The organism is Acinetobacter sp. NIPH 2100, from assembly GCF_000369805.1.
In the GTDB taxonomy this organism is placed as follows: domain Bacteria; phylum Pseudomonadota; class Gammaproteobacteria; order Pseudomonadales; family Moraxellaceae; genus Acinetobacter.
Genome location: NZ_KB850224.1, coordinates 3,567,803 through 3,683,145, shown reverse-complemented (window position 1 = coordinate 3,683,145; position 115,343 = coordinate 3,567,803). Strand labels below are relative to the sequence as shown.

General features: G+C 41.3%; 99 protein-coding genes, 6 tRNA genes and 1 pseudogene (2 of these 106 running past the window's edge). 71 read left to right on the top strand and 35 right to left on the bottom strand.

Annotation, left to right across the window (positions count from 1 at the left end; all coding sequences use genetic code 11):
- A protein-coding gene (locus F887_RS01095) for a helix-turn-helix domain-containing protein (RefSeq protein WP_005297439.1) crosses the window boundary here: on the top strand, positions 1-54 show its end. 498 nt of this gene lie to the left of the window's left edge; the window shows 54 of its 552 coding nt (coding positions 499-552); its start codon lies beyond the left edge, outside the window; the stop codon is at positions 52-54.
- 82 nt (positions 55-136) lie between these two features.
- Here the strand turns inward: F887_RS01095 and F887_RS01100 are convergent, their stop codons facing one another.
- The 6 genes from F887_RS01100 to hisB form a co-directional block, all read right to left on the bottom strand.
- The gene (locus F887_RS01100; protein ID WP_005297438.1) at positions 137-1,594 is read right to left on the bottom strand and encodes a SulP family inorganic anion transporter; all 1,458 of its coding nucleotides are present in this window, start codon (positions 1,592-1,594) and stop codon (positions 137-139) included.
- 229 nt (positions 1,595-1,823) lie between these two features.
- Positions 1,824-2,555: a 1-(5-phosphoribosyl)-5-[(5-phosphoribosylamino)methylideneamino]imidazole-4-carboxamide isomerase gene (gene hisA, locus F887_RS01105; RefSeq protein ID WP_004803807.1), complete on the bottom strand. Its 732-nt coding sequence runs from the start codon at positions 2,553-2,555 to the stop codon at positions 1,824-1,826.
- A 66-nt stretch (positions 2,556-2,621) separates the two neighbouring features.
- A complete protein-coding gene (locus tag F887_RS01110) occupies positions 2,622-3,278 on the bottom strand; it encodes a 3'-5' exonuclease (protein ID WP_005297436.1) in 657 nt (218 codons plus the stop codon).
- Between the two features lie 99 nt (positions 3,279-3,377).
- On the bottom strand, positions 3,378-3,923 hold the full coding sequence (locus F887_RS01115; protein ID WP_005297435.1) for a DUF805 domain-containing protein: 546 nt from the start codon (positions 3,921-3,923) through the stop codon (positions 3,378-3,380).
- 154 nt (positions 3,924-4,077) lie between these two features.
- Entirely contained in the window at positions 4,078-4,695 is a 618-nt protein-coding gene (hisH, locus tag F887_RS01120) for an imidazole glycerol phosphate synthase subunit HisH (RefSeq protein ID WP_005297433.1), read from the bottom strand.
- Positions 4,695-5,288 carry an imidazoleglycerol-phosphate dehydratase HisB gene (gene hisB / locus F887_RS01125; RefSeq protein WP_005297432.1) on the bottom strand — a complete coding sequence of 198 codons (594 nt, stop codon included), beginning with the start codon at positions 5,286-5,288 and terminating at the stop codon, positions 4,695-4,697. The genes hisH and hisB overlap by 1 nt, the downstream gene beginning before the upstream one ends.
- Before the next feature lie 104 nt (positions 5,289-5,392).
- Here hisB and F887_RS01130 point away from each other — a divergent pair, with 104 nt between their 5' ends.
- The 4 genes from F887_RS01130 (at position 5,393) to F887_RS01145 (ending at position 6,983) form a co-directional block, all read left to right on the top strand.
- Positions 5,393-5,770: a GNAT family N-acetyltransferase gene (locus tag F887_RS01130; RefSeq protein WP_005297430.1), complete on the top strand. Its 378-nt coding sequence runs from the start codon at positions 5,393-5,395 to the stop codon at positions 5,768-5,770.
- 102 nt (positions 5,771-5,872) lie between these two features.
- A tRNA-Phe gene (locus F887_RS01135) sits at positions 5,873-5,948 on the top strand.
- A gap of 140 nt (positions 5,949-6,088) precedes the next feature.
- Positions 6,089-6,164 (top strand) — tRNA-Phe (locus tag F887_RS01140).
- Positions 6,165-6,260: 96 nt separating this feature from the next.
- Positions 6,261-6,983 carry a class I SAM-dependent methyltransferase gene (locus F887_RS01145; RefSeq protein WP_005297429.1) on the top strand — a complete coding sequence of 241 codons (723 nt, stop codon included), beginning with the start codon at positions 6,261-6,263 and terminating at the stop codon, positions 6,981-6,983.
- Positions 6,984-7,048: 65 nt separating this feature from the next.
- On the opposite strand, the gene F887_RS01150 is transcribed toward F887_RS01145, so the two are convergent.
- The 3 genes from F887_RS01150 to ompR all read right to left on the bottom strand — a co-directional run bounded on the left by F887_RS01150 (position 7,049) and on the right by ompR (position 11,096).
- Positions 7,049-8,563: an acetyl-CoA hydrolase/transferase family protein gene (locus F887_RS01150; RefSeq protein ID WP_005297428.1), complete on the bottom strand. Its 1,515-nt coding sequence runs from the start codon at positions 8,561-8,563 to the stop codon at positions 7,049-7,051.
- Positions 8,564-8,859: 296 nt separating this feature from the next.
- Positions 8,860-10,314, bottom strand: a complete 1,455-nt coding sequence (locus tag F887_RS01155; RefSeq protein WP_005297427.1) for an ATP-binding protein — start codon at positions 10,312-10,314, stop codon at positions 8,860-8,862.
- Positions 10,315-10,331: 17 nt separating this feature from the next.
- Positions 10,332-11,096, bottom strand: a complete 765-nt coding sequence (gene ompR / locus F887_RS01160) for an osmolarity response regulator transcription factor OmpR (protein WP_004657337.1) — start codon at positions 11,094-11,096, stop codon at positions 10,332-10,334.
- Between the two features lie 339 nt (positions 11,097-11,435).
- On the opposite strand from ompR, the gene F887_RS01165 reads away from it, so the two are divergent.
- The 5 genes from F887_RS01165 to F887_RS01185 all read left to right on the top strand — a co-directional run bounded on the left by F887_RS01165 (position 11,436) and on the right by F887_RS01185 (position 18,396).
- Positions 11,436-13,790 carry a Tex family protein gene (locus F887_RS01165; protein WP_005297425.1) on the top strand — a complete coding sequence of 785 codons (2,355 nt, stop codon included), beginning with the start codon at positions 11,436-11,438 and terminating at the stop codon, positions 13,788-13,790.
- Positions 13,791-14,068: 278 nt separating this feature from the next.
- Complete coding sequence (locus F887_RS01170) at positions 14,069-16,258, top strand: SulP family inorganic anion transporter (RefSeq protein WP_005297422.1); 2,190 nt, start codon at positions 14,069-14,071, stop codon at positions 16,256-16,258.
- Between the two features lie 202 nt (positions 16,259-16,460).
- Positions 16,461-17,291: an AraC family transcriptional regulator gene (locus tag F887_RS01175; protein WP_005297420.1), complete on the top strand. Its 831-nt coding sequence runs from the start codon at positions 16,461-16,463 to the stop codon at positions 17,289-17,291.
- Between the two features lie 77 nt (positions 17,292-17,368).
- On the top strand, positions 17,369-18,082 hold the full coding sequence (locus tag F887_RS01180) for an AzlC family ABC transporter permease (RefSeq protein ID WP_005297419.1): 714 nt from the start codon (positions 17,369-17,371) through the stop codon (positions 18,080-18,082).
- Positions 18,079-18,396: an AzlD domain-containing protein gene (locus F887_RS01185; RefSeq protein ID WP_005297418.1), complete on the top strand. Its 318-nt coding sequence runs from the start codon at positions 18,079-18,081 to the stop codon at positions 18,394-18,396. Before F887_RS01180 ends, F887_RS01185 begins: the two co-directional genes overlap by 4 nt.
- A gap of 47 nt (positions 18,397-18,443) precedes the next feature.
- Here the strand turns inward: F887_RS01185 and F887_RS01190 are convergent, their stop codons facing one another.
- Positions 18,444-19,199 carry an SDR family oxidoreductase gene (locus tag F887_RS01190; protein ID WP_005297416.1) on the bottom strand — a complete coding sequence of 252 codons (756 nt, stop codon included), beginning with the start codon at positions 19,197-19,199 and terminating at the stop codon, positions 18,444-18,446.
- A 108-nt stretch (positions 19,200-19,307) separates the two neighbouring features.
- Between F887_RS01190 and F887_RS01195 the strand changes: the two genes are divergently transcribed.
- On the top strand, positions 19,308-20,192 hold the full coding sequence (locus F887_RS01195; RefSeq protein WP_005297413.1) for a LysR family transcriptional regulator: 885 nt from the start codon (positions 19,308-19,310) through the stop codon (positions 20,190-20,192).
- Positions 20,193-20,278: 86 nt separating this feature from the next.
- Here F887_RS01195 and F887_RS01200 read toward each other — a convergent pair whose 3' ends face one another.
- Positions 20,279-21,586 carry a CitMHS family transporter gene (locus F887_RS01200; RefSeq protein WP_005297411.1) on the bottom strand — a complete coding sequence of 436 codons (1,308 nt, stop codon included), beginning with the start codon at positions 21,584-21,586 and terminating at the stop codon, positions 20,279-20,281.
- 353 nt (positions 21,587-21,939) lie between these two features.
- Here F887_RS01200 and F887_RS01205 point away from each other — a divergent pair, with 353 nt between their 5' ends.
- Complete coding sequence (locus tag F887_RS01205) at positions 21,940-22,716, top strand: HD domain-containing protein (protein WP_005297408.1); 777 nt, start codon at positions 21,940-21,942, stop codon at positions 22,714-22,716.
- A 51-nt stretch (positions 22,717-22,767) separates the two neighbouring features.
- Here the strand turns inward: F887_RS01205 and F887_RS01210 are convergent, their stop codons facing one another.
- Together F887_RS01210 and F887_RS01215 are read right to left on the bottom strand one after the other, a co-directional pair.
- Positions 22,768-24,060 carry an MFS transporter gene (locus tag F887_RS01210; protein ID WP_005297407.1) on the bottom strand — a complete coding sequence of 431 codons (1,293 nt, stop codon included), beginning with the start codon at positions 24,058-24,060 and terminating at the stop codon, positions 22,768-22,770.
- Between the two features lie 212 nt (positions 24,061-24,272).
- Positions 24,273-24,650, bottom strand: a complete 378-nt coding sequence (locus F887_RS01215; RefSeq protein WP_005297406.1) for a MerR family transcriptional regulator — start codon at positions 24,648-24,650, stop codon at positions 24,273-24,275.
- A gap of 105 nt (positions 24,651-24,755) precedes the next feature.
- On the opposite strand from F887_RS01215, the gene F887_RS01220 reads away from it, so the two are divergent.
- Positions 24,756-25,859, top strand: coding sequence for an SDR family oxidoreductase (locus F887_RS01220; protein WP_005297405.1), 1,104 nt, complete (start codon positions 24,756-24,758; stop codon positions 25,857-25,859).
- Positions 25,860-25,923: 64 nt separating this feature from the next.
- Here the strand turns inward: F887_RS01220 and F887_RS01225 are convergent, their stop codons facing one another.
- Both F887_RS01225 and F887_RS01230 read right to left on the bottom strand, forming a co-directional pair.
- Complete coding sequence (locus tag F887_RS01225; RefSeq protein WP_005297403.1) at positions 25,924-26,811, bottom strand: SDR family NAD(P)-dependent oxidoreductase; 888 nt, start codon at positions 26,809-26,811, stop codon at positions 25,924-25,926.
- A gap of 249 nt (positions 26,812-27,060) precedes the next feature.
- Entirely contained in the window at positions 27,061-28,338 is a 1,278-nt protein-coding gene (locus tag F887_RS01230; protein ID WP_005297402.1) for an O-acetylhomoserine aminocarboxypropyltransferase/cysteine synthase family protein, read from the bottom strand.
- Positions 28,339-28,636: 298 nt separating this feature from the next.
- Between F887_RS01230 and ettA the strand changes: the two genes are divergently transcribed.
- Complete coding sequence (gene ettA, locus F887_RS01235; protein ID WP_004803860.1) at positions 28,637-30,298, top strand: energy-dependent translational throttle protein EttA; 1,662 nt, start codon at positions 28,637-28,639, stop codon at positions 30,296-30,298.
- A gap of 44 nt (positions 30,299-30,342) precedes the next feature.
- Here ettA and F887_RS01240 read toward each other — a convergent pair whose 3' ends face one another.
- On the bottom strand, positions 30,343-30,720 hold the full coding sequence (locus F887_RS01240) for a tetratricopeptide repeat protein (RefSeq protein ID WP_005297401.1): 378 nt from the start codon (positions 30,718-30,720) through the stop codon (positions 30,343-30,345).
- A 172-nt stretch (positions 30,721-30,892) separates the two neighbouring features.
- Positions 30,893-31,585, bottom strand: a complete 693-nt coding sequence (locus F887_RS01245) for a YidX family protein (RefSeq protein WP_005297399.1) — start codon at positions 31,583-31,585, stop codon at positions 30,893-30,895.
- Between the two features lie 153 nt (positions 31,586-31,738).
- Between F887_RS01245 and F887_RS01250 the strand changes: the two genes are divergently transcribed.
- The 5 genes from F887_RS01250 (at position 31,739) to F887_RS01270 (ending at position 39,082) form a co-directional block, all read left to right on the top strand.
- Positions 31,739-32,137, top strand: a complete 399-nt coding sequence (locus tag F887_RS01250; protein WP_212749626.1) for a cation efflux protein, CzcI-like — start codon at positions 31,739-31,741, stop codon at positions 32,135-32,137.
- 53 nt (positions 32,138-32,190) lie between these two features.
- On the top strand, positions 32,191-33,612 hold the full coding sequence (locus F887_RS01255) for a TolC family protein (protein ID WP_005297397.1): 1,422 nt from the start codon (positions 32,191-32,193) through the stop codon (positions 33,610-33,612).
- Positions 33,612-34,847 carry an efflux RND transporter periplasmic adaptor subunit gene (locus F887_RS01260; protein ID WP_005297396.1) on the top strand — a complete coding sequence of 412 codons (1,236 nt, stop codon included), beginning with the start codon at positions 33,612-33,614 and terminating at the stop codon, positions 34,845-34,847. The genes F887_RS01255 and F887_RS01260 overlap by 1 nt, the downstream gene beginning before the upstream one ends.
- Positions 34,837-38,004 carry an efflux RND transporter permease subunit gene (locus F887_RS01265; protein WP_005147398.1) on the top strand — a complete coding sequence of 1,056 codons (3,168 nt, stop codon included), beginning with the start codon at positions 34,837-34,839 and terminating at the stop codon, positions 38,002-38,004. Before F887_RS01260 ends, F887_RS01265 begins: the two co-directional genes overlap by 11 nt.
- 133 nt (positions 38,005-38,137) lie before the next feature.
- Positions 38,138-39,082 (top strand): cation diffusion facilitator family transporter, encoded by a 945-nt coding sequence (locus F887_RS01270; protein WP_005147397.1) that lies wholly within the window; start codon positions 38,138-38,140, stop codon positions 39,080-39,082.
- A gap of 300 nt (positions 39,083-39,382) precedes the next feature.
- Here the strand turns inward: F887_RS01270 and F887_RS01275 are convergent, their stop codons facing one another.
- Positions 39,383-39,721 (bottom strand): hypothetical protein, encoded by a 339-nt coding sequence (locus F887_RS01275; protein ID WP_005185581.1) that lies wholly within the window; start codon positions 39,719-39,721, stop codon positions 39,383-39,385.
- A 230-nt stretch (positions 39,722-39,951) separates the two neighbouring features.
- Between F887_RS01275 and F887_RS01280 the strand changes: the two genes are divergently transcribed.
- On the top strand, positions 39,952-41,601 hold the full coding sequence (locus F887_RS01280; RefSeq protein ID WP_005297395.1) for a hypothetical protein: 1,650 nt from the start codon (positions 39,952-39,954) through the stop codon (positions 41,599-41,601).
- A 140-nt stretch (positions 41,602-41,741) separates the two neighbouring features.
- Positions 41,742-42,677 (top strand): hypothetical protein, encoded by a 936-nt coding sequence (locus F887_RS01285; RefSeq protein ID WP_005147387.1) that lies wholly within the window; start codon positions 41,742-41,744, stop codon positions 42,675-42,677.
- A 42-nt stretch (positions 42,678-42,719) separates the two neighbouring features.
- Here the strand turns inward: F887_RS01285 and F887_RS01290 are convergent.
- The 7 genes from F887_RS01290 to F887_RS01320 form a co-directional block, all read right to left on the bottom strand.
- A tRNA-Glu gene (locus F887_RS01290) sits at positions 42,720-42,795 on the bottom strand.
- Positions 42,796-42,900: 105 nt separating this feature from the next.
- Positions 42,901-42,976: transfer RNA gene (locus tag F887_RS01295), tRNA-Glu, on the bottom strand.
- A 213-nt stretch (positions 42,977-43,189) separates the two neighbouring features.
- The gene (locus F887_RS01300) at positions 43,190-44,596 is read right to left on the bottom strand and encodes an amino acid permease (RefSeq protein ID WP_005297394.1); all 1,407 of its coding nucleotides are present in this window, start codon (positions 44,594-44,596) and stop codon (positions 43,190-43,192) included.
- Between the two features lie 112 nt (positions 44,597-44,708).
- Positions 44,709-44,784 (bottom strand) — tRNA-Glu (locus tag F887_RS01305).
- Positions 44,785-44,808: 24 nt separating this feature from the next.
- Positions 44,809-44,884: transfer RNA gene (locus tag F887_RS01310), tRNA-Ala, on the bottom strand.
- 59 nt (positions 44,885-44,943) lie between these two features.
- A complete protein-coding gene (gltX, locus tag F887_RS01315; RefSeq protein WP_005297393.1) occupies positions 44,944-46,452 on the bottom strand; it encodes a glutamate--tRNA ligase in 1,509 nt (502 codons plus the stop codon).
- A 108-nt stretch (positions 46,453-46,560) separates the two neighbouring features.
- The gene (locus F887_RS01320) at positions 46,561-46,866 is read right to left on the bottom strand and encodes a hypothetical protein (protein ID WP_005297391.1); all 306 of its coding nucleotides are present in this window, start codon (positions 46,864-46,866) and stop codon (positions 46,561-46,563) included.
- A gap of 410 nt (positions 46,867-47,276) precedes the next feature.
- Here F887_RS01320 and F887_RS01325 point away from each other — a divergent pair, with 410 nt between their 5' ends.
- The 8 genes and pseudogenes from F887_RS01325 (at position 47,277) to F887_RS01360 (ending at position 56,495) form a co-directional block, all read left to right on the top strand.
- The gene (locus F887_RS01325; RefSeq protein ID WP_005297390.1) at positions 47,277-48,272 is read left to right on the top strand and encodes a sulfate ABC transporter substrate-binding protein; all 996 of its coding nucleotides are present in this window, start codon (positions 47,277-47,279) and stop codon (positions 48,270-48,272) included.
- A 197-nt stretch (positions 48,273-48,469) separates the two neighbouring features.
- Positions 48,470-49,390, top strand: coding sequence for a 16S rRNA (cytosine(1402)-N(4))-methyltransferase RsmH (rsmH, locus tag F887_RS01330; RefSeq protein WP_005297389.1), 921 nt, complete (start codon positions 48,470-48,472; stop codon positions 49,388-49,390).
- Positions 49,391-49,392: 2 nt separating this feature from the next.
- Positions 49,393-49,731: a cell division protein FtsL gene (locus F887_RS01335; RefSeq protein WP_005297388.1), complete on the top strand. Its 339-nt coding sequence runs from the start codon at positions 49,393-49,395 to the stop codon at positions 49,729-49,731.
- Positions 49,732-49,741: 10 nt separating this feature from the next.
- A pseudogene (ftsI, locus tag F887_RS01340) lies at positions 49,742-51,575 on the top strand (penicillin-binding protein PBP3).
- Positions 51,576-51,578: 3 nt separating this feature from the next.
- Positions 51,579-53,078, top strand: a complete 1,500-nt coding sequence (locus F887_RS01345) for a UDP-N-acetylmuramoyl-L-alanyl-D-glutamate--2,6-diaminopimelate ligase (protein WP_005297385.1) — start codon at positions 51,579-51,581, stop codon at positions 53,076-53,078.
- Between the two features lie 22 nt (positions 53,079-53,100).
- Entirely contained in the window at positions 53,101-54,498 is a 1,398-nt protein-coding gene (locus F887_RS01350) for a UDP-N-acetylmuramoyl-tripeptide--D-alanyl-D-alanine ligase (RefSeq protein WP_005297384.1), read from the top strand.
- Positions 54,499-55,617, top strand: a complete 1,119-nt coding sequence (gene mraY, locus F887_RS01355; protein WP_005297383.1) for a phospho-N-acetylmuramoyl-pentapeptide-transferase — start codon at positions 54,499-54,501, stop codon at positions 55,615-55,617.
- A 59-nt stretch (positions 55,618-55,676) separates the two neighbouring features.
- Positions 55,677-56,495, top strand: a complete 819-nt coding sequence (locus tag F887_RS01360; RefSeq protein WP_005297381.1) for a putative RNA methyltransferase — start codon at positions 55,677-55,679, stop codon at positions 56,493-56,495.
- A gap of 15 nt (positions 56,496-56,510) precedes the next feature.
- Here F887_RS01360 and ponA read toward each other — a convergent pair whose 3' ends face one another.
- Positions 56,511-59,111 (bottom strand): penicillin-binding protein PBP1a, encoded by a 2,601-nt coding sequence (gene ponA, locus F887_RS01365; RefSeq protein WP_032863011.1) that lies wholly within the window; start codon positions 59,109-59,111, stop codon positions 56,511-56,513.
- Between the two features lie 162 nt (positions 59,112-59,273).
- Between ponA and F887_RS01370 the strand changes: the two genes are divergently transcribed.
- The 22 genes from F887_RS01370 (at position 59,274) to F887_RS01475 (ending at position 86,260) form a co-directional block, all read left to right on the top strand.
- Positions 59,274-60,332, top strand: coding sequence for a pilus assembly protein PilM (locus F887_RS01370; protein ID WP_005297376.1), 1,059 nt, complete (start codon positions 59,274-59,276; stop codon positions 60,330-60,332).
- Complete coding sequence (locus F887_RS01375; protein WP_005297374.1) at positions 60,332-60,988, top strand: PilN domain-containing protein; 657 nt, start codon at positions 60,332-60,334, stop codon at positions 60,986-60,988. The genes F887_RS01370 and F887_RS01375 overlap by 1 nt, the downstream gene beginning before the upstream one ends.
- On the top strand, positions 60,985-61,719 hold the full coding sequence (locus tag F887_RS01380) for a type IV pilus inner membrane component PilO (protein ID WP_005297372.1): 735 nt from the start codon (positions 60,985-60,987) through the stop codon (positions 61,717-61,719). Before F887_RS01375 ends, F887_RS01380 begins: the two co-directional genes overlap by 4 nt.
- A 2-nt stretch (positions 61,720-61,721) precedes the next feature.
- Positions 61,722-62,249, top strand: a complete 528-nt coding sequence (locus F887_RS01385; RefSeq protein ID WP_005297371.1) for a pilus assembly protein PilP — start codon at positions 61,722-61,724, stop codon at positions 62,247-62,249.
- A 61-nt stretch (positions 62,250-62,310) separates the two neighbouring features.
- Positions 62,311-64,449 carry a type IV pilus secretin PilQ gene (gene pilQ, locus F887_RS01390; protein WP_171067497.1) on the top strand — a complete coding sequence of 713 codons (2,139 nt, stop codon included), beginning with the start codon at positions 62,311-62,313 and terminating at the stop codon, positions 64,447-64,449.
- Positions 64,450-64,468: 19 nt separating this feature from the next.
- Positions 64,469-65,029, top strand: a complete 561-nt coding sequence (gene aroK, locus F887_RS01395; RefSeq protein ID WP_005297368.1) for a shikimate kinase AroK — start codon at positions 64,469-64,471, stop codon at positions 65,027-65,029.
- A 20-nt stretch (positions 65,030-65,049) separates the two neighbouring features.
- Positions 65,050-66,132: a 3-dehydroquinate synthase gene (aroB, locus tag F887_RS01400; protein ID WP_005297366.1), complete on the top strand. Its 1,083-nt coding sequence runs from the start codon at positions 65,050-65,052 to the stop codon at positions 66,130-66,132.
- 19 nt (positions 66,133-66,151) lie between these two features.
- Entirely contained in the window at positions 66,152-67,015 is an 864-nt protein-coding gene (locus F887_RS01405; protein WP_005297364.1) for a hypothetical protein, read from the top strand.
- 462 nt (positions 67,016-67,477) lie between these two features.
- A complete protein-coding gene (gene gltB / locus F887_RS01410) occupies positions 67,478-71,956 on the top strand; it encodes a glutamate synthase large subunit (RefSeq protein WP_171067410.1) in 4,479 nt (1,492 codons plus the stop codon).
- A gap of 71 nt (positions 71,957-72,027) precedes the next feature.
- Positions 72,028-73,449 carry a glutamate synthase subunit beta gene (locus tag F887_RS01415; protein WP_005185515.1) on the top strand — a complete coding sequence of 474 codons (1,422 nt, stop codon included), beginning with the start codon at positions 72,028-72,030 and terminating at the stop codon, positions 73,447-73,449.
- Between the two features lie 202 nt (positions 73,450-73,651).
- Positions 73,652-75,055 carry an MFS transporter gene (locus F887_RS01420; protein WP_005297362.1) on the top strand — a complete coding sequence of 468 codons (1,404 nt, stop codon included), beginning with the start codon at positions 73,652-73,654 and terminating at the stop codon, positions 75,053-75,055.
- A gap of 121 nt (positions 75,056-75,176) precedes the next feature.
- Positions 75,177-76,067, top strand: a complete 891-nt coding sequence (locus F887_RS01425) for a metal-dependent hydrolase (protein ID WP_005147324.1) — start codon at positions 75,177-75,179, stop codon at positions 76,065-76,067.
- Positions 76,068-76,240: 173 nt separating this feature from the next.
- A complete protein-coding gene (locus tag F887_RS01430; RefSeq protein ID WP_005147322.1) occupies positions 76,241-76,831 on the top strand; it encodes a LemA family protein in 591 nt (196 codons plus the stop codon).
- Between the two features lie 37 nt (positions 76,832-76,868).
- On the top strand, positions 76,869-77,936 hold the full coding sequence (locus tag F887_RS01435; RefSeq protein WP_005297359.1) for a TPM domain-containing protein: 1,068 nt from the start codon (positions 76,869-76,871) through the stop codon (positions 77,934-77,936).
- Entirely contained in the window at positions 77,930-78,490 is a 561-nt protein-coding gene (locus F887_RS01440; RefSeq protein WP_005297357.1) for a TPM domain-containing protein, read from the top strand. Before F887_RS01435 ends, F887_RS01440 begins: the two co-directional genes overlap by 7 nt.
- 429 nt (positions 78,491-78,919) lie before the next feature.
- Positions 78,920-79,366, top strand: a complete 447-nt coding sequence (locus F887_RS01445) for a pilin (protein WP_416201971.1) — start codon at positions 78,920-78,922, stop codon at positions 79,364-79,366.
- Positions 79,367-79,446: 80 nt separating this feature from the next.
- On the top strand, positions 79,447-80,811 hold the full coding sequence (locus tag F887_RS01450; protein WP_005297353.1) for a sulfatase-like hydrolase/transferase: 1,365 nt from the start codon (positions 79,447-79,449) through the stop codon (positions 80,809-80,811).
- Between the two features lie 2 nt (positions 80,812-80,813).
- On the top strand, positions 80,814-81,983 hold the full coding sequence (locus F887_RS01455; RefSeq protein WP_005297352.1) for an O-antigen ligase family protein: 1,170 nt from the start codon (positions 80,814-80,816) through the stop codon (positions 81,981-81,983).
- A gap of 14 nt (positions 81,984-81,997) precedes the next feature.
- Positions 81,998-83,203, top strand: coding sequence for a serine hydrolase domain-containing protein (locus tag F887_RS01460; RefSeq protein ID WP_005297351.1), 1,206 nt, complete (start codon positions 81,998-82,000; stop codon positions 83,201-83,203).
- 134 nt (positions 83,204-83,337) lie between these two features.
- Complete coding sequence (locus tag F887_RS01465) at positions 83,338-83,760, top strand: pilin (protein WP_005297349.1); 423 nt, start codon at positions 83,338-83,340, stop codon at positions 83,758-83,760.
- Positions 83,761-83,803: 43 nt separating this feature from the next.
- On the top strand, positions 83,804-84,538 hold the full coding sequence (gene tfpZ / locus F887_RS01470) for a TfpX/TfpZ family type IV pilin accessory protein (protein ID WP_005297347.1): 735 nt from the start codon (positions 83,804-83,806) through the stop codon (positions 84,536-84,538).
- A gap of 81 nt (positions 84,539-84,619) precedes the next feature.
- Positions 84,620-86,260 carry a PglL family O-oligosaccharyltransferase gene (locus tag F887_RS01475; RefSeq protein WP_005297346.1) on the top strand — a complete coding sequence of 547 codons (1,641 nt, stop codon included), beginning with the start codon at positions 84,620-84,622 and terminating at the stop codon, positions 86,258-86,260.
- A gap of 60 nt (positions 86,261-86,320) precedes the next feature.
- On the opposite strand, the gene bfr is transcribed toward F887_RS01475, so the two are convergent.
- The 6 genes from bfr to gmk form a co-directional block, all read right to left on the bottom strand.
- Positions 86,321-86,785 carry a heteropolymeric bacterioferritin subunit Bfr gene (gene bfr, locus F887_RS01480; RefSeq protein WP_005185491.1) on the bottom strand — a complete coding sequence of 155 codons (465 nt, stop codon included), beginning with the start codon at positions 86,783-86,785 and terminating at the stop codon, positions 86,321-86,323.
- A 298-nt stretch (positions 86,786-87,083) separates the two neighbouring features.
- On the bottom strand, positions 87,084-87,278 hold the full coding sequence (locus F887_RS01485; protein WP_004776027.1) for a bacterioferritin-associated ferredoxin: 195 nt from the start codon (positions 87,276-87,278) through the stop codon (positions 87,084-87,086).
- 180 nt (positions 87,279-87,458) lie between these two features.
- Positions 87,459-87,839 (bottom strand): RidA family protein, encoded by a 381-nt coding sequence (locus F887_RS01490; protein WP_005147310.1) that lies wholly within the window; start codon positions 87,837-87,839, stop codon positions 87,459-87,461.
- A gap of 165 nt (positions 87,840-88,004) precedes the next feature.
- On the bottom strand, positions 88,005-90,122 hold the full coding sequence (locus F887_RS01495) for a RelA/SpoT family protein (RefSeq protein WP_005297345.1): 2,118 nt from the start codon (positions 90,120-90,122) through the stop codon (positions 88,005-88,007).
- A 299-nt stretch (positions 90,123-90,421) separates the two neighbouring features.
- Positions 90,422-90,700 carry a DNA-directed RNA polymerase subunit omega gene (rpoZ, locus tag F887_RS01500; RefSeq protein ID WP_004657467.1) on the bottom strand — a complete coding sequence of 93 codons (279 nt, stop codon included), beginning with the start codon at positions 90,698-90,700 and terminating at the stop codon, positions 90,422-90,424.
- A gap of 69 nt (positions 90,701-90,769) precedes the next feature.
- Positions 90,770-91,393: a guanylate kinase gene (gmk, locus tag F887_RS01505; RefSeq protein ID WP_005297343.1), complete on the bottom strand. Its 624-nt coding sequence runs from the start codon at positions 91,391-91,393 to the stop codon at positions 90,770-90,772.
- 103 nt (positions 91,394-91,496) lie between these two features.
- Between gmk and ispH the strand changes: the two genes are divergently transcribed.
- The 20 genes from ispH (at position 91,497) to F887_RS01595 (ending at position 113,384) form a co-directional block, all read left to right on the top strand.
- The gene (gene ispH, locus F887_RS01510) at positions 91,497-92,447 is read left to right on the top strand and encodes a 4-hydroxy-3-methylbut-2-enyl diphosphate reductase (RefSeq protein ID WP_005297342.1); all 951 of its coding nucleotides are present in this window, start codon (positions 91,497-91,499) and stop codon (positions 92,445-92,447) included.
- Positions 92,448-92,587: 140 nt separating this feature from the next.
- Positions 92,588-93,133: a pilus assembly FimT family protein gene (locus tag F887_RS01515; protein ID WP_005297341.1), complete on the top strand. Its 546-nt coding sequence runs from the start codon at positions 92,588-92,590 to the stop codon at positions 93,131-93,133.
- Entirely contained in the window at positions 93,130-93,660 is a 531-nt protein-coding gene (gene pilV / locus F887_RS01520) for a type IV pilus modification protein PilV (protein ID WP_005297340.1), read from the top strand. Before F887_RS01515 ends, pilV (F887_RS01520) begins: the two co-directional genes overlap by 4 nt.
- A gap of 1 nt (position 93,661) precedes the next feature.
- The gene (locus F887_RS01525) at positions 93,662-94,738 is read left to right on the top strand and encodes a PilW family protein (RefSeq protein ID WP_005297339.1); all 1,077 of its coding nucleotides are present in this window, start codon (positions 93,662-93,664) and stop codon (positions 94,736-94,738) included.
- A gap of 13 nt (positions 94,739-94,751) precedes the next feature.
- Complete coding sequence (locus tag F887_RS01530; RefSeq protein WP_005297338.1) at positions 94,752-95,510, top strand: hypothetical protein; 759 nt, start codon at positions 94,752-94,754, stop codon at positions 95,508-95,510.
- Positions 95,511-95,522: 12 nt separating this feature from the next.
- Positions 95,523-100,022, top strand: coding sequence for a pilus assembly protein (locus tag F887_RS0118085; RefSeq protein WP_005297336.1), 4,500 nt, complete (start codon positions 95,523-95,525; stop codon positions 100,020-100,022).
- A gap of 7 nt (positions 100,023-100,029) precedes the next feature.
- Entirely contained in the window at positions 100,030-100,599 is a 570-nt protein-coding gene (locus F887_RS01535) for a type IV pilin protein (RefSeq protein WP_032863204.1), read from the top strand.
- Positions 100,599-101,051 carry a type IV pilin protein gene (locus F887_RS01540; protein WP_005297333.1) on the top strand — a complete coding sequence of 151 codons (453 nt, stop codon included), beginning with the start codon at positions 100,599-100,601 and terminating at the stop codon, positions 101,049-101,051. The genes F887_RS01535 and F887_RS01540 overlap by 1 nt, the downstream gene beginning before the upstream one ends.
- Before the next feature lie 373 nt (positions 101,052-101,424).
- Positions 101,425-102,120 (top strand): GspH/FimT family pseudopilin, encoded by a 696-nt coding sequence (locus tag F887_RS0118080; protein ID WP_005297330.1) that lies wholly within the window; start codon positions 101,425-101,427, stop codon positions 102,118-102,120.
- Complete coding sequence (gene pilV, locus F887_RS01545; RefSeq protein ID WP_005297328.1) at positions 102,117-102,605, top strand: type IV pilus modification protein PilV; 489 nt, start codon at positions 102,117-102,119, stop codon at positions 102,603-102,605. Before F887_RS0118080 ends, pilV (F887_RS01545) begins: the two co-directional genes overlap by 4 nt.
- A gap of 1 nt (position 102,606) precedes the next feature.
- Entirely contained in the window at positions 102,607-103,632 is a 1,026-nt protein-coding gene (locus tag F887_RS01550) for a PilW family protein (RefSeq protein WP_005297326.1), read from the top strand.
- A complete protein-coding gene (locus F887_RS01555) occupies positions 103,629-104,396 on the top strand; it encodes a pilus assembly PilX family protein (RefSeq protein WP_005297321.1) in 768 nt (255 codons plus the stop codon). Before F887_RS01550 ends, F887_RS01555 begins: the two co-directional genes overlap by 4 nt.
- 13 nt (positions 104,397-104,409) lie before the next feature.
- Positions 104,410-108,672: a pilus assembly protein gene (locus tag F887_RS01560; RefSeq protein WP_005297319.1), complete on the top strand. Its 4,263-nt coding sequence runs from the start codon at positions 104,410-104,412 to the stop codon at positions 108,670-108,672.
- Positions 108,673-108,802: 130 nt separating this feature from the next.
- Positions 108,803-109,237 carry a type IV pilin protein gene (locus F887_RS01565; RefSeq protein ID WP_416201970.1) on the top strand — a complete coding sequence of 145 codons (435 nt, stop codon included), beginning with the start codon at positions 108,803-108,805 and terminating at the stop codon, positions 109,235-109,237.
- Positions 109,238-109,400: 163 nt separating this feature from the next.
- Positions 109,401-109,658, top strand: coding sequence for a 30S ribosomal protein S16 (rpsP, locus tag F887_RS01570; RefSeq protein ID WP_004660208.1), 258 nt, complete (start codon positions 109,401-109,403; stop codon positions 109,656-109,658).
- A 16-nt stretch (positions 109,659-109,674) separates the two neighbouring features.
- On the top strand, positions 109,675-110,223 hold the full coding sequence (rimM, locus tag F887_RS01575; RefSeq protein WP_004803983.1) for a ribosome maturation factor RimM: 549 nt from the start codon (positions 109,675-109,677) through the stop codon (positions 110,221-110,223).
- Between the two features lie 45 nt (positions 110,224-110,268).
- Positions 110,269-111,009, top strand: a complete 741-nt coding sequence (gene trmD / locus F887_RS01580; RefSeq protein ID WP_005297314.1) for a tRNA (guanosine(37)-N1)-methyltransferase TrmD — start codon at positions 110,269-110,271, stop codon at positions 111,007-111,009.
- Positions 111,010-111,202: 193 nt separating this feature from the next.
- Positions 111,203-111,574, top strand: a complete 372-nt coding sequence (gene rplS / locus F887_RS01585; RefSeq protein WP_004803988.1) for a 50S ribosomal protein L19 — start codon at positions 111,203-111,205, stop codon at positions 111,572-111,574.
- Positions 111,575-111,711: 137 nt separating this feature from the next.
- Positions 111,712-112,605 carry a tRNA pseudouridine(55) synthase TruB gene (gene truB, locus F887_RS01590; protein WP_005297312.1) on the top strand — a complete coding sequence of 298 codons (894 nt, stop codon included), beginning with the start codon at positions 111,712-111,714 and terminating at the stop codon, positions 112,603-112,605.
- 11 nt (positions 112,606-112,616) lie between these two features.
- Positions 112,617-113,384 (top strand): sulfite exporter TauE/SafE family protein, encoded by a 768-nt coding sequence (locus tag F887_RS01595; protein WP_005297310.1) that lies wholly within the window; start codon positions 112,617-112,619, stop codon positions 113,382-113,384.
- 17 nt (positions 113,385-113,401) lie between these two features.
- Here F887_RS01595 and F887_RS01600 read toward each other — a convergent pair whose 3' ends face one another.
- The 3 genes from F887_RS01600 to serA all read right to left on the bottom strand — a co-directional run.
- Positions 113,402-114,259, bottom strand: coding sequence for an EamA family transporter (locus F887_RS01600; RefSeq protein ID WP_005297308.1), 858 nt, complete (start codon positions 114,257-114,259; stop codon positions 113,402-113,404).
- 50 nt (positions 114,260-114,309) lie between these two features.
- Entirely contained in the window at positions 114,310-115,191 is an 882-nt protein-coding gene (locus tag F887_RS01605; RefSeq protein WP_032863006.1) for an EamA family transporter, read from the bottom strand.
- Between the two features lie 103 nt (positions 115,192-115,294).
- Positions 115,295-115,343, bottom strand: the 3' portion of a protein-coding gene (gene serA, locus F887_RS01610; RefSeq protein WP_005297305.1) for a phosphoglycerate dehydrogenase. 1,184 nt of this gene lie beyond the right edge of the window; 49 of the gene's 1,233 nt are visible here — the last part of the coding sequence; its start codon lies off the right edge, out of view; it ends in the stop codon at positions 115,295-115,297.

Sequence of the window (115,343 nt, the reverse complement as noted above, 5' to 3'; positions counted from 1 at the left end):
TATCTCAATCAGGGCGACACCCGCGTGCGCTTTATTCGCAACGTTATTTATTAATCCTGAAAAAGCGCTTGAGCTGGTTGCTTTAAGCGCTGTAGTTTGACGGATTTTGGATTGGGTTCATCCATTTTTGAGCATATTAAATCGAAGTCTGATGTGTACCATATTTCTCAATCATGATTGAACTTGCTTCGTTGAGACCTCGCACACTGACGTGCACGCCTTTACGCTGGAATTTATACACTACACTGTCGATCATCGCCACTGAGGTGACATCCCAAATATGTGAATGGGTTAAATCAATCATGACGTCATTCACGTCTTCGTTGAAATCAAAACACTGCATGAATTTTTCTGACGAACTAAAAAAAATCTGCCCTTTGAGATCATATACCCGTGTAGAACCTTCAAAATAGCACTCAACACGAATGTCTTGTTCTAATTTATTGGCAAGGAATAACGCTGATAACAACACACCTGTCAGTACACCCAAGGCTAAATTATGAGTGGCGACCACCACAATGACGGTGGCAAGCATCACGATATTGCTGCTCATAGGATTGTTTCTAAAACTGCTGATGGATTTCCACTCGAAAGTGCTGATAGAAACCATAATCATGACTGCAACCAAGGCTGCCATTGGAATCACTTTTAACCAGTCACTGATAAAGACCACTAAAATTAAGAGGAAAATACCTGCCGAGAAAGTTGATAAACGGGTCAACCCACCTGATTTGACATTAATCATGGACTGTCCAATCATGGCGCAACCTGCCATGCCACCCATAAAACCAGACGCGATATTGGCAATACCTTGACCCTTACATTCTTGAAACTTGTCGCTTGGGGTGTCGGTCATTTCATCAATAATGGTCGCGGTCATCATAGACTCAAGTAAACCAACTGCAGCTAAGGCAACAGCATACGGAAAGATAATTTTTAAGGTTTCAAAGTTGAAGGGAATATCTGGAATCAAGAACACAGGCAGTGTATCGGGTAATGAACCCATGTCTCCGACGGTTCGAATATCAATGCCGAAGTAGATTGCAAGCAGCGTGATTGTAATAATACAGACCAAAGGCGAGGGGAGTAATTTTCCAATCTTCGGGATGAGTGGAAATACATAGATAATGCCTAGACCCAGTAAAACCAATGTATAGACCTGCCACGTTACATGCACTAGTTCAGGCAGTTGCGCCATAAAAATTAAAATCGCCAGCGCATTGACGAATCCAATCACTACAGATTTGGAAACAAAGCGCATGAGTTTTGCCAGCTTTAAATAGCCAGCCATGATTTGTAAAACACCTGTGAGCAAGGTGGCGGCAAGTAGATATTGTAAGCCATGCTCTTTGACTAAACTGGCCATGACTAGAGCCATTGCACCCGTTGCAGCAGAAATCATCGCTGGACGACCGCCGACAAACGCAATCACAACTGCGATACAGAACGAAGCGTATAAACCGACTTTGGGATCTACCCCTGCAATGATAGAGAAGGCAATGGCTTCAGGAATAAGTGCTAAACCGACAACCAGTCCAGCCAAAATATCCGCACGGATATTGGAGAACCATTGCGCTCGAAGATTGGATAACATAGAAATAGCCTATTTTTTAGGAATTTTTAAAGGCTAGTGATGTGATATACAGACACACAACTACACCACATCACTAGACAGTGATGAGTTAATACATAGGGCATGTAAAAAACTTAAGGTGGCGTAAGCATCATGTGAGGAGAGAAGACCTGAATTGGGACTGTGGCTAGAATAACATTCAAAGGACCAAAGCTCTAGCTATTCTGACAATAACTAGAGCTGACAATGCTTAGAGCGATTGTTGGTCTAACAATAACTGCGCTTCACGAAGGCTCAAGGTGCCTTCATAGATTGCACGACCTGTGATCGCACCAAGGATGCCTTTTTTATCTTTTAGATTGCGGACATCATCCAGATTGGTGACACCACCTGATGCAATTACAGGCAGACCTGAATAATTGGCCAAGTTCACAGTCTGTTCAACGTTAACACCTTGCATCATGCCATCACGGGCAATATCGGTATAAACAATGCTTGATACGCCTGCATCCGCAAAACGTTTGGCAAGATCAGTCGCTTTCACATCAGTGACATTGGCCCAACCATCTGTTGCCACCATACCGTTGATCGCATCGATACCGACAATGATATGACCTGCAAAGCGTTTACATGCTTCTTCGACAAACTCAGGCTCTTTTACTGCTTTGGTGCCGATAATTACGAAAGAAACGCCAGCTTCTAAATAATGTTCGATAGTTTCAAGTGAACGGATACCGCCACCAATTTGAATTGGTAGTTCAGGCTGCGCACGCGCAATGGCTTCAACCACAGGTTTATGAATCGGCGTACCTGCGAAAGCACCATTTAAATCGACTAAATGTAAACGACGTGCGCCTTCATCCACCCAATGTTGTGCAGTTGCCACAGGGTCTTCAGAGAAAACGGTATCGTCTTCCATACGTCCTTGTTTTAAACGGACACATTTACCATCTTTCAGGTCAATTGCTGGGATGATTAGCATGCTTTCGCTCCTTGCGTCATCATAGAGTTTAAATTGGCTACATATTAGCAAAGTATTGATCAATCGCTAAGCCTTGTCTGCTGAACCTTCAAGTATTCTCATGATTTGTTGCAATAATTGTGGTGTGAGTAATCGTTGCTGATACAGTTGTTCGAAGCATAACAATGCTGCATAGGCATCTGCTGCGGCATAATTGATTTGTTGTGGGCTGAGATTTTTAACCGACCAATTTGAGGTGCTGACTTTCTTGCTTTTGGCAAAATAACGTTGGAACAGCAGCGCAATTGCTGTTTGGATACCGACTTGAGCGCTATAACCAAAATTTGCAAAGCTTTTGGATAGATCAATCATGGATTGAGGATTGATTCCTTTAGCACGAAAAATATGGGCGTCATTCTTCAGCCCAAAACCGACTTTGAGTTGCTGTTCATTTTCGAGAATAGGTCGAAGAAAATCTAAAATTTCAGCATTGACTTGGAATAGATAAGCCCTATCTGGTGTTGCAAGTTGGATCAGGTGAGGACCTGTCGATTTTTCTCCAACTTTGAACGTTGGCTTGGATTCAGTATCAAAGCCAAAAACCTGAGTGGAGTGCAGTTCAGCTTGGATGGCTAAACACTGTTCAAGCGTTTGGATGACTAAGAGACGATCTGTGCTTAGGTTCTGAAATGCAGGCAATGCACGGATTTGTTCTTTGCTTAACGGAACGTTAGATGGCTGCATATTCATCAGATTAAAAATTCAAATCGTTTGATTGAGCTTAAAGGGTTTTATTGAAATAAAAAAGCCAAGTCGGAACTTGGCTTAGTAAACATGATGTATTTATTCAGCTTGATTTATCTGTTGCTCAATCTGAGCTTGCTGGCTTCTTTGCACATATTCCTGATATGCAGGAACTGCGCTGCCCACTAAGGCAAAAATGACGGCAAGTGGAATAATTACAATATAAATCCAGCCCAAGACTTTTTCCCAGCCTGATGTCTCACGTTCAACACCAAACTTATTTTCGCCTGCCGTTCCTTTGGCACAGAGTAGATAAATAATGAAAATGAAATTTACAAAGGGAACAATGGCTAATAACGACAACCAACCCGTTTGATTTCGGTCATGTAGACGACGAATGGTAAATACAAAAGAAAAATAGACGAACACGATATAGAGAATGATAAACAGGACAATTGCGAGGATTGGATAATCTTGCCCTTGTTCGAGATTGCCACCAGTCACGAGCACAGCGCCAAATGCCAAGACAAAAATGATAATCACTGCGATGATTGAACTTAACAATGTCCAAGCTGCATAGGATAGTCGACCAAAACGGCCTTTGGGGCTCAGTGGATGATCCACGCTTTGAGTTAATGAATTCATTGTTATTCCTATCTAAGTGTTTTTATGGGATTGTAAAACTTAAAAAATATATTATGCCTTAGAATATTAAAGAAATTTTTTAAAATTAATGCTTAAATTATTTTATGAATAACAGATCAAGTCATAACAAAGGACTTGATCTGTATGAGCGAGCTTAAATCTTCCATTCCACAAAGTTTTTTAACAGCTGTAAACCAGCGGTATGACTTTTTTCAGGATGGAATTGGGTCGCAAACAAATTGTCTTTATGAATAGCGGTGCAGAAATTCACGCCGTAATCACAGGTTGCCGCGATGATTGAGGTGTCTTTAGGTTCCACATAATAGCTATGGACAAAGTAGAAACGTGCATCTTGCTCAATGTTATTCCACATGGGATGACTTGGATCAAGTTGATGTACTTGGTTCCAACCCATGTGTGGCACTTTTAAATTTGGAATTTCAGGAAAGTGTTTTCCCACACCTTCAAAAATACCCAAAGCATCTACACCACCATTTTCTTCCGAGCTTTGTAGCAGCGCTTGCATGCCGACACAGATCGCTAAAACAGGTTTGTTGAACGCGGCTTGATGCACCACGTCATCAATCCCTGCCTCACGCATGCCTTGCATGCAGTCACGCATAGCACCAACACCCGGGAAAACAATTTTATCGGCTTTGGCAATCAGTTTAGGATCATTGGTGACATCAACTGTTGCCCCAACATGCTCTAAGGCTTTTGCCGCAGAATGCAAGTTGCCCATGCCATAATCAAGTAACGCAATACGGGTCATTACAAGCTACCTTTGGTCGAAGCAATGGTATTTTCTGCACGTGGATCAACTTCACAGGCCATGCGCAATGCACGCGCCAGTGCTTTAAACACACTTTCGATCTGATGGTGGCTATTTTTGCCTTTCAGGTTATCAATATGTAATGTCATCAGTGCATGATTGACAAAACCTTGGAAAAATTCCGAGAATAAATCGACATCAAAGCTTCCGACGCGGGCACGTGTATATGGAATATCCATAAATAAGCCTGGGCGACCAGAAAGATCGACGACCACACGAGACAGTGCTTCATCTAATGGTGCATAAAAATGACCATAACGACGTAAGCCCTTTTTATCACCCAAAGCTTGCGCAAAGGCTTGTCCCAAGGTGATTCCACAGTCTTCAACGGTATGATGATCATCAATTTCTAGGTCACCATCGCAATGAATGTCGATATCAAATAGACCATGACGCTTGATTTGATCAATCATATGGTCTAAAAATGGAACTCCAGTGTTGAGTGTGCCTTGACCAGTACCATCGAGATTGAGACGAACTCGAATTTTTGTTTCGTTGGTATTTCTTACCACTTCACTGATACGTTGCGTCATGGACACGTTCCTCAAAAAACGTCAAAAATGATTGAATTAAAAACCAATAGTTTCGCTGTGACGAAAAAGTGACAGCATCATAGTTTGCTCAGGAGGGTTAATCAATGCCTATTACCGTACATGCTTACAGTTCTCTGGATAATCTAGGAATTCGTACTCAGCTAGAGCGACTTTACGATACCAGCCCAGAGTTTGGTGATGGGCAAGATGCACTGGAACAACTTGAACAAAATCTCCAGCAATATACCACAGTTTACACTGCCGAATTTAACACCAAAATTATAGGTGCAATTTGGGCAACAGGACAAGGTGAAAGCCGTGTTTTGGAATATATTGTGGTGCATCCAGCCAATCGTGGCCGTGGGGTTGCAGAACGTTTGGTTGAAGAAGTTTGCCGTATGGAGGAAGAGCAGGGGGTTAAACAGTTTGAGCCAGGTTGTGGGGCAATTCACCGCTGTTTATCGCATCTTGGGAAAATCTAAAGCCGCTTAGCTTGCTCTTTGGAGTAAAAATAAGCGCTTAAGAGAAAAATCCACAAATTTGCTTGACGGGCTTAGACAAACATTGTTTAATACGCCCACTTTGGCGTGATAGCTCAGTAGGTAGAGCAACGGATTGAAAATCCGTGTGTCCCCAGTTCGATCCTGGGTCTCGCCACCATAAATTTGTATTTTCAATCCCTGATCCCATCAGGGATTTTTTTTATCCGAAATTTGATTGCGTGAAAAATGTGCATTCAAATCAAAAGCCCATGATAATTATTGACTATTCAGCTGAGATACGGCTTAATACACCCCATCGGCGTGATAGCTCAGTAGGTAGAGCAACGGATTGAAAATCCGTGTGTCCCCAGTTCGATCCTGGGTCTCGCCACCATATTCAAAAAGCCTCAAACTTTGTTTGGGGCTTTTTTTATCTCTATCATATTTTGCTATATTGGTGCTCAGTCAAAAATTTTAAGAAGAAATCACGATGAAAGACTTATTTTCTGAGCAAAGTGAACTTTATCAACAGGCGCGGCCAAGTTATCCACAATTGCTGATCAAAAGCGTATTAATGCACCTCAATCACTTTGAGCGAGCGTGGGATTGTGGTGCGGGTTCAGGGCAATTAACGCAACTGATCGCACCCTATTTTCAAACGGTGGTCGCGACTGATCTCAGTCAGAGCCAATTGGATCAAGCACCTGCATTTGCCAATGTCGAATATTTACAACAAGCTGCTGAACAACGTGCTTTCCCTAACCAGTACTTTGACTTGATTACCGTTGCACAAGCGATTCATTGGTTTGATTTTGAAAAATTCTATGCAGAAGTGAAACGGACATTAAAGGTCGATGGTATTTTTGCAGTCATTGGCTATGGCCTATTACAGCTTGATGATCAGGATTTAAATGATCGCGTACTGCGCCTCTATCGAGAGACTTTAAATAGCTTCTGGGACGCAGAGCGACGTTACATCGATGAGCATTATCAGACCATTCCATTTCCCTTTGATGAAATTCCTATGCCGCAGTTCCAGATCGAGTTGACATGGACAGGGCCGCAGCTTTGGGATTATCTCAATACTTGGTCGGCGCTAAAGCATTACCAAGATCAATTGCATGTCAGTGCTTTGACAGATTTGCAGGATATTTTGCAGATTCAAAAGCCGATCCAGGTCACTTTTCCAGTGTTGCTCAGAGTTGGGCGATAAGTGGTCTAAAAGTCAGGCAATAAAAAAGCATGCCGAAGCATGCTTTTTGATGAGGAGCTGGGGGATTAAGCTGATTTAGCAATATCCACACGCGCTAACATATGACCTGTTTCTTCAAAGTTGGCATGCCATGACAATGCTTCACGAAGAATATGAGGGGTATGACCACCACGTTCGCAAGCGCGGTCGAAGTAATCATTTAACGCACCTTGATAAAGTGGATGTACGCAGTTGTCGATAATGACACGGGCACGTTCACGTGGCGCTAAACCACGTAAATCAGCCAAACCAACTTCTGTTACCAAGATATCCACGTCATGTTCATTGTGATCGACATGGCTGACCATTGGGACGATCGATGAAATATCACCGCCTTTGGCAATTGATTTGGTTACGAAGATGGCCAAATGTGCATTACGGGCAAAGTCACCTGAACCACCAATACCATTCATCATTTTGGTACCACATACATGGGTTGAGTTCACGTTGCCATAAATATCGAACTCAAGCGCAGTGTTAATCCCGATAATGCCTAAGCGACGTACGATTTCAGGGTGGTTGGAAATTTCTTGTGGACGTAACACCAACTTGTCTTTGTATTTTTCAAGATTACCAAAAACGCGCTCGCCACATTGTGCCGATAAAGTGATTGAGCTGCCTGAAGCGAACTTCATTTTACCTGCATCAATTAATTCAAAAGTACAATCTTGAAGTACTTCTGAATACATCACCAAATCTTCAAAATTTGAATCTTTAAGGCCTGTTAAAACAGCATTGGCAATCGAACCAATACCTGCTTGCAACGGCCCTAGATTCTTCGCTAAACGGCCTTCAGCCACTTCTTTCTCGAAGAATTTAATCAAGTGGTTAGCAATGCCTTGAGTTTCAGCATCAGGTGCGGTCACAGTTGATGGAGAATCCGCCGTATCATTCAATACGATACCCACAATTTTCGCTGGATCGATTGGAATCGCAGTCGAACCAATACGATCATCCACTTGCGTTAACGGCAGTGGGGTACGCGTAGGGCGATAGGTTGGGATATAAATATCGTGTAGACCTTCGAAGTTTTCACTAAGAGATGTATTGATTTCAACAATCACTTTTTCTGCAAAAATTGCAAAGCTCGCCGAGTTACCTACAGATGTGGTTGGAACGATATGACCATCTTCGGTAATCGCTACAGCTTCGATCACCGCAACATCAGGACGTTTCAATTGCTGGTTACGCATCTGCTCAACAGTTTCAGACAAATGCTGATCGATAAACATCACTTCGCCATTGTTAATCGCGCGACGTAAGGTATTGTCGACTTGGAATGGCATACGACGGGCAAGAACACCTGCTTCCGTCAATTGTTTGTCTAAGTCATTGCCGAGACTTGCACCCGTAATTAATGTGATTTTTAACGGATTCTTTTTCGCTTGTTCAACCAATGCTTGTGGTACTGCTTTCGCTTCACCAGCACGGGTAAAACCGCTCATACCAACCGTCATATCATTTTTAATAAACTGAGCTGCCTGCTCTGCACTCATTACCTTGTCATGCAGTGACGCAAGGCGAATACGACTTAAAGACATCATCCATTCTCAATATTGCTTTTCATTGGTTATGGATTCTATCGCTAAAACATGAAAAGTGGATTGAAATAAGGCTAAGGTCTAATACAGGTGAATACGCTTTATTCAGTTGCGATGCGATAGGCGATTTTCTGTGTGATATTTAATTGAATTCATGCAGAAAAACAAATTGGGTCTTAGATTTTGGTTCATGCTCAGGCGCTCTTCAACGGAATAAAAGTCTTCAATCTGGTGGTGTTTTGATTGAAGACTTTAGTCGAAGAGAGAGGGGTGCATTGGACACTTAAGCGCAGTTTTTAAAAGCGCCCGGTCAAGGTTTGTTTGATTTTGTCGATTGCGTTATTTTGAGGTTCTTCCTCTGGCGCGATATTGATTGGAAGGGAAATCACCACTTCCAAACCACCTTGTTCACGATTGCGGATGCTGATTTGTCCTTGGTGAATATCGACAATACGTTTCACAATCGCCAGTCCAAGCCCACTCCCTTGTATGGTACGAGCGGAGTTGCCGCGAACAAAGGGTTGCATCAGCTCTTCCACTTGATCGGGTGGAATGCCTTCACCATGATCTGCAACTGTAATCAAAATGTGATCATCGACGTGGCTGGCAGAGAGTTCAATTGGCTCTGCACCATAGCGCTTGGCATTATTGACCAAATTGGCAATCAGTCGTTTTAAAGATAAGCTACGCGCTGGAATGATCGGTAGCTCTTGCGCCTGAAAACGGATATCTAGTGGTTTGAACTGTACTACCACTTCTTGTAATAGGGTATTCAGGTTAGTGTCTGTGAGTTCTTCATCTGAACCATCACGCATATAGGAGATGAACTGATTCAGAATCGCATCCATGTCATCGACATCGTAGATCAGGCCTTCACGAAAGAACTCATCTGGCAGCATTTCTGCAGTGAGGCGGATGCGTGTCAGTGGTGTGCGTAAATCGTGGGAAATACCTGCCAACATAATTTGGCGATCACGTTCGGTCTGTTCAAGCGTATATACCATGTGGTTAAAGGCTTGATTGACCTGACGGATTTCGAGTGGACCATGGTTGGTATCCAGATAGGGAGCTTTACCTGTTTTACTATAATTATTGGCTGTATTTTGTAGACGACGCAAAGGTCGGTTCATTTGTCGAACCAAAATCAAAATAATGATGGAAGATACGATTGGAACCCCAAATAACCACGCAGCGATCAACTCTACGCTGTAGTTGGTATAGGTTTTGAGTGGTTCTCTTACCCAGTTGCCATTCATCTCTGGTGTTTGAATCCAGATACGAGGGATCGGTTTAAATTTAAAATAAACTGTGACGTTTTCTACACCAAGTTCTTTTGCCAGTTTAGATTCGATCTGATTGGTGAACAGTTCTGCCAAGAATTTGTCTTCAACTTTGGGGAATTCTCTCGGATCGGTCACATATTCAATGCCAATCCGGTTTTTTAACCAAGTGTCGACATCGACCTCACTATCGCGATGCAGAATACGGATATCTGGATTATTCACCAGTTCTAATTCAATCGCGAGATAACGGGCGTGTTGCTGTAACTCAGGAAGATAGAGAGTGCGCCAAAAGAACCACAAGGACATAAATAGGCTGAAAAACACCATGAACAAGACCAAGATGGTCGTACGCATGGCAGCAGAACGCGGTTTAATTTTATCTAAAAAACGTTCCCATTGGGTTCGTGGCCTTTCGGAATAAGCCGCGAACTCAGTAAATTCTTGTGGATCAATTGGTTCAAGTTTCAACGTTTTATTTCCTAAGCTTATTCAGCGCCATCTGGAACAAAAACGTAGCCCACACCCCATACTGTTTGGATATAGCGTGCACGAGCAGGGTTATCTTCAATTAAACGACGTAGACGAGAGACTTGGACATCAATCGAGCGCTCCATCGCACCCCATTCACGGCCACGCGCCAAATTCATCAATTTATCGCGTGTCAGTGGTTCGCGAGGATGCTGAACCAGTGCTTTCAATACTGCAAACTCGCCTGTGGTTAAGGTAACGACTTGACCTTCACGGGTTAAGGTACGCGTAGAAAGGTCGAGTGACCAAGGACCAAAGCTCACCACTTCCACTTGTTGGCTTGGTGCACCAGGTACTTCACGCACTTGTCGGCGCAATACTGCACGAATACGAGCCAACAATTCATTCGGGTTGAATGGTTTTGGTAAGTAGTCGTCTGCGCCTGCTTCAAGACCCGCGATACGATCAGAGTCACTACCACGCGCTGTCAGCATAATAATGGGTGTATCGATATTGGACTGGCGTAAACGACGACAGATACTTAAACCATCTTCTACAGGGAGCATAAAATCGAGCACGATCAGCGAGAACAATTCACGTTGCAGTAAACGGTCCATTTGGGTTGCATCATGGGCAGTTTTTACCACAAAGCCTTTATCTTCTAAAAAGCGTTGTAACAGCGTACGCAAGCGCACATCGTCATCGACCACTAAGATGCGTTCGACCCGGTCTGTCTCATGGTGTACAGTTTCCGTCGATTCGGCAGGTACAACTAAACTCATGATGTGCTCCTTTATCGTTTATTGTCATCGTCTTTATGCAATGCGATTGTGAAATATCAATAGACCTTTGAGTATACGATTCATTGCACAGTTTTGGCTATGTTATAAAGCAACAAATATTGCCAATAAAATCAAGAGATAGATACCAAATATATACAGGCAAAATTATGACAATCAATCTATTTTTCAATATTTAGGCGAAAAAATCTTGGTATTTTAGAAACATTCAGCGATTTGCATAAACTACTTGCACAATATTCAAAAAAACAATGGTGGATTTTATAGCCATGAACTTTATAATCAGTGCTTTTAGACTTAACCCTTGTGGAATCAATCACGATGACTGACTTAGTTCAGCAGTTGGCAAATGAACTTGCCGTACGTCCAAACCAAGTAGAAGCTGCTATTCGTTTAATTGATGAAGGTGCTAGCGTTCCTTTTATTGCACGTTACCGTAAAGAAGTCACGCAAGGCTTAGACGATACGCAATTACGTCAACTCGATACACGTTTAACATATTTACGTGATTTATTTGAGCGTCGTGAGAAGGTGATCCAATCTTTACAAGAACAAGATAAATTAAGCGATGATTTATTGGCGCGTGTAAATGCAGCCGAGACTAAAAATGCATTAGAAGAAATTTATGCCCCGTACCGTCCAAAACGGACCAGCAAATCATTTAAGGCGAGAGAAGCTGGCTTAGGCATCATTGCAGAAAAAATTATTGCAGAACAAGTTGATCCAACTGAAGCTTTGGCTGGTTTTAGTCATGAAGACTATCCAGATGTTGAAAGCCAACTGGATGCGATTCAGCATATCTTGATTGATGACTGGGCGCAAAATATTGGGTTAACCACAGAATTAAAACAAACTTTTGCTAAAACTGCGGCACTGAAAAGTACAGTGGCTTCTGAAGAGAAGAAAGAAGTTGGCAAGAAATTCCGTGATTATTTTGAATTCTCTGAAAACCTGAATAAAGTACCATCGCATCGTTTATTGGCAATGTTACGTGGCCGTCAAGAAAATGTATTGGGTTTGAAAGTTGATGGTGAAGATGATGCACCACTGGCTCGTATTGAAACTGAATATAATCTTGAACAAATTCAACCACAAACGCGTCAGGATTATTTAAAGCAAACGGCAAAGCTATTCTGGTTAGGCAAGATTCGTCCGCAAATCGAACATTCATTATTAACGGATAAACGTTTGGCTGCTGAAGCTGAAGCAATGGATGTATTTGCTGAGAACTTGCGTCATTTGTTGCTTTCTGCACCTGCTGGTGGTCGTACAACTTTAGGTGTTGACCCTGGTATCCGTACAGGCGTGAAGCTTGCCGTGGTGAGTAATGCTGGTGATGTTCTTGCGCACAGCACCATTTATCCATTCGCTCCAAAAGAAGATAAAGAAGGTTCTATTACAGAACTTGCACGTTTGTGTCGAGAGTTCCACGTGGAACTTATTGCGATTGGTAACGGAACAGCAAGTCGTGAAACTGAAGCTGTTGTTGCTGAAATGATGGCTGCCAATACTGATCTGCAACTTACACGTATCACTGTCAGTGAAGCGGGTGCATCGGTTTACTCTGCAAGTGAATTGGCTTCACAGGAGTTGCCTGAATTGGATGTTTCAATTCGTGGTGCGGTTTCAATTGCGCGTCGTTTACAAGATCCGTTGGCTGAACTCGTTAAAATTGATCCTAAATCAATCGGTGTAGGTCAATATCAGCATGATGTGAATCAAGCAGGTTTGGCAAAAACATTGGATGCTGTGGTTGAAGACTGTGTGAATGCTGTGGGCGTGGATGTAAATACTGCTTCTCCAGCGATTCTGGCGTATATCGCAGGTTTAAATAAAGCAATCGCACAGCAAATTGTTGAATATCGTAAAGAAAATGGTCGTTTTGATAACCGTCAATCTTTGAAAAAAGTGCCACGTTTAGGCGAGCGTACTTTTGAGCAGTCGGCAGGTTTCTTGCGTGTGCAAGATGGTTCTGAGCCATTGGATGCGTCTGCAGTTCATCCTGAAAGTTATGGTTTGGTAGAAAGAATTGTTGCTGCTAAAGCTACGACGGTAAAAGACATTATCGGTAATACTGAAATCATTCGCCAAGTCAAAGCAGATGAATTTGTGGATGACAAATTCGGTTTGCCAACCATCCAAGACGTTTTAGCTGAATTGGAAAAACCAGGCCGTGATCCACGTCCTGAGTTCCGTACCGCGAAGTTCCGCGAAGACATCACTGAAGTTGCACAACTGACTGAAGGTATGCAGCTTGAAGGTGTGGTGACGAATGTGACTAACTTCGGTGCTTTCGTCGATGTGGGGGTGCATCAAGATGGTTTAGTGCATATCTCTGAACTTGCAAATGAGTTTGTCTCTGATCCGCATAAAGTGGTGAAACCGGGTCAAATTGTACAAGTGCGTGTGATGCAGGTAGATGTGGAACGTAATCGTGTCAACTTGAGTATGCGTGCAGAAGGTTCTGCACCTGCAAAAGCTGCGCGTCCACAACGTGCGCCACAAGATCGTACGGAACGTTCAGAGCGTAAGCCGCAAGGCCAACGTCCACCACGTAAAGAAGGTGACTTTAAGCGTCCGCAGAATAACAAGCCAAAAACTGAAAAACCACAAGAGCAAAAAATTGGTGGTTTAGGCGCATTGTTATTACAAGCGGGAATTAAAGGCTCTAAGTAAATTTATAGTTTCTAAAAAACCTCCTTCGGGAGGTTTTTTTATTGCTGATTATTTTAAAAGTTATTCATAAGAGATTTAAAGCCAGATCAATCCCAAGATGAGGCGAATCTTAAGATCAACAAAAACACGCTTAAATTGATAAATAAATATACAACGTTATAACGTAACCAAACTTTAATACTTCTACTTTGTCCGACAATATCATTCGAGCCTTGAGTAGGGAAACACACTTTCAGGCAGTAAAAACTAATTATTTTTTTATTATAAATGGTTGCCTTATGACGAGTTTAGCACTGAAGAATAGATTCCATTTAAATGACCTTCTTTCAGGAGTTGTCGTTTTTTTAGTGGCTTTGCCCCTATGTTTAGGTATTGCCTTAGCATCTGGAGCACCGATCATTTCAGGTATTATTGCAGGAATTGTCGGTGGTATTATCGTTGGATTACTGAGTGGCTCTCACATTAGTGTCTCAGGGCCAGCAGCAGGACTGACAGCCGTTATTCTGGTGCAATTAGATCAATTAGGCGGCAATTATGCCGCTTTTTTATTGTGTATTGTATTTGCAGGGATTTTGCAGATTCTATTTGGATTATTTAAATTAGGTTTTTTTGCGAACTTTATTCCTAATAATGTGATTTTGGGATTACTGGCTGCAATTGGAGCCATTCTAATTGTGACTCAACTCCCTTATTTATTTGGCTTATCCAACTTTTCTTGGCAGATGTTGTGGACCAGTACACCAAATGCCTTAGTTCAGCATTTTGATTTGGGGGCTGCCTTGATGGGTCTGCTGAGTCTATTTTTGATTCTGGCTTGGGATAGCAGTCCACTAAAAAAACTGGCCCTACCTTCTGCATTGATTGCAGTTGTACTGGCTGCGGGTTTAAATTTTATTTTAATCAATATTGGTTCGCCGTGGGCAGTACAAACCGATAACTTGATTCAATTGCCAAATATATTACAAGCGCCCCAAGAGGTTCTGGTTTTTCCCGACTTTGCTTATCTGACAGAACCGCTGATTTACACTGGAGCTGTAACGTTGGCAATCGTGGCGTCATTAGAAACATTACTGAATTTAGAAGCTGCCGATAAACTGGATTCACAAAAAAGATCTTCTCCACCCAATCGTGAGTTGTGGGCACAAGGAGCAGGCAATATTGTGTCGGGTTTAATTGGTGGTATGCCTGTGACATCAGTGATTGTACGGAGCTCGGTCAATGCTAATACAGGTGCTCGTAGTAAATGCTCCACGATTATTCATGGTGTACTTTTATTACTGGCAATACTGTTTTTTGTCCCACTCATGAATATGATTCCGCTATCTGCTCTAGCAGCCATTTTGATTGTGACGGGTTTTAAGCTAACGCATCCAAAATTATTCAAACAGTTGTATCAAAAGGGTTGGAAGCAGTTTTTACCTTTTATTATTACGTTGGTTGCAATTCTACTGACAGATTTATTGACCGGGATTGTGATTGGTTTGCTAACCAGTAGTGCATTTATTCTCTATGGTAATTTTAATAAAGGTGTTCGGGTTTATAAAGAGAAGCATTTGCACGGCATCGTGACCCGTATCGAATTGCCTTCACAGGTGACCTTTCTGAACCGCTCAGCTTTGATTTCAGCCTTGGAACATGTGCATAAACATCAACATCTTATTATTGATGCGACCCAATGTGATTCGATTGATCCAGATATTTATCAAGTGATTCAAGACTATCAAAGTGAAACCGCAAGCAAACGCGAGATCGACCTTAAATTAATTGGGTTTAAACAACATTATCAGGATGTCGATGAAGCCGCGCTGGATATTTATATTAGTACTAAAGATTTACAGCGTAAATTAAGCCCACAGGAGGTCATCACTTTACTTAAAGAAGGGAATGATCGTTTTGTTAAAAATGAGCGTTTACAACGGGATATATATCGTCAGATTCGGGTCACTGCCGAGGAAGGGCAGCATCCGATTGCCGCAGTACTAGGTTGTATGGATTCACGTGCACCGACTGAAATGATTTTTGATGTCGGGATAGGCGATTTATTCAGTTTAAGGATTGCAGGAAATATCGCCGGACAGAAAGTGCTGGGTTCGCTTGAGTTTGCCTGTCAGGCCAAAGGCTCCAAGGTGATTCTGGTTTTAGGTCATACCGATTGTGGCGCAGTCACCAGTGCATGCCAGTTACGCTTACAGCAGAAACAGATCTCTGAGGTAAAGGAGATGCCACATATACAATATGTATTGGGGCCACTGATGCATTCGGTCGACAGTGTCTATGACATTATGCAGCCGCGTGATTTAAGTAACGCTTTTATCAATCAGGTGACAGCAATGAATGTACACTACAATATTCAATACATTATTACGCATAGTCCCGTGTTAAAAGGCATGCTGGAACAAGGCGAAATCGCAATTATCGGTGCAATTTACAATGTTCAAACTGGGCAGGTCGAATTTCTAGATTGTTAACTCCAAATTGAGAAAGCGCGTCTTTTTTGAGGCGCTTTTTTATTTTTTTCACTACAGAAGTTTTCTTTTGGGGAAAGAAAATAAATCACTGCCTAATTTTATCATGGATGTAGAATAGTTCTTAAAAACAGCAATTTTGTTCTATAAATCTATCTGAATCGCGTTAACCTGACATGATGCAAAGAATTCAAAGGAGGTCTTGATGTCGCGAAGACCTCGTGAACAAGTCGATTACTTACATCTAGAAGAACTAGGTGGTCTGGAAATGCTGAAAGCAAGTTACTATCAGCAGGAGTTTTCACGACATGTTCATGAAGGATTTTGCATTGGCGTGATTGAAGAGGGAGCGCAACGCTTTTATCGTACAGGTGGCAATCATGTTGCACCACAAGGCGATATTATTCTGGTCAATGCCGATGAAGTTCATACTGGCTCTGCTGCTGTAGAAACAGGATGGCGTTATCGTGCAATTTATCCGACCCCCGAAATATTTCATGAACTGACACGTGATTTGACTACCGTGCATGGCACTGCGCCGTGGTTTAGAGAGGCGGTACTCCATGATGAAGGCCTAGCTCAACAATTTCGATTACTCTTCGATTTATTTGAACAGCCCAATAATACCTTGCTCAAACAAACCCTATTTTTATCCACCATTGCATGGTTGGTGTCCAAGTACAGTCAGGTCAAACCACAAACAACGGACTTGAGCAATGCCAAGCAGCGAATTTTAAATATTAAAGAGCTGATGGCAAGTATGCCAGAGCAGGAGTTCTCATTGGCTACAATTGCGGAAATGGCCAATCTGAGTCAGTGGCATTTTTTACGTCAATTTAAAAAACATGTGGGACTGTCACCGCATGCATGGTTGGTGCAGGCACGCTTGCAAAAATCCCAAAAACTCTTAAGACAAGGACTTAACTTATCTGAGGTTTCACAACAATGTGGATTCTCGGATCAGAGTCATTTTAGTCGGCATTTCAGGCAAACATTTGGTATTACACCCGGTGGCTATATCAGCTACCTCAAATAAAACAGCAATTTTATACAATTCTCACTTATCAATTTTTGGCATAGTGATGGTGTCTTTTATGAGCAATTGTGATTTTGATGTTAAGTGAGACCATAACAGATAACACGCCAATGACCGCATCTCGGGCATTTTTAAATGGTGTGATTAAAATACTGCCTCTTTGCTTTGCAGTTCTACCTTGGGGTTTGCTTGCGGGCTCCATGGCGATACAGGCGGGACTGACCACGCTACAAGCGATTGGCATGTCGGCTTTGGTTTTTGCTGGTGCGGCGCAATTGATGACCTTGGGTTTAGTGATGGCTGGAACACCCGCCTTAACCATCATCATTTCGGTATTTCTGATTACCACGCAGCATTATTTATATGCGCTGTATTTACGTGAGGATATTTCCAAGCAACCGCTGAAACATCGATTGATGTTGGGTTTTTTGCTCACCGATGAATTATTTGCTGTAAGCATTAAAAAACAGCAGCACTATATTTACTATTTACTTGGGGCTGGCAGCTGTTTTTATCTGTGCTGGGTGCTGTTTAGTCTATGTGGCGTATTATTGGCGGCTTCAGTGCCAAATTTAGATCAATATCATTTAGATTTTTCGATTGTTGCGACCTTTATCGCGATTGTTATTCCCTTTATTAAAAATATAAACACTTTGGTCGGTGTGTTGGTATCTGTGCTGTTAACCTTGGTTTTCTTGAGCTTAGGGATAAAGAGTGCAGCCATTTTGGCTGGTGTGATCGGCATGTTAACAGCGACCTGCTTACAGAATCTTCGGGAGCGTGCAGCATGACTTGGTTTCTTCTGATTATTTTGGCTTTAGTGGTGTTTATGAATCGCTATATTTTGCTGGAACCGAATATTCCGTTGCGATTGCCGAAATGGTTTCAGCAGTCATTGCAATATTCTGCGCCGTGTTTGCTGACTGCGATTGCGACACCAATTGTCTTTATGGATGAGCATGGTGCATTCCGTTCGACTTTATTCAATCCATATTTCCTTGCCACGATCATCACCGTTGTGCTTGCCTATAAAGTCAAACATACCTTGCTGACTATTATCCTGAGTCTGGCTTGTTTTTATGCCTTGGTCTATGGGTTAAATTAAATAAGCTTGGGATAGTCAACCATCCCAAGCTTATTACTCAACACACATTAACGTGTGGTATAGCCGCCATTGGCGAAAATGGTTTGTCCTGTAATCCACCAACCCTCTGTGACTAGAAAGCGGACCAGTGGTTCAATATCTTCAATTTGGGTGAGACCGCCTAAGGCCGATGCTGATTTATGATAAGCCACCGCTTCTGGTGATTCTTGTCCATAAAAGAAAGGCGTATCCATTGGCCCAGGTGCAACAGCAGTGACGGAGATACCGCGCTCACCAAACTCTTTTGATGCCGCACGCGTATAGTGTTCAACAGGTGCTTTTAAACCTTCATAGGTTGAATAGAGACCTGTATAGGCTGCCAGTAGACTGGTGACGATGGTGCAGATTTTTCCATTTGGATTGAGATGCCAACCCGCTGATTGAATAAAGAAATAGGCAATTTTATTGTTAATGTCATTCATACCATCAAACTCTTTTTCGGTGGTGTTTAAGAATGGTTTTTTTAGTACGCGCCCAACCGTATTAATCGCAATATCAACACCGCCAAATTCCTCTTTAGCTTTGACAAAGAGTGCTTCAATATTTTCAATATGAGATAAATCTGCTTGAACGAGTATGGCTTTCGCCCCAAGTTGCTGAACTGCTTTTAAGGTTTCTTCCGCATCTACTTGTGTCGCTGAACTATTATAATGAATGAGTAAATTGGCACCTTGTTCAGCGAATTTGCGTGAGATCAAACCACCTAAGTTTTTAGCACCACCCGTAATCAATACGGTTTTTCCTTTTAGATCATGCTTTGACATTGATTTATCCTCGTCTTGTTTTGCATGAAAATCATGCTAATTGAATTTATTTGTTTGAAATAGTTGTTAGTATTGAACTGATTGTGCAAGAAAGTTGAACAATAAAAAATGGATAAGATTGATCGTTTAAAGATCTTCTGTTTGGTTGCAGAGAAACAGTCTTTTGCGCAAGCCGCTGTGCAACTGGGGCTGCCGCGTTCCAATGTCACATATGCGATTCAGTCACTTGAAAAAGAATATGAAGTGCTCTTGTTTTATCGAACCACGCGAAAGGTGTCTTTAACTCATGAAGGCAGCGTGTTCTATGATGAAGCCATGCGGTTGGTGGCACAGCTCAAGGAGCTGAATCGTTTCAAAACCCATGTGCGTAGCCAAGAGGGCAAGATCAGTATTGGTATGCCGAAACGTTTGGCAACACAAATTCTGATTCCTCATCTATCCGCGTTTTACCAACGTTATCCCAAAGTAAAAGTGCTGGTGAATGGTAGTGATGACTTTTCTAATTTGATCGAGCAACAGCTGGATTGTGTGGTACGCGTGGGACAAGTTCAGGATGAATATCTGTTGATTCGTCCCATTACCCAGACCGAGATATGGACTGTGGCAGCACCACAATATCTGGCTGAGTTTGGTGAACCTCAACATTTTGAGGAATTACAACAACATTTTGCGGTCGATTATCATGTGGCTAAACATTATCGAGAGATGAGTGAATTGGCTTTTCAAGCGCATCGGATCAAAATGCCATATCGCTTATTGATTGAAAACACCGAAGCCTATATTCAGGCAGGTTTAGCGGGTATTGGCATTATTCAAATTCCAGAATTTGATGCAGCACCTTATGTACAGCACGGGCAGTTGCAGCGTTTATTTGTGGATATTCCGAGTGTGCAGTTACCAGTCAATATTTTACTGACTGACCGTCAGTATCGACCCAAGTATTTTCAAGATTTTATAGATTGGTTGGATGAACTCTTAAAAACCAGACTTTAAAATATAAGCGTGATTTTCTGTAGCTAAGCGCAGAATTCAAACCAATAAAAAAGCATACCTGAGTATGCTTTTTATTTTGGCAAGGATTAATAAAGACCAAGTAAGAAGCCAGCACCCAAGGTGAAGAAGCTGAACAGCCAGATCCAACCGAAAGAATAGCGCAAATGGCGTCCCATATCGGTGCCTGTCAGTCCGACTGCAAGCCAAGTTGCAGGCGAGAATGGACTCACAAAAGTTCCTGCATTATTGCCAATTGCCATGGCATATACCACCGAGTCAGCATTGACACCAGCCGTTGCAGTAACTTCCTGCACAATCGGTAACAGCGCAAAGTAATAGGCATCGGTACTGGTAAAGATGTCCATCGGTACACCTAAGATCCCGACCAGAATATGTAAACTGCCGATCCATGTGCTGGGTAGAATTTTAATTAAATCCAAGGCAATCGATTGCAACATACCGGATTCAGAGAGAATGCCAAGAAATGCGCCTGCAGCAAAAATAATCGCAACCATACTCAGTGCTTGCGGTGCATGACGACCAATCACTTCAATCTGTGTTTTCGGTTGAGGGAAATTGACGATCAACACCAGTGCAAGGGCGATCATAAACACATAAGGCGCAGAGAATAGACCAAACGCCAAGCAAATAATGGCAGTAACGATCAATCCCAAGTTAAACCACAGGTTTTTGGGTTGAGCATCTTCTTGGATATCTTCGGCAAGGTCTTTGGCCATACAGTCTTGTTCAAATGGGGTGGTACCGAAAGCCTGTGCTGCGAGAATCCGTTTTTTCTCACGTAATCCCATGAATACAGCAAATATTATCATTCCTGCCACACCAATCACTTGAACGGGAATCAGGCTATGCCAGAGTGTGGCAGCATCTAACCCTGTCGCGGCTGAAGCACGGCCCAAAGGTCCGCCCCACGGCACCATATTCATCACGCCCATACTACCCGCCATTAGCAATAGCATCAGATAAGGGCTCATGCCGAGTTTACGGTAGAGCGGCAATAAGGCAGGAATAATAATCAGAAAGGTTGCAGCACCTGAACCATCCAGATGCACAATTGCGGCAATCACAGTGGTCATGACCGCAACAATCACAACATTGCCGCGCGTCATTTGAACCATGCGTTTAATCATTGGGTCAAAGACATGTAATTCTTTTAATATACTGAAAAATAAAATAGCGAATAAAAACATCGTCGCTACTTTGGTCACTTTGGCTAGACCAGCTTCAAAGAAGCCAGAAATCTCGCTAATCGAAAAACCAGCAATGAGGGCGCCAATAAGAGGAACAATCGACATCGCTACAATTGGACTGGTTTTCCCAGACATCAGCAGCACGACAATCGTCACAATAATTAGAATACCGATCAGCGTCAGCATTATTTACTCCCTTAAGTTGTAACCTCTTGTCATTGGAAAAGTGTTAAAAATACACCAAAAATTAAAAAATGAAGCGCCGTCCATTATGCATAAAAACTTAATTAATTCTTAAAAATAAGGATAAAAACTACGCAAAAAGTGGGTTAAATGAACAAAATGTTTAATTTTAGATAAAAATATGACTCAAGTTGTTTTTTTAATTACGTGATAAGTGTGTGAAAAAATTATTTTTATCTGGTTTGAAAGCGAGAGCTAAAACCCCAAAAACCAATCGCAATCCTTTTGACTTTCGCGTTTCGTTCTAGTAAAAATTAAATTAGAGTAATTGCTCTAATTTTGATGGGGAAATGAAAATGCAAATTGGTCGACAAGCTTGGATGAGACAAACTTCGGGTGATTTATCCTTAAAAGATCGTATGGCACTTTTGAGTCATAGCCTGTTGCCTGTGCTAAAACAGAGTATAAAAATGTACAGTTTGGCGAATCGTAACGGGCCACTTGTTCAGCATGATTTGAGTCTGGATGATCTTAGACTGCCTGACAGTTCAGACGTACGGCAGGCGTTAGAACAAATGCAATCTTGTAGTTCGGATGCCTTGCAAAACCATTGTCTCCGCACATGGTATTACGCAGTTGCTTTTGCCAAGATACAAGATCTTCAGCGTGATGATGAGCTGTTGGCAGTGTCGTGTTTATTGCATGATTTGGGAATGACTGCACCGCATTATCAGCATGAACCACATTGTCGTTGTTTTGCTGGACAGGGGGCTTATGCCGCAAGAGATTGGTCACTTGAACAGGGTTGGCAACCAGCACGAGCCGATCAACTTTTTGAGGTGATCAGTATGCATATGAATCCTCATGTCGCATTGAAAGAAGGTGTTGAAGCGCATTTGCTGCAACAGGCGGCCAGTTGTGATGTGATTGGAAGTCGTGGTTTTGAGTTTTCAGAACAGTTTAGACAGCAATTACTGCAAAAATATCCTCGGCTCGATTTTAATCGAATCATGATTGAATTTACTCAACAAGAAGCGATGCAACGTCCTCGATCCCGTACCGCCATGGTGGTGCAGAGTGGATTTAAGCATTTGGTGGATCTGAATCCTTATTTGGAATCAACCCTCAAATAAAAAACCACCTTTGCTTTGACAAAAGTGGTTCTTGTTCACGACAGAATATAGTTAGTGGTCATGTTCCAGGTATTCAGGCTTTTTCGGTAAGGCCAAACTACATAAGAAACAGATAATCAGCATGACAATCACGTATACGAAGAAGGTATTTTCAATGCCTGCATCTTTAAACAATAACGCTACCGATGGTGCAGAACCGCCAAATAAGGCATTACCGACAGCATAAGAAAAGCCGACACCCAAAGCACGGACATGTGGCGGGAACATTTCAGCTTTGACTAGACCACTGATTGAGGTATAGAAGCTCAGCAACATCATCAAGAAAATCAGTAGGAGTGTGATAATGACAGGGGAGTCAGCAAAACTGCGCATGCCTGTCACCATGACGGGATAAATAAAGATCGCACTGAGTAAACTGAATGCCAACATGGATGCACGACGACCAATACGATCTGACAACATACCAAACAAAGGTTGTGCCAGCATAAATACGAATAGCGCAGTGGTCATGATAAAGCCGACCGTTTTGCCATCCATGCCAATATTGGTGAGATAGGTTTTAGAGTAAACAGTGACGACATAAAAGGTCAGTGAACCTGCTGAGGTATAACCAACAACCAATAAAAAGGTTTTCCAATGCTGCTTGAGCAGGGCAACTAAACTCCCTGATTCTTCACGGTCAGCATCTTCATGCGACAGGGTTTCCTCTAAACGACTACGTGCCAGTAAAGACAATAATGCAGCAATACCACCAATCACGAAAGGAATACGCCAGCCGCCATCATTGAGTTGCTGTTCGGTCATAAAGCCAAGCAAGATTACCCCGAGTAAACTGGCAAGTAACTGACCACCCGAAAGGGTAACGTACTGGAATGATGCAAAAAAGCCTCGCTGACCTTTTAAACCCAGTTCACTCATATAGGTCGCAACAGCACCGTACTCCCCACCGACAGATAAGCCTTGTAATAACCGAACCATGAGCAGTAAAAATGGTGCCCACATGCCGACTTGATCATAAGTCGGTAAGGCTGCAAATAAAAATGAACTGAGTGCCATTAAGCAGATCGAGATGACCATGGATTGCTTACGACCCTGACGGTCAGCAATCCGTCCGAATAGCCAACTACCGATTGGGCGCATAAAAAAGCTGGCCCCAAACACCCCCCAAACATAAATGGCTTTGGTGGTTGGGTCCATATCTGGAGCGGTCAATGCGTGGGTAAAATAGGCAGCAAAAACGGCATAAATATAGAAATCGAACCATTCAACTAAATTCCCTGATGCCGCACCGACAATACCCTTGATGCGACTTCTTCTTTCTTCCTTGCTATATGTCTGACTCATATCTGTTCCTTTTCAACCAAGCAAGATTCTGTAACTGAATCTTTACAGAATGTTATATACCGCTAAAAAAGGATGAAAATGGCACTATTTTGTATGCTTTTTATGAATAGATTTTTATATGAGGAGAATCAGACGGGTTTTAGCTAAGCCTTTGAGAGAGATCAGAAATGTCAGAATGGTCAATGCTGATATTTTAATGAATTGAAAAGCAGTTAATTTAGGTCCGGAATCGGACAATCTTTTCTTAAAGGACAAGCTTCACCCTGAGTAAATTTGCTTAACATGGTTTTGATTTGATGAAGTTGGGCAATCTTCTCATCAATCAAAGCTAACTTGTCTTGAAAAATGCTTTGTACTTGTGTGGCAGGAATTTCATCCAGTGCCGTCATCGCTAAAATCTGTTTAATCTCATTGAGCGAGAACCCCAAATTTTTCGCGGTACGAATCAGTTGTAATTGTTGCAGTGTTTGTTCTGAATAATCTTTATAGCCATTATTGCAGGTGATGGATTGAATCAGCTGCATTTTTTCATAGAAACGAATAGTATCCCGACTTAAATCAGTCTGTTTGGCCAACTGTCCAATTAACATGGTGATCCTCCTTATTATTCTTGAAAGTGCTAAAAAATCACTTGACCATTGAGTGTACTCCATCCTTTAGCCTGTGCCTACATTCAATAAAAAAGGGTAATCGAGATGGAAACTCAACATCTATCAGCACAGCAAGACAAGCAAGTGGCGATGGTCGCTGGTGCGACAGGATTTATTGGACGCTACCTGATTGCTGAATTGCTACGGCAGGGGCATCAGGTTTTTGCATTGCTGCGTCAGAAGGATGAGCAAAAAGCCATACTTACAGATTGGCTTCATCAACACCAAGTTCCCTTGGATCAACTGACTTTCAGTCAGGGTGATGTGACACAGCCGAATCTTGCCATCAGTGAACAAGATTGGGAAAAATTAAGCACAGTGAATACTTTATATAATAGTAGTGCACTCTTTGCATGGAATTTGAGTAGCCAACAAGCAAGGGCTGTGAATGTGGAGGGAGCACTGAATTTATTGAATTGTGTTCATCAACATTGTGCTTTAAAGCGTGCGCTACATGTTTCGGGTTATATGTTGACGATTACGAGTCATTTACAGCAAGCAGGGATCTGCCTTGAACAACCTGATCGTACTGAGTGGCAATCTGTGTATCAACATTTGGGGGCTTATGAAGCCTCCAAGATCGAAGCACATTTTGCATGGATACAACAGGCACAACAGTTATCTGTAGACTGGACCATTATTCATCCTGCAACTGTTGTGGGCGATGATGTTTCGGGTGAAATTCCGATAAATCAGCCCATCGCACAAATGATTGATTTGCTTAAGCGAGGAAAAATGAGCGCCATCCCAGCAACGGCTCAGCATTATCTACCATTGGTTCGTGTCGATGATCTATGTCGGATTATGGTCAATGCTTCGGTTGATAGAGCATTGTCGAATCAAGCAATGTTGGTGGTGAGTGAAAATAATCTGGCTTTACATCAACTGACACGGTTGATTGCAGAGCAATTACAGGTACGTGCGCCAACAAGACATGTACCGATCGGGATGTTGAGGTTTATTTTAAGATGGCAATGGTTGGCGAAGAAGTTAGAAATGTCTAGCGAAATGCTGAATTTCCTGAGAACTGAACAGCTGGATCGAACGGTTTTGGCCCAATTTCAACAACGTTGGCAGATTTCGACGGGAAACCTAGAAGCAGCGATTCGTAAAACAACCGATTGGATGAATCAAAACACAGACTCTTAAAATACTTGTGCATAAAAAAGCAGCCAATCTATTGAGTGGCTGCTTTTTGAATCATCGTAGACGATTACCAGTGTTCACCTGGGAACAAACGCGCATAAGCACGTTGCATAATGTTCAATTTCTCTTGCTCACCGACAGATGCTGTAGAGCTTGGGAATAAGTTGAAACCAATCGACATTAAAATGTTGTTGACGTCAGGTGCAATCGCATAGGTAATTGAAGCAAGTCGACCTAAATTGGTTGCAATCTTTTTCGGACGTTTCACAATTGCATAGGCAATTAAATCGGCTGCTTCTTCTGGTGAAAGCGTTGGCACATATTTATAAATCTTGGTTGGTGCGATCATTGGGGTACGCACTAAAGGCATATAAATTGAAGTAATCGCAATTTTGTGTGAATGTACTTCCGCAGATAAACAACGACTAAATGCATCCAGCGCAGCCTTAGACGCAACATACGCAGAAAAGCGGGTTGCATTGGCAAGAACACCAATCGAGCTAATGTTAATGATTTGGCCGTCTTTACGTTGCATCATGTGCGGTAAAATATTCAGCACTAAACGTACTGCACCAAAGTAATTTAACTGCATGGTACGTTCGAAGTCATGGAAACGATCAACAGATTCATGTACCGCGCGACGGATTGAGCGTCCTGCGTTGTTCACAAGAATATCAATGTGATCCACTGCCGCTAAGATTTCTTTTGAAACTGCGTCAATCGATTCCATATCATTGAGATCACATGGAAATACTGTCGCTTTTCCACCTTCAGCCTCGATCTCAGCTTTGACCTCATCTAACTTCTCCTTAGTACGGGCAAGTAAGAGGACATGTGCACCTGCTTGCGCAAGGTATTTTGAAACCGTTAAACCAATACCACTTGATGCACCAGTGACAATGATTGTTTTACCGTCGACTTTTTGCTGAAAAAGTTTTTTGAGTTTTGCATTCATGTAAGTTACCTACATTAATCACGCTGTTGTTTGCAATGCCTTCTTATTACGATTAAACACTACACTTTATTTTGGTGTAATATTAACCGATATTTTTTGTTTGTCTAGTGTAAATCTTTGAAAAATAATGTATTTTTTAGAGTAAAAACTCTAAAACAAGATATTGTAATAGTTGAAAAAGCAATTATATTTTTTAGCTTTTGCACAAAAAATAAGCCCCTGAATCGGGGCTTATTGATTTCATTAAAATTAAACTTGAGCCAGGGCCTGTTCGAGGTCGGCAATCAGATCATCAACATGCTCAATCCCAATAGATAAACGGACTAAGTCCTCACTGACGCCTGCTGATTTTAGCTCCTCTGCATTGAGCTGGCGGTGCGTCGTCGTGGCTGGATGGCAAGCCAGACTTTTGGCATCTCCGATATTCACCAAACGAGTAAATAGCTGTAATGCATCAATAAAGCGGGTACCACCTGCCAAACCATCCTGAACACCAAAGGAAAGGATGGCAGAAGGTTTACCTTTCACATATTTTTGTGCCAAATGATGCTGTGGATGGTCTTTTAGGCCTGCATAATTCACCCACTTCACTTTTACATGTTGCTTTAAATATTCGGCAACTTTGATGGCATTTTCAGTATGACGTTCCATCCGCAGATTTAATGTTTCGAGACCTTGCAAGATTAGGAACACGCTCAATGGGCTGATTGCAGCACCAGTGTTACGCAATGGCACTACGCGTGCACGTGCAATAAAAGCGGCTTCACCCAATACTTCGACATAATTAACGCCGTGATAGCTTGGGTCAGGGGTATTTAAAGCTTTAAAGCGTTCAGGGTATTTGCCCCAAGGAAACTTGCCGCTATCAACAATCACACCACCAATACTGTTGCCATGTCCACCGATATATTTGGTCAGAGAGTGCACCACAATATCCGCACCAAATTCAAATGGCTTCAATAGGGCAGGTGTCGCTACGGTATTATCGACAATTACAGGGACACCGTATTCATGTGCAATCTTGGCAATCGCTTCAAGGTCGATAATATTGCCTAGAGGGTTGCCAATCGATTCGACAAATACCAGCTTGGTCTTATCGTCAATAATTTGGCGTAATGCTTCAGGATTCTGATAATCAAAGAAACGAACTTCGATGCCTTGCTTTGGCAGCGTGTGGGCAAATAAATTATAAGTTCCGCCGTACAGGGTAGACACTGACGCGATATTGTCACCTGCTTCGGCAATGGTTTGAATTGCATAGGTAATTGCTGCCATGCCTGAGGCTAAAGCCAGTGCCCCAATGCCACCTTCCAGTGCAGTAATACGCTGTTCAAGTACGGCAGTGGTTGGATTCATAATTCGGGTATAGATATTCCCCTGAACTTTGAGATCAAACAAATCTGCACCATGTTGCGTATTATCAAAGGCATAAGAAGTGGTTTGATAGATTGGTACCGCCACTGCTTTGGTGGTTGCTTCTGGTGAATATCCCGCATGAATGGCTAGTGTTTCATCTTTATAGGTCATGATTACATCATCTACGTGTGTTAAATATTGATCGAGTCTAGCGTATATTTTATCCAAAATGGTGCATAATTTTTGCGCTTGATAGTGATTTTAGTGATATAGCGAGTCTTGAATGGGCGTAATTATTTTTGAAAATGAGCAAATAATTCAAGCCTGTAATGTCTTGCAAAAGAAAATCCTTTGATCCAGACAAACAAATGACATCTTAACTTCAAGTCAATTGGGTTTTCAGCGTATAATACGCCGATTATTTTATTCGCTATTTTGCGATGTATTCGTTTTTCTTGAGGAGTCCTGCGTGGCCCAATATATTTATACGATGAATCGAGTGTCGAAAATGGTTCCGCCGAAGCGCGAAATCTTGAAAGACATCTCTTTATCATTTTTCCCAGGCGCAAAAATTGGTGTGCTTGGTTTGAACGGTGCTGGTAAGTCAACCTTACTCCGTATTATGGCTGGCGTAGATAAAGATTTCTCAGGTGAAGCTCGTGCACAACCAGGAATCAAAATCGGCTACTTAGAACAAGAACCGCCATTAGATCCAACCAAAGACGTTCGTGGTAACGTTGAAGATGGTGTACGTGAAGCACTTGATGCTTTAGCTCGTCTTGATCAAGTTTTTGCTGAATATGCTGAGCCTGATGCAGATTTTGATGCGCTTGCAAAAGAGCAGGAAAAATTAGAATCAATCATTCATGCTTGGGATGCGCATAACCTGAATAACCAGCTTGAAATTGCTGCTGATGCATTGAACCTTCCAGCTTGGGATGCAGATGTATCACTACTTTCAGGTGGTGAGCGCCGTCGTGTTGCACTCTGCCGTTTATTGCTTTCTAAGCCAGATATGTTACTTCTTGATGAACCGACGAACCATTTAGATGCTGAATCAGTATCTTGGTTAGAGCGTTTCTTGAAAGACTTCCCAGGCACCATCGTTGCGATTACGCATGACCGTTATTTCTTAGATAACGTAGCTGAGTGGATTCTTGAACTTGACCGTGGCATGGGTATTCCTTACCAAGGTAACTATTCTTCTTGGTTAGAACAAAAGAATGCGCGTTTAGAGCAAGAAAACAAGCAAGAAGAATCTTTTGCCAAGGCATTGAAAAAAGAACTTGAATGGGTTCGTTCAAATGCCAAAGGTCAGCAAAAGAAAAACAAAGCGCGTATGGAACGTTTTGAAGAACTTAACTCACGTGAGTTCCAGCAGCGTAACGAAACTTCTGAAATTTATATTCCACCTGGCCCGCGCCTAGGAAATAAAGTTGTAGAAGTTGAAGGCATCAGCAAATCATTTGATGGCCGACTGTTGTATAAAGACTTAACTTTCACAATACCGCCAACTGCGATTGTTGGTATTGTCGGTCCGAACGGTGCAGGTAAAACGACACTGTTCCGTATGATGACGGGCGAGCAGCAACCAGATACCGGTACTGTGACCTTAGGTGAGTCAGTTAAAGTGGCTTATGTCGGTCAGATCCGAGATACATTGGATAACAATAAAACTGTTTGGGAAGAAGTTTCTGGCGGTTTAGATATCTTAAGAATAGGTGAATACGAAATTGCATCACGTGCTTATATCGGTCGCTTTAACTTCAAAGGCCAAGATCAGCAAAAACGTGTAGGCGAATTGTCTGGTGGTGAACGTAACCGTTTACAACTTGCAAAAATCTTACAGTTAGGTGCAAACGTCATCTTACTGGATGAGCCATCAAATGACTTGGATATCGAAACTTTACGTGCTCTTGAGGATGCAATTCTTGTATTCCCAGGTACCGTGATGGTGGTATCGCATGACCGTTGGTTCCTTGACCGTATTGCGACTCATATTTTGTCATTTGAAAATGAACAACCAGAGTTCTACGAAGGCAACTATGCAGAATATGAAGCTTACCGTCAGTCACGTTTGGGTGATGCAGCGGTAGCAAAACGTTCTAAATATAAAAAGATTACAGGTTAAATCCTGAAATTAAAAAACCAGCTTTCGAGCTGGTTTTTTTATGCTTATGAAAAAGCCAATTCACTAAACACCGTATATAAATAGGCTTTCGCTTCAGGATGCCCTTGATGGACTGCGCGTTCAAGCCAGTATTGTGCTTTTTTATAATCTTTATCTAAGCCCAAGTCCCCATCTAAATAACTTTGGCCTAGCTTAAATGAGGCATCTGCATTACCGCGGAGGGCTGCACGCAAGAAATACCAAACAGCGTTACGGTCATTTGACGAAACGTAGGGATGAGAGTCTTGTTCATGCTCATGGTGGGCCAATGTTTTAAAAAATTCAGCTTTATGAAGTTCCATTTCAGAATCGGACAGGCTGTTCTGTTCAATAAAACCAGAACAATAGGAATGCAACCGCTGTTTGATATTTGCAATATTCATCATGCAACTCCTTAAGCTAAGTTTTTCATTATTATGTTTTTAATATAAGTTTTTTCTTTGCAGCTATTGTTCTATTTGTGTATTCCATAACAGTGAGAAATGCCATAGAAAATAAGCCAATACCTGATTGTTTAGGTCATTGGCTTATCTAGTTGTACCCATTTATTTGTGTCTATTTATTAAAATCACCCCGCATATCAGACCATATCAAGAGTGGAGTCACAGTGACGACATCGAAGGCCATAGCTAAAGGATAAAGCACCATGTGGGTCGCACGTTTAACTGGATGCTTGGTGGTGGTCGTTATCTGTTGCTGGAGGAGGATTGGATAAGGTTGTGGTAGTTTCTGCTGAATTTTTTTGTGATCTAATCCTTGATAAAGCTGTCCTTTGAAAAATACATTGATATAAGGATAGGGTGCAGTTTGCTGATTTTGGATCAAATCAAAGTTTTGGCGAAAACCTAAGGATTTTAATAAGACTTTTTGCTTTTGATTAAGATCTACCATTCGGGTGTTATAGCGAATTTGTAACACCCCGTGGAAATGATTGGGATCTTCCATGGTCAGCACTAGCGGTGAAGGGCTGGTCAAAGTGCGTTGCTCTGTTGGAATCGTATTGAGGAGTTTTAACAGTTCGGCACTACCATCCGTCATTAAATAATTAAAATCCTGCCCGATAAAGACTAGGGCCTGTTCGGTTTGATTTTGAATAGCTTGACCTAAAGCAATAATTTGATCTTGCTTTAAGGTAACTGATTGAGTTTGTGTGGTTTCATTCGGAAAAGCTTTATCTAATAGGGTGGTTGCGCAACCACTTAGGCCGAAACAGGCAGTGAATAGTAAAAATGATAAGGTTTTATACATAGGAATGACTCAAGAAATGGTAAAGTTGTTTCTCTTTAGAATAAAAAACTGTTTTAAATCAGAAGGAAGTTTGTACAAAAAAGTTTTGTAATTTTATTACATTGGCATAGCCTGCTATAGTGCCTTTGTGCAATTTACTGTAAGGGTGTGCTGTTGCAACGCTCAACGATTTTTGTGACCGTCTTGCTGAGTTTGTTCATGTTCCAAAGTTTCTGGAATGTGGCAGCGGCTTATTGCGCGCATGAAAAGTCGAGTGAGTACAGCGCTTTGAATCATTTCGGGCATCACGTCCCTGAAAATGCACAAGTTTCTGAGAAAAATTCAAAAGTGGTTGATCAATACGCTTCTGATTTACCAATGCCATTAAGTTTGCAGGATCACCATGATCATTTGCCTTCTTGTTTCCATGTGGTCGTGACCGAAGCACAGCAACAGTTGAATGATCCCATTTTGCGGACTCATGAAGCAGAACCCAAATATTACTGGTCTAATTCCTACCAGTCCCCGCATTTATCAGAACTAAATCCTCCCCCTGTATTGACCCCGCTATAGGTGGGGTAGCCGAAAAATAGCCCACCGCAACCTTATTATTTGCGGGGCTTTATATGTCTTTAAATCTAAATCAGCGTATCGATGCATTGCATAAAAATGCAGTAGAACATGGTGCGCCTTCAATAGCATTAAAATGGTCAGTCTTAGCGATTACGTTAACGGCTGTGATTTTTAGTCAGTCTGCAACAGCAGAGTCTTTGCTCGATGTGAATCATTCATCGACTCAGGCTGTGCAGAAAAATCTGAATTTTGAACAAATCCTGCGAGATGTGAAACAGCATCAAGCAGGTATGGGCGTTTGGCAAACTCAGCAAGGTATTGCTGAGGCCAATGTTAAACAAGCGGGTTTATGGGCAAACCCAAGTATTTCGATTCAACAAACGGATTTTAGGTCAGGTAAAGACAAGGAATTAGAGTTTGGCCTTTCACAAAAGCTGGATGTTTTTGGTGAACGTCGTGCAGCGGTGAAACTCGCTGATGTGCAAGCGTCCCAAGTGGGCCTTAATCAAGCGTTATACGATGCTCAACTCGAATTGGCCGTCAAATATCTTTGGTCGCAGGTCGTGGTGTTAGAGCTAGAGCATGATGTTGTTCAGGCACAGTTAAAAAACAGTCAGGCAACTTTAGATGCGACGCGTTTAAGACTGCAAGCTGGGAGCATCGCGCAGGTTGATTTAGACCGTACCTTGATGGCACATATTGAAAATCAGCGTTTATTTCAACAAACCGAGTTGGCTTTAGCTACAGCAAAGCGCCAATTGGCAAATTTATGGGGCAGTACTGACAATCGATTTTCTGCCCGAGCGAGCAATGTCTGGCCGCAACAAAAAGATTTGCAAAGCTATTTGCAGAACAATTTATTTGAGCGAGCAATCCAACTGGATATTGTGCGGCAAAAAGCCAATATTGATTATTTGAAAGTATCCAACCGACCGAATCCAACCCTTAATGTAGGGATGGTACAAAGTAAAAGTGCGGAAACCAATTCAACTGATAACAAGTTCAGAGTGGGCATCGATATTCCGTTAAATATTTTCAATCGTCAGCAATATTCATTACGAATTGCCAATGCCAAACAAGATTTACTGGTCAAGCAGCAACAGTTTTATAAGCAACAAAACTTAAATGCGATTCAGACCTTAAGCGCAGAGTTGTCGGGTCTAAAGCAACAGTTTGATCTGGTCAATCAGCGACAAATTCCATTGTCTGAAACCGTACAGGAAAAGATGCTGCTCGGTTTCAAAGTGGGTAAATATGCGATTACCGATGTGCAGCAAGCCACGATGCAATTGCAGGATCAACGTTTAAATAAAGTGCAGTTGCTGAAAAGTGCATGGCAAAAACAGATTGAGGCAGAGAGCTTGGCACTGGGTATTGAACCAGGCGTCGTCAGTTCAAGTGATGCATTAAATCAAATCAATCAGACCCTTTGGAAAGATACCAATAACCTTCCCACTGTTGTAGGAGCAGAATAATGTCGACAAATAAATCTAAGAAACAGTGGTTTTGGGTCATTCTGGTGGTCGTTGTTGGCTTAGTCCTCAGCGCATTATTATTTTTTACTGGCAAGAACAAACCTAGTGGTGAAGCAGCTGCAGCGGGCGATAGTCATGCCGAAGGCGAAGAGGGTCATACAGAAGGTGAAGCTGGACATGCTGATGAAACTGAGGAAGGCAGCTTAAACCTAACACCAAAACAAATGACGGAATATGGCGTTAAATTGGCTCAGGTCGGTGTAGGTGAAGTGGGGCAGCAATATGCCTATCCTGCGAAACTGGTAACCAATACTGATCAGCAAGCGCATGTTTCAGCAACTTTTGCTGGACGCGTAGAAAGTGTCAATGCTGCCCTTGGCGAACAAGTGAAGAAAGGACAGGTTTTAGCCACTTTGTTTATTCCAGATCTGGTGGATCAGCAAGCCAATTTAAGTATTGCTCAAGAGGCTTTAATGCTTGCTCAGCAAGATTATCAGCGTGAAAAGCAACTTTGGGAACAAGGCGTTTCAGCGCGTCAGGATTATCAACGTGCCTATAATGCCTATCGTCAGGCACAGATTCAGGTACAAGCAGCCCGTAGTCGTTTATCTGCTTTAGGTGCATCCAGTGGAAGTCAGGGACGTTATGTGTTGACCGCACCATTAAGTGGTGTCGTCAGCCTGAAAGATATTGTAGTGGGTGAGCAGATTACTCCAGATAAGCAGTTGTTTGTGATTGATCAATTGGATCAGCTTTGGATTGAGTTTATTTTACCAAGCGTCAATAACATCAATGTACAACCAAATCAGCAGATCGAGTTCAAATCCCTGCAAACCAGTAATACTTTTAAAGCACAGATTCAGACCTTAACTACAGCGGCAGATACACAAACGGGCCGTTTGCAAGTTCGTGCCAAAGTACTGACCCCTGCCAAAGAACTGCGACCAAATTTGATGGTCAATGTGTTATTGAATGGTGCGGATAAAAAGTCAGTCCTTCGTGTTGCCAAAGGCGCGATTCAGCAGATCGAGGGCAAAGCAACTGTTTTTGTGGCCAAGCAAGAAAAAGATAAATTGCATTTCACCCCAACGCCAGTACAGCTCGGTAATTACTCGAGTGATGGACTGTGGGTCGAAATTCAATCCGGCCTGACTGAAAAACAGCAATATGTCAGTCAGGGCAGTTTCCTTTTGAAATCTGAGATTGAGAAAGGAGAGGCTGAGCATGGACACTAAAGATAATTTGGGGCTTCCACCTGCGGAAGGCCTCTTTGACCGTATTATTCAATTTTCCATTCGCAATGCGATTTGGGTCATGCTGTTTGTTGTGGCATGGATTGGTGTCGGGATTTATAGCTATCAAAAGCTTTCAATTGATGCTGTTCCCGATATTACCAATGTTCAAGTACAAATTAACAGTCAGGCAGGTGGATTTACTGCACCAGAGGTTGAGCAACGGATTACTTATCCGATTGAAAATGCCATGTCAGGTATTCCAAACCTAGAGCAGACGCGTTCGATTTCCCGTTATGGTTTATCCCAAGTCACGGTGATTTTTAAAGATGGCACCGATATTTATTGGGCACGTCAGCTGATCAATCAACGTTTACAAGAGGCCAAAAGTGCCTTGCCTGATGACATTGATCCACAAATGTCACCGATTTCAACGGGTTTAGGTGAGATTTATCAGTGGGTGGTCAAGGCAGAACCGAATGCCAAAAAAGCAGATGGTACGCCTTATCAAGCCATGGACCTGCGTGAAATTCAGGACTGGATTATTCGTCCTCAATTACAACGTGTGCCTGGTGTTGCTGAAATTAATACCATTGGTGGTTACAACAAGACCTATGTGGTTTCCCCAGATTTAAAACGTTTGCAACAATTGCAAATTCCTTTAACTGACCTGCAAACGGTGTTGACTGAAAACAATGAAAACCGCGGTGCGGGCTTTATTGAAGAAAATGGTCAACAACTCACAGTTCGTATTCCGGGCATGTTGAAGACGGTACAGGACATTGAAAATGTCACAGTCAGTACCAAAAATGGTTTACCCATTCGTGTTGCTGATGTCGCAACGGTTTCAATTGGGCATGACCTAAGAACAGGTGGCGCGACCTATAATGGTGAAGAAACTGTACTCGGGATCGCCATGATGATGATGGGCGAGAACAGTAAATCTATCGCCCAAGCATTAGATAGCAAAATGCAGGAAATCAAACGTTCATTGCCTGAAGGGGTGGTGATCGAAACAGTGTATAACCGCAGTAATTTGGTCGATAAAGCCATTAAGACCGTTGCCAAGAACTTAATTGAAGGCGCAATCCTGGTGATTGTGATTCTGTTTGTGTTCCTAGGTAACTTCCGTGCGGCACTGATTACCGCATGTATTATTCCCTTGTCGATGCTGTTTACGCTGGCAGGTATGGCTGAGCAAAAAATTAGTGCTAACTTGATGAGTTTAGGTGCACTGGATTTCGGGATTATCGTCGATGGTGCGGTGGTGATCGTTGAAAACTGTATTCGACGGTTGGCAGAAGCCCAACACCATAAAGGGCGATTATTGACACGCTCCGAACGCTTTACCGAAGTATTCTTGGCAGCAAAGCAGGCAAGACGTCCGCTGATTTTTGGACAAATCATCATTATGGTGGTGTATTTGCCAATTTTCGCATTGGCAGGTGTGGAAGCGAAGATGTTCCATCCAATGGCCATGACGGTGGTATTGGCATTAATCGGAGCAATTATTTTATCGGTGACTTTCGTTCCTGCTGCGGTAGCTTTATTTGTCACGGGTGAGGTAAAAGAAAAAGAAAGTCGCTGGATGGCTGCATTAAAACGCAATTATGAAGCTTTGCTAGATAAAGCTTATGCCTTTCGTTATGTGGTGGTGGCTGGTGCAGTGACCATTTTGATCCTCACGGCTGCGATTGGTTCTCGAGTAGGAAGTGAGTTTGCGCCCCAACTGAGTGAAGGGGACTTTGCTTTACAATTGATGCGTGCACCAAGTACAGGGATTGAAGAATCGCTCAAGATTCAGGAAAGTGTTGAGAAGCAATTACTTGCAGAGTTTCCTGAAATCAAGGCAATTTTTGCACGTACAGGAACGGCAGAAGTAGCAACCGATGTGATGCCACCCAATATTTCTGATGCAATCGTACTGTTAAAGCCACGTGATCAATGGCCTGATAAATCAGAAACCATAGACGAGTTGCGGACCAAAATGTTGGCCTATGTTGAGAAAATTCCGGGCAATAACAGTGAGTTTTCTCAGCCGATTGAATTACGTTTCAACGAACTGATTTCAGGTGTGCGTAGCGATATCGGGGTGAAAATTTTTGGTGATGATATGCAGGTCTTGAACCAAGAAGCAGAAAAAGTTGCCCAAACGTTACGAACCATCACTGGCTCAAGTGAAGTGAAGGTCGAGCAAACGGATGGCTTACCTTTACTTAATGTTGATATTGATCATGCTCTCGCGGCGCAATATGGTTTATCAGTGAAATCCATTCAAGATTTAGTCGCAGCGAGTATCGGTGGACAAAGTGTTGGGCAGATTTTACAGGGTGACCGTCGCTTCGATTTTGTGGTGCGTCTTGATGATGTCATGCGGACCCCGCAGCAATTGGCGATGTTGCCGATTCAGCTACCGAATGGTGGTCTGATCAAACTGCAAGATGTGGCGAAGGTTGAAAATATCTTAGGTCTGGCACAACTCAGCCGTGAAAATGGTAAGCGCCGTGTTGTGGTGACCACCAACGTTCGAGATCGTGATTTGGGCTCATTCGTGGGTGAGATGCAACAGAAACTTGCACAGCAAAAATTACCAAGCGGTTATTGGCTTGGTTATGGCGGTCAGTTTGAAAATCTTGCCTCTGCTAAAGCCAGAATGCAAATTGTGGTGCCATTGGCATTGCTGATGATCTTTGTTCTGTTAATGGCTGTCTTTAATAATTTTAAAGAGAGTTTATTGGTATTTAGTGGTGTTCCATTCGCGTTGTCAGGTGGTTTAGTTGCGCTATGGCTTCGGGATATTCCATTGTCGATGTCTGCGGGTGTAGGCTTTATTGCCTTATCTGGTGTCGCGGTACTGAACGGTTTGGTGATGCTCAGTTTTATTAAAGAGCTAAGAGAACAATACGATGTTCATTACGCCACATGGCATGGCGCGGTATTACGTCTACGCCCTGTTCTAATGACGGCTTTTGTAGCATCGCTCGGTTTTATCCCGATGGCGATTGCCACAGGCACAGGTGCCGAAGTACAGCGCCCGTTGGCAACTGTGGTGATTGGGGGGATTATTTCATCTACCTTACTGACCTTGTTGATCTTGCCCGTGGTTTATCGTTGGATGAATGAAGCTAAAGAGCGAAAAATTCAGGAAACCGCAACTTAATCCGTTTATGCTATCTTCTTAATTAAGCATTTTATTAAGAAGAATCTGAATTAGCCAAAGCTATCCCAGCTTTGGCTGACGATAAGACCTGAAACAGATAGGTCTTATTTTTGATAATGATAAGGAGTCCAACATGAGTGGACATCAAGGGCATGACCATAGTCATGCAGTCGTTACTGAAGGCAATGCAAAAAAACTTACGATTGCGTTGGTATTAACTTCAACATTCTTAATCGTTGAGGTGGTCGCGGGTTTAATTACACAAAGTTTAGCCTTATTGTCCGATGCTGCGCATATGTTTACCGATGCTGCTGCTTTGGCGATAGCTCTAGCTGCAATTAAAATTGCTAAAAGGCCGGCGGATAATAAGCGTACTTTTGGCTATCAACGTTTTGAAATTCTGGCGGCACTATTTAATGCGTCGATGTTATTCTTTGTGGCAATCTATATTCTTTACGAAGCCTACCAGCGTTTTACTCAGCCTCCTGAGATTCAAAGTGTTGGCATGCTGATCGTCGCTTCATTGGGCCTGATCATTAATTTGATTTCGATGAAGATTTTAATGTCGAGTGCAGCGGAAAGCCTGAATATGAAGGGTGCTTATCTCGAAGTATTGAGCGATGCATTGGGTTCGGTCGGTGTGATCATTGGTGCGATTGTGATTTATTTCACCAATTGGTACTGGGTGGACACCATTCTTGCGGTTGCTATTGGTTTCTGGGTCTTACCAAGAACATGGATTCTGCTCAGACAAAGTATCAATATTTTGTTGGAAGGCGTACCAGAAGAAGTCGATATTGAGAAACTACGTAATGATTTGCTGGCATTGGACGGTGTTGAGAGTATCCACCAATTGAAGGTATGGGCGATCACATCAAAGAATATTCATCTCACAGTACATCTCTTTGCACCGAATGTAGATCGTAATCAGCTACATCGTGCAGCAATTGATATGTTGGCGCATGAACATGAGATTGGTGAGGTGACGTTGCAAATTGAAGATGATGCAGAAATGAATTGTCAGCATACCCATCAACAGAATGAAGAAGTAGCACATGATCCTTCACATCAGCATTAAGCTGATGTGAATCTTCATTTAGGGATAATTGACCTAAACCTAGCATAAAATATGAAACTTGGAAGAGTCATCTACAACCTGAATAGAATCTGCAATGGACGGTTTTTGCAATATTTATATTTAAATGCAAGAAGTGAACAGGTTTTGTAGATGACAATGGTTTTGCCTACTTTTCCCGAAAGAAAAGTAGGTCGAACCGAAGGTTAATCCTAAAATAGGATGAGACTTCAACATGACTCCGTTGTAACTATTTATTTTTTAATTTGTTAAAAATAGAAAACGACGGATTCTGGCTAATGATTAATTCTGCCATTCGTTGTTGCAGTCACGGCATTTCCAATGCTTTTGTGCCTGCATAAAGGATTGCATTGAAATTTTAAAATCAGGCAGATCACGCCAGAATAAAACGCCTGCAATGACACAGATGACAAAGACCACCACGGTCGCGATTTGTAGGCCTTGACCTGCACCATTGCCAAAAATCCACATCGCAACACTAATCAAGACCAAGATCAATAAAATGAAAATAGCTGGAACAAGAAGCACTAAACTTTTTGGTACATTTGGGCGCGGACTATTGGCACCCTGACTTGCAGGCATAATTTTCACGCTTTGACATTTCGGGCAACGGTATTGCATAAAGGATTCCTATTCTGTTTTGTCTATTTTAGCGAAATTTATGTAAAAGCAAAAATCCTGAGCGTTTCAAATACATAAATTTACTTATTATTTCTATTGTACAGATATTGAGACCTGCGTATATGATCGCGTAGAAGGTCATGCTACAGCTCGTCTAAAGCTGTTCGCAAAAGGGTGTTCAGTCTGCTAAGTTGCGAGATGAACTGGCTCAATAGTGCGAAAGGAACCGCATGCTACCCACCAAGATTCTAAAATTGCGTTTGTCACGCATACAGAAAGGAAAAGAGCATCTTTCAACTCAAGATAAGTTGATGCTGGTGAGCATGGAAAGTCCTGATCTGAGTGCGCATTTCCTATTGCGGTTATTTAAAGTTTCTTTACCCAAGCAGTGGAAATTTAAACATGAGAATGATGAAGATATTCTTTATTCCACAGAATTGATTCAATTGATTGAAGATGAACTGCTCACTGCTTATGAAGTTCATGCGCGTAAATATGCTTGGTATGAACAATGTCTAATGTATCGACTCAATTTCATCGTTACACAGCCCACACAGCAGCAAATCAACGGCTATCTACGTCAACTTGATCATTGTCTGGATCAACAACCAAAAATTGAGTTACTCAGCTATTTCCAACAGCACTATCCGAGTGCGCAGCATGCAGTTGCTTTGGCTAACGCCTATGCGGGCGCGACAGAATATACTCAAGCCATTGAGTTATATGAATGGGCAGCCCAGCAATCTACTCAGCGTAATGAAATTGCGTTTTATGCCTATATTGAGTGTTTATTAAATCGAAATGAGTCTGAATATAAACTACAAGTGAGTGATGCTGAATATGCTATGAATCTGTTAGTTCACTATCAAAAGCCCATTGATCAGAAAAATTATAATCAGATATTACAGCGTGCTGCGAGTCAATTATTGCCTGAATCTATTTTAAAAACACGAGCGATTGAAACCAATATTTTGGCAGATGTTGGACGTGGATTAAATTCACTGGGGAAATCTCTGAATGGGTTGCTGGGCGGCAAGCAATCGCATATCCCTTTTAGTCAGGCCATGATTGTAAGCGCACCGCAATTGTTAAGTGAAACCAGCATTGTTGAATGTTTAGCGCAGTCAGAAGGCTTACAAAAGGCGTTACGATATCTGCTACAGACTGAGGATAGCTCACAACAACGAGATACAGCATATTTGCTTGGGCAGTTCTGGAACGCAATGCAACACGATACAGATGCTTTGCACGTCTTGTTACAACCTGAGCAAAAAGTTGAGTTGACCAATGTACTTATTCAGACCAAATCGACACAAATAGCAGAGCTACGGTTGGGACAAATTCAAATCATCTTAGAGCAAGGTCTTATGGCTTATCTGGGTGATGTGCGCTTGAATAAACAACATCCAGAACGAGCGGCTTTATATGCGCAGCGAGACATCGTGGTTCAGGAAATGACGGCCTTTGCGAAATGGTTCCACCAAGCGCTTTTGAATCCTTATGTACAGCAACAGATGCAGCAATTCAAACAAGTCGATCACTTGCTTAAGCAGTGTAGTGAAGTCGCACTCAGTAGTCGGTTATTCGCTTTGCAATTGGAAATACGCAACCGTGCTCAAGACTTATCAGTATGGATGCAAACCAAGCTAGAACAAGGCAATGAATTGGATCGGATGCAAGCGGCTTGGGTTGCACTACGTGAGCTATCGAGTTTTGGCATTGGGCAAGAAAAAGTACAGCTGCTTGAGTCCACTTTGGAGCATTATAAAACGATTCGTTTGAGCCAGATTCAAACGGTACATGCAGAGCATAAACAGCAGCTTGTATCGACGGATGAGGAGCTAGAATTTCGGAATGAAAGAGGTGATTTGAAGACCTAAATAATTTGGCACTGCACAACAAAAATACGCAAATTGCTGTGTGGGACATGCTAATCTACAGAAAAACGTCTAATAAGTTCAGAAAGCAGATCGACGCTCATATGAAATGAGTCAGTAAGAAAGGGAAGAGGGAGAACATCTTGAATCGACAAGATGATAAAAAGGCGATGTTCGATATTATGCCAGCAGATGAATCATCATCTGATGAAAAACCATCATTATCACGTCGGCTGATCAATAAAACATTGCAACATGCACAAGATGCGGTTGAGTTTGCCAGCGATACTTCACGTAATATTGCGGGTGTGGCAGATGCGGCACTCGATGCCTTAGATCATGTGACACATCATACCAAGCGTGGTGTTGAAGGGGTGCGCAATACCGTGCGTGACATGGTTTCAGAAACCAGTGAGGCAGCACGTCAAGTCGCTTTGACGATGGCAAGAGCATCGTTGGGGAAAAGTAGTCTCACCTTATATTTACCTGAAATGCTGCTCAATAATCAGATCCGAAAACGTATGGATCGTTCTGAAATCGATGATATTAAAATTGAATGCGGCAATGATCGCTTCCACATCGAGTTAGATGGGCATTACCGTCGTTTTCTGTATCGTCTTTCGCTCGAATTCAATGTACTGGAATGCCGTATCGGGCAGGAAAAATATTTGCGTTTGCGTCAAGTTGATGAGCATCTTGATTTACAGATCCGTCATGGCGGTACTTTAACCAACTGGGCCGCACGTCGGGTGGGTAATGTCAGTTTTGAGGTGATTAATTCCTTACCGATTCCATTCCTGATTAATCATCTGATTCGCGATGTGCCGGGCATTCAAAAGGAAGGACACCGTCTTTGGTATATTGATCTGGAAGAAGCGGGTTTTATTGATTTCATTAATAATCGTTCTTGGATGGTTGATAAACTTCTAAGTCTGACCGATTTTAGTATTTTACCGGGTTTGAATATTCTGCAAGAAAGTCGTGATTTGGTACAACAACTGGTGGACCAATTTGAGATTCGAGGTTTACGAGTACAATCAGGCCGTTTAGAAGTTCAGGTCGGAATTGGAAGTGAATAGGCAATAAAAAAGCCACTGTCAATGCAGTGGCTTTTTAGAATTTGGCGTCCCTACGGGGATTCGAACCCCGGTTACCGCCGTGAAAGGGCGATGTCCTAGGCCTCTAGACGATAGGGACGTATCGTGAGGAGATTTACCTATGGCTAAGATATGAAATATATCATGTGCCGCTAGGCCTAAATTCTCGGCAAAAATATTAATCTTTGCTTTTCCTCGAATTTAGTGGCGTCCCTACGGGGATTCGAACCCCGGTTACCGCCGTGAAAGGGCGATGTCCTAGGCCTCTAGACGATAGGGACGTTTCAGAGGTGGGCGTATATTAGGGTGAATTAGATAGGGTGTCAAACACTTTTCTGAATAAAATTTAAAAAAAGTGAATAAGTGTCTAAAAATAAAACATATCGCAGAATAAATAATCAAAAATAAGTAGTTAAGCGAAAAAACCACCAAATAAATGGTATTTCTACAGACATAAAAAATGCAGCTTAAGCTGCATTTTTTATGGGATTTGATTATTTACGATCACGATAAAACAGGTAATGACTTAAATAACAGGCTGCAATAAACAGTAAACAGCCAATAAAGCCAGCCTGCATCTCAGGATCTGCTGCCATACTTAAACCGGTAATGAAACAGAAGATGAAACCGAGAATTGGGACAATTGGATAAAGTGGCGCAGCAAATTTCAAATCTTTTGCAGAATGGCCTGCTTTATACCACTGGCGTCTAAAGTTAAACTGACTTAAACAGATGCTCATCCACACGATCACCATGGTGAACGCAGCGATACCCAATAAATTCTTGAAAATTGTTTCAGGCGCAAAGTGCTCTGATAAAAGTCCTGGGATTGCACCAAACATCGTCACGACAAGCGCAATAATCGGTGTTCCACTTTTAGACAGTCTTGAGAAAACACTTGGTAACTGACGCTGATCTGACAGAGACCACATCATACGTGATGCAGCATACAGACCCGAGTTTGCTGCAGACAACAAGGCCGTAATAATCACAAAACGGATAATGTCATCGGCATAAGGAATGCCAATATAATTAAACACTGTAACGAACGGACTACTACTCACTCCTTCAGTACCCAAACCTGCCGCTTGGAAAGGAAGCAGTGCACTAATCACAATGATGGTACCCACAAAGAAAATTAATAAACGCCAGATGGCTGCATTAATCGCCTTAGGTACGTTTTCTGCAGGGTCTTTGGTTTCACCTGCCGCCACACCAATTAGTTCTGTACCAGAGAAGGCAAAGTTAACAATCAGCATGGTGGTAAAAATTGGAATTAAGCCTTGAGGGAACCAACCATGTGCAGTCAAGTTATGGAATAGTGGTGCTGATTCATAACCTTGGAAAGGAATGAGTCCAAAAATAGCCAGTAAGCCCAAAATAATGAAGGCAATCACGGTCACTACTTTAACCAAGGCCAACCAAAACTCAGATTCAGCAAACATACGTGTTGAACTAAGATTGAGCCCTAAAATGGTAACTGCAAAGATAATGGTCCAGATCCACATGGAAATATGTGGGAACCATTCCTGCATCAGCAAGGCGGCAGCGGTAAATTCTGTCCCTAATGTGGCAGTCCATGTAAGCCAATAGACCCAAGAAATCATGTAACCCGTGCCTGGACCAATATATTTTTGAGCGTATGCACCAAAAGATCCAGCAACAGGCATATGTACTGCAAGTTCACCTAAACAGAGCATGACCATATAGGCAATCAAACCACCTAACACATAGGCAATAATTGCACCCACAGGGCCAGTTTGAGCGATAACTTCACCAGAACCTAAAAATAAACCTGTACCGATTGCACCGCCTAAAGAAAGCATAACTAAATGGCGAGTGCTCATTGCACGTTTTAAAGTTTTTGATTCTGAATGCGTATTCGAGTTGGAAGATTGCATACGACAATTTGTCCAAGCATAGAGAAGCGGCTATTTTATGGAAAATTCGAAAATGTGCAATCTGATTCAGGCAAGATTGTGAGAAAAATATAATTATTAGATAAACAAAATTTGGCGTCCCTACGGGGATTCGAACCCCGGTTACCGCCGTGAAAGGGCGATGTCCTAGGCCTCTAGACGATAGGGACAGATGAGGCAACACAAATAAGGTTTGGTGGAGCCAAGCAGGATCGAACTGCTGACCTCTACAATGCCATTGTAGCGCTCTACCAACTGAGCTATGACCCCCAGATTGTGTGAGCGCAATATTAGGGGGAATGCGCTCACACGTCAATCATTAAACTGAATTAAGTCTCACTATTTGCATCATTTTTCGGCAGTTTTAGTGATTCATTTAGCTTTTCCCAAACTTTCAGTTCTTTCTTGCTTGGCGCACCCACAATCTCTAAAGCATGACGCAAGCGTGCAAAGGTCAAATCTGGACCTAATGTCACCATTGATTGCATTACAGGTGTTGAGCTGGTTGAACCTGCAATCGCAATAAAGAAGGCTGGCATGAAATCACGAAGTTTAACTTCCATCTGATTGGCCAAGTCCATCAAGGTTTGACTTACCGTGTCATTATTCCAGCTGAACTGACTTTCTAAGCGCCAAATTGCAAACTGTAGGCTCTGACGAACTTGTTCTTCTGTCAGTTTTTTGCTTTCGAATTGCGCTTTGTCGATTTGTGGCATGTGATTGAAATAGAAACCTGCCCAATTCACTGCTTCAGAGAGTAAGTTGATGCGTGGTTGAATCGCTGCAGCAATATCTTCAAGTGTTTGACGGTCACTTTTCCACGCCAATAAACGGTCTAACAGTTGCCCTGGTGTCAATCCTTTGATCCATTGACCATTGAGCCAGTTCAGTTTCTCAACATCAAAGATCGGACCGCCAAGAGAAACACGTTGTACATCAAAGTTTTCAATCATGTCTTGTAGGGTAAATACTTCACGCTCATCAGGCATTGACCAACCCATACGACCTAAGTAGTTCAACAATGCTTCTGGCAATACCCCGATGTCGCGATAATAGTTGATTGAGGTCGGGTTTTTGCGTTTAGACAGCTTTGATTTATCTGGATTACGCAACAATGGCATGTGGCATAAGGTTGGCATTTTCCAACCGAAGTACTGATAAAGCAATTGATGCTTCGGTGCTGATGGCAACCACTCTTCACCACGTAATACGTGAGTGATTTCCATTAAGTGGTCATCTACTACGTTTGCAAGGTGATAGGTCGGTAAACCATCTGTTTTTAACAGGACTTGCATGTCGACTTGTACCCATGGAATCTCAACTTCACCACGGAGTAAGTCATTAATTTTACAAATGCCTTCCTCAGGTACTTTCATACGAATAACGTGAGGTTCACCCGCAGCGAGACGACGTTGTACTTCTTCTGAAGATAATTTTAAGCCACGACCATCGTATTTAGGTGTTTCGCCACGTGCTTGTTGTTCAGCACGCATTTGATCAAGCTCTTCTGCGGTTGCAAAACAATAAAAAGCATGACCTTTTTCAACCAATTCTAAAGCATATTGCTTATAGATACCCATACGTTCAGATTGGCGATAAGGGGCATGTGGACCACCAACATCTGGACCTTCAGACCAATTCAACCCTAACCAGCGCAAAGAGTCTAAAATCATTTTTTCAGATTCTGGGGTTGAACGAAGTTGATCCGTATCTTCAATACGTAAAATAAATTCACCGCCATGCTGTTTGGCAAAACATAAATTAAATAACGCAATATAAGCAGTACCTACATGGGGAAAACCTGTAGGAGAAGGCGCAATACGGGTACGAACTTTCATAAATGATCGGGGCTTAAATTAAAATTGAGACTATTATAACGAAAAAGCCTAGTCACGGCATGACTAGGCTTGATTTAAACATGTGAAGGGGCACATATTTAAAAAATATTAAGAAGTGTGTGGTTGGAATATGATTTGAACGAAACGAGAAAAACGCTCATGTTGGCTTGCAAAGAAGGTCTGAGTTGGTGTTGTACGAATCGTATTCAACATTTTTAACTCATCATCTGTTGACGGCAACATCGATGTATTACGTTTTTGTTGATCCAGTGCTTTGACAATCAGGCTTGAAGAAGATTTATCAAGCGTTTTTATGTTATTGCTTTCTTTAATTGCTGCCGCATGTCCAAGTTGGACAGAACATGCTAAAAATAGGCTTAAACTTAGTGTTTTTTTCATATTTAATGCTCGCATTGCTCACATCCCCTTCATGATATTGAGTCTACAAGACTAACCAAACGACTATACTATTGCTTTAATAATACGATTCAAACATAAATCTTAATACAAAAGTTGATATATGTCACACTTTTTACAAAAATATAAAAATTTGACACATCCTGTTGTGTATTTATAGCACTATGGCTACTTTATATACAACTAGAATCTAGCAAGTAAATGTGTAGAAAAAGTGGAGAATGATAATTTTTCTCATTTTGCCACAAAAATAAAAGGCTGGATATTCTTTTAATGCAGGAAATACAGGCCATTGCTATATCTTAAAAACAGAATAGTAATAAATATATTGGTATAACTATATGATTGTAAAATATTTTTAAAGAAATATAGTGGTGACAAATGGGGCGAAATGAGTAAACAATATAATGAAAACTGTCATCGCAGCGGCATTGTTGGCGTTGGGCTTAAATGGTGTAGCGCAAGCAGCAACCACTTTTTTAAACGTGTCTTATGATCCAACACGTGAATTTTATCAAGAATATAATCAAGCATTTGGCCAGTACTGGAAAAAAAGAACAGGACAGGATGTTGATTTTAAACAGTCACATGGTGGTTCGGGTAAACAGGCACGTTCAGTCATTGATGGCTTGCAGGCAGATGTCGTAACGCTCGCATTGGCCAATGATATTGATGAAATTGCCAATGCAGGTTTAATCCGTAAAGACTGGCAAAAACAATTTAAAGATAACTCTGCACCTTATACCTCAACCGTAGTGTTCTTGGTGCGTAAAGGCAATCCAAAAAATATTCGTGATTGGAATGATTTGACGAAAACCGGTGTTGAAATCATTACACCAAATCCAAAAACGGGTGGTGCACCACGCTGGATTTATTTATCGGCTTGGGGTTATGCGTTGAAACAACCCGGCGGTAATGACGCCAAGGCACGTGAATTGGTGAAAAAGCTCTATCAGAACGTCAAAGTTTTAGACTCAGGTGCGCGTGGATCATTAACCACTTTTGCTGAGCGTGGTATTGGTGATGTGCTGTTGTCTTGGGAAAATGAGGCGTTATTGGCAACTCAAGGTTTAGGGAAAGACAAATTTGAAATTGTGTATCCATCCATTTCGATTTTGGCTGAACCGTCGGTGGCAATTGTTGATAAAACCGTCGATAAAAATGGCAATCGTCAGCTGGCACGTGGTTACTTAAATTTCCTGTATTCACCTTTAGGGCAAGATCTGGCAGCAAAATATTATTTCCGTCCACGTAATCCACAAGTTGCTGCCAAATACGCTCAGCAATTTCCAAAGATTAAACTGTTCAAGATTAATGACGTATTTGGTGGTTGGGCAAAAGCGCAAAAAACACATTTTGTGAATGGTGCGATTTTCGACCAGATTTATGCGGAAAAACCATAAATTTAGTTCTTATTTAGATTGGCAGAAAAAGTAGAAAAGCAAATACGCGCTGTATTTGCTTTTTTGTTGGCTGAAAAATGATAAGAAAACGGTTTTATCTATGAAAAGTTAAGAATTCTCTACAAAAAGTCGTTTGGTGCTGACATAAAACAAGGTGATAATGTGCAGTTACATTTTCAGCTGTTGATCCATTTCTTATGTCGCATATTTCTGTCTTACTTCATGAAACCGTTGATGGCGTATTGGCAGGTCGCGATACTGGTATTTTTGTCGATGCGACTTTTGGTCGCGGTGGTCATACCAAGCTATTACTTTCAAAACTCGACCAAAATGCGCGTGTTTACGCTTTCGATAAAGATCCACAAGCCCTTGAAGTTGCAGCACAATTAGAACAAGACGATCCACGGTTTAAAATTATTCATGCCAGTTTTGCGGATATTCAAGCTGAGCTTGCCAAAATTGGCCTGACTGAAGTCGATGGTATTATGGCTGACTTAGGTGTGTCATCACCGCAATTGGACCAAGCAGAGCGTGGTTTCAGCTTTATGCAAAACGGGCCACTGGATATGCGAATGGACAATTCGCAAGGCTTAACCGCAGCAGAGTGGTTGCTTCAGATTGAAGAAGAAAAACTAGCAAACATTATTTACCAATATGGCGAAGAACGTTATAGCCGTCGTATTGCCAAAGCCATTAAACTGGCAGGTGAAATGACAACGACAGCCCAACTGGCAGAAGTGGTTAAAACCGCACATCCAAAGTGGGAAAAGCATAAGCATCCTGCAACGCGTACTTTCCAAGCGATTCGTATTGCCATTAACAAAGAACTCGATGATATCGAGACATTTTTACCGCAAGCTGTCACATTATTAAAACCAACTGCACAACTGGCAGTGATTAGCTTTCATTCTTTGGAAGATCGTTTAATCAAGCAGTTTATTCAAAAAGAATCGAGTTTGGCCGAAGATTCAGGCTGGGGCATGCCTCAAGCACAGGTTGATACTCGACGTTTAAAGAAAGTTTCTCGTATTCGTGCGAGTGAAGCAGAAGTAAAAGCAAATCCTCGTTCACGTAGTGCATGGCTACGTGTGGCTGAGCGTTTAGAGCAAAAAGGCTGAGAATGAACAACAAGAATGATGACGACGTTAGACCAAGCAGCAGAAAAGGACTGAAAAAGGTTGTTGTGTATGCTGTACTCGTTGCATTGGTGTTTACAAGTGCGATGATGGTGGTGTTCCAAGTATTTGAATACCGCCATGATTATCGTGACTTGAGTGCATATATGCGTGAAAGAGATGATTTAAACGCTGAATGGGGGCGTTTATTGATTGAACAGCAAACCTTTGGTGCAACCGCACAGATTGGTTCTCGCGCAGTCACACAACTCCGTATGTTCTCACCGCCAGCAACGCAGACGGTCGTGATTTCTTTACCTATGACTTCAAAGCAAGATAAATAAGGCATGCTGTATGGCAGATAAGCGAAGTAAACCAATACGAAAAAAACAGCAGTCTATTTCTGAAAGACCGACCCTTGCTTTGGATATGTGGCGATTTTATCTGCTTTGGGGAACGGTGCTGCTTTGTTTTGTGGTGTTGATTGCCCGTGCGTTCTATGTGCAAGTGGTCAATAAAGACTTTTTGCAAAATAAGGCCAATGCCAATATTTTAAGAACTGAACGTCTAGAGGCGATGCGTGGCGTGATCAGTGACCGTCATGGTGTACCTTTGGCAATTAGTACACCGATCATGAAAATTGTGATGGACCCAAGAGATTATTGGGAAACCAAACAACAATTTGACGAGATTACCGCTGAACTCAAAAAAGATCCGAATAATCGCAAATTAAAACGTCAATTGCCTGATAAAAACTTGAACCTAGATGAACTGGCAGATGCTGTTGGTGTCGATCGGGCAGATTTAAAGAAACAAATGCAGGCTCGTCCACGTTCACGTTATTTAGTTTTGCAAAAAGAAATTCCACCACAGCAAGCTGACCTAATTACCAAGCGCAATTTCCAAGGTGTTTATGCAGAGAAAAGCTATAAACGCTACTATCCGCAGCCTCAACCCAATGCCCAAATTATTGGCTTGACCAATAGTGAAGGAATGGGGATTGAAGGTTTGGAAATGCAACTGAATAAACAGTTGTCAGGGATGGACGGTGAACAGAAAATTATCCGTGATAAAAAGGGTAATCGTCTCAAAGTTTCAGAAGTGATTAAAGAAGTTGAATCAGGTGAAAATGTCACGCTGAGTATCGACTCACGTTTGCAATATATTATGTACCGTGAATTGACCGCTGCGGGTGTCGCCAATAATGCGCGTTCAGCAACTGCGATTGCAGTTGATGTTAAAACGGGTGAAATTTTGGCGATGACCAGTTGGCCATCTTATAACCCGAACGATAAAAACGGTCTCAGTAATAAAGATGCGATGCGTAACCGCGGCGCGATTGATATGTTTGAGCCGGGTTCGACCATGAAGCCATTTACCGTGGCTGCTGCGCTAGAAAGTGGTAAATATACGCCGAATACCATTGTAAATACCTCACCGGGTTCGATGCGTTTAGGTTGGCATACCATTCGTGATACGCACAACTATGGTGCTTTAACTGTTTCTGGGGTGATTATCAAATCTTCAAACGTAGGCTCGGCAAAAATCGCTTTATCACTACCGAAAGATACAGTTCCTTCATTCTTTAGACGTGCTGGTTTTGGTCATCGTTCAGCGGTGAAATTCCCTGGTGAAAGTTCTGGTTTGCTTTATTCGGGTGATAAGCTTAATCCGTCTCAGTTGGGAACCATGGCCTATGGTTATGGTTTGAACGCGACCATTTTGCAGGTTGCACAAGGTTATGCCATGTTGGCAAATCATGGCGTGCAAATGCCATTAAGCTTGCGTAAATTAGACAAAGCACCAGAAGGGACACAGGTATTAAGTCCTAAAATTGCCGATCAAGTCTTAACCATGCTTGAACAGGTGACCATGCCAGGCGGAACTGCCAAACAAGCCGTGATTCCGGGGTATCGTGTCGGGGGTAAAACAGGGACAGCACATAAATTACGTGCAGACCGTAAAGGGTACTCAAACAGTGAATATCGTGCTTTATTTGCAGGTGTTGCACCAATCAGTGATCCGCGTTTAGCCATGATCGTCGTGGTTGAAAACCCGCAAGGTCGTTATTACGGTGGTTTGGTTGCAGCGCCTGTATTTGCGCGCATCATGCAAGAGTCTTTACGCCTTTTGAATGTGCCTTTAGATAAGCCACTTGATACTTCTATAAAATCCAATCCGTAGGTAAATTATGTCGATTCGTTTTCAACAGATACACCCGATCAGCATAGATGCGGCTTGGTATACACAGCCATTTAAAGGCTTCAGTTTAGACAGCCGCAAAGTTGCTTCTGGCCAAATTTTTATTGCTTTAAATAGCTATAGCCAACCTGAAAAAACACGCCAGTTTGCGCAAAATGCTTTGGATGCAGGCGCATTGGCTGTGATCAGTGAGACTGAATTAGGTCTCGCAAACGAATGGGTCTGTGCTGATGTCCGTTATCAAATGGGTGAATGGCAACAGCAATATTTACAAGCAGCCGATCCTGTTCAGCCATTACGCGGTATTGCGGTGACAGGAACCAATGGAAAAACCACCATTTCACGCCTGATCGCGGAACTGATCAGTTCACAAGGCAAAGGTTGTGCAGTGATGGGCACGACAGGCAATGGTATTCTGCCAAACTTAACCCCATCCACGCATACCACTTTGGATGCACTGCAACTACAACATGCGTTACATGACTATGCTAAACAAGGCGCGAGTTTTGTCGCACTGGAAGCCAGTTCACATGGTTTGGAGCAAGGGCGCCTGAACGGTTGTGAGCTTGAAATTGCGGTGTATAGTAATTTAAGTCGCGATCATCTTGATTATCACGATACGTTGGATGCTTATGCTGAGGCCAAAGCCTTATTATTTAAATTCACGACTTTAAAAGCAGTGGTGATTAATTTGGATGATGCGCATGCACATTTGATGTTGAATGCCGCTCAAGCAAATCCATCGCAACCCAAGATTCTCAGTTATTCTTTAACCCAAACGACGGCTGATTATCATATTGCAGATTTGCAATACCGTTTAAGTGGTGCAAGTTTTACTCTGATTAGCCCAACAGGTGCTTATCCGGTACAAAGTCCATTGCTTGGACAGTTTAATGTCGAAAATTTATTGGCAAGTCTGATTGCAGCAGAGTATGCAGGCTTTGCCTTGGCTGATTTGATTCAGTTCGTACCGCAACTCAAAGGTGCGCCTGGCCGAATGCAGGTAATTCAAGATGCCGAGCGTTTATTTGTTGTCGATTATGCACATACACCTGATGCCTTGATTCAAGTACTGACCACATTGAAACGTCATGTCACGGGTCGGTTATGGGCTGTATTTGGTTGTGGCGGAGATCGTGACCGTGGTAAACGTCCGCTGATGACTCAAGCTGCACTTGATCATGCCAATCCCGTTGTGCTTACTTCGGATAATCCGCGCACTGAAAATCCTGAACAGATTTTTGCGGATATGAAGCAAAGCATCAATTTCGCAGAACATGAGATGCATGAAATTCATGATCGTCGTGAAGCGATTAAATGTGTGGTGGCACAAGCCCAAGCAGGTGATATTGTGGTGATTGCGGGTAAAGGACATGAAAACTATCAGGAAATTGATGGAGTTCGTCATTGGTTTGATGATGTGGTTGAAGTGCAGTCTGCGATAGATGCACAGCCTCATCCTGTCGATTCAGCCTATCCTGCGCAATAAGGTCAAAAGGTAAATAAAGCGTATGCATACTTCAACAACCAGTACTGTTCCATTACAACCTTGGACCGCAGAACAATTACAACAAGCCACACAAGGGCAGTGGTATCAGCAGAATCTTCCGCAAGGTGAAATTAAACGTATTCTAACGGATTCGCGTCATGCAGAAGCAGGCGATGCTTTCCTTGCATTAAAAGGTGAGCGATTTGATGCGCATAACTTTGTGGCACAAGTGGCTGCACAAGGATGTCAAATTGCGATCGTTGAGCATCCTGTCGATGCTGATATTGCACAGCTGATCGTCAAAGATACGCGTTTGGCTTTGGGGCAGTTGGGTGCTTATCGCCGTCAACAAAACCCGCAGTTGAAAGTCATTGCCTTAACAGGCAGTAGTGGTAAAACCACCACTAAAGAAATGCTGGGCAGTATTTTATCTCGTTTGGCACCGACACTGATCACGCGTGGCAACCTGAATAATGATCTTGGTGTCCCGATGATGTTGCTTGAATTACGTCAAGCGCATCAATATGCTGTGATGGAGTTAGGTGCTAGCCATCAAGGTGAAATTGATTACACCTCAAATTTGGTGCAGCCGCATGTAGCAGGAATTTTGAATATTGGTACAGCACACTTAGGTGAATTTGGTGGGCGCGAAGGTATTTGTCGTGCTAAATCAGAAATCTATGCGCATATTTTGCCTCAAGGCACGGCAATCGTTCCTGCGCAAGATGATTATGCAACAACCATTCGTGAAAATGCTCAGGCCCATTCGATTCTGAGTTTTGGTGAGGGTGGTGATGTTTTTGCGACAGATGTGCAATTGCATCCTCAATCGGCACAATTTAACTTACATACACCACAAGGCAGTCGTGCGGTAAATTTACCATTTGCAGGTGCGCATAATGTACAGAATGCAACAGCAGCGACCGCATTCGCTTTAGCGATAGGCATTGCACTGGATGATATTGTACAAGGCTTAGAGCAAGCACAAGGCGCCAAAGGTCGTCTGAACTTTATTCAACAGCAACATCACTTATTTATTGATGATACCTATAATGCGAATCCAACCTCAATGCGCGCAGCAGCACAGGTTTTGTTGCAGCAGCAAGGTTTAAAAGTCATGGTGATGGGAGATATTGGGGAGCTGGGTGAAAGCAGTTGGCAAGAGCATCATGATCTCGGACGAGACTTGGCATCATTGCCGCTAGAGCATTTGGTGGTGGTTGGTGAATTCGCTAAAGCAGCGCAACAAGGTTCATCTCATTCAGAAAAGTTACATGCATTTGCAACACAGGCAGAAGCATTACCGTTTTTAATTAATTTAGTCCAAACACATCAACCCCAGTCAATGAGTTTCCTATTCAAAGGGTCTCGTTATACCCATATGGAAACGTTGATGGCTGACTTGATGGAGAAAATTTAAATGTTGTTATGGTTATTTGAGCAATTGGCGGACTATAACAGTTCGTTTCAAGTTGTTCGTTATTTAACATTGCGCTCTTTGTTGAGCTTACTGACGGCCTTGACGATCGGACTGGTTTTAGGCCCAGTCATGATTCGTAAATTACAAGCATTAAAATATGGTCAGGCAGTGAGTTCTTTTGCGCCTGAAAACCATGCCAAAAAAATGGGAACCCCGACCATGGGCGGGATTCTCATTTTGCTCTCCATTGGGATTAGTACATTGCTGTGGGCAGATTTATCCAACCCATATGTTTGGATTGTACTGGGTGTCATGGTGGTATTTGGTGCTGTCGGTTGGGCAGATGACTGGATTAAAGTTCGTTACAAAGACAATGCCGGTTTGCCAGCACGTAAGAAGTTCTTCTGGACTTCGGTGGCGTCTTTGGGTGCAGGTATTGCCTTATATGTAATTGCGAAACAACAAGACAGTGTCGAGCATACGGCAGATATGCTGGATTTGCTGATCCCCTTCTTCAAGAATCTTTCCATTCCGCTTTCAGCTGTGCCATTGGGTTTAGCTTTTATTGCATTCACTTACTTGGTGATTAATGGTGCATCGAATGCAGTTAACTTGACCGATGGCTTAGACGGTTTGGCAATTATGCCAATTGTTATGGTTGCGGCAGGCTTAGGTGTATTTGCTTATTTATCGGGTGATATTCGTTTTGCCAATTATTTACATATTCCGTATGTGAAATATACCTCTGAATTGGTGGTGATCTGTTCGGCAATGATCGGTGCTGGTTTGGCCTTCCTTTGGTACAATGCCCATCCAGCGCAAGTATTTATGGGTGATGTCGGTGCATTGGCACTGGGTGCGATGCTCGGTACCATTGCAGTGATGGTGCGTCAGGAAATCGTATTTGCCATTATGGGTGGGGTATTCGTGATGGAAGCGGTGTCGGTGTTCTTGCAGATCGGCTCATTGCGGATGCGTAATAAGCGTGTTTTCTTGATGGCACCTTTGCATCATCATTATGAAAAGCAAGGCTGGAAAGAAACCCAAGTCGTTATCCGTTTTTGGATTATTACCATTTTCTTGGTTGTCCTTGGCTTAATGACGCTAAAATTACGTTAAACCATGATTCAAGAAAGAAGCTGGTGAAGACCAGCTTTTTTTATGTTTGGAGAAAATAGATGAGTTTGTTGATGTGTCCTGTTTGTCGCCAATCCTTGAATTTGGTTGAACATTCATGGCGATGTGAAAAAGGGCATCATTATGATGTCGCCAAACAAGGCTATGTCAATTTACACGTGGTGCAGCATAAACATAGCAAGTCACCCGGAGATACACCTGAGTCGGTACTGGCACGCCGTGAGTTTTTGCAAGCAGGTTTTTATCAGCCTTTACAGCAAGCTGTGGTTGAGCTGCTACAGCAACTTAAACCAAAAGCAGTTTTAGATATTGGTTGTGGTGAGGGTTATTACACCAGTGCCATGCAAGCGCATACCCAGCAGTGTATTGGTGTCGATATTGCCAAAACAGCCGTACAGCGCGCTGCAAAGTTAAATACAGACGTGATATGGGTGGTGGGAACGGGTGCAACCTTGCCAGTTCAAGATCATTGCATTGATATGTGTACCAGTCTATTTAGCCCAATTCCACAAGACGAAATAGTGAGAGTATTGGGTGATGAGGGCTTTTTACTTGTCGTGACGCCTGCACCAAGACATCTCTATGATTTGCGCGAAGCGTTATTTGAGCAAGTAAATTTGCATGAACCTCAAAAATTTGTAGAGCAGCTAGATGCTCAGTTTGAGTTGAAGCAAGCACAAATTGTTGAAGCGCCAATGCAGCTAGATCAAGAGGCTTTAAAGAATTTAATTGCGATGACGCCTTATGCTTATAAGGCGAATCCTGAACGACGCAAAGTACTTGAGCAAACGCAGCAATTTGCGGTGACTGCCGCCTTTCAGATTTATCTGTTCCAAAAAAGAAAGAAGCCATCAATATGATGGCTTCTTTTTTATTTACTGGATTTGATTGATCAAATGTTCAATCCCATCCTTTTCTTTTGGCGGTGGGTTCTGTGAGTTTGAACCCATTGCAGGTGGCTGCTTTTTCGCTGGGACAATCGGTTGTTCATCAGTCACTGGGGTTGTTCCAGGTAAGTCTGAAAAATCATTTTGTGTTGAGCGAACAGGTGCAACTGGTGCAGGACGATAAAGTGGACGCGCCAATGGTGGAGAGGCGCGATATTCTTTTTTATCTTCACTTTGTTGGATCTGTAACTTATCACGAGAGATTGGATCTTTCGCTTCTTTATCCAAACGTACCCAAGCAGATGGCGTATCTTTTAAAGATTTGCCCATAAAGTTGGTCCAGATCGGAAGGGCAGCAACGCCACCATATTCACGACGACCTAGTGTACGCGGTTGGTCAAAGCCCACCCATGCGATCGCAACCAACTTACCATTGAAACCAGCGAACCAAGCATCTTTTGCATCATTGGTTGTTCCTGTTTTACCACCTAAATCATCACGACCAATTTTAAGTGCAGCTCGACCGGTACCGTGTTGGATTACATCACGGAGGATGTTCGCCATATCATAAGCAGAGCTTGATTTTAAAATACGTTGCGCTTGACGATAGTCACTGTTGGTTTTTGCTGTTTGGGTCGCATCCGCAGTCAATATTGGTGCTTCAGAGGCAGCAGTTACATCATCTAAAGTCTGATTGGTCACTTCAGTTACTTGGTCTTTAGATTTATCTTTGCCTGCTTCAGCAGTTTGCTGTTCTGTACCTGAATTTGGATTACTGATACATGGGATACATGCGTAGTCAGGTTTTGCTTCATAAATAACTTTGCCTGAAGCATCTTCAATGCGCTTAATGAAATGTGGTTGGACGCGATATCCGCCATTGGCAAAAGTGGCATAACCTGTTGCCATTTGTACAGGTAGTACCTGTGGTGTACCGAGTGCAATGGTGTAGTTACGTGGAATCTGGTCTTCTTGTAGACCAAAATCCATAAATAATTGGCGTGTACGTTCAATTCCAACGTTCTGTAATAAACGTACTGAAACTGTGTTTCGGGATAAATAGAGGGCGCGACGTAAAGGGATCATTCCTAGGTAACGGCCATCAGAGTTTCTTGGAGACCATTTGCCAATGGTGATTGGACTATCATTGACCATGCTATAAGGGGTCATGCCACGTTCTAAAGCCAAGGCATAAACGAATGGTTTAATGGTTGAACCCGGTTGTCTCCAGCCTTGTACAGCACGGTTAAATTTAGATTGATAAAAGTTATATCCACCCACTACCGCTTCAATTGCACCATCATTTGGATTGATCGCAATAAGTTGACCTTGAACTTTGGGTACTTGAACCAACGACCAGACCGTTTTGCCCTCATTCGGGCGTAGACGAATAATATCTTTGACTTTGACAATTTGTGATGCATTTGATGGCGCACCACCGACACTATTGGCATTGCGATATGGACGAACCCATGACATACCAGACCAATTAACGGTCACTGTTGAACCATCCTGCATCAATGCATCAAAAGAATTATTGTTGACCTTGATGACTTGTGCTGGATAAGTATTCGCATAAGCGATGAACTGTTTAAGTGGTTTGTCATGTGCTTCAGGACCACGCCAGCCATGACGACGGTCATAGGCTTCCAAACCATCTTGAATCGCTTGCTCTGCATAACGTTGGCGGTTGCTATCAATCGTGGTGTAGACCTTGTATCCAGAGTCAACCGCTTGCTCGCCAAAGTGTTCGACCAGTTCTGAGCGAACCATTTCCCCTACATAGGGAAACACGTTGCTCACTGAACGATCCATCATATTTAAATTGATCGGTTCTGCGACGGCTTGTTGATATTGGTTTTGGTTGAGATAACCCAGTTGTAACATACGCCCTAAAATCCAGTTTCGACGTTCAAGTGCACGCTCTGGATTGACCACTGGATTGTATTTGGACGGTGCTTTAGGTAAGCCTGCAATCATTGCCATTTGTGCAGTGGTCAGCTCATTCAGATTCTTGTTGTAATAGACACGTGCAGCAGCTGCAATACCATAGGCATTTTTACCAAGGAAAATTTTATTGACATAAGCGGTCAGAATTTCTTGTTTTGTTAAGTTCTGCTCGATTTTACGTGCCAGAAAGACTTCGGTTAGTTTGCGTCTAAGTGTTCGATCTGGACTTAAATAATAGTTCTTTGCAACCTGCATGGTAATGGTTGAGCCCCCAGTTTGGACATCAGAACCAGTTACAGATTCGGTTAGCGCCCGCCCGAGTCCTTTGAAGCTAATGCCATTATGCTCAAAAAAGGACGAATCTTCAGCCGCTAAGAAGCCATGAATAAACGTTGGAGGGATCTGTTCATACTTAACAGGAATCGATAATTTTCCGCCATATTCCGCAATCAGCTGATTATCTGTCGTGTAGACTTGCAATGGTTTTTGTAAAGGCGCTTTTTTGAGTGAGCTCATATCTGGCAGTGAAGGTGCGAGATAGAGATACATGCCATAAAATCCCATTGGAAGTGAGACTAAGATAATAATAACGATCAAAAAAAATGGCCGAACAATACCAGAACTGGATAGCTTTTTCATAATAAGTAAGTTTTAATAAGAGCGAATGGCAAACTAATTGTGGTCAGTATATCCTTTAGAAATGCGGATTGTTAGATGAGTTATTGTATCCGTAGCAATTAAAGACCAAAACAAATTAGTGTGTTGTATTTTTGGGGATAAAAAAATAAATAGGAAAGTACTGTGCTCAGGTTATATCGTAAACCAAATAAGGGGTTAGTGGGTGTCGATATTAGTTCGACAACTGTTAAATTATTGGAGCTCTCTGTAAAGAACGGTAGATATTGGGTTGAAAGTTATGCAGTGATGCCATTGCCTGAAAGCAGTGTGGTTGAAAAAAGCATACTGAATCCAGAGGCGGTAGGTGATGCGCTTGAGAGGGTCATTAACCTTGCAAATCCTCACACCACCAATGTTGCTATTGCGGTGCCTACTTCTATGGTCATTAACAAGATTATAGAAATGGATGCCGACATGTCGGATGAAGAACGAGAAGTTCAAATTCGTATGGATGCTGAGCAATACATTCCGTTCCCATTAGATGAAGTAAGTCTTGATTTTGAAGTTTTGCCTGATCGTTTGGCTAATCCAAATCGGGTGAATGTACTCTTGGTCGCTACGCGTACCGAGAATGTTGATACACGTGTAGAAGTGCTGGAACTTGCGGGCTTGACCGCAAAAATTGCAGAAGTTGAAAGCTATGCAATGGAGCGGGCATTCCAAGTATTTGCAGACACCCTGCCGATGGGGGCAAATACCGTTGGCATTTTAGATATTGGCCATACCATGACCACTTTATCTGTGATGCAAAAAGGCAAGATTATCTATACACGTGAGCAAGTATTTGGCGGCCGCCAATTGACTCAAGATGTACAAAGTCGCTATGGCTTGTCTTTTGAGGAAGCTGGTCGTGCCAAAAAAGAAAGAAGCTTGCCTGATGATTATGATACCGAGGTCCTTGAACCCTTTTTAGATGCAGTGGTACAACAGGCTGCACGTTCACTTCAGTTCTTCTTTTCATCTTCTCAGTTTAACGAAATTGACCATATTCTGTTGGCTGGCGGGAATGCCAATATTCCAGGCCTTGCCAAGTTATTACAACAAAAACTAGGTTATCGCGTCACCATTGCCAATCCATTTCTACAAATGGGTTTCTCTCCGCAAATTGATATTAAAAAAATTGAAAATGATGCTTCCTCTTTAATGGTTGCATGTGGTTTGGCATTGAGGAGTTTTGATTAATGGCAAAGATTAACTTACTCCCTTGGCGTGATGAGCTAAGAGAACAAAGAAAGAAACAGTTTGTCGCATTTTGTGTTGGGGTTGCTGCATTAGGGGTTGCATCGGTTTTTTCAGGGTGGATGTATTTTGATCATAAATTGAATGATCAAGAGCAAGCCAATCAACTGATTGTCAGTACCAACCAAAATTTAGATACGCAATTAAAAGCACTCGACGGTTTGCAAGAACGCCGCAATGCCATCATTGAGCGTATGAAGCTCATTCAAGGTCTACAAGGGCAACGTCCTGTTACGGTTCGTTTGGTGGATGAATTGGTACGGGTGACTCCACCAACTATGTATTTAACCAAGTTTAGCCGGACAGGCGATAAGTTCACGATTGAAGGGAAGGCGGAAAGCCCGAATACAGTTGCTGAGCTACTACGTAACTTAGAAGCTTCGCCTTGGTATCGTAATGCCTTTATGAATTCATTCTTGGCGGTAGACGAAAATAAAAATAAAGATAAAACAGCAAGCTCGCTGGTTCCTCGTGTTGAGGAAAATTATGGCAGCTTTGTTGTGACTGTCGATTTGGGTGAGATTGGTACAACTGCAGAAGCTGCACCAACATCAGAACAGGCCGCATCAGGGGTAGCAGCAGCGGGAGTGGCGAAATGAACCAAGATGAATTGAATCAAGACACTGTCGCTGCAAAGAAAAAGAAGATGTCCGTCGAGCAATTCTTCCAGCAATTTAATACGCTGGATATGAATAATTATGGTAGTTGGCCGCTCTCGGTTAAAATTACCTGCTGGATTTTTGTCTTCTTGGCTGTTGCTGCCTTGGGTTATTTTGTGGTGATCAAGTCTCAACTTGAATCGATTGCAAATGAGCAAGCCAAAGAGCAAAGTTTGCTCAATGAATTTAGAGAAAAAGACTCAAAATTACGTAATTTGCAGCAATATCAAGCACAACTTCAAGAAATGGAAGCGAACTTTAATCAACAATTAGAACAGTTGCCAAAAGAAACAGAAATTCCAAGTCTGGTTGAGGACATTAACTTAACCGGCGTGAACTCTGGTCTGAAGTTTAAAAATATCCGTCTTGAGAGTGAAGTTAAACAAGAGTTCTTTATTGAACAACCAATCAGTATTGATGCCACAGGCGACTATCATGCTTTTGGCGCCTTTGTTACAGGTATTGCGGCTTTGCCTCGTATCGTAACCTTGCATGACTTTACCGTTGAAGCAAAAGAGGATACGCAGAAAAAATCAGACATCCCTGTTGTGAATTATACCGTCAAAGCAAAAACATATCGTTATGTCGGGGCGGATGAACAAGCAAATAATGCTGCGGGTGCACCAACAACTCAAGCAGCGACTACTCCACCTGCGCAAGGAGGAAAATAGTAGTGAATAACTATAAATTATTACTGAGTTTATTGATTGGGTTAACTCTGGTGGGGTGTGACTCTCGGATTGATGCCGTGAATGAGAAGATGGCAGAAATTCGTAATCAGCCACCTTTGCCGATTGAACCTGCACCGATCTTTACCCCTGTGCCATTGTTTAACTATTCAGCACATCAGCTTAAAAGCCCGTTTATGCCAAGTTCTTTGGCAGCTGAGTTAAAAATTATGGCGGGTAAACGTGTGTATCCGAATTTTAATCGCCAGCCACAACCTTTAGAAAGTTATGCGCTGGAATCGTTGAATATGAAGGGCAGTATGCGGGGTAAAACCAGCAATACCATTGCGCTTATTCAAACACCAGATGGTCAAATTGAACGTGTGCAAGTTGGTAGTTATTTGGGGATGAACCAAGGACGTATTATTAAAATTAGTCCAACCCAAATAGATTTGGTGGAGATTGTACCTGATGGTCGTGAAGGCTATGTCGAAAGACCTCGTACACTCGTTTTAATTGGACCAGCACCGTAAGATTAAGGGAATAACAATGAAAAAACAGTTTAAAGATTCTTTATTTGGGGAAGCGAAGACCATGAATCATGCATTCCGTCAATTTTCTATGGGTGCAATCGCGATTGCAGTGATGCAAGTTGCATCAGCGCAAGTGAGTATGACCAATATTGTACCAATGAGCTTAGCAGCAGATCAGGGCACGGAGATTCGTGTCATGTTTAACGGTCTTCCACCGCAACCGCAGGCCTATCAACTTGAGCAGCCTTCTCGTTTGATTTTGGACTTTGATAAAGCACAGCAGAGCTTGACGAAAAATTCGATTCCGGTATCGACTGCTGAAGCCAGCTCGGTAGAAGTAGCATCAGATGACCAGCGCTCTCGAGTCATCGTAAATTTAAAAGATGCAGGTGCGTTTACGACACGCATTGAAGGCAATACCTTTGTATTGAAAATCAATTCAGCAAAACCAACGACAATCAACAGTCCAGCTGTGGCTACACGTCAGGTACAACAAGGCGTTTCTAATATTGGTTTCCAGAGAGGGAACCAAGGTGAAGGGTTGGTTGTGATTGATTTGTTGGGCAATAACACCCCAGTCGATGTGCAGCAACAGGGCAGTAAAATTGTGGTGCGTACTGCGGGAAATAAAATTCCGATGCATTTAGCACGTCGTTTAAATACCAATGACTTTGCCACCCCCGTTGCAAGTGTTGATGCTTATAACGATAAAGGCAATGGTGTGATTACCATTCAATCTGCGGGTAGCTATGAATATATGGCGTATCAGGCAGAGAATAAACTAACCATTAGTTTAAAACGACCAGAAGAGAAGTCCACAGCAAAAGCAAAATCACAAAGCTATACGGGCAACAAAATCTCTTTAGATTTCCAAGATATAGAAGTTCGTCGAGTATTACAGTTACTGGCAGACTTTACTGGGATCAATATGGTGGCAGCAGATACAGTGCAAGGCAATATTACGTTGCGTTTAAAAGATGTGCCATGGGATCAGGCTTTAGATATTGTATTAAAAACCAAAAATTTGGATAAACGCCGTAATGGCAGTGTGATTTGGATTGCACCTGTTTCTGAGTTAATTAAGGCCGAAGAAGAGGAAGCCAAAGCAATTGCACAGAGTGTGAAGTTAGCACCACTGCAAACAGAATATATCCAATTAAGCTATGCGAAAGCAGCGGATATTGAGAAGTTAATTACACAAGGTAAAAATGCAAATACCAATAATAGTGGCAGCTCTGGTTCTGTTAGTAATGATACGTTGGCTGGAGGTTTATTGAGTCCAAGAGGTACGGTATCAACAGATCCAAGAACCAATACTTTGATTATCAATGACACCTCGCAAAAAATTGATCAAATTCGCAAGATGGTGGATTTGTTGGATGTGTCTGTTAAGCAAGTGATGATTGAAGCGCGTATCGTCAGTGCCAGTACCGATTTTACCCGGGAGATGGGGGTGAAATGGGGCATTTTATCACAGGGGATCAGCAGTAATAATGATTTATTAGTGGGGGGTAGTGATACGACCTTATGGAATTTACGTAAGCCAGAGAAAGATAGTGATACGGGTGGTTGGAAATATGAGATTGAACGCCCAGATAACTTGAATGTCGACCTAGGTGCAGTGACACCTGGTGCAAGTCGTATCGCTTTTGGTTTGATCAGCCTGTCTGACTTTATGTTGGACCTAGAGTTATCAGCCGTGCAAGCGGATGGTTATGGTGAAGTCATTTCTACACCGAAAGTGATGACTGCAGATAAACAACCAGCAAAAATTGAATCAGGTAAGAAAATTCCGTATACCTCTTCTTCGGGTGGCGGGGTAAATGCTGTACCTAAAACGGAATTTATTGATGCAACGTTGAGTCTGGATGTTACCCCAAGTATTACACCTGATGGTAAGGTGATGATGAAGCTGAACATTACTAAAGACTCACAAAGCACACCAACACCAACGGGTCAATTGACCATTAATAAAAACCAAATCGATACCAATGTCTTGGTGGACAATGGTGAGACTGTAGTGCTCGGTGGGATTTTTGAACAAGAAAACATTAGTTCTCAAGTAAAGGTGCCGTTCTTAGGTGATCTACCTTATGTTGGGCGTTTATTCCGTCGAGATATGAAAACAGACAATAAACGTGAACTGCTTATTTTTATTACGCCGAGAATTGTTAATGACACTTTGACGAGAAATCATTAATATATTTTCAATAATTGCAATGAATATAGGTGGCGCGTTGCCAAGCAAAGCGTTTGAAACCCTACCAAATATCTATTTGGTAGGGCCAATGGGGGCAGGGAAAACAACAGTTGGTCGGCATTTAGCAGAATTGTTAGGTCGAGATTTTATTGATAGTGATCATGAAATCGAGCGTAAAACAGGTGCGACAATTCCATGGATTTTTGAAAAAGAAGGCGAAGTAGGGTTCAGATTGCGTGAAACCAACGTATTGAATGATCTAACCTCTCGTTCACTCTTGGTATTGGCGACGGGCGGTGGCGTGGTGACTCAACCCCAAAATCGCGAATTTTTAAAACAACGTGGTATTGTTATTTATCTTTATACGCCTGTAGAGCTGCAATTACAGCGCACCTATCGCGATAAAAATCGCCCATTATTACAAGTTGAAAATCCAGAACAAAAATTACGAGATTTATTGGCGGCGCGAGATCCTTTATATCGCGAGGTTGCACACTATATCATTGAAACAAATCAAGGTGCAGCGCGGGATTTAGCACAACGTATTTTGAACGTTATTTTATCTAAACAAGTTAAGTAGTTTCTGGTTGGTTTAAGTTTATGCAAACGTTACATGTTGAGTTAGGTGATCGTCGTTATCCCATCTTTATTGGTAGTCATTTAGATCCCAAAGCATTGCTCGAACCGTATTTACATGGCCGACAAGTGATGTTGGTGTCCAATACCACTGTTGCACCCTTGTATCTCGAACATTATGTGAATGTGTTAACCCAGTTAGATAAGCAAGTTGCGCAATGCATTTTGCCAGATGGCGAAAAGTATAAAGATATTCAGCATCTGAATTTAATTTTTGATGCTTTATTGGAAGCTGGTTTTAACCGTGATTGTACGGTATTGGCCTTGGGTGGCGGTGTAATTGGAGATATGGCTGGGTTTGCATCTGCTTGCTTCCAACGTGGCGTTTATTTTGTGCAGGTGCCAACGACCTTGTTATCTCAAGTAGATTCAAGTGTGGGTGGAAAGACAGGGATTAATCATCCTTTAGGCAAAAATATGTTGGGTGCTTTCCAGCAGCCACAGGTCGTGCTTGCCGATATGGCACAACTTGAGACGCTGCCTGACCGTGAGCTTTCGGCAGGCTTATCTGAAGTCATAAAATATGCGCTATTGGGTGATATTGATTTCTTGGCTTGGTTGGAGCACAACATAGATGCCTTGGTTGCGCGCGATGCAAACTTGTTAGCAGAAGCAGTTTATCGTTCATGTGCACATAAAGCACGGATTGTGGCCAATGATGAGAAAGAACAAGGGGAGCGAGCATTACTCAACCTTGGGCATACCTATGGTCATGCGATTGAATCATATTTGGGCTACGGTACTTGGCTTCATGGTGAGGCGGTTGCTACGGGTATGGTCATGGCTGCCGATTTGTCGCATCGTTTAGGTTGGATCTCTGCCGACGACTTACAACGTACAAAAAATATCATTCAACGCGCCCAATTACCGATATCATGTCCCCAAATTCCACTAGATGAATTCTTGGCTTATATGTCGCATGACAAAAAAGTCTTAAATGGTCAATTACGCTTGGTTTTATTGAAAAAATTAGGGCAAGCCGTGATTACCAAAGATTTTGATGTTGAGCTAATGAAACAATCTATTCTTGCAAATCAATCTGCATAATTAATCATTTGGGAAAAGCATGGCTGTATCACGATCAATTTGGCAAAACATTCAACAATATAGCTGGCTAGTCTTTGCTGTGGCTTGTTTAATTGCTGCATTGATATTTTGGGGTGTGACCGATAGTAAAGCATTGGTAGAAGAACAGCAGCCATCGCAAACCGAAACTCAGGTACAAATTCAGCCAGAAAAGGTTGCTGCGACAGCGCATCTTGGGGCACTCTCAGATGAAGTGAAACCATTGGATTTAACCACGCGTGTTGTGGTGTCCAATGAGCACGCACCTGAATTTCGCGGCACAAAGTTTATCAGCGAAAATCAACGTCAATGGACCATGGAAATTTTCCGTAGTTCAGATGAAGCGATTGTAAAAAACTTTCTGTTGAATCGTGAAGATCGCAAGAAATTTGTTTATTTCCGCTTGAGTGGCGAAGACCAAGTTGAGCAATATGTTTTGGCTTATGGTGTGTTTTCGAGTGCAGAAGACGCGACGCGTCAATTTGCACAATTAAATTTAGCCTTTCCAGAATCTGTTCAGCCAAAGCCAGCTCAATTGTCAAGCTATGCGGCATTGGTCAATGATTTGGGTTCTGATGAAATGAAATCGGCAACCAATCAGCTTTATGCAGTACAGTTAAGGCCAGCAGCATTGCCTAGAGTAGATGAGAGTTTACTGATGGGAAGTAGTACATCACAGAGTACGACGGCTGTACGTCCTGCGGAGCCTTCAACGGTGAAGACCACCGTCACACAACGTGATGCGCAAGGTAATGTTGTGAATGTGAAGCAGAGCCAATCTGCGCCAAAACCGCCAACAAATGTTGAAAAAATAAAAGAAAATTCAGATGCTTCGAAACGGGAAGTGAGCGATCCATTTAATTAATAACGCACCATAGTTGTGCGTATATGATTCTTTTTATAGCAGCATGATATTTTTTGGTGCATTTTTATGCGCGAAAATGAGTTCTCTTCTCTACTTAATTCAATGTTATTTTAACTTTTTTAATGATTTAGTAATTTTTTATATTTATGGCATGTTTTTTGCTTTTTTGTGGTGCTAATTTATCTGCTCATTGCCCTTTTTTGTACTAAATGATTCATTAATTGGGTGAAATGGAAAGTTTTCGTGCTTTACAAACATTGGTGAAGGTGTAATAACTGAAAACACTTTATATGGTGAAATGCGCTGATTCTTGTTAAGGAAAGACGTATATTGCAAATTCGCCATGAAAAATGTTTTTGCGAAGCATTGAACTTTATATGAGTTGATCGGCAATATCGCAGAAAGTGAATTGATTGTTTGTTGCTCGAAAGAGCCATGTTGAAAGAAGGGTACGCTATGCACATGCCATCGCCTAATACTGTAGCTCCCGCTCAAGGTTTATATCAGCCTGATGAGTTTAAGGATAACTGTGGTTTTGGTCTGATTGCCCATATGAAGGGTGAATCAAGCCATCATCTGGTCGAAACTGCGATTCACAGTTTAAGTTGCATGACGCACCGTGGTGGTATTGCCGCGGATGGTAAAACAGGAGATGGGTGCGGATTGTTATTGGCCATGCCAAAACAATTTTTCCGTGATGAAGCTCAAAAGTTAGGTACCAATCTGACCGAGATTTTTGCTGCTGGTACGGTATTTCTAAATATTGACCCTGCTTTAGCTCAAAATGCAAAAAATATTCTAAATAAAGAAATCGAAGCTGCTGGTTTGACTGTTGCAGCATGGCGTGTTGTTCCAACCAATAATGATGCTTTAGGTGAAATTGCACTGCAATCATTACCTGCATTTGAACAAATTCTTGTCAATTGCCCAATGGGTTTAACTGAGGTTGAGTTTAACCGTAAACTCTTCTTGGCTCGTCGTCGCGCAGAACAATTATTACAAAATGATCCACTTTTTTATGTGACGACGTTGGCAACGACTGTTATCACCTATAAAGGTTTGATGATGCCAGCGGCAATTGCTGACTTCTATACCGACTTGGCGGATGAACGCTTAAAATCACATATCGTGGTGTTCCATCAGCGTTTCTCAACCAATACATTGCCACGTTGGCCATTGGCTCAACCATTCCGTTACCTTGCGCACAATGGTGAAATCAATACCATTACTGCGAACCGTAACTGGGCTTTGGCGCGTACACCAAAATTTGAAAACCCATTACTACCAGGTTTAACCGAGTTAAATCCAATTGTGAACCGTACTGGTTCGGATTCATCAAGTTTGGATAACATGCTTGAGATTCTTGTTGGTGGTGGTATGGATTTATTCCGTGCCTTACGTATGTTGGTTCCACCAGCATGGCAAAACGTTGAAACTTTAGATGCCGATTTACGTGCATTCTATGAGTTCAACTCGAAGCACATGGAAGCTTGGGATGGTCCTGCAGGTCTGGTGATTCAAGATGGTCGTCATGCAATTTGTATGTTAGACCGTAATGGTCTACGTCCAGCGCGTTGGGTCATCACCAAGAATGATTACATTACCCTTGCATCTGAGATTGGTGTATGGGGCTATGAACCTGAAGATGTCGTATCTAAAGGCCGTGTGGGTCCAGGTCAAATCTTGGTGATTGATACCTTAACAGGCAAAGTGCTTGAGACTAAAGATGTCAGCAATCACCTTAAAAATATGCGTCCATATCGTGAATGGTTACGTGATCATGCGATTCGTTTACAAGCCAATCCACAGCTTGAAGAGCAATTGGTCGATCAAGGCTTAACTGGCGATGCATTAAAAGCAGCGCAAAAAATGTTTATGGTGACATTTGAAGAGCGCGACCAATTGTTACGTCCAATCGCAGAAAGCGGTCAAGAAGCAGTCGGTTCAATGGGTGATGATACGCCAATGGCGGTATTGTCTCGTCAAGTACGCCATGTTTCTGACTACTTCCGTCAGCAGTTTGCACAAGTGACCAACCCGCCAATCGATCCATTACGTGAATCGATCGTGATGTCATTGGAAACTTGTTTGGGTCGCGAACAAAATGTGTTCGAGCAAGGTCCAGAGCATGCAGACCGTATCATCATTTCAAGCCCTGTATTGTCTAATTCAAAAATGCAGCAGCTTCGCGATGTTGAAAAAGAGCGCGAAGGTTATGGCGTTGTTGATATTGATCTGAACTATGTCGAAGCTGAAGGATTGCAAGCAGCAATTGCACGTATCTGTGAAGAATCAGCACAGGCCGTACGTGATGGTAAAACCTTAATCGTATTAACGGATAAAAATTTCCGTGAAGGTTTCTTACCTGCAAATGCAGCATTGGCAACAGGTGCGGTACACCATCATTTGATTAAAACGGGTTTGCGTACCGATGCGAACATTTTAGTTGAAACTGGTTTTGCACGTGATCCACATCAGTTTGCAGTATTGCTTGGCTTTGGTGCGACAGCAGTTTATCCATATCTAGCTTATGATGTGATCAATGATCTGGTTGCAAAAGGCGAGTTATTGGGTGATCCAATTCAGGCGCAAGCAAACTTCCGTAAAGGTATGGAAAAAGGCTTACTTAAAGTCCTTTCTAAAATGGGTATCTCAACAGTTGCCTCTTACCGTGGTGGTCAATTATTTGAAGCAGTAGGTCTGTCATCTGAAGTGGTCGATAAATGTTTCCTTGGCGTACCAAGCCGTATTCAAGGTGCAACATTTGCAGATTTAGAGAAAGATCAGAAAAAACTGGCAACGACTGCTTGGCAGCATCGTAAACCGATTGATCAAGGTGGTTTGCTTAAATTCGTATTTGGTAAAGAGTATCACGCGTTTAACCCAGACGTGATTAACTCTTTGCACAAGGCGGTACGTTCTGGTCAATATGTTGACTTTAAAGAATATGCGGAACTGGTCAACAACCGTCCTGTTGCAACGATCCGTGACTTGTTTAAGTTAAAAACAACAAATTCGATTGCTTTAGATCAAGTTGAAACGATTGAAGATATTCTTCCACGTTTTGACTCTGCGGGTATGTCTTTGGGTGCCTTATCACCAGAAGCACATGAAGCTATTGCCATTGCCATGAATACCATTGGTGGTCGCTCGAACTCCGGTGAGGGCGGTGAAGATCCTGCGCGTTATGGCACAATCCGTAACTCGAAAATCAAACAAATTGCATCAGGTCGTTTTGGTGTAACTCCTGCATATTTAACTTCTGCTGAAGTGTTGCAGATTAAAGTTGCACAGGGTGCAAAACCAGGTGAGGGTGGTCAGTTACCAGGTGGTAAAGTGAATGGCTTAATTGCACGTTTACGTTACTCAGTACCAGGTGTCACACTGATTTCACCACCACCGCATCACGATATTTATTCGATTGAAGATTTATCGCAATTGATCTTTGACTTGAAACAAGTCAACCCTCAAGCGATGGTATCGGTAAAATTGGTGTCTGAGCCAGGTGTTGGAACGATTGCAGCAGGTGTTGCAAAAGCCTATGCTGACTTCATTACCATTTCTGGTTATGACGGTGGTACAGCAGCATCACCACTTTCATCGATTCACCATGCGGGTTCGCCATGGGAACTCGGTTTAAGTGAAGCGCATCAAGCGCTTCGTGTGAACGACTTGCGTGGTAAAGTCCGTGTTCAAACCGATGGTGGTTTGAAAACAGGTTTAGATGTAGTGAAAGCGGCAATTTTAGGTGCTGAAAGCTTTGGCTTTGGTTCAACGCCAATGATTGCCCTCGGCTGTAAATACCTACGTATTTGTCACTTAAATAACTGTGCAACGGGTGTTGCAACGCAACAAGACCATTTACGTCAAGAGCATTATATTGGCGAGCCAGAAATGCTGATCAACTTCTTCAAGTTTATCGCTGAAGAAACACGTGAATGGTTAGCTGCACTTGGTGTTGCATCATTGAAAGACTTGATTGGTCGTGTTGATTTACTTGAAGTTTTACCGGGTGAAACAGACAAACACGCACATCTTGACCTCAGTGCATTATTAACTTCGCATCCTGCTGCTGAAGGTAAGGCGCAATATTGCCAAGTTCAAGGCAATGCACCATTTGATAAAGGTGTGTTGGCGGAGAAAATGGTGGCAGAGATGTTACCAGCAATTGAAGCAGGTGCAGGTGGCTCATTCAACTTTACCGTGGGTAACTGTGACCGTTCGATTGGTGCGCGTATCTCAGGTGAAATTGCACGTCGTTATGGCAACTTGGGTATGGAAAACAGCCCAGTGGTGATGAACCTTGTTGGTACAGCAGGTCAGTCACTTGGTGTTTGGAACGCGGGTGGTTTGCATATCAAGCTTGAAGGTGATGCAAACGATTACGTGGGTAAAGGTATGGCGGGTGGTCGAGTTTCGATTTTCCCACCAAAAGGTTCACCATTCCAAACGCAAAATACCGCGATTATTGGTAACACCTGTTTATATGGTGCGACTGGCGGTAAAGTCTTTGCTGCGGGAACTGCGGGCGAGCGTTTTGCAGTTCGTAACTCTGGCGCATTTGCCGTGATTGAAGGTGCGGGCGACCACTGTTGTGAATATATGACAGGTGGTGTGGTGACAGTACTGGGTAAAGTTGGTCATAACTTCGGTGCAGGTATGACAGGTGGTTTTGCTTATGTACTCGACCTTGATAATGACTTTGTTGACTACTATAACCACGAACTTATTGATCTTAATCGTATCTCTACAGAAGCGATGGAAGACCACAAAGAAAATCTACTGCGTATTCTTGACGAGCATATCCAAGAGACGGGTAGTGCTTGGGCCTACAAGATCCGTAATGAGTTCGACTTCTATAGTCGTAAGTTCTGGCTGGTAAAACCAAAAGCTGCTAATTTGCAAACGCTTTTGAAAACAACCCAAGCTGATCCACAATAATTCCACGACTGCATAGACATAGGCAGGTGCAGAGATGAATGACATCGCTGCGCCTACCCACGGAGAGAGACATGGCAGAACGCCTGAATAATGACTTTCAATTTCTGGATGTAGCACGCCAAGATCCAGAGAAAAAAGATATTACTGTCCGCAAGGCAGAGTTTGTGGAAATTTATAAACCTTTTACTGCGGAAGTGGCTGCGAATCAGACCCACCGTTGTTTAGGCTGTGGTAACCCGTACTGTGAATGGAAATGTCCTGTACATAACTATATTCCAAACTGGTTAAAGCTGATTGCAGAAGGTCAAATTTTCCAAGCCGCTGAACTTTGCCACCAAACCAACACCTTGCCAGAAGTATGTGGTCGTGTTTGCCCGCAAGACCGTTTGTGTGAAGGTGCTTGTACCTTAAACGATGGTTTTGGTGCGGTGACCATTGGTAATGCTGAAAAATATATCAACGATACTGCTTTTGCATTAGGCTGGCGCCCAGATATGTCTGGGGTCAAATGGACTGATAAAAAAGTTGCAATCATTGGTGCGGGTCCAGCAGGCTTAGGCTGTGCGGATATTCTTGCGCGTGGTGGCGTAAAACCTGTGGTATTTGATAAACGCCCTGAAATTGGTGGTCTTCTCACATTTGGTATTCCAGAATTTAAAATGGAAAAAGATGTGATGAAGCGTCGTCGTGAAATCTTTACAGGAATGGGTATTGAGTTCCGTTTAAACACCGAGATCGGTGTAGATGTTACGATTGAACAATTGCTCACAGAATATGATGCCGTATTTATGGGCATGGGAACTTACACCTATATGAAGGGTGGTTTCCCTGGTGAAGATCTCAATGGTGTACATGATGCGTTGGATTTCTTAATTGCCAATGTGAATCGTTGCCAAGGCTGGGAAAAAGATCCAAGCGAATACATCAATCTAGATGGTAAAAAGGTCATTGTTCTGGGTGGTGGTGATACCGCGATGGACTGTAACCGTACTTCATTACGTCAAGGTGCGCATGATGTGACGTGTGCGTATCGTCGTGATGAAAGCAACATGCCAGGTTCTGCACGTGAAGTGAAGAATGCTTATGAAGAGGGCGTAAAATTCCTGTTCAACCGTCAGCCAATCGAGATTGTAGGCGAAAATGGTAAAGTTACTGGCGTTAAGGTTGTAACCACGCAAATGGGTGCACCAGACAGTCGTGGCCGTCGCAGTCCTGAACCAATTCCAGGTTCTGAGGAAGTATTGCCAGCGGATGCAGTGTTACTTGCATTTGGTTTCCGTCCAAGTCCAGCAGATTGGTTTAGCACTGCAAATGTAGGTCTAGATGGTTCAGGTCGTGTTGTTGCGGCTGAACAACAAGAGTTCAAGTTCCAGACCTCTAATCCAAAAATCTTCGCAGGTGGCGATATGGTGCGTGGTTCTGACTTGGTTGTGACGGCAATCTGGGAAGGTCGCCAAGCAGCTGAAGGGATTTTAGATTATCTTGGCGTCTAAGCTTACTTTCAATATTTAAGTTTTAAATGCCCAAGCCTTGTGCTTGGGCATTTTTTTATAAAAATTAAATGGGTTGGATTATGTAGATCTGCAACATTTAACGATCCCGTTGGATAACTAAAAAACTTTAACAATCGGTTAATAAATTGCTATTCTATTATTGATAATGATTATCAATTGTTAAAAATAATTAGAGAAACTTATGGCATCTAAACTCAACGATCGGCTATTAATTGCAGCACTTTATACCAGTACATTTCTCTGCTTGGTTGACTTGAGTAGTGTCAATTTGGCCTTGACGGCCATTCAAACTCAGTTCAATAGCCACCTCGCCGATTTACAATGGGTCATCGACAGTTATGCATTGAGTATGTCGAGTTTAATGTTGGCGGTGGGGGCTTTAAGTCAGTGGTTGGGGCGGAAACGATTGTGGTTGACGGGCGTGGTGATCTTTATCATTGGGTCCATGATCTGCGCCGTTGCACCCGCTTTTGCATGGTTGATCGTCGGACGTGTGATTCAAGGGATTGCAGGTGCGATGCTGATTCCTTTGACCTTGGCAATCATCGTGCATCATTTTACACAGGTAGATCGGAAAGCACGGGAAATTGGTCATTGGAGTTCATTTAGTGCCTTTGCCTTAATTATTGGACCATTAATGGGTGGTCTCATGGTGCATTATCTGGGTTGGCAAAGTATTTTTTGGTTGAACTTACCCGTTGGACTATTGGCCTTATTATTAGGTTGGAAAGGCATTGAACCAGATTCAGATCAACAGATCGTGAGTTTTGATTACCTAGGACTGATCTATAGTGTGATTGCGATTGCCACCTTGACCTATAGCATTATCATGGTACAACAAGCACATATCGGTTATGTCATTGCCTTCAGCTTTTTAATCTCGATTGCCTTTAGTCTGCTATTTATTCGGCATCAAAATAAAAGCTCACATCCATTGATTCCTCAACATTTATTTCATAACCGCAATTTTTTACGTTTTAACCTGATTTCATTCTTATTGGGATTTGCTGGTTATAGTTCCTTATTTGTCTTTGCCTTATTTTATCAAGAACAAGTTCATTTGAGTGCTGCTGAAGCAGGCTGGTTGATAACACCACAATTTTTAATGCAAGCTTTGGTGTCTATTTTATTCGGACAATTGCAGCAAAGATATGGTTCACTGTTATTGCTTAGGATTGGTTTGGTCATCTCAGGAACAGCATTGATTGGGATGATTAGCTTCCAAGCGCATTCAGCATATCCACTGTTTATTGCTTTAAGTGCCATGATGGGGGCAGGAATTGGATTGATCGTACCAAGTTCCAGTACCTTGACCATCCATTCTGTATCTCAGCAAGATGCCAGTTCAGCTGCCGCAATTTTAAATATGTTGAGACAGCTTGGGCTGACTTTTGGTATTGCGGTATTGGGTACGCTCACTGCATTTGTGATCAGGTGGGCCGTGAGTCATTGGGATTATTCTCAGGCTCAAGCACAGCTTTTGGCATTCCATATTGTTGTGGCCCTGATGGGCGGACTGTTTCTTGCAGCTATATGGTGCTTGAGAAAGATTAAACATACGGGGCTTGGAAGCCCAACCTCTTAGTGGGCTGACCAATTGTCATTTTGGTAGTTTTGGCAAATTTTATAAGCTTTTTTGCCCTGTCCCTGCCTTTTCCCTAGCGTAATACTCGAACTCAGTCTAGGAATGAATGCAGGTAATCAACATGACTCTTGCAAATGCGAGTGTGGAAAAAACGTATTTAAATCGTCCGAAAGCACTCGGGATTACGGTGCGTCGGTTGCAGTTTAATCCGAACAGAATTAAACGCCATTATTTTGCCAACTCTCCAGTGATGTCACATTTGCTTACGGCACTTTCTTCGACCTTCCCGATTGGTGAGCAGTATTTTGTGAATAGCGTGCGCAACGTCAGAGATAAAGTGCAAGATCCACAGTTGCAAGCACAAATCGCGGCATTTATTGGTCAGGAAGCGATGCATTCCAAAGCACATACAGAATTTAATGATGCTTGGCGACGAGAAGACTATAATCTGGATCGCTTTCAAGCATGGTTGGCAAAACGAGATGATGCACTTCGAAATATTCATCCTAAATTACAACTGGCCTTAACTTGCGCTTTTGAGCATTTCACCGCGATGTTGGGCGGCTATATCTTGAAGCATCCAGAAATATTGAGCACATTGGATGATGATGCGATGAAATTGTGGGTTTGGCATGCAATTGAAGAAATTGAACATCGTTCAGTTGCTTTTGATGTGTATCAAGCCGTTTATGGCGATGATCGTATTCGTCGTTTGTTGATGCGTAGTGTGACCACAGGGTTTGCGAGCTTAACCTTATATGCAACCTCACGTTTGATTTGGCAAGATAAATGGAAAAGTATCCCGAAACTCGGAGGCAACCTGTTCGGTGGCTATTTGCTGGGTAAAATGCTACTGCAATTAATTCCTGAATATCTATCTTATTATCAGGCTGATTTTCATCCTGCCAAACATGATTACACGCAATTAGTGAATTACTGGAAAGCACGAATGGCGGACGAATATGGAATGGCGAGTTTTCAAGAAGAGACAGCATCTAAAATTTATAGCTAATAATCGCCTTAATAAAATCTGCTTAGCACGGCATTACTTTAAGATTCTTGGGTAATGCCTTTTTTATTTAAATACAGATATATCAACTTTAATAAATGTTACACAGCTGACAAAAAATCTCATTACAATGAATTATCGCAAAAATATAAAGAAAAACCTGAGGGTACGTTTTTATGAAAATCATCAAACAAACAGCATTGGCAACCGTATTGGCAAGCAGCTTATTGTTCACGGGTTGTGGTTATAACACACTGCAAGTGAAGGACGAAGCGGTCAATGCTTCTTGGTCTGAAGTTCAAAACCAGTATCAACGCCGTGCAGACCTTGTTCCAAACTTGGTGAATGTGGTGAAGGGCTATGCGAAACACGAAGAGCAAGTCTTGGTTGAAGTTACTCAGGCCCGTTCAAATGTGGCGGGTTTAAAAGTAGATAAAGAAGTATTGGAAGATCCGGCACTTTTCGAGAAATATCAACAGGCACAAAGTCAATTGACTGGCGCATTATCACGTTTAATCGCTGTTTCGGAAAATTATCCAGACTTGAAAGCCAATGAACAATTCCGTGATCTTCAAGCGCAGTTAGAGGGTACTGAAAATCGTATCGCGGTTGCGCGTAATCGTTATATTACTACGGTTCAAGATTACAATGGCTATGTCCGTCAATTCCCTCAAGCCTTGACTGCTAAAGTCATTGGTATGAAAACCAAAGAAAACTTTAAGGCGGAACAGTCTGCACAGCAAGCTCCAACAGTTTCTTTTAACTAATCGTTGAAATTGTTCTTGGACCGTAAGGGAGCACCGTATGTTGAATGTGTTTGAGCAGAGCTTAAAGCAGAGAATCTTGCCTGTTTTAACCATTGTTTTTGCAACACTGTTTTTCCAGCATACGGTATGGGCTGAGGTCGCGACTGCAACAGATCAAAGTGATTTGATAGTTGCTGGTAAAATCATTCAAGAGCAGCAAAAGAATAAGACGGCTGCGCCCACCACGCAAAATAATGAAACCCCTGCCTTGCCACAAGTGGCGAATGATATGGCAGAGGGTGAATCGATTCGCGGTTTACCGACCTTAAACCAACCGATTATCGATCAAGCCAAAATTTTGAGTGATGCTGAAACTCAGCAACTGAATCAGAAAATCCTTAGTCTCTACCAACAAGGTAAAGCACAAGTTGGTGTGATTATTGTGCCCACAACAGGTCAAGAAGCGATTTTTGATTTTGCCTTGAGAACTGGTGAAAAATGGCAACTGGGCTCAGCAAAGCGTGATAATGGTTTATTGATTGCGATTGCGGTGAATGATCGCAATATTCAAATCCTGACAGGTTATGGGTTGGAAGGGGTGTTGCCCGATTTAGTATTAAGTCGAATTATTCGGAATCAGATCACGCCTTATTTTAAGCAGGGGCAATATGCACAAGGGATTTCAGCGGGTTTAGATGAAATCACTCGTATTGTGAATTTAGACCCTGAGATTGCACAACAAGCTGCTCAAGAACTTAAAGATCGCCATGAGCAGGCCTTACAGGCACAGCAAGCCAAAGACAATACCTTAACTATGGCACTCTTTATTTTGGTTGCAGGTGTCGTGGGATCATTTATCGTCGGGAATCGTCTAAGTGCATCTACCGCAGCAGTGGTAGCAACAGTTGCAGGCTTAGTTAATGGTGCAGGTCTGGTGATGAGTTTGTTGCTCGGTGTTGGAATTTTCTTTTTATTGATTACTTCACTCGCACAGCTGATTTTCCAGATGTTCTTGTCTGGTGGCGGTCGCGGAGGCGGTGGTGGTGGTTTTGGCGGCGGCAGTGGCGGTGGTTATAGCGGCGGTGGCGGTAGCTTTGGCGGGGGAGGAGCATCAGGCTCATGGTAACCAAGACAGATACAACACAGATCATTACTCAGCCTAAAGTGGATGAGCATGTTCAACCGAGTTTGAAACGTTGGTTTAAACACTTTCTCTATGTCTCATCAGCACATCGTTATTTTAGTAAACAGGATCGTACCGAGATTGCTAAAGTGGTACAGCAGGCCGAAAAAGGCCATGTCGGTGAGATTCAGGTGGTGATTGAAGGGCATATTCCCTGTTCACAGGCCTACCATCAAAATACGCGTTTACGTGCGCAGCAACTGTTTGCTGAACTGGGTGTTTGGGATACAGAGTTGAATAGTGGTGTATTGCTATACTTTAATCTATGCGAGCGCAAAGTTGAAATTGTGATTGATCGTGGTTTAAAAAATGCCACCCCCACTGAAACCTGGAATGAGATTTGTCAGCGTATCGTGCTGCAATTGGCCCAAAAGCAATACCTACACGCCGTGAATAATGGGGTTACAGAAATTGGGCAAGTATTAGATCAGTACTATGTAAAAACTGAGCGTGATGACCAAAACGAATTGCCGAATGAACCGATTATTTTAAATTGAGCTTGCTTTGATTGAGGGTGAAAAATATTGCTTGTTGTTTTTTATAAAAACGATTAATGTGCAGAATGTTCTGTATATATACTTGTTATTAGAAGAAGCCCTTATCTTCCGATAAGTGGTAAAAAAAAATCAAATAAATAAAAATAAATTTTCTGTGAATTGAGTCGCTCAATTTACATACAAGTAGAAAGTAATCAAATTCGTTAGCTAAAAAAATGAATAATTAAGCAGTAAAGATGACGTTATTTGTCATTTTTTTTCTGAAAATGTCCAATTTGATCTTCTTTTGTACAGTGTGAATTTCTTTTAAGTCTCTGTTTTTTTAAGTTAAAATTAGCTAAGCTAAGGACTGGCATAAAACATGCTAATTACTAAATAGCTGAAAAAAGCTTATAAAAAAATATCCATTGGAGAAATGTTATGAAATCAATGCAAAAGGGTTTTACTCTTATCGAATTGATGATCGTTGTCGCGATTATTGGTATTTTGGCTGCGATTGCGATTCCGCAATATCAAAACTACATTGCAAAGTCTCAAGTTAGCCGTGTAATGTCTGAAACTGGTTCGCTTAAAACTGCTGTTGAAGATTGTGTACTAAATGGTAAGACAGCTGCTAACGCTTGTGAATTAGGTTGGACTGCAAGTAATTTATTAGGCGGTACTCAACAAGTAAATGGTCAAGCAGGTTTAACTGTAACGATTGGAGAAGATGCTAATACACCATCAACTATCGTAGCAAGATTTGGTGCTTCTGCTGCAACAGCAATTGCAGGTCAAGGATTAACTTGGACACGTAGCTCAGCTGGCGCATGGTCATGCGCAACAACTGTTTTAGCTAAATATAAACCAGCGGGTTGTGCAAGTTCTGGTTCTTAATTGATAGAATCGGCGTAAAAAGAAGAGGGGGATATCCCTCTTCTTTTTTATATTTTCTTGTTATTTGAAAAGATGAAAAAATGTTAAATCAAAAAGAAATAAAAAATATTATAATTTGTACGGTTATTATATTTTTATCAAATTTTTCTATATTGATATTGGCATGGTGGACAGGTTGTGAACGCGCTTTAATTAATGTTGATTATTTTTTAGCTTTTTTTTTCTTGGTTTTTAGGCAAAAATTATTATTCGCATTTATTTTTTCTATTATTTATTTTTTTGATTTTTTAGGGGTTTTTTCACAAATATTTCCTTTTGTTCGTTTTGCTGATATTCTCTATTTACTTAAATTTTCATTTATTTCGTCAGATAGTTATAAGCTGTATGGCTTTAGCTTGTTATTTTTTCTGATTATAGGATTTTATTTGATAATAAAACTCTATAAAGATGATCTGAAAAAGTATTTTCTTGTAATTTTTAATATTTTGATAATGATATATGGATATTATATATATTTTGAAGATAATAAAAAAGTTAGTTTTTGGAAACCAGAAGGTAAAGGCGTTGTAGCATCACAATTTTTAAATTATCTTGATTATAGGAACAGAGGTTTTATAAAAACATATGCAGTTGATGGTGAGGCATTCCAAAGGGGTAATGTTCCGAGTGCTAGTAAATCATTATTTAATGATTTATCAAAACATAAAAAAGTATTATTGATCGTAAACGAATCATGGGGTGTACCCAACGAACTAGCTATTCAAAAAGATGTACTTGCCCCATTGTTGAATAGTTCTAAAATAATCAAAATTGAGCAAGGAGAAATTGATTTTGAAGGTTTTACTATTGGTGGAGAACTAAGAGAGTTATGTCAAAAAGCAGTTGTACATTTTAATTTAAAGAACCAAATGAAAGGCTTCGAAAACTGCTTACCGAACTTATATAAGCAAAATGGATATCAGACTGTGGCGGTTCATGGTGCATTAGGGCTAATGTATGATAGGGAGTATTGGTATCCTAGAGCAGGCTTTAAGAAGATGCTATTTAGAGACCAAGGATTAAACCTCCCTAACTCACATTGTTATTCGTTCCCAGGAAATTGTGATCAAGATATTGCTCAACGTGTTTTAGAAGAATTTGAAGTAACGGATAAATTATTTTTATATTGGCTTAGCCTGTCAACTCATGCAATTTACGATAAACGGGATCTAAAAGTAGATTTATTTGATTGTAAAAAAAATCAGATTAAAGATGATACAGCGAGTTGTCGTAACCTTAAATTACAAACACAATTTTTTGATACTTTGTCAAAGTTAATTAATTCACCTGCACTGAAAGGTACCTATGTAGTTATAGTGGGAGACCATGAACCACCGATATTAAGAGAAGAGAAATCTGTTTTTGTACACTCAAAAGTTTCTTATATTAATTTTGAGGTAAAGTAGTTATGGATTTCATTAAAGAAAGAAAAGATTATATTATTTCCTTTTTTTACTATATATATGTTTTTTCTGTTAGTTTTATGGTTGATGGTAATAGTTTTAGTAGTAATTACAATATCTCATGTTGGGGAGGTTATCTTTTTGTTTTAGTTTTATGTGTTTATAAAAAATTATTTATTTCTTCTTTATTGTCAAAAAAAAAATTATTTGTGTATTTGTTTATGTTTGTTATTTTATTTAGTGCAATAACCACCCCACTTGATTTTAATCAATCATTGATTGGGTTGTTTAAAATATATTCTGTTTTTTTATTTGGTTTTTTAACTTTATTTTTAATGCGTAAACATATTGTTGATTTTATTGTGGTCTGTAATATTTTAGTATTTGCTGCTCTGACTCATGTTCTCATAATTTTACACTTGTGGTTTTCGCTGTTATCTCCTATGGATTATGACTGGGTTGGTGGACTATATTTTTCAAATAATATAAGGAATTTTACAGATTATATGTCTATATGTTTTTTTTGTTCTTTGTTTTTGATCGATTTTTATAAAAAATATACTCTAAAAATTTTTTTTATAATTATTTCAATTTTTATTTTGACTTTTATTTTATGGAGTGGTTCTAGAACTGCCTATGTGGGTGTTTCTATTGGTTTAATTTTCTATCTGTACTTTTTGAAAAGTAATTATTTTAATTTTTTAGTTGTTTTTATGATTTTTTGTTCAACTTTGTTTTCTCTTTACTTTGCAACAAACCATCCATCTTTAGGTATTTTTAGAGCTTACTCTCAATTAAATAATGTAGATCATTTTTCCTCTGGTAGAATAAGTGTTTATGAGAAAGTTTTAGAGTATTTTAGTTACTATCCAGTATGGGGGTATGGTGGTGAAGCAATTAGACAGCTAAATATCTATGGTAGAGTTCAAGCACATAATAGTATTTTACAGATTTTAATTGAGTTTGGTTTAGTTGGATTAATCTGTTTTTTAATTTTATTTTATAGATTTTTTTCTAAATTAAATTTAAAAAATATGCAACAAAAAGAATTATTTATTGTGGCTCTACTTTTAAATGTTTTTTCTTCATCTATTTTTAATGGAGGCGCATATTATGGAGTTATTCTTATCTTAACATCTTTTTTTGTAGTAGCTATATGTACTGATAAAAAATAAGAGGAGGGGCTTTAATGTTTAAAATTTTTAAGATGAAAGATATTGTTTTTATTTTACTCTTTATTTTTATTATTGGTGCTACAGCCCATTTCACTCTAATTGATCGTATCGGTTTTTGGCGTTTGGTATACCCTCTTCAAGCACAAATAGCTGTATGGAATATTAATTGCTCAGCGAATGCTCCTAAGTGGATGCCAAAAAGTTTAAAATACATTATAAAAAATCAGAAAAATTTATCGAATCAAATTGCTTATATTGATTCTTCTGGTCATCAATTCTATTGTCAAAGTGGCTGGGAGAAAACAACAGTTTTTTCAAATAAAGCTTCTGAAAACACGCGCTTCCGCTATGCCAGCATGACAAAAATAATAACAAATAATGCAATTTTAGATTTAATCAATAATGGAAAAATAAAATTAGATGATCCGATGGTCAATTTTTTTGATGAATTAAATGGAAAAAACTTGAAAGATGAAAGAATAAAAAAAATTACAATCTCTGATTTATTACAACAACGCTCAGGTTTTGATCGCTTGAAAAGTGAAGATGTGATTTTTGCAATGAATAAAACACCATGGTGTCCTTCACAACTTTCGACTTTACTCAAACTGAAATTAGACTTTGAGCCTAATGATCACTATGCCTATGATAACCGCAATACCTGTCTTCTCGGTGCGGTCATCGAGCGTGTTACACAACAACCCTATAGGGCATTTATTCAAAAAACATACTCTTTAGCAAAATATAATATTAAGTTTGTGGATGGTATTTATTATCCGGATGAAGTGCGTTATGACTTTCGGAATAATGACTTTTGGACAGAGAGCGATGATAATTCCTTTAATTTTCAGTCCATTTCTTCTTCTGCTGGATTATCGGGGAGTGCGAAAAGTCTTGCATTATTAATCCATAGTATGCTACAGCGCGAACATTTGAATATTTTGGATATTGCTGAGGATAATCTTAAGAAATGTCATATCACTCAATTTAAGTCATGTAATGGTTATGCAATGTGGCAATATCAAAAAGATAGTAGTGCTTCAAGGATGTATTTCCGCAATGGTGGTTTTCCAGCAGCCACTTCTTTAGCTATGGTCACAGCAAAATCAGAAGTCGTTGTGTGGGTGGGTAATGGCGCAACACGGTATGATAAAGATTACGATGAAAATCTACTAGAGAAATACTTTTATCAGACGCTTAATGATCAATCCCTAAAATGACATTTTTGTTGGAAAGTTATCTAGAATGTCACGATAAAAAAAAATTAAATGATAAGTTTTTGAAATTTAAAACTTAATTATATGGCATGTTTTTTGTATTGTTTGAAGATATTTAAAAATTAGGGGGAACTGCCATGAATAAAGGATTTACATTAATTGAATTAATGATTGTCGTGGCAATTATTGGAGTACTTGCGGCCATAGCATTGCCGTTGTATCAGAACTATGTCGCTAAGTCTCAAATTACTTCTGCAATTGCTGAGCTTAACGGGGCTAGAACACAATATGAGCTCGTGATGAATGATGGTGCCAATAGTGGAGCATTCACGACAGATAATATGGGTTTCTCAGCACCTGATTCCCAATTTTGTCATTATGTTGTTCATGCTCCAGATGCTAGTGGTGTTTCTCAGCCTGCTTTAGAATGCCAAATGCATAGTGTAGCGGCAGTGCTTCTAGGAAAATCAATATATTTAAATCGTCAAGCAAATGGTTCTTGGAGATGTAGTTCTTCGGTTGGAATTCCAAATCGCTTAAAACCTGTCGATTGTACATAACCGTTTGCGTACATGTGAGCTTTGTTTTTACTTTGAGAGACTAATGTCAAAACGCATCAAATTTTTTATTAGCCATTTAACAATTTCTTTTTTTATTGCTTTCATTGTTATTGGAGTAGTTTTTTTCCTATGGTATCCCGCACCATTAGCAAAGTCAGTTGGAGTGACCAATATTTTTTTGATGATGCTTTCGATTGATGTGGTTGTTGGTCCATCGCTAGGTTTGCTTGTCTATAAAGAAGGTAAAAAAACCCTTATAATGGATTTGACTGTGGTTATTTTACTTCAGTTATCGGCATTATCTTATGGGTTATATAGTATTGAGCAAGGTCGACCAGCATGGATTGTACAAAATGGGGATCGATTTGAACTTGTAAGGAAAAATGAAATTGTTCAAGAACATATAACTCAAGCCAAGATGAAATATCAAACTCCTTCTTGGTTGAAACCGCAGTTTGTTGCAATCAATTTAGGAAACTCGGTTGAAGAGCGAAATAAAAGTTTATTTGACGCAGTCACTACGGGTATTTCAAGTGCTATGCGGCCAGAACGTTATCAATCACTTGAAACTAACAGAATGCAATTGCGAGACAATGCGCAAAATATTGAGGTTTTGAGTCAATTTAATGAACCGCAACAAGTAGAAAAAATAATAAAAGCTTATCCAAATGCAGATGCATGGTTACCATTAAGCTCGACTAGTATTGATATGACCGTACTCATCAATAAAGAAAAAGGTGAGGTGGTTAAAATTGTAGACTTACGCCCTTGGAAGTAAATTGTAGTTTTTATCTTATATTTGATTGGTAAGTGAGGGCTTAGCGATATAATTCGCTAGGCCTTTTTTCATGTATGACCTATGCAATTTTTATGCTTTTTTCTTGCCAGCGTTCTGATTAGCTTTGCTTGGCTCTCTCCATTTCATACCTATCCCTGGGTTACTTTTTCCAGTGAATTGGCGAGTTTTGGCGCAGCCTTGGCTGTGGGTGGTCTGCTCTTAAAGCAAAACGTAAAAATCCCTAGACCTCAGATTTTGATGTTGGGTATTGTTTTTATCCCGCTATGCCAGTTGGCTTTCGGCCTGATTACTGATTTTAGTACGGCATTTCTCAGCTTCTCTTATCTTTTTGTATTCTGGTTAATGATTATTGCTGGATACAACCTAAGCCTGCAAGCTGAGCAACGCGAAAGAATCATGCTGGGTGTTAGTTATTTATTGCTCAGTATTTCGCTGATCAGTGCGATTATGGCGATTATTCAGTGGCTGAATCTTGAAGCTTACCTTGATGCGGTGATGAAACTGAGAGGAAACCGGCCATATGCCAATTTTGGTCAGCCGAACAATCTTGCAACCTTCTTAATTATGGGCTTAATGGGAGGCTTATATTTATATGAGAAAAGAAGGTTGACCTTGTGGTTGTTAATTCCTACAAGTTTGGTCACGCTATTTGCAATTACGCTGACTCAATCAAGAACCTCTTGGGTTGTCTGTATTTTTTTCTTCTTTTACTGGATTCATAAGCAACATAAAAATACTCCTCGTTTTAATTTTCCAAGATTACTACTCTGGTTTGGTTTTTATGCCTTGATTGCAAGTTATTTACTGCCTTTGCTAACTCAATTACTTACCTCAAGTATTGATACAGGTGTGACACAAACAGCATCAATTGCGCAACGTGCAGGATCAGGGCATGAAAGAATCGGGATGTGGATACAAATTTTACATGCGATCGCTGAAAAACCTTGGTTCGGATATGGTTGGAACCAAACCAGTATTGCTGTTTTTGAAAGTATTGATTTTAATACGGTGCAAGTTTGGTTTAACAGTGCGCATAATGTTCTACTCGATATTCTAGTCTGGAATGGGGTACCTCTTGGACTTCTCATTATTGGGTACATGAGTTTATGGTTCTTCTGGCTGAATAAAAATGCCAAAGACACGATCTCCATGATTGCGATTCTAATGGTGGTTGCCATCCTGATTCATGCCATGTTGGAATTCCCGCAGCGTTATGCCTATTTCTTGCTTCCAATGGGTTTCCTGTTGGGATTGATTCAGGCTCAGACACCAAAATTAAAAGGTGTGACTATAAATAAGAATGTCATTCGCTGTATTGGGATACTCTCACTTATCGTGGTATTACTGATTTGGCGTGATTACAAACTGTTTCAGGACAATAGCCGTTTGCTCTTTAAAAATAAACAGCCCACAGCTGAAATTTTTGGAAGTTCAAAAATTTTACTACTGACCCAGTTCCAGCAGCGTCTGGATTGGATTGCCTTAAACCCGAAAACAATGATGTCAGAGACAGATTTGAAGCAACTTGGGGAAATGGTGAAGAATAAGGCAACACCTTATAACCTGAAAAAGTATGCTCAATTGTTGGTATACAATCAAAAAGTTAAGGATGCTGAGCAGCAATTGGTGGTATTAAATCGGTTATATAAACAGAAGCTTAGCCTGGCTGAGATTATCGAATTAAATAATAAAACTAAGTAAAAAATAAAAGCCCGAGTTAGGGCTTTTATTTTTAGGTTTAATCTAAATCGGAATTTCTAATTAGATTTGGCTTTGAATATAATTCTCGATACCCACATTTTCGACTAAATCAAGCTGTGTATCGAGCCAGTCCCAGTATTCTTCTTCTTTCTCTAGGATCTCTTGAACCAAGTCACGCGTCACATAATCTTGCTCTGCTTCTGCAAGTTCAACCGTTTGCTTGATTGCCTCAATATTTTCTTTAACTTTACGAATATCACAGTTGAGAACTTCTTCAGTATGTTGACCAATATATAACTTACCAAGGTGCTGTAAGTTCGGTAAGCCTTCTAAAAACAAAATACGTTCGATGATCTTATCTGCGTGTTTCATCTGGCGAATGGATTCTTTATATTCAGCTGAACCGAGTTGCTCAATTCCCCAATCATTAAACATGCGCGAGTGCAAAAAATATTGATTGATTGCGGTTAAATGGTGGTAAAGCACCTGATTGAGCTGGTTAATAACTTCACGATTGCCTTTCATTGCGCTTACTCCAAAAACACTAACTGATGCCAAATAGCATCTAAACAATGCCCTTAGTCGCAAGCTTCTGTGAAATCTCAACAGACTCTGACTCAGGCAATTTTTATTATTTTAGTCAACAAAGAATCATCTGGCGAGTAATTTATAGAACGGCAAATGAAAATCACAATCAAAAACATCCTAATATTGTTATGATTTTTATAAAAAAACCGCTTTAATGAGGAACTTCTAAAGTTCTACAAAAAGCGGTGGAGTCGTAAAAACGAGTAGGAATTGAGTGATCTTATTTAGAAATAAATTAAGCAGCTATAGAGATGCGTGCAGCGATTTCGGCCAGTTCATCACTGATAATTGCACGAGCTTCAGGAGCACAACGACCACAACATGTACCTAGGTCGAGTAGGTCACGGATTTCACGATAGCTTTCAGCGCCATTTGCAACGGCGTCTTTGATATCCTGATCTGTAATTCCACGACATAAACAAACATACATGGGAGTGAGCCACAAATATAAATGCGATAATTGATATTATTGATAATTATTATCGTTTGTCAATGAATTTCATTCTTACAATGAATATATTCTTATTGAGAATTTGAATAAAAAAATACCACCTGATCGGTGATATTTTTTGCTATTTATATCTTTTTGATAAATATAGATTTAAAAAACTTATGGAATGATGACAATCCCATCCATTTCAACTAGCGCATTTTTAGGCAAGCTTGCAACACCAAGCGCGGCACGTGCAGGATAAGGTTGAGCAAAGTATTCGCCCATGATTTGATTTACTAACTGAAAGTGAGACAGGTCGGTAAGGAAGATGTTGAGTTTTGCAATGTCAGCCAAACTCCCACCAGCAGCAGTACAAACTGCTTTCAGGTTATCAAATACGCGGCGGATTTGAGCTTCAATGCCTTCTACAAGTTCCATACTGTACGGATCTAAACCGATCTGGCCTGAAAGATAGAGCGTATTGCCAACAAGAATTGCTTGAGAATATGTTCCGATAGCAGCAGGGGCGTGTTCAGTATGAATAACTTGGCGTGACATTTAGCTCTCCTAGGTGGTTTTTCTATCTTAAACCATGTGACTTTAACACAAAAGTGCAGGCACGAAAGTGCTGAATACTGGGTAGTCGCTGTTGTATCGATTGATTATTAGGATTTTTATATCTGTAAAACGCAGCCGCTTTTCATTGTACAGGTACAATGAGGTCTAGTTAGCCGTCGCTAATTTTGCAACTTCAGGTTGAACGATTGGCATATTTAAGCGTTCAATACGCGGAAAACCAAAATGCATTCTTAAGTCGCGAATGATCTGTGCGATTTGATTACGGTTACTTACCACAATATTGACATAGGTTTTTTGGTCTTGAGAGTGAACCATTTCTACACCAGTCTTTGCTTTTCGACATTGATAAATCAAATCAGAAATTTGTTCATCATTCATGGCCATATGGATACAAAGATAAGCACTGAAACGAACATCATCAATTTCTTCTGATTGCCAATGTAGAGGCATGATATTTTCTGGATGTAGATGCTGTTCATGCAATAAGTTGCGGCAACGGGAGCGATGTACGATCAAGCCACGTCGTGACAGGTGTCCTTGAATTGGATCACCAAGTACAGGGTTACAACAATGTGCATATTTTACATCAACGCCTTCTGTACCAATAATCAAACGATCAGATACTTCTTGATGTTGTGAATGGTAGTCCTGAGCAAATAGATGATTTGCGACCAGTTGTGGCAGCAGATCTCCCACGGCAATCTGTTCGAACAAGGTATCCTTGCTGCTTAAGTGTCGCCACTCGAGCACATTAATCCAATCGGTCGGTGAAAGATCATTAATAGAACGTTGGAACAGTTTTAATGCGCGATTCAATGCTTGTTGCCCAACTAAGCGTTGTTCTTCAATGTCTTGCTCACGGAGTATATTTTGTAGTGCGCGGCGTGCTTTTTGTGTATTGATGAAGCTGAGCCAATCTGGATTTGGGGTAGCAAGCACATCGGTAATAATTTCAACCACTTGTCCGCTGTGTAGCGGTGTCGACAATGGGCGAATTTCACCATCAACTTTTGCACCCACGGCATGGTTGCCTAAAAATAGGCTGGCAGAATAAGCAAAATCAACAACCGTTGCTCCCTGCGGTAATTCATGCAGTTGACCATGTGGCGTATACACCCAGATTTTTTCTTGGTGTAAATAATCGAGCAAATCGCTAAATGTGGTTTTAGCACAACCACTATCAATCAATGTATTCAAGTTTTGCATCGAGGCTTGAATCGCTGAACGACAGGCTTGAGGTGCATTTTCCCCAAGTACAACACCAAAGCGCGCTGCTTTACGCATCAGCTCAGTCTGAATGGTCAGAGAGAGTGTTGTTTTTTCGCCTTTCAGTTTGATCATGAGCGATTGATTGCCACCAGGTAGTGGGCGGCGAATATGATCTCTATATTGTAAAACTTGGAAATTATCTTTGAGTGCTTCAACTAAACGGTCACAATCGGCGATGCTTTGTAAAATAATTTCAAAGGCATGACTATGACTGAGTTCATTTAAATCAATTTCATTTTTAACAAAATGGCGGAGTAATTCGATATTGTTATTTTTCTTTTTAATACGGCCTTTTAGTTCATGTGTTTTTAATAAGTCAGAGAGTTTTTGTTCCCAAATTGCCTGATATTCACAACGTTTTGGCTTGGTTTCTAATAATGCGGTTTGCACATCATTAAACATATCTAAATCAAGATTTTGATAGCATAGATGTTCAAGGTTATCTGCCATCTCGTTCATCCCGACGAGACGTGCCATCGGGACAAAAACATCCAGTGTTTCTTGCGCAATACGCGCTCGTTTATCAGGACGAAGTGCACCCAAGGTAGTCATATTATGATAGCGGTCAGCCAGTTTAATAATAATGACACGTGGGTCTTGTAGAGTGGCTTGTAAAATTTTTCGGAACGATGCGGCTTTGTTATATTCTTTATCACTGGAATGGCTAAGTTTGGTGACACCATCTACAAGTTCAGCGACAACCAAGCCATATTTTTGCCCAATTTCATCTTTGGTAAATTCAGTATCTTCAATCACATCATGTAATAAGGCCGCCATCAGTGTATCGGCATCAAGACGCATGTGCGCCAAAATGCAACTCACTGCAATGGGGTGTAGTACATAGGGCTCACCACTTTTACGCGTAATACCGCTATGCGCTAAATCAGCAAAATCGCAGGCAGCAAGCACACGTTGAACGTCGCTATCTTTGAGATAGGCTTCAATAATTGCTCTGAGCTGTTGCTTGGCTTGGCTGACCTCTTCGCCTGGCATATAACACCTTTTATAACATGAATTCAGTAATGATCGGGATGGTTGAAATTTCAATCCTGTATTGCGTTATCGCGAATACACTAGGAGCGATGAAGGCTCCGTAGAACTAGGCTGAAACACAAACATTGTCCCTAGCCTCTAATGAAAAGCATATTGCTAAACTTGTCAATTTGTTCATTATAAAAACTCGTAAATTTTTTCAATGAAGGATATTGCTTTTATCAATATGCACCGAATTTTGCAAGAAAGAAAAAAGCCCAGAGTCTTCACAATGGGCTTTTACACAAAACAAATTCGATTTAGAAAGTGAAACCTTCTAAATTTAGTGAATTTGTAGACAGTACCATATCAAGGTTTGATGTTTGGTAGTCTTGATCGCGCTGTTTTAAAATTTCTTTAGTCACATGGCCAACTGCAATTTCGCGTAATGCAACAACTGTTGGTTTATCATTATCCCATTCTACAGTTGGTTCCATACCTTGACGTGCTAATTGACGTGCACGTTTACTCGCTACCAGTACCAACTCAAAGCGGTTATCTACGTGGTCTAAACAATCTTCAACGGTTACACGTGCCATAAGTTGTCTCGTTTGAACATTACATTTGAAAGACTAAGTATTATAAAAGGCTTTTATACAAGACTCAAGTTATTCGCGATTAAGGGTAATTAAGTTTTCAATTAATTGTTGATGACGATTGCTTTGTTGCAAGGTGACCAAACGGTTTGCAGTAATGATCGCTTCCAAATCATGTACCGCTTTATTGAAATCATCATTAATAATAACGTAGTCAAAACTGGCAAAATGACGCATATCTTCAACCGCACAACTTAAGCGATGTTCAATCACATCGACTGAATCTGTGCCACGATTGGAAAGACGCTGTCTTAAATCATATTGTGTTGGCGGTAAGATAAAAATCTGTTTTGATTCAGGAAAAAGTCGACGTACCTGTTCAGCACCTTGCCAGTCAATTTCAAGTAAAACATCATGACCTTGTTGGAGTTGTTCTTTTACTTTGGCTTGCGAAGTACCGTAATAGTTTCCAAATACTTCTGCATATTCGATGAAACCACCTTCTTCAACTTGTGCTAAAAAGGTCTCTTTATTGGTAAAATGATAGTGAACACCGTCGAGTTCACCAGGACGTTGACCGCGTGTAGTATGTGAGACAGAAACGTGTAGGTTGCTGACTCGATCGAGTAGGGCTTTGACCAAAGATGTTTTGCCTGTTCCTGAGGCTGCAGAAACGACAAACAAGAGACCCGACATGATATTTTTCCTGAATATGATAAAATATCTTGGCTATTGTAGTGTAGCGTGCCATTAAACGAAATAGTTTGGTGTAAAAATTCAGTTGATGAGAGAGGATGTTATGGAAATCGTGTTGGCCAATCCACGAGGCTTTTGTGCTGGTGTTGACCGTGCTATAGCAATCGTCAATCGGGCACTGGAATGTTTTAACCCACCTATTTATGTACGTCATGAAGTGGTGCATAACAAATTTGTAGTGGACGACTTACGTCAGCGTGGCGCTGTTTTTGTTGATGAGCTAGATCAAGTACCTGATGATTCCATTGTGATTTTTAGTGCACATGGAGTATCGAAAGCGGTACAACAAGAAGCAGATCGTCGTGGTTTAAAAGTATTTGATGCAACTTGTCCGTTGGTGACCAAGGTGCATATCGAAGTAACAAAATATGCCCGTGAAGGGACTGAAGCTATTCTGATTGGACATGAAGGTCATCCTGAAGTAGAAGGCACTATGGGGCAATATGATAAAACCAAAGGAGGCGCAATTTATCTAGTTGAAGACGAAGAAGATGTTGAAGCCTTAATGGTGAATCACCCTGATAAAGTGGCTTTTGTTACCCAAACCACGCTTTCTATTGATGATACAGCCAAAGTGATTGATGCTTTGAGAAGCAAATTTCCAATGATCCAAGGTCCGCGTAAAGATGATATCTGCTATGCAACGCAAAATCGTCAAGATGCAGTTCGTGACCTAGCAGAGCAATGTGATGTGGTGTTGGTGGTTGGTTCTCCAAATTCCTCAAACTCAAATCGCTTGCGTGAATTAGCTGAGCGTATGGGTAAGTCTGCCTACCTTGTTGATAATGCGGACCAGCTTGAAAAAGGCTGGTTCAAAGCAGATAGTAAAATTGGTGTAACTGCTGGCGCATCGGCACCTGAAATTTTAATTAAACAAGTCATTCAGCGTTTACAAGATTGGGGTGCAACCCCACCCAAAGAGTTACAAGGACGAGAGGAAAACATTACCTTTAGTCTACCAAAAGAGTTGCGTATACAGGTGATACAAGCCTAATTTTATTAGAAAAATGTGAACTGGAAACGGATGGGTGACACTCCATCCGTTTTTTTTTGGTGCTTATCTGCTTTGTATTGGTTCTGTAAAAATAAAATTTAATATAGAGTGGTGAATTTTAATAATTGGGCGCTGGGGAAATGGGGAAAACTCGGGGATTCACCTTAATTGAATTGCTGGTGACGATTACGGTAATGGCTGTGATTGCGATGATGGCTATCCCATCATTTGGTAATTTGGTTGCAAAGAAGCAATTGGATACAACAACAAAAGAGCTGGCTTTGGTATTTGGAGAGGCGCGAGGACAAGCCATTTCATTAGGGAAGAATATTACGATTAAGTTTGAATGTCCGCCATCACCAGCATCTTGTCTAAATACTTCAGCAACCCTTTTCTGGATTTCATCGCATGATGATATTGAAATGACCAGTGATGCGATAGATGTGACTTTTACTGGTTTAGGAATAGCTAAACAGCGAACAAAAATGGTTCCAAATGAAAATTTTGATGAAAATCAAACTGATAGTCTGGAGTTGAATCCACCAACGAATGCCAACCCGAGTAAAGTAGAAGCAATAGTCCCATTGGTATTTACGCTTTGTAATGCAGATATCGAAGAAAGTCGTACGATTACAGTGTCTAAATTTGGCACTGTAGATGGTATTACATCAGGAACTTGCTCATGAAAAGGATTTCTCAACAAGGGGTGGGCTTAATTGAAGTGCTAGTGGCTTTGGTCATTTTGGCGCTAGGCGTTTTAGGATTCTCCGCATTACAGCTTCGCGCAATGGATGCCGCTCAAGAAGCGACAGAACAATCAGTAGCGATTAATACAGCAAGAGACCTAGCAGAACGAATGCGTGTGAATCGAACGGCTTTAGGGGACTACGAAGCAGCAGTTAATGCAAAAACAACAGATGAAACAGGTTGTATCAACACAAATGAATTAGAAGATAAATCCTCTAATAAATTTGCAGTTCCGCGATGTAGTCCTACAGTGATGGCGGAACATGATGCTACAGAAATTTTGGCTAAAGCACGTAACCAAGGGCAGACCATTATTGTGGCGAATTGTATTGGTAGTTCTTTAAATTGTATCTATGTGGCTTGGGGAAACACAACGATTACAGCAACTAATGTCAGCCAATGTGTTAATACGATTACGGGTGTTTATGTGGCTGGAGCCAAATGTCTTGTAATGGAGGCATTTTAATATGAAAAAAATAAATTTTTTTAAAGGCCGAACTGTTTCTGCTGATATTGAGCCCTTTAGTAAAAAAAGATCTTATGCTAGAGAGTTTCAATCAGGATTTACTTTAATAGAACTGATGATAGCAATAACGTTGGGATTGCTCGTGAGCGCAGTTGCAATACAGCTGTTTCTAACGAGTCAACGGAGTATTACCACTCAGCAAGGGATGATGAATTTACAAAATACCACCCTTTTTGGCTTGGGGACCATGGTCAATGATATTCGTTTGGCAAACTTAAATTCTTCAGTACCCTTTGTTGATGATAACGTTCTGTATGGGGGGATCGTGCTATCTGAGCGAAATATTTCAGCGAATTTGGCAAGTTCTCCCCCTGCCTTCTCTATCGATGAAAACCTTTTAACTCGTGGCACAATTGGTCCTACAAACTTAGATATCAAGGATGCTGACGATCATGTATTGGGCAGTGATCAATTGGTTATTCAATATCGTGTCAATACTCCAAATCAGTTTGATTGTGAAGGCACAAGTTTGCCTGAAAATGTTTATGTTGTTCAGCGCTATTTTTTACGTGCAGATACTAATCGTAATGATCCTAATCAACCTTTGGCTTTAGCCTGTAAAGCTGCACGTTATAACCAGAAAGAAGCGAAAGAAAATACTAGTTTAGGTTTAGCTGGAAACGGTGAAATTATCATACCCAGAGTTGATCATTTCAGTGTGCGTTTAGGCGTTGCTTATGATGGTGCGAATTCTGATTGTGATGCCATAACGGAAACAGATGCAAGTAGTGTTGTGACAGATCTGAAGCAAGATAGTCGTTTAGACTGCTTTAGCTATATGAATATCGAAGATTATCGAGCGTTAACAGGTAAAAAACCACAAATTGTATCTGTACAAATTGGTGTATTGGTGCGTTCCACAGATGTAGTTGGTCAGAATCAATTTTTTGATGCAAATCGAACTTATAGCGTTCTAAATATTGATGCAAAGTTGAAGGGTGATAATAACAATAAGCTATATCTCCGAAATGTAGTTACACAAACTATTGCGATCCGTAATGGCTTCGGAATTGAGTAAGAGGGGTGGTCATATGAATGAAATCAAAATGAAATCACAAGTAGGTGCCGTGTTAATCGTCGTGTTGGTAATGCTGGTCTTGGTTACCTTAGCAGGAACATGGGCGATACGAGGAAGCATTACTTCGCTCAAAATTGCAACCAATGCTCAAGCTCAAGCGCTCTTAAAGCAAACAAGTGACTCCGTGTTCTTTACTTTAGAAAATCAAACGGATGATGAAGTCGTTTTTACAAACATGCGTATTGGGCAAGGGATGCTGAACTATGCCTTAAGACCAGAAAATAAAGGTAAGGAGCTAGTGTTCTGTATTCGCGGCAATGTGAGTAATAATTTTTCTGGTAGTGGAATTGCGAGTGTTTCTTATTGGAATGATAACGGCACAATCAATAACACAGAAGAAGGAAAAAATGGTTTTTGCCAAATCAATCGCCAAATGGACTTTTTAAGTGGGCGCAATGCTGTAATGACGCAGGTTTCAGTGAGACCAGCATCAAATGACCGAGACTGGGAGCATATGATGGAGGGTGATGATAAGGAAAGCTCAAAAAGTACAGGTATTCAAAAGGTCGCTATTACAGCTACCTCTATTTTACCTAATTTGAGTGATCACTCAACTTCGGAGATTAACGGTTGTTTAACGAACTTTACCAGTTTTGTTGATGAAGCCTTAAAAACCAATAAAACGGTCACAGATTGCTTGTCTGAAAAAAATGTTCCATATAGCACCCAGCAAATGGAATACACCATAAAAACTGTACGTGCATCCTCATAAGGAAAACAAATCATGAAAAAAATAGAAGTTAAAAGGGGTTACCCAGATGATGCACAATCAGGGGTACAGAGACTTTATTGGTTAAACCAGTTTAAAGTAACAATCGTGACAGCGACAATTACAACTTTTATTTGCGCAACGACCTCCGCAGCAGATTTGGAGATTTATAAAGTACCAGAGGATAGTACTGGCGCGACAACATTACTATTAATGTTAGATACTTCAGGCAGTATGGCTTGGAATATGGGAAATACAAATAATGCCAGTGCTGGTAACAGCCGTCTGGATATTCTAAAAAAAGGTTTAAAAGATGTACTGGAAGGTACAGCAACAACACCACGAGTTGATGATAAAATTGTTATGGGGTTGGCAACTTTTACGAACAATAATGGTTATATTCGTGTTCCTGCTAAATCATTAGGAACACTTACAGGTAATCAAGTTCAGGATGGAGTTTATAAAAAACCACGTTGGATCAGATATACTAAAAGAACAACGACTACCAACAGATGGGGACAGACTATAAATACAGATACATTCTATTATAATACATGTTCGCAATGGGATCCCAATAATTATAATTGTTTAAAATGGGATGGAGATACAACTTCATCAACAGGTTATAATAATGCAAGTCCATATAAATATAATGATAATACAGATTGTACTTATGGTAATCGTAATGACTGTCGCTATGTATGGGAAGAAATTCCTAAATATCGTGATGAAACCCATCGTGATACCTTACTTACAACCATTAATGGTTTAATCGCGAATGGTGGAACTCCAACACCATATGCATATGCTGAAGCTGCTGCTTATCTTATGGGAACCCGTACTACAGCACCAATTTCATATACTGTGACAATAGGTAATTCTAATACAAGTAATTCAGATTACTATTCAGGTTGTAGCAGTTATGATTTAAGAACATTGACAGGTAGAGGTGCAAATGCTGGGCAAACACTAGATGTTGCATGGTGTGCAGAATCTTATGTGGGTAATGTGCCTAGTGAAGTATTAAATACAACAAACTATGCAGTATTTGAATATAGGCATGATAGAAATACTACTCGAAAAGTTTATTATCAGATTCGTGACTATGATCGTGTAACAACAGAAAACCAAGAGATTGGTAATTCAAAAACTGATGGTACTGGTTATACAAAATGTAATACTTTGAAATCTACAACAGAAGATGTAACTGGTACAAGTACAAGCAATGGTACTACTTTGCGAGTGAAACGTTGTAATACAACAACGACTGGAACTGTACCGAGTGGGACATCACAACTCATTTATGGTGGTAGTAGCAGTAGACGAATATTGTATTACCAAAATACTGAAGTATCTCGTGTATCTGTACCAAAGCCTACACCATTCCAAACAGATCCGTATAGTGGTTGGTCAAACTCTACTAATGATTCAAAACCAAGCCCTGTAAGTTCTGCCACACACTATGATGCACCTGCTTCTATCCAAGCTCAATTAGGAGATACTGAAGCTGCTAGGGCTAAAAAGGAATGTAGCGGACAAGGTATCTACTTTCTTACAGATGGTGAACCAACACCAAGTGGTTATACTCCAAATATTACTACTTCAAGTGATGGAAAGAGTGGCACAGCTTACCAACTTATGAGTTCTTCTTTAGGGAATAAGAATAATTTATTCAGTTGTGCAGGTAGTCAGTTAGGCAAACGTATTAATTCTTTTGGTGATCCCGCATATGGTAATAATGAAAATAATACTTGGAGTTGTATTGGTAAATATGCTGAGACATTATTAGATCCAACCAAAAATCCAGTAGGTTTAGAAATAAAAACAGCTGTTGTTGGCTTTAGTTCAAGTTTTAGCAGTGATACAAATCCAGACGTACAAGATGCGAAGCAATGGGGAACAATTGGTAGAGGAAAATGGTATGTTGGTACTAATTCAGAAAGTGTGGTTGAAAGTATTAATAACTTTATTGATGAAATTAATAAAGACATACCGAGTATGAGTACAGGCTCATCTACAGTACCAATGGATGCATTAAATCCTGAAATTATTCAGCCTTATGCTTATTTCCCTCAGTTTGAACCGAAAATTAGACCAGAAGATACGCAACAACTATGGTTTGGAAATGTCAAAAAATATTACGTTGTGAATAATGGTGTTTATTCAAACCCAAATGGAGGAGCTTCAAATACGGTTGTTTTAAGAAGTAAGTTGCAGGATTTGACGGATCAGTGGGCTAACTCACAGATCAACTACCCTGAAAATACGCCTATTTTTAAAAAGGGTGGAGCGTTAAGTCAGTTATTGCTGGGTGCAGTGACCACAACAAATGATCAAAATCAGCAAAGTACCACAGCTGGTCGTAAGTTATTAACAGATTATGTATTCGATGGTACTAAAGCTGAGGGCAACCAAATCAGCCGAACCTTTGACTTAAATCATATCGATTATACCTATACTACTAATGAAAAAACGCGAGCTGATAACGCCAGTCGTGCTAGAGGGTTAATGGCTTTGTTGGGATATAATATTAGCTCTGATACAGCAACTGAAGGGCTAGCTTTAACCAATAATAGTGCGACATTACGTCAAATGGGAAGTGTCTATCATTCATTACCTATATTATTAACCCAAGAAGGGAAATCTGTAGCAACTCGAAATGCCACGACCAAAAAAATTGAAATTAGTACAACGGGACGCCATGATTACGTGATGTTTGGCACGACACAAGGGTTGTTGAGTGTTGTTGATGCTGTATCTGGCGTAGAAAAGTTTAGTTTTGTCCCGAGTGAGATGATTGAGCGTCAGGTTGAAACATTTAAGGAAAATGCGGGTAATTTATCAGGCGGGAAAAATGCACTTTACTATGGGATGGATGGTGAATGGGTCGCACATACCGTTTATGTTACGGATAGTTCTGGAAAGCTAACAGTTCAAGGCGCAGTACGTAATGTGATTGGCTCCACCAAAAACGAAAAAGAAAACCTAAATGGTAAGCAATGGGTATATGGCGGTATGCGTATGGGGGGGCGTAGCTATTACGCTCTAGATTTAACAGATATTAATACGCCTAAATTAAAATTCCACATTGATCCAAGTACAGGGAAAGTTTATTCGGCAGCACATCCAGAAGGAAAAGACTTCTCTGCAATTGAAAATATGGGACAGAGTTGGTCTAAACCAAAACTAGATTACGTTAATTGGAAAGGAAAGCGTAAGTTAGTCATGTTTGTTGGTGGTGGGTACGATGCCGGTGGTAGCCATGGAGATGGTTTATGGGCGAATGGTATCCGTACGGGTTACGATGGCTATGAGAAATATAACTATCAGCAAGACAATAAACGTGGTGCGGGTGTTTATATGTTTGACGCAGATAATGGTGATTTATTATGGTATGCCGATGCTAATGCAGACCCCGATCCAGAAACACCAGCATCTGGATCTGAAACATCTACCGCAGCTGCAATGCCCCATTTAATTAATAATGATTTGAAATACAGTGTTGTCAGTGAAATTAAAACGGTAGACCGTAATAATGATGGGATGGTTGATCACATTTATTTTGGCGATTTAGCTGGTCAAGCATTCCGTATCGATTTTGGACGTAGTAAGGATGCATTTACGACACAAGGCACAAAAATTCTGAATTTACATAAAAGCGATGGTACGAGTCCTCGCTTCTATCTATCGCCTGTATTTACAGCACATCACAGTTCATATCGTAAAGAAGGAGCAGATGTTGTTGTTGTAAGTTTCATCTCTGGGAACAAAAGCTCACCGTTGTTAGCAACGACTGATTCACCAGTTGCAACAGGGCAACAAAACTCAGATGGTTTACAATATGATGGTGTGTATGCGATTTATGATTATGATATTCACCCAGATGGTATTTTTTATCCAAATACACATATTGCAGCCAGAACGTTGGCTGGAATAGATGCATCGACAGCATCTACGAGCCAATTAAAATATATTGGTAATGCCGCTCTTGCACGAGGTGACAATGATGATGTGCAAGTGAAAGGTGCTGTTGCAAATGCTGATACAGGTTGGGGGGGATGGTATTACCGCTTTGACAAAAAATTTAATCCAACATCAATTAATCCAGACGATCGTGATAATGCAGGTGCAAGTATAATAAAGGGGCTTTCGCCATTAATCGCTATGGAAGGAAACTTATACGTCACTATGTATGATGCGTCGAATAACGGGACGTCATCGAGCTGTGGTGCAGGGGTTAAAGGACATAGTTTTACGCAACGCTTATGCTTGCCAACAGGCGTTTGCGCTGAAGATGCAAATTATATTTATAATCTTGGTGCTGGGATTGTTAGTTTAAATGTTGGTTCTGTGGATGGAGGAAGTACTAAATCTGTCGTTGTGCCAGACCCTGATGATATTGGAGTCGGTTGCCGTGGTGCTGCATGTAACACAAACCAGAAATTTATTTTTGCTGGGGGGAATATGCGTTTTATTCCAAATCGGTGGTACGAACGCTATGCTAAGGCCAATTAATATGATTATGAAGAATCCACGCTCATGTGCTTTGGGCTATCAGTTCAATCGAGGATTTACCTTAATTGAATTGATGGCAGTGGTTATGATCATAGCTCTGCTGGCGGCAATTGCGATTCCAAGTTATCAGCATTTTACGCGCCGAGCTATTGCAGCCCAGGCGCAGCAGGAAATGCAGAAGCTTGCTGAGCAATTAGAGCGGCATAAGTCTAGAAACTTTAGTTATAAGGGATTTAATGCAAGTTATTTATATCCATTGCCTTTCGGGTCTCTAATTGATAGTTTTGATCCAATAGTACAAGTATTGACTTTGCCGTTACAAAGTGCCACACCTCAATATACGATAATCATTTTGGATGGAAGCAACGGTAATCTGCCACTAAACTCAACCAATGCAATTGGACAATCTTGGGCGATTACAGCGGTTAGTAGTGATGTTAGAAATTTTTCTTTCTTAATGACCAGTTCTGGATTGAAATGTAGAACGATCAGTCCAGCTAATATCAACACAGATCCAGGATCTGATCTGGAGCATCCTGATGAAATCGGTTGTGGGGTGGGAGGTGAAAGTTGGTAATGAAGTATAAATATGGATTTACGTTGATTGAACTCATGATTGTTGTAGCGATCATTGCGATTCTTGCTGCAATAGCCTACCCTTCTTATCAAAAATATGTCAAAAGAACCAATAGGGCTAATGTACAGTCTTATATGATTGAAATGGCGAATCAATTAGCAAAATATAAAGTGGTAAATGGAAGTTATCGCAATGTCACAATAGTAAATATTGGTGGAGCTAATTATCCGAAGGCAGGAGAGCAACTCTATTCGATTTCGGTGAGGGACTCTAATGGCCAATTATTAACAGCAGCAAACGCTAATGTTGCAACGTGGGAATTAAGAGCGGTTCCTATGGGGAGTATGGAGGAGGATGGGGATATTTGTTTAAATAGCGAAGGGCAAAAATTCTGGGAACATCGTGCATCAGGTTGTGATTTGACTCCTACTTCTAACTGGGATGGTCGTTAACTCACTAAACCTCTATGAGTATAAAAAAGCAAACATTCTGAATGTTTGCTTTTTTTATGCTTATCCATGGTATTACTTAACATCTTTAACAATAAAAATTAATGAATGTGATTTTTTTATCATTTATCTGCTGTTATCTACCTTTTATCTCTTAAAGGTGGATTTAAGTGCATTTTAGACGGAAATTGGTACTAAACATGAAAACAATCACGAAAATAGCGTTCATTCCATTAATATAACGATTTGATTTTACTGACTTAAGAATGGAATACCTGAAGAAAAGGTAAAATGAACATAAAACGTAGAATCAAAACTTATTAAAAATAATGAAATGCTCGTTAAAACAAAAAGATTTGTGCATATGGAGGACTATATGCAACAAGCATACCTATCAGAGCCAAGTGCTCCAAATTCTTGTGAAGTTATACTTCTTAGGACAAAGCCTTGTTTTGTTCAATCGCCTGATCATCTTGCTACAGGGTTAAGAGTTGTTCAACCTCACCCTTCCAAATTCGAACATAGTTCTTCATCTTACGCTCAGACAAAGCACGGCTTTGTTCATTTTCGGACCCGAAGCCTGACTTATCGACTTGCAATAGAGTCGAGTGATACTCGACTGGTTTCTATCGCAGGATTCACTCTCGTTGAGCTGATTATCACTATAGCTATTTTGGCAATCATTGCCTTAATGGCAGCGCCTTCATTTGCAACGATGTACAGCCGTCAAAAGCTAGAGTCCTCTGCGCGTGAACTTGTTATGAAAATTTCTGAAGCGAGAAGCCAAGCTGTTTTGCTGCGTCAAACTACAGGTCTTTGTTTGGCGTCTCTATCTGATACCGATTGTGCAACAGCCGTAGCCATTCCAAAAGAGGAAACACAGCGGATTTTTATTGCTCGTTTAGACAATGGCATTACAAGCACCAATGCTTCATCGACCAATCTCAGTTTTAGGCGTAATGGCAGTCTTGCAGCGCAAAAAGATTTTATTTTACAGCGTCAAAATCTTTCTTATTGTATTCGGGTTGGGGTGATTGGAGACACAATAATAAAAGAGGGAGCTTGCCCATGAATATTCAAAAACAACAAGGTGTTGGGCTCATTGAGGTATTAGTCGCGTTAGTTTTATTGGCAATCAGCGTATTAGGTTTTGCTGCTTTACAGTTAAGAGCAATCGACGCCAGTTTTGAAGCAAATAAGCAAATTTTAGCATCAACCATTGCACGTGACCTTGCTGAGCGTATGCGAGCAAATCCTCAGGCCACCCGAGCTGGGAAATACAAAGTCGCTGCAGTCTCTGTACCAACTACAGCAGTTACTAATGTTGCTGATAAACCTGAAAAGATTGCACAGCAAGATTTACAAAATGCGGCAATTGAGGCCAAGAATAATGGAATGAATCTCGCTGTAGATCAGTGTCCGACAGGAAATAATCGACAATGTATTTATGTGGCTTGGGATGAAACAAATTTAGCAGGTGATCAGGGTATTGCATCATGTATTAAAGATGGTGTCTATGTGTCTGGATCACACTGCTTGTTCTTGGAGGCGTATTAAAATGGAAACAGACCTCCTTTACACCAAACATATTAAAACTCAGTCAGGCTTTACTTTGATTGAGTTAATGATTTCGCTCACCTTAGGTTTACTGATTGTTGCTGCTGCGATTCAGCTTTTTATTACGGGTATTACCAGTTATAAGTTGCAAAAAGCAATGGCGCATATTCAAGACAATGCCAGTTTGGGATTGAACTTTATTGTTGATGATATTCGTAAAGCAAATCTAAGCTCTCCCGTTCCTGCGATTAATGACCAAACCGCTTATGCGGGTATTTTACTTAGTTCAAATAATGTGGGGGCGAAAATTGATCTAAATTGTGCAGACTGTTTTGCCAATAACCAAGTCACCAGTTTCGGTAATGCCAATGTCACGGGTTTAACCAATGATCAATTACTGATTCGTTATCAAGCACCCCAAGGCGGCATTGATTGTTCTGGTGTGGATGTTGCGAATGGGACTTTCGTGGTACAGCGTTATTATGTCGGCTCGACATCAACAGATACGCGGCAATCTTTACGCTGTCAGGCTGCGCAATATACGCAGGCTGTACTTGATAGCAAAACATCAACTGACCGCTTAAAGCTGGCTTGGGGAGCAAGTCAGGTCATTTTACCCAATGTCGATCTTTTTCAAATTCGTTTGGGCTACATGGATGGTGAGCTAAACAGTGCCAATAGTACTTTGGCGTATACCGATGTTAAAAATTACATGGCATTGACCGCAACGAAAAAAAATATTGATGGGGTCGTGCAAGCTGTTCGCCCATATGTTCATGCAATTCAGATAGGTGTCTTGGTTCGTTCAGATAATAAGACGGGCAATCAAGCTGTAATTAATCAAAGAAATAAAGAGCCATTTCAAGTTCTTGGTACCAAAGTCAGTCTTACGCCTGCTTCTCAGGATAATTATTTACGTCAGGCTGTTGATCAAACCATTTCGTTAAGAAATGCGATGGGTTGGGTTTCAGAGGGCTGCGATAGCAGTAAAACCACAACCTGTACAAATGGGGGGGCTGGAACATGATACATGCTCAACGTGGTTCGACACTGATCGTTGTACTGATGATTGTACTGATGATCACGATTATAGGCACTCTTGCGATTCGACAAAGCGTCAGCTCATTAAAATTGGTGAGTAATAATCAAATACAAACATTATTGGCACAAAATGCGGATGCGGCATTAATGTATTTTCAAAATCCGGATATTCAGCAGAATATGGCTTCTGCTAATGGGATCGTCGGTTTCTTTAAGAATGAGAATAACTGGAATAAAGAACTGGTTTTTTGCTTTAAGGGTACCCAACCTTTTAACTTGTCAAATGCGAGTTGGTTATATTGGGATGGGGCAACGAAGCATAGTCAGTTGATGGCGACAGGTGGTGGAGCATGTCAGGCGCTGAGTGATGAAGATAAACGTGATGTAACCAAGTTTTCTGGTGGTCGTTCTCAAGTTGTGACACAAATTCATATTAAAAAAGCGGCGTCTACAACCCAACCTTTCTCAGATTTAGCACGCGGTACAGATGCTATTGGTGCAAAAACAGAAAATAGTATTCGTTTGCGCGTACAGGTGACCTCAGTAATGGAAGGGCTACTTTCAAACCCTAATAGTGATTTATTTGATACGAAAACAGGGTGCTTGAATAAAAGTATTGAGCTAACGCCAGAAGCTATTGAAAAAAAAGAAACAGGGTTGGTTCAGTGCCTACAAGAGAAAAATATTTTATATAGCACACAAGTTGCAGAATATCGCTTCTTATCTGACTTTGAGCCATCAGGTTCATAAGGGAGAAATGATCATGAAAAATAATAATACGAAACAAAAAAAACAAATCAATGTGAGTAATAACAACACAAAATGGTTTGTATTGGTCAGTTCTGCACTGTCATGTTTATTTGTCGTTGCTCCCACTGTTCATGCAAGTGATGTTGAGATCTACCGACAAGGAAGTAGCGGTGGAAATAGTACCATTATGTTAATGGTAGATACCTCCCAAAGTATGGGCTCTCCTGCATTGGACTTATTAAAAGACTATCCATTATGTATTAGCAGTAAAGTCTTTGCGGTTGTCGGGGCATTGCCAGTTGTAGATGTTAAGTTGACACCACCTGCGGGAACAGAAGCTTATTGTGATGTGGTTTTTCCAAAAGCAGTTTTAGACTTGTTGGGTACTGTTGACACCATCACAGGAACCCAAAAAAATAGTTTATTGGGCCTGCAAAGCTCATTAGATTATATGCGTGCCAGTTGTACGCCATTTTCTAAGCTTGAAGCAAGTGAACCCGTTCGGAGTAATAAAATCCTTTCCGTGAATATTAATTTAGGTGAGGGTTATCGTTGTTATAGTCGGTTATCCCGAATCAAAATGGCTGTACGTGATGTTTTAAATGGTAATGCAAAAAATGGGGTTACGGCATTATCTCCTAAAACAGCAATAGGACTAACGGTTGCTCCTGCTAAAAACAGTAGTGGTGTAAACCAAAAAGCAGGCATGATTGTCGTCCCTGCGCTAGAGCTAGGCTATAAAAAGGGCGATAAAGATGAGAGTGGTACAGTTGTAGCTGATGATAGTAATCAACGGAAAGCACTAAAAGCCGCGATAGATGGTTTGGCCCCAAGTTCGGATCCGTTGGGAAATACCTTGGATAAAGTTGTAGGCATTCTGGGCAATGTACTTGATGGGCTTAATATTCTTGGTTTAGTTACCGATGTACTTGGGCTTATTGGTAGTCTTCCCGCTACGCTTGTGGCTTTACTAAATAATCCAGAATCACCGTTGGTTACAGCTTATGCAGAAACAGGGGCTTATTTACTCGGACATAATACCAGAGGAACAGGCGAGGTTCTGTCTGAGTTTGAAGTGTCTGTTGCCAAGCCAAGTGTTGCATATAAATGTTTAACTCGGCAAACAAATAATGATTGTACTTCATATCATAAAAAGAATAGTTGGCCAATTGACACATTAATAGAATATCCCATTCCAACGGGTTACATCCGTACGGAACAAGTAACACCAAGCAATGGAGTGCTAGGCGATTTGCTGGGAGCACTGCTTGGATTGCTGTCTGGTAATACGAATAAGAGCGTGATTCGTTATTACTATGCTGCGGATGCGAGTTATTCTGGCTATAACTATCGTGCCACGACTATTCCAATGAAGGCAAATAGTGATGATTATGATAATCCAACCTCGATCAAACAAAAAATAAGTGGGGCGACAACTTCACAATGCCAAGCTCAGGGTATTTTTGTTTTAACAGGCAATGCGCCAAAACTTGTGCCTGCTGATGCGTTGGGCGTGCAGCGTATTATGCAGAAGTCTCTTGGGAAAACTGCAACAACCAATATCAATGATTTTTGTAAGGTAAGTCCACCAAGTGGGTGGGAATTGGGCACCTCTACAGCGACCTGGGCATGCTTGGCGAATTATTCCAAGGCATTATTGGATACTAATGCCGCTTATCGAACACAGGTTGAGATCAAAACAGGTGTAGCAGGTATCGGTAAAGAGTTCAATTATGTAAGGCTCAGTGGCGACAATGTTATTGGTGCAGGTACAGGTGGGAGTATTGTCAATACATTGTTGAGCAGCGTAAAAAGTCTATTAAATGCTGCATTGAGCCTCTTGAGTATTATTGCTGACCTAAGACCACTTTTAAATGTTGTTGATATCATCTTGCCAACTCAGCCTACAACTGACGCAGAACTTGGAGATGTGAGGAATCTTGCATATTGGGGGAAAGAAGGTAAAGGTGGTTGGTATACAGAAGCAAGTACGGGTGGGATTGCACAAAGTATTGTCAATTTCAATCAGCATATTGTTGATGTGGAATCAGCGCCGTTTATGGGCTTACAAACTATTCCTGCTGATCCATTAACACCATATCAATTGAGCAATGACGTCTATAACAGTATGTTTGCACCAGCAGATCAACAAAATTGGTTTGGAAATCTTAAAAAATACTCCGTTACAGATATGACCAGTGGAAATAATGTTATCCGTATGGTGGATTGGAAAGATCAATGGAATAGTAATGAATTAGAAGATCAAGTTAAAAACACTAAATTATTTACAGGTGGTGCATTAGGTCAACTTAAGACTTTACGGCCAACAAAGACGGATACCTCAGCACGTAAGTTGTGGATTAATCGAAATTGTAAAACTGATGGCAGTTTTGCTGAAAGTTCAAGCTTGAAAAAAGTAACAACGGATTATTTGGCTGATTCGAGTGAGGCACGCTGTGCAATCAATGCTTCTGCCAAAGATAGCTATGGTGGTTATTTAATGAGTCTTTTGGGCTATCAGTTAGATAATCCTGAAAGTGCAACAGGAAATAGCCTTACGCAAAGTGAACCACTTTGGCAAGTGGGGATGTCACTTCATTCTACGCCATTAAAACTGACTCAATATGCTAAGTTTGATACGAACAAAATTGATCGGGATGACTACATTGCTTTTGGTTCAACCCAAGGTCTATTACATGTCGTGGATGCTGACGATGGCAAAGAGAAATTTGCTTTTGTGCCAAATGAAATGTTGGAAAATGCTGAGCAAAGAAAAGCTTTTGTAAAAGACCGTAAAGGTTATTGGCCTGATATGCCGTATGGAATAGACGGTGCGTGGGCCGCTTATACCGAATATGCCTATGGTATGGGCAGTGATGGCAAAGTTTATGCGACTGTTCAGCAAGCAAAAAATAAAGATACTGTCATCGCAACAGGAAAACAAACTTTATATGGTGGCTTGCGTATGGGAGGACGTAGTTATTACGCACTTAATCTTGCTGATCTAGACAAACCCGAAATCAAATTCCATATCGATCCAAATACAGGCAAAGTTTATTCAGCAGCGAACCCAGCAGGGCAAGCATTCTCAGCAATCGAGAACATGGGACAGAGCTGGTCTAAACCTACAATTGCTTATGTCAGTTGGAAAGGGCAACGTAAACAAGTAATGTTTGTCGGAGGCGGCTATGATGCCTCAGGCACCGTTGCTTGTGCTGAATCAGAAACAGGTGTGAGTTTATCTGCTTATAGTAACAAGGGATATGAGTGCCCAACATATAACCAAACCAATAAAAAAGGTGCAGGGGTTTATATGTTTGATGCTGATAATGGGGATTTATTATGGTGGGCAAGTTCAAGTGCAACAACTAAAAACGATACTGCAAAAGAGAATGCCTTAAATGTAAGCAATATGGATTATAGCGTTGTCAGTCGTATCAGTGTCGCTGATCGTGACGGCAATGGCTTAGTGGATCATTTATACTTTGGGGATTTGGGTGGACAAGTTTGGCGTGTGGATATCAATGCCAATACAACAACAGGTGATTTTGCACAACGTGCGACACGTATCCTAAATTTACATAAAACAGGTGGTCTTAGCCCACGTTTCTTTGATGCGCCAAACTTTACTGTTTATGGTTATGAACAACCATTAGCTGTCATTAGCATTGCCTCAGGCAATCGCAGTTTACCAGCCAGTGATTCTAGCTCAGGTGCTATTTATAATTTGTTTGATCGTGATGTAATCAAAACCAATTTATATACATTGGCAGCAGATAAATTAGAGACAAAGGATATTGATTTAACTACAACAGGCAAAGCACTACGCGGCATATTGAGTAAAGATGAAGCTAAAGATAAGAATATTGCAGAAGTAAAAGCATTGATGCCAAATGGCTGGGCGGTTTCTTTTGCCAATGCGAAGAAAGTGACAGATGAAATGGTTGTGATGAACAAGAATTTATATGCCAGTGTGTATGACCGTGGCGTAACGCCAACCTGTCCAGTTCAGGTACGTGGGAAAACTGAGGTGTATCGTTATTGTTTACCATTTGGTGTGTGTGAGCAAACACAGCTTTCGGAATCCGTTGGATTGGTGGGTAAATCTGGCGATGGCATTGTGGCACTGAGTGTTGGTGCAGGTTCGACAAGCAAAAACAATTTACAATCACGTGGATTGGTTTCGGGGAATAGCAGCAATACGTTGAGTGGTTTACCTGTCAATCAAATGCGTCGCCAATTGGTGCCACTGACTTGGTATGAACGTAATGAATAAAATGAAAAATTCCTATTTTGATGGCCTACAGAGAGGGAGTGCTTTGCACTCTCGGACCTTTAAGTGTAATTTAAGGTCAATTGCGCAGGAAAACTGTTGTCGCAATTCAGGCTTTACGCTAATCGAATTGATGATTACGGTTGCAATCGTGGCGATTATTGCTGCGATTGCCATCCCCAGTTATGACACTTATATCCGCCGTGCAGATTTATCTACAGCACAACAAGAAATGCTTAAAGTTGCTGAGCTTTTGGAAAAACATCGGGCACGTAACTTCAGTTACGATGGTTTTGTACTGAAAGGCATATCGACGAATCAGGGGCCATATTACTCGGTAACTAGCGCAACCAACACCACCTTGCTTCTACCTTTGACAGCAACGAGTGGTAACCAAAAATTCACCTTAACATTAACGGTCAATACTCAAACATGGTCTTTAAAAGCAGTGAGCCAAAGCCCACGAAATTACTCATTACTTTTGACCAGCACAGGCCTTAAATGTAAGACTAAAACAGCCGCAAACATCACTGCCACAAGTTGTGGGAATGATGCAGAAGACTGGTAACTCAGTAGATTTTATAAATTAAATTCAAGCTTGTGGATAACCCTAAATTTAATCTTTCTTTCAAGGCAAATATAACGTAGAATATCGCCCTCTATGAAAGGGGTTTGAAGTGCTGCCGATGGTCGGCGCAGGGATAATCCGTAAAAATTATAAGGTTGTTCTCATGGTTGTTATTCGTTTAGCGCGCGGTGGTGCAAAAAAACGTCCATTCTATCAAATCATTGTAACTGATAGTCGCAATGCACGTGATGGTCGTTTCATCGAGCGTATTGGTTTCTTTAACCCAACTGCACAAGGTAAAGCTGAAAAAGTTCGTTTAGATGCTGACCGTTTTGCTCACTGGGTTGCTCAAGGTGCTCAACCTTCAGATCGCGTTGCTTCTTTAGCTGCTCAAGCTAAAAAAGCTGCAACTACTGCATAATTGTAGTAGGTAGCCCATGACATCAACACAGAATGTGCCAGAAGATCGTATTCAGATTGGACAGTTACGTTCAGCTTATGGATTGAATGGGTGGCTCTGGGTTTACTCTAATACAGAGCCTATGAGCAATATGTTTGACTACCTTCCTTGGTACATTGAGACTAAGGCAGGTTGGCAAACAATTGATGTAAAACGTTGGAAACCACATGGCAAAGGCCTTGTTGTCGCGTTGAAGGATGTGAATGATCGCACTGGAGCGGAAAACTTGGTTGGCGCTAATATCTGGATTGCCAAATCTCAGCTGCCAAAAGCAGACGTAGACGAGTATTACTGGTCTGATCTTAAAGGTCTAACAGTGTTAGGTCTTGATGATGAAGAACAAGAAGTGAATCTCGGTCAAATCTACGAACTGTTTGAAACCGGTGCCAATGATGTCATGGTCGTGAAAGCGACACCTGATAGCATTGATGCTGAAGAGCGAATGATTCCTTGGCATAAAGATGTGGTACAACGCGTTGATCTTGAAGCTGGTCGTATTTACGTCAATTGGGGCGTAGACTACTAACCCTTTCGGGGAAAGTAGCGCAGCAGGAAAATAAAGGAGTCTGCGGTGTTTTTTGCAGTCATCACATTGTTTCCTGAAATGTTTGAAGCGATTACAGCGCACGGGATTAGCGGGCGTGCAGCAAAGCGTGACATCGTGCAAGTCACTTGCATTAACCCACGAGATTTTGCTGAGGGCAACTACAAGCGAGTGGACGAGCGTCCTTTCGGTGGTGGTCCAGGTATGGTGATGATGGCTGAGCCGTTGGCAAAAGCGATTACCCATGCTAAACAACTTGCTTCGCAAGCGGGCTGTGTTCATGCTCCTGTGGTGTATATGTCACCACAAGGCCAGACTTTAAATGAACAGGCGGTACAACGATTCGTTGATTATGATGGTTTGATTGTACTGTGTGGACGTTATGAAGGGGTTGATGAGCGTTTGATCCAACAATATGTTGATCAGGAATGGTCGATTGGAGATTACGTATTATCGGGTGGTGAACTCCCTGCCATGGTATTGCTGGACAGTATTATTCGTCGTTTGCCGAATGTGATGTCTGATGAGCAATCTGCGGTGCAAGACTCTTTTGTGGATGGTCTACTGGATTGCCCACAATATACAAAGCCTGATCATTTCGAAGGTTTGGATGTACCCGAGGTATTAAAATCTGGGCATCATGCCAATATTGAGAAGTGGCGATTTTTGCAGCGTTATCAACGCACTTTAGACCGTCGACCAGAATTGGTGGAAAAAGTCGAGTTGACCAAGCAGCAAAAAAAATGGCTAAAAAATTCGAAAGATTAAACTGGTATCAGTTTGTCTTTGTACCCAACGAGAAGCTCAGCTTCGAGTTCTACTTAAACGTTGTTTAAGTTAAAAATAGGCTCTTTACAACATTCTGTTGTAAAGGGAAAGTTAAACGGGAGATATGCGCTTTAGCCTCTATTCCCAGCGGTGTCAGAGACCTCTTCTCTCCCGCACATATTGGAGATTCCACATGAGTGGTAAACATCCTTTAGTTCAAGCTGTTGAAAATGCACAGTTAAAATCAGACATCCCTGCTTTTGCACCGGGCGATACAGTTATCGTTCAAGTTAAAGTAAAAGAGGGTGAACGTGAACGTCTTCAGGCATTTGAAGGTGTTGTAATCGCGAAGAAAAATCGTGGTTTAAACTCTGCTTTCACAGTTCGTAAAATCTCTAGCGGTGTTGGTGTTGAGCGTGTTTTCCAAACTCACTCTCCAATCGTCGCTAAAATCGAAGTGAAACGTCGTGGTGACGTTCGTCGTGCTAAACTTTACTACCTACGCGAGTTGTCTGGTAAAGCTGCACGTATTCGTGAAAAGTTACCAGCTCGTAAACAAGGTTAATTTTAACTTTGTTGTAAAGCAGAAAAATGCGCCTTTGGCGCATTTTTTTATGTCTGTTTACGGCTAAAAGCCAATCCTTTTTTAAATCCTAGGCCGAGTTTTGCTAAAATAGGTCTTTATGCTTTGACTTTTCTTTTATGAAAAAAAGTTCTTATCGCCATTTAAGCGGTGTTTTCCTATTAAATAAGCCTTTAGGTTTAAGTTCTAATTCTGCATTGCAAAAAGTGCGTCGACTTTTTAATGCGCAAAAAGCAGGCCATACGGGAGCTCTAGATCCATTGGCGACTGGTTTATTGCCGATCTGTTTGGGTGAGGCGACCAAGTTTTCGCATTATCTATTGGATTCAACCAAGCGTTATCAAACTACGGTCAAGTTAGGGCAAACCACAGCGACAGGTGATGTTGAAGGTGAAATTCTCCAACAGAGAGAAGTACCCGCATTAACCGCAGAGCATATTGAACAGGTTCTGGCACAATTCCGTGGTGATATTCAGCAAGTGCCACCGATGTATTCAGCTTTGAAACGTGATGGTCGTCCACTTTATGAATTGGCGCGTAAAGGGATCGAAATTGAGCGCGAAGCGCGCCCAGTCACCATCTATGACTTAACATTGGTTGATTTTACAGAAGATAGTCTGACATTGGATGTGACTTGCTCGAAAGGCACTTATATTCGCGTATTAGGCGAAGATATTGGCGAAGCTTTAGGTTGTGGTGGGCATCTAACCAAATTGCATCGTACTCAAACAGGTCACTTTGAGATTAATCCAAGTTATACCATTGAATATCTCGAAAGCCTTTCTTTGGAACAGCGAGATGCTTTATTACTCTCAGTCTATTCGCCTGTTGAGCATTTTCCTCGGGTGCAATTGCCAGAAGGTCGTGAAAAGTATTTCGGCAATGGACAGGAAAGCAATATTGATCATGATGCAGCGGCTGAAGTGCTGGTTTTTGATGGGGAACGTTGCTTGGGATTGGCTGAGATCACGGATAAAAAACGTCTTGTACCAAAACGCTTGTTAAACTTATAAGGTTATTGTCAATGGAATGGGAACTGATTCTGACACTGGTGTTCTTCGCTTTTTGTGCAGGAACAATTGACGCAGCTGTCGGTGGTGGTGGTTTGATTCAGATTCCAGCCTTGATGGGGGCTTTACCGCAAATCGCACCTGCTACCTTATTTGGTACCAATAAACTGGCCTCGATTTGTGGGACGGGTTCGGCTGCATTTTCATTTGTACGACGGGTGAAGTTGCAATGGTCATTGTTGGGTGTGATTGCACTGTTTGCCTTTATTAGCTCCTTTATCGGTGCTGCCTGTGTATCCTTAGTTCCCACACATATCTTAAGACCGATCGTCTTGGTCATGTTGATTGTGATTGCGATTTATACTTTTATGAAGAAGCAATTCGGGCAAGTCCATATCGATCAAAAAATCACACCTAAGTTACTCGTACTGGCTGCGATTGGTAGCTTGGCGATTGGTTTCTATGATGGTATTTTTGGCCCAGGTACGGGCAGTTTCTTTATTTTCTTCTTTATTCGCTTTTTACAGGTCGATTTTTTACATGCTTCGGCATTGTCAAAGATTGGCAACTTCATGACCAATCTAGCAGCATTGAGTTTCTTTATTCCGACAGGACATGTGCTGTTTGCATTGGGTTTGATGATGGCAGTTGCCAATATTGCCGGTTCATTATTGGGTGTGCGTTTGGCCTTAAAATACGGCAGTGGCTTTATCCGTATTTTATTCCTGATTTTGGTGAGTATTTTGATCTGCCGATTAGGCTATCAAATTCTTACAGCATAATTATTGGGTGGAGAAAATTAGGCTTTTTCTCCACGAAGTGTGACACCAATCGAAGCTACCATGATACATGCCAAAGCGACCCACTGAATCAAGCTAATTTGCTCATGTAACAATACTAAACCTGCGAGTGCTGCAAGTGCTGGTGCTAGGCTGGATAGGGTTCCATAACTCAGTTTACTGAGACGTTTCAGTGCCATTAAATCCAATGCATAAGGAATGGCTGTTGCTAAAATCGCAATGACCAAGGCTTTACCCCAATATTGGGTATCCATCAAAACTGGTGCATTATTCCAAAGGCCGAAGGGGAGTAGCGTAAGAGCGGCTAAACCAATCGCAATGGTCAGTGCATGCATACCAATATTTTGTTGTACGACACGATGTCCGAAATAAATATACAGTGCCCAAAAGAAACCAGCACCTAATGCACAGGCTGCTCCGAGATAAGAAAAATTTTGGGCATTGGCATCATGCCAAGGGACCATGAGTGCAATCCCTAAAATCGCAAATACAACCCAAATATAATCACTGCGTTGTTTAATTGAGAGTAAGGCTAAACCGAGTGGACCAATAAACTCTAACCCAACGGCAATGCCTTGCGGCAGTTTGCCTAAAGAGGTGTAAAACAAGATGTTCATACAACCTAAAGCTGCGCTGTAGCATAGTAAATCTCGCCATTTAAGTTGACTGAGTTTGGAGAGAATCTTCCATGAACGGAACATGATCGCAACGATAATCGTAGCGAAACATAACCTTAAAATTGTGACGGTCAGTGGGTCGAGTATGGCAATCAATTGCTTGGCAAATGAAGCACTGATTTGATAAGCCACCATGGAAAGAACCATATACAGCACAGCGACCAACTGGATATTTTTCATAAAGGATCTACGAAATATTGAAGAGTTATCTTAGGATCGGAAAACAGCATTTATTTGAGCTCTTTTTGCTGTCGAGCTTGTTGGGTGGTAAAGGTACAACCAATAGAAGCCAGAATAATGGTGCCTAAAGCTAACCATTGATTCCACAGTAGAGTCTCACCTAGGAAAATAAAACCTGAGAGCGCAGCAACCGCAGGTTCCAAGCTCATCAAAGTACCAAAGCTAAGCGGGGTTAAACTACGCAATGCGATCATTTCTAAGGTAAACGGTAAGGCACTGGCGAGTATCGCAAGACCGATAAAATAATATAAATTAGGCAGTTCAAAGACTCGATCGATAGCTCCTGAAAAGACTGCAAAAGGCAGCAGGCAGAGCATACCAATCGACATGCCTAAACAGACAGTATGATTACCTGAAATGCCAGAAGGCTTTTGTCCAGCAATGATATACAGCGCCCAACATGCACCTGCACTGATGGCAAAGAATACGCCAAGCATGTCGAGACCTTGTTGGGCCTGTTGCAAAGGAAAGAGCAACATTAAGCCTAGAATGGCACAACCAACCCAAATAAAATCGTATTTTTGCCGAGCATGATAGAGCGCGACACTTAAGGGACCGATAAATTCAAAGGCAACCGCTAGACCGAGTGGTAAGCGTTCAAGGGATAAATAGAATAGGGCATTCATCCCAGCAAGTGCGACACCATAGGTGAGAATGGCTTTCCAACGCACCACTTTGAAATTGATGGTCCAGATCTTAAAAATTAGTGCCAAAATAATCGCACCAAAAAATAATCGCATGGCGGAGACGGTCAATACAGGAAAGCTTTGAAACAGAATTTTGGCTAAAGAACCACTGCCTTGCACACACAACATGGCAATCATCAACAGCAATAAAGCATGAAGTGGTGTTTTCAGCATTGGGGTAGACATTTTATTATTTAACAGTTGGTATAATATTCACATAATAAGTCAAACGCCCATAAAAAAGCCACAGCATCAACTGTGGCTTTTTCGACATTATTCTAAATATGACTTAGAACAATACGCGAACGCGGATCGTACCTTCAACATGGTTCAAGGTA

Bases quoted from the DNA above. Each gene is read 5' to 3' on its own strand.
- F887_RS01460 (WP_005297351.1), top strand. From the start codon at position 81,998: ATGTTTAAAATTTTTAAGATGAAAGATATTGTTTTTATTTTACTCTTT.
- hisB (WP_005297432.1), bottom strand. From the start codon at position 5,288: ATGACGCAACGTATCAGTGAAGTGGTAAGAAATACCAACGAAACAAAA.
- F887_RS01380 (WP_005297372.1), top strand. From the start codon at position 60,985: ATGAACCAAGATGAATTGAATCAAGACACTGTCGCTGCAAAGAAAAAG.
- F887_RS01555 (WP_005297321.1), top strand. From the start codon at position 103,629: ATGATACATGCTCAACGTGGTTCGACACTGATCGTTGTACTGATGATT.
- hisH (WP_005297433.1), bottom strand. From the start codon at position 4,695: ATGACCCGTATTGCGTTACTTGATTATGGCATGGGCAACTTGCATTCT.
- F887_RS01215 (WP_005297406.1), bottom strand. From the start codon at position 24,650: ATGTTAATTGGACAGTTGGCCAAACAGACTGATTTAAGTCGGGATACT.
- F887_RS01300 (WP_005297394.1), bottom strand. From the start codon at position 44,596: ATGCAATCTTCCAACTCGAATACGCATTCAGAATCAAAAACTTTAAAA.
- F887_RS01375 (WP_005297374.1), top strand. From the start codon at position 60,332: ATGGCAAAGATTAACTTACTCCCTTGGCGTGATGAGCTAAGAGAACAA.
- rpsP (WP_004660208.1), top strand. From the start codon at position 109,401: ATGGTTGTTATTCGTTTAGCGCGCGGTGGTGCAAAAAAACGTCCATTC.
- F887_RS01115 (WP_005297435.1), bottom strand. From the start codon at position 3,923: ATGAATTCATTAACTCAAAGCGTGGATCATCCACTGAGCCCCAAAGGC.
- F887_RS01490 (WP_005147310.1), bottom strand. From the start codon at position 87,839: ATGTCACGCCAAGTTATTCATACTGAACACGCCCCTGCTGCTATCGGA.
- F887_RS01450 (WP_005297353.1), top strand. From the start codon at position 79,447: ATGTTAAATCAAAAAGAAATAAAAAATATTATAATTTGTACGGTTATT.
- F887_RS01225 (WP_005297403.1), bottom strand. From the start codon at position 26,811: ATGAATGCAAAACTCAAAAAACTTTTTCAGCAAAAAGTCGACGGTAAA.
- ponA (WP_032863011.1), bottom strand. From the start codon at position 59,111: ATGAAAAAGCTATCCAGTTCTGGTATTGTTCGGCCATTTTTTTTGATC.
- F887_RS01280 (WP_005297395.1), top strand. From the start codon at position 39,952: ATGCTACCCACCAAGATTCTAAAATTGCGTTTGTCACGCATACAGAAA.
- F887_RS01245 (WP_005297399.1), bottom strand. From the start codon at position 31,585: ATGTATAAAACCTTATCATTTTTACTATTCACTGCCTGTTTCGGCCTA.
- F887_RS01535 (WP_032863204.1), top strand. From the start codon at position 100,030: ATGAAGAATCCACGCTCATGTGCTTTGGGCTATCAGTTCAATCGAGGA.
- F887_RS01210 (WP_005297407.1), bottom strand. From the start codon at position 24,060: ATGAGTCAGACATATAGCAAGGAAGAAAGAAGAAGTCGCATCAAGGGT.
- F887_RS0118080 (WP_005297330.1), top strand. From the start codon at position 101,425: ATGCAACAAGCATACCTATCAGAGCCAAGTGCTCCAAATTCTTGTGAA.
- rsmH (WP_005297389.1), top strand. From the start codon at position 48,470: ATGTCGCATATTTCTGTCTTACTTCATGAAACCGTTGATGGCGTATTG.
- F887_RS01530 (WP_005297338.1), top strand. From the start codon at position 94,752: ATGAATGAAATCAAAATGAAATCACAAGTAGGTGCCGTGTTAATCGTC.
- rplS (WP_004803988.1), top strand. From the start codon at position 111,203: ATGAGTGGTAAACATCCTTTAGTTCAAGCTGTTGAAAATGCACAGTTA.
- F887_RS01560 (WP_005297319.1), top strand. From the start codon at position 104,410: ATGAAAAATAATAATACGAAACAAAAAAAACAAATCAATGTGAGTAAT.
- F887_RS01165 (WP_005297425.1), top strand. From the start codon at position 11,436: ATGACTGACTTAGTTCAGCAGTTGGCAAATGAACTTGCCGTACGTCCA.
- F887_RS01145 (WP_005297429.1), top strand. From the start codon at position 6,261: ATGAAAGACTTATTTTCTGAGCAAAGTGAACTTTATCAACAGGCGCGG.
- hisA (WP_004803807.1), bottom strand. From the start codon at position 2,555: ATGCTAATCATCCCAGCAATTGACCTGAAAGATGGTAAATGTGTCCGT.
- ompR (WP_004657337.1), bottom strand. From the start codon at position 11,096: ATGAGTTTAGTTGTACCTGCCGAATCGACGGAAACTGTACACCATGAG.
- gltB (WP_171067410.1), top strand. From the start codon at position 67,478: ATGCCATCGCCTAATACTGTAGCTCCCGCTCAAGGTTTATATCAGCCT.
- F887_RS01495 (WP_005297345.1), bottom strand. From the start codon at position 90,122: ATGCCAGGCGAAGAGGTCAGCCAAGCCAAGCAACAGCTCAGAGCAATT.
- F887_RS01425 (WP_005147324.1), top strand. From the start codon at position 75,177: ATGACTCTTGCAAATGCGAGTGTGGAAAAAACGTATTTAAATCGTCCG.
- F887_RS01185 (WP_005297418.1), top strand. From the start codon at position 18,079: ATGACTTGGTTTCTTCTGATTATTTTGGCTTTAGTGGTGTTTATGAAT.
- pilV (WP_005297328.1), top strand. From the start codon at position 102,117: ATGAATATTCAAAAACAACAAGGTGTTGGGCTCATTGAGGTATTAGTC.
- F887_RS01465 (WP_005297349.1), top strand. From the start codon at position 83,338: ATGAATAAAGGATTTACATTAATTGAATTAATGATTGTCGTGGCAATT.
- F887_RS01275 (WP_005185581.1), bottom strand. From the start codon at position 39,721: ATGCAATACCGTTGCCCGAAATGTCAAAGCGTGAAAATTATGCCTGCA.
- F887_RS01260 (WP_005297396.1), top strand. From the start codon at position 33,612: ATGTCGACAAATAAATCTAAGAAACAGTGGTTTTGGGTCATTCTGGTG.
- F887_RS01405 (WP_005297364.1), top strand. From the start codon at position 66,152: ATGGCTGTATCACGATCAATTTGGCAAAACATTCAACAATATAGCTGG.
- F887_RS01420 (WP_005297362.1), top strand. From the start codon at position 73,652: ATGGCATCTAAACTCAACGATCGGCTATTAATTGCAGCACTTTATACC.
- rimM (WP_004803983.1), top strand. From the start codon at position 109,675: ATGACATCAACACAGAATGTGCCAGAAGATCGTATTCAGATTGGACAG.
- F887_RS01430 (WP_005147322.1), top strand. From the start codon at position 76,241: ATGAAAATCATCAAACAAACAGCATTGGCAACCGTATTGGCAAGCAGC.
- F887_RS01110 (WP_005297436.1), bottom strand. From the start codon at position 3,278: ATGCAGCCATCTAACGTTCCGTTAAGCAAAGAACAAATCCGTGCATTG.
- F887_RS01595 (WP_005297310.1), top strand. From the start codon at position 112,617: ATGGAATGGGAACTGATTCTGACACTGGTGTTCTTCGCTTTTTGTGCA.
- F887_RS01230 (WP_005297402.1), bottom strand. From the start codon at position 28,338: ATGACCTATAAAGATGAAACACTAGCCATTCATGCGGGATATTCACCA.
- F887_RS01255 (WP_005297397.1), top strand. From the start codon at position 32,191: ATGTCTTTAAATCTAAATCAGCGTATCGATGCATTGCATAAAAATGCA.
- F887_RS01605 (WP_032863006.1), bottom strand. From the start codon at position 115,191: ATGTCTACCCCAATGCTGAAAACACCACTTCATGCTTTATTGCTGTTG.
- F887_RS01350 (WP_005297384.1), top strand. From the start codon at position 53,101: ATGCATACTTCAACAACCAGTACTGTTCCATTACAACCTTGGACCGCA.
- F887_RS01525 (WP_005297339.1), top strand. From the start codon at position 93,662: ATGAAAAAAATAAATTTTTTTAAAGGCCGAACTGTTTCTGCTGATATT.
- aroB (WP_005297366.1), top strand. From the start codon at position 65,050: ATGCAAACGTTACATGTTGAGTTAGGTGATCGTCGTTATCCCATCTTT.
- F887_RS01150 (WP_005297428.1), bottom strand. From the start codon at position 8,563: ATGTCTTTAAGTCGTATTCGCCTTGCGTCACTGCATGACAAGGTAATG.
- F887_RS01335 (WP_005297388.1), top strand. From the start codon at position 49,393: ATGAACAACAAGAATGATGACGACGTTAGACCAAGCAGCAGAAAAGGA.
- F887_RS01345 (WP_005297385.1), top strand. From the start codon at position 51,579: ATGTCGATTCGTTTTCAACAGATACACCCGATCAGCATAGATGCGGCT.
- F887_RS0118085 (WP_005297336.1), top strand. From the start codon at position 95,523: ATGAAAAAAATAGAAGTTAAAAGGGGTTACCCAGATGATGCACAATCA.
- F887_RS01170 (WP_005297422.1), top strand. From the start codon at position 14,069: ATGACGAGTTTAGCACTGAAGAATAGATTCCATTTAAATGACCTTCTT.
- gmk (WP_005297343.1), bottom strand. From the start codon at position 91,393: ATGTCGGGTCTCTTGTTTGTCGTTTCTGCAGCCTCAGGAACAGGCAAA.
- F887_RS01600 (WP_005297308.1), bottom strand. From the start codon at position 114,259: ATGAAAAATATCCAGTTGGTCGCTGTGCTGTATATGGTTCTTTCCATG.
- F887_RS01455 (WP_005297352.1), top strand. From the start codon at position 80,814: ATGGATTTCATTAAAGAAAGAAAAGATTATATTATTTCCTTTTTTTAC.
- F887_RS01130 (WP_005297430.1), top strand. From the start codon at position 5,393: ATGCCTATTACCGTACATGCTTACAGTTCTCTGGATAATCTAGGAATT.
- F887_RS01540 (WP_005297333.1), top strand. From the start codon at position 100,599: ATGAAGTATAAATATGGATTTACGTTGATTGAACTCATGATTGTTGTA.
- F887_RS01320 (WP_005297391.1), bottom strand. From the start codon at position 46,866: ATGCGAGCATTAAATATGAAAAAAACACTAAGTTTAAGCCTATTTTTA.
- F887_RS01440 (WP_005297357.1), top strand. From the start codon at position 77,930: ATGGTAACCAAGACAGATACAACACAGATCATTACTCAGCCTAAAGTG.
- pilQ (WP_171067497.1), top strand. From the start codon at position 62,311: ATGAATCATGCATTCCGTCAATTTTCTATGGGTGCAATCGCGATTGCA.
- truB (WP_005297312.1), top strand. From the start codon at position 111,712: ATGAAAAAAAGTTCTTATCGCCATTTAAGCGGTGTTTTCCTATTAAAT.
- F887_RS01325 (WP_005297390.1), top strand. From the start codon at position 47,277: ATGAAAACTGTCATCGCAGCGGCATTGTTGGCGTTGGGCTTAAATGGT.
- F887_RS01175 (WP_005297420.1), top strand. From the start codon at position 16,461: ATGTCGCGAAGACCTCGTGAACAAGTCGATTACTTACATCTAGAAGAA.
- F887_RS01205 (WP_005297408.1), top strand. From the start codon at position 21,940: ATGCAAATTGGTCGACAAGCTTGGATGAGACAAACTTCGGGTGATTTA.
- gltX (WP_005297393.1), bottom strand. From the start codon at position 46,452: ATGAAAGTTCGTACCCGTATTGCGCCTTCTCCTACAGGTTTTCCCCAT.
- F887_RS01445 (WP_416201971.1), top strand. From the start codon at position 78,920: ATGCAAAAGGGTTTTACTCTTATCGAATTGATGATCGTTGTCGCGATT.
- ispH (WP_005297342.1), top strand. From the start codon at position 91,497: ATGGAAATCGTGTTGGCCAATCCACGAGGCTTTTGTGCTGGTGTTGAC.
- F887_RS01265 (WP_005147398.1), top strand. From the start codon at position 34,837: ATGGACACTAAAGATAATTTGGGGCTTCCACCTGCGGAAGGCCTCTTT.
- F887_RS01195 (WP_005297413.1), top strand. From the start codon at position 19,308: ATGGATAAGATTGATCGTTTAAAGATCTTCTGTTTGGTTGCAGAGAAA.
- tfpZ (WP_005297347.1), top strand. From the start codon at position 83,804: ATGTCAAAACGCATCAAATTTTTTATTAGCCATTTAACAATTTCTTTT.
- F887_RS01550 (WP_005297326.1), top strand. From the start codon at position 102,607: ATGGAAACAGACCTCCTTTACACCAAACATATTAAAACTCAGTCAGGC.
- F887_RS01515 (WP_005297341.1), top strand. From the start codon at position 92,588: ATGGGGAAAACTCGGGGATTCACCTTAATTGAATTGCTGGTGACGATT.
- F887_RS01240 (WP_005297401.1), bottom strand. From the start codon at position 30,720: ATGAATATTGCAAATATCAAACAGCGGTTGCATTCCTATTGTTCTGGT.
- aroK (WP_005297368.1), top strand. From the start codon at position 64,469: ATGAATATAGGTGGCGCGTTGCCAAGCAAAGCGTTTGAAACCCTACCA.
- mraY (WP_005297383.1), top strand. From the start codon at position 54,499: ATGTTGTTATGGTTATTTGAGCAATTGGCGGACTATAACAGTTCGTTT.
- bfr (WP_005185491.1), bottom strand. From the start codon at position 86,785: ATGAAAGGCAATCGTGAAGTTATTAACCAGCTCAATCAGGTGCTTTAC.
- F887_RS01360 (WP_005297381.1), top strand. From the start codon at position 55,677: ATGAGTTTGTTGATGTGTCCTGTTTGTCGCCAATCCTTGAATTTGGTT.
- pilV (WP_005297340.1), top strand. From the start codon at position 93,130: ATGAAAAGGATTTCTCAACAAGGGGTGGGCTTAATTGAAGTGCTAGTG.
- F887_RS01435 (WP_005297359.1), top strand. From the start codon at position 76,869: ATGTTGAATGTGTTTGAGCAGAGCTTAAAGCAGAGAATCTTGCCTGTT.
- F887_RS01270 (WP_005147397.1), top strand. From the start codon at position 38,138: ATGAGTGGACATCAAGGGCATGACCATAGTCATGCAGTCGTTACTGAA.
- F887_RS01475 (WP_005297346.1), top strand. From the start codon at position 84,620: ATGCAATTTTTATGCTTTTTTCTTGCCAGCGTTCTGATTAGCTTTGCT.
- rpoZ (WP_004657467.1), bottom strand. From the start codon at position 90,700: ATGGCACGTGTAACCGTTGAAGATTGTTTAGACCACGTAGATAACCGC.
- F887_RS01220 (WP_005297405.1), top strand. From the start codon at position 24,756: ATGGAAACTCAACATCTATCAGCACAGCAAGACAAGCAAGTGGCGATG.
- F887_RS01180 (WP_005297419.1), top strand. From the start codon at position 17,369: ATGTTAAGTGAGACCATAACAGATAACACGCCAATGACCGCATCTCGG.
- F887_RS01100 (WP_005297438.1), bottom strand. From the start codon at position 1,594: ATGTTATCCAATCTTCGAGCGCAATGGTTCTCCAATATCCGTGCGGAT.
- F887_RS01565 (WP_416201970.1), top strand. From the start codon at position 108,803: ATGATTACGGTTGCAATCGTGGCGATTATTGCTGCGATTGCCATCCCC.
- F887_RS01415 (WP_005185515.1), top strand. From the start codon at position 72,028: ATGGCAGAACGCCTGAATAATGACTTTCAATTTCTGGATGTAGCACGC.
- F887_RS01485 (WP_004776027.1), bottom strand. From the start codon at position 87,278: ATGTATGTTTGTTTATGTCGTGGAATTACAGATCAGGATATCAAAGAC.
- F887_RS01200 (WP_005297411.1), bottom strand. From the start codon at position 21,586: ATGCTGACGCTGATCGGTATTCTAATTATTGTGACGATTGTCGTGCTG.
- F887_RS01190 (WP_005297416.1), bottom strand. From the start codon at position 19,199: ATGTCAAAGCATGATCTAAAAGGAAAAACCGTATTGATTACGGGTGGT.